The organism is Brachybacterium nesterenkovii, assembly GCF_900163655.1.
In the GTDB taxonomy this organism is placed as follows: domain Bacteria; phylum Actinomycetota; class Actinomycetes; order Actinomycetales; family Dermabacteraceae; genus Brachybacterium; species Brachybacterium nesterenkovii.
In genome coordinates this window covers 1-83,422 of the sequence record NZ_FWFG01000092.1, presented here as the reverse complement: position 1 = coordinate 83,422, position 83,422 = coordinate 1, and the positions used below count along the sequence as shown (strand labels likewise).

Here is an 83,422-nt window from a genome sequence, read left to right as displayed (position 1 = left end):
CCGTTCGAGGATTCTGTGGAAGGTTGACTCGAAGGATCACACGGTGGCCGCGTCCTCGTCAGAGACGATCACTGCGGCCACCGCGCTACACCACTATGCGGGACTCAACTGCATTACGGGCCGGTAACTAGTCTCGCGACCACACAATGGACCGTCGGTAGTAGCCAGTCAGACCCTCCTTCTTCAACGTTCACGTAACCCCCTCGTTCAACTAGGCTCGAGTGGAGAGGTATCATCGCCTTGGGGGTACCAGAGAGTGTCTGGCAAGGACGCGGCCGCTGCCGTCCAGGTCCAACCTGACGCGCACTGGTTCGCTCACATCTCAGTGCCGGGCAAAAAAATTGCTCTGGAATCTTAACGTAGAGATAAGAGTGCATTGTGAGCAAGGGGATCTGGCACAAAGGGTTAGGCTTGATGGCCGCCGCCGCATTGACCTTTACTTTCTGGGGGTCGGCATCCGCAGAGCCGCAGCTGCAACCTATCGATGCGATCCTTTCCGAAGTTCCTGAGGTCATACTTGACGAGGCCGTGCCCCTCTCTATCGATTCGGCGACCGGTGACGTCTGGAATGACGACCGGACAGTCTCCATTAGAGAGAACCCAGACGGACTCCTCGGTGTCGAGATGCCAGAAGAGGCTCTCGGCATTAGCCTTCCCGTGGAGCACTCGGGAAAGCGTGATTTTAGAGGGAGCTCCGAAACGCCCTCGTGGGAGGATAGCGACGGCGTGACCTTCACCCCGCTCGTTACGCCCGAAGGGGATGTGCAGATCAACACAATTATCCCAGATGCCGACGCCCCTCAACGGTATGCTTACGACCTGAGCATTCCGGACTATTCAAGCGTGGAAGAAACCGGAGGGGCGCTCCTCTTCATGGATGCCGGCGGGAACATGATCGCCGGACTGGCTCCGGCCTGGGCGGTAGACGCCGCTGGCCAATCCATCCCTACGCACTTTGAAATCGACGGCAAGACTGTAACCCAGGTCGTCGAATTTACTGAAGACACACAATTCCCCGTTGTTGCTGACCCATTCCTCGGCAAGAACCTGTTCAAGTCTATAGGCACTAAGTATGGCAAGTACTATGGGGTATATACAAACGTCGTCACTTTGAACCTAAGTACCTGGGGGTGGGCGGTTTACAGCGGAGCAGGCGCGGGCGTAGGTGGTCTCGCCGCAGGTCAGGCGATCCTCAACACCAATGGCTGGAACGAAGCCCTTGCCAAGGGCGGCAAGGTAAAGACTCAGCTCCTCTCGAAGAAGAGCATGCGACAGCAGTTCTCTTGCCACGCCCTTGGGGCAATCGCGGCAGGCACCTGGGAGCTGGAAACCTTCCGGGTCAACAGGACGTCACACTGGTCCTACGGCTCGGGCATCCATCGCTGCAATTGGACGACGGCCAACAAGACTTGAGCTCCTTGAGGAGTTAGCGTAGTCGGTACAGGTTGACAGCCCTCCAGCGGTCGCCGCTCATTCATGAACAGCAATAGCTACAGGAGGTTGGCTCGATGGAATCACCTAAACGGGCTCGCGGGGTTGGCGGGAAGATACTTCTAGTGGCCGCACTGGCCTTAGTCGCGATAGTTGCGGTGACACTTGGGGTTAGGTCGTATTTCTTTCCAGGCGTATCCATCGGAGACATCATAGAAAACCAGCCGGGCCTCGGTGAAGTTAGAGACGTTACGGGGGAGTACTGCGCCAACGAGATCGGCTGTCAGGAGGCTTGGGAAACCCAGTACGGAGTGTATATGCAATTCGACTCCAGGGCTGAGGCTACGCATTGGGCTACGATCTTCGGGGGCGAGGGGGCGCAGTGGAAGAATTTTGTTCTGGATGCACGCGATCGTGATCTCAGTTCAGACGAACGTGTCACTGCCGTGCAAATTCTTCTAGTGTACGACGGCGTCTGAGATCGCATCTCAGCGGGTAATCTGACGTGCCCTGCTCCTCGCCACGAGGGCAGGGCACTTCTCTGACCTGCTGATCTACTGATCCACTGCGCTGGAACGCCACCACCAGCCTCGAAGGCAAGGGGCGCAGCCCCGCGGCAGCACATCGCCCGTAGCCACGATCCTGCGGACGCTCTGCTGTCCTGCGCGCCCGCTGTCTGTACTGGCTCTCCGCGGAGGCTGATGCCCGGCCCGCCTCTCGGGCAGTCCTGGGCTCGGGCACGTGAGCACCAGGGACGCGCTGCGGCGAGTTCGTGCGAATGACCCTGCGCTCGGCAAGGTCTGCCTGGGGCAGGGTCATGACCGCTCCTCGGGTCCGGGGTGGGGCTTCACAGTACGGGCGGGGGCCGCGCAGCGGTAGGTGCCTCCGACATGGCGACCGCAGGCGACGAGGCGCGCGGCCACGAGCGATCCGCCGAGGCCGGCCGCGATGTCGCCGGCAGTGTCCCATGGCGCGACCTCGACGCGCGCGTCGACCTGCTGGTGGCCCCACAGCTCGAGGACTTCCCAGCCGACCGCCATCACCGCGCCGGCGCAGATGATCGTGCGCGTGCTCGGGCGCCGCAGCACGTGCGCGGCGAGCACGGCCAGGCAGCCGGTGAGCGCGGCGTGCACGGGGATGTCCCAGCCCGGGACGCGCTCGTAGAGGTGGGCGTAGGAGCTCACGGCGGCGACGAGGGCGACGATCGTCGTCGCCGCCTCCCAGCGGCGGGGCAGGTCCGAGCGCCAGGCGACGACCTGTGCGAGGGCCACGAGCATCGCGACCCAGGCGTCGACCCACCGTCCGCTCAGCGCGAGCGCGAGGGCCATCGCGAGGCCCGACCAGCGCCAGATCCTCACGACGAGCCCGCCGCGGGATGGTCGTCGCGCCTGTGGTCCCGTCGAGCACGAGCACCTGCGAGGCGATCGGCAGGGGCGGCCGCGACACGGGCGGCCCATCGCTCCCACGGCGTCGAGCGCGACCAGCCGATCTCGAGGGTGCGGACCGCACGTCGCCATCGCGTGCGGGCGGCCGTGCCGCCCCGCAGCGCCCGAGGGGACATCCCCACGCCGACCGAGCGGCGCAGGAGCACCCGCTCGTCGTGCCGGACGGAGAAGGACAGCAGCATGTCGTCGTGCACGTCGGGACCGCCTCCGGGTTCCTCACCGAGCGGGAGGTCCGCCCGCACCGAGCGCCACCACGAGCGGCGTATCGACATCGTGGTCCCGAACAGCGGGACATGGCCGAGCGCGGCGCCGGCGGCGATCAGGTACCCGCCGACGTAGAGCAGCGAGGCGAGGAGCCCGAGGGGCTCGGGCAGTGCGAAGCGGCCCGGGCCGGTGACGGCGACGACGGCACGGGGCCGGAGGAGACGTCCGTGCCGCCCCGCCTGCGCGCCGGCCGTCCCCGGGGTGTCGCGGTGAGCCGCGAGATGACCGGCGAGCCAATGGCGCGGGGGCCGGGAATCGGCGTCGCAGCGCACGATGATCTCCCCGCGCGCCGCGTCGTACCCCGCTGACGACGCGGCGAGGATCCCGGGCCGCTCCTCGCGCACGACGGTGCAGCCGGCCGCGCGAGCGAGCGCCGCCGTCTCGTCGCGCGAGGCGTTGTCGACCACGATCACCTCGCGCGGGCGCACCGACTGCACGGCGAGGCACGTGAGCAGGCCCCGCAGCTCGCGCGCATCGTCGCGCACGGGGACGACGACCGAGCACGGGGAGGCCGGATCGGTCACGACACGCGTGACCGGCCCCGTCAGATCGGCGGATGCGCCCACAGCAGCACCATCGTCACGAGGAATCCGGCCGCGAAGTTCATCCACAGGAACCGGGCCCAGCCGCGGTGCGCCTCGAATGCGCGGTCATCGTGCAGCGAGCGGAAGGGCCAGATGTTCACGATGTAGCCGAGCGGGATCATCGCGAGCAGCCGCTCGGGGAAGGGCACGAGGAGCATGAGGGCGCTCGCGAGCGCGTACAGCGCGATCGCGACCCGGACCGTGCGCGCCGCGCCGAGCACCGTGCCGATCGACGCGAGTCCCGCGTCGCGATCGGCGCCAATGTCCTGCACCGCGCCGAAGGCCTGGCTCGCCATGCCCCATGCGAAGAAGGCCGCGAGGGCCGCGAGGGCGATCGCCCCCGGGCTCGTGCCGGCCATCAGGAGGCCGACCACGGCGGGCCCGGCGAAGTGGGTCGCCGAGGTCGCCGAGTCGAGGAATGGGATCTCCTTGAACCGCAGGCCACGGACGCTGTAGGCGACCACGGCGAACATCACGACCACGAGGGCGATGCCCGAGGCGAGGGTGCCGACCGCGAGGAGGTACACCAGCAGCGGCGCGCACGACACGGCGGAGGCGACGAGGATGCCGCGGTGCTCGGCGGGATCGACGAGCGCGCCCTCGACCCCGCCCTTGCGGGGATTGCGCAGGTCGGATTCGTAGTCGAACACGTCGTTGACCCCGTACATCGCGAGGTTGTAGGGGATGAGGAAGAACAGGCACCCGAGCCAGAACGTGAGATCCGCGCCGCCCCCGGCCAGCAGGTAGGCCGCGCCGAAGGGGTATGCGGTGTTGACCCACGAGAGCGGACGCGACGTGGAGACGAGGGTGCGCAGCGACGGGCGCGCGATCGCAGAAGTCATAAGGCGCTCACCGCACCAGGAGGGGGAACAGGCCCACCATCGCGAGCGACCACAGCGCGTGCACGAGGAGCGGGGCCCACGGACGGCCCGTGCGCTCGAGCGCCGCCATCGCGACGAGCCCCAGCGGGATCGCGACGAGCACGAGACCGATGCTCCCGGTCGCGAGCGTCGCGAGGGCGTAGAGCACGGTCGGGATGATCCAGCGCGCGCTGCCACGGGTGATCCGCGGCAGCGCGAGCCGGAAGAAGGCCTCCTCGGCGGCTCCGGCGATCAGCGCGATCGCGAGCACGAGCAGCGCGGGAGCCGACTCGGCGGTGTCGAGCGCGATGTCGACCCAGGGGCGCGTGGACGGGATCGCGTGGAGCACGAGTCCGCCCACGAGGCATGCGAGGGCGAACACGACACCGAGGATCATCGCGGTCGCGACGGCACGGCTGCCCGCCATCGGAGGCGACATCGGTGCGGTCCGATGGTGCACGAGGGCGCAGATCGCCAGCCCGCCGGTGGTCCAGACGGCGGCGAGCAGGAGGCTCGACAGGACGAAGGCGAGGGTCCCGGCGGTCGTCGCGCTGTCGCCCTCTCCCGAGGCGAAGGTCAGGCTCAGCGCGAGCGGTCCGGCGATGAGCGCGGCGATCGCGACCGTCCAGGCGATCGCGGTGCGCCGAGCGTCGTGGGGGGGCGCGGTCACGGACGAGCTCATGCGTATCCCCGCCGGTCGGCGAGGCCGTCGGCGAGGGCGTCGGCGAGGACCGCGACGGCACGGGCCCGGGTCGGTCGGTGCGCGAGCCAGGCCGTCCGCCCGCGCACGCCTTCGGGCACGCCGACGAGGCGCACGCAGATCCGGCCCAGGCGGCCGGCCCCGGCGTCGCCGGTGCCGGGCTCGGCCGACACGCTGAGCCACATGCGGCCCTCGCGGCGATCGTCGCGGTGCAGCGTCATCGTGTCCGGCGCCGTCCCGGCCTCGAGGGTCCAGGCGTCGCGACCGTCCGCGAGGCCCGTCAGGAGCGGCGAGCGCGCGCCGAGCAGGCGGCGCAGACGCTCGGGCATCTCGTGCGGCCGGGCGGCGACGCGCTCGGCCTCGATCGTGCGCCGACGGATGCCGGCCCAGGCCGGATCCGAGGGCTGCACCGCCGCGGCGCCGAGCCCGAGCGCGCGGCGCGGGTGCTCGAGATCGGCCAGCTCGGCGCACCGGTTGGGCGCGACCGCCCGCCGTACGGCCTCGCGGTACGGCGTGGGGCCGCCCGGGGGAGGGTCGAGCACCGCGTCGATCGTGTTCCCGTACGAGACGGCGTCGTGCTGCATCGACTCGGCCAGCGGCATCGCGATCGCGCGCGGGACCGGCGTGACCAGGGAGATCCACAGGCCCGACAGGCGCGCCGCCGGGACGGGCAAACCGAGGACCCGGCGCCGCGCGAGGCCCGCCTCCTCGGCGGCGATCGTGAGGAGGTCGGCGAAGCGCAGGTCGCTCCCGCCGCCCCCGACGGCGAACGCGCCGTCGATCGGGGTGCGCGTCGTGACGGCCGCGACGAGGTAGTGCAGGACGTCGTCGATCGCGATCGGCTCGATGCGGTTGGTGACCCAGGACGGCGCCGGCATGACGGGCAGGACGTCGGCGAGGTGCCGGATGATCTCGAAGCTGGCGGAACCTCCGCCGATCACGGTCGCGGCCTGCAGGACCGCGACCGGCACGCTGCCCGACGAGAGGATCTCCGCGACCCGCTCGCGCGAGGCCATGTGCTCGCTCAGCTCCTCGGTCGGGACGTCCGGGTGGAGGCCGGAGAGGTAGACGATGCGCCCGACGTGCGCCGCGGCGGCCTCGTCGCGCAGGATCGTCGCCATCTGCGCTTCGCGCTCGGAGTAGCCGCGCCCGCCGGACATCGCGTGGACGAGGAACACGACGGCGTCGACGCCCTCGAGCGCGCGGCGCACGCTCTCGCCATCGGCCAGGTCGAGCTCTGCGAGCTCGACGTCCTCGGCCCAGGGGCGGTTCTCCATCGCATCGGGGGAGCGTCCGCCCGCGCGCACGCGGGCCCCTGCGGCGAGCAGCGCCGGGACGAGGCGCCCGCCGACGTAGCCGGAGGCTCCCGTGACCAGCACGAGCGGTGATGTGTGGGACATGTCTGCTCCTTCGTCAGTGCGGCTCTCAGCGCCAGGGGCCGGGTGTGTCACGAGCTGCGGTCCGTCAGGGCCGCGATGAGCGCGTCGAGTACGTCGCGGGCCTCGGCGGGGAGGTCCGCCGCCCGGAGCAGGCGCCGCGCGTCCTCGATGGCCTCCGCGATCATGCGCTCGACCTCGTCGCGCGCGCCGCCGGCCTCGAGGGCCGCACGGATCGTCGCGGCGTCGGCGGCGTCGAGGTCCGCGGCGCCGAAGCGTGCGGAGATCCTCTCCCAGTGCGGGGTGCGCCTCGCGAGAGCGATGAGCACGGTCTGCTTGCCCTCGCGCAGATCCGACAGGGCGTCCTTGCCGTGCGCGGCCGGGTCGCCGAACGTCGACAGGAGGTCGTCCTGCAGCTGGTAGGCGGTGCCGAGCCGACGACCGGCCGCGACGAGCGCGTCGTCGAGGTCCGTGCGCCCGGCGAGGACGGCGGCGAGGCGCAGGGGGAGCGCGATGGAGTACGAGCCGGTCTTGAGGAACTCCATCTCGAGGATCCCGAGGATGCCGGTCTCGTGCAGGCCGTCGGCGAGGAGCACGTCGAGGTTCTCTCCCGCGACGGTGTGGGCGGTCGACTCGGCGACGAGGTCGAGGATGCGCTCCCGGGCCGACGCGGGCAGGTCGAGGCGGCCCAGCAGTCCGTGGGCGGTGCTGAGCATGAGGTCTCCGACGAGGATGGCCGCGCTGCGGGCCCAATGCAGCCGAGCGGCCGGCGGGACGCTGCTCGCGCCGTCCGAGCGTCCGCGCGGACTCATGCCGCCGCTGCGTGCGCGGAGGACGCCGATGAGATTGGGGCCGCCCCGTCGGCTCAGGTCGCCGTCGATCACGTCGTCGTGCAGGAGGAAGGCGAAGTGGAGCAGCTCGAGTGCGACGGCGATGCGCACGGCCGCGGCGCGGACGCACTCTGCGAGCCCCCGGGAGCCGGTGAGTCCCTCGGCCGCGGACAGCAGGATCCGTGGGCGCAGCATCTTGCCGCCGCCCAGGCACTCGACGGCCGCATCCCACAGCTCGGTGCTCTCGGGGCCCGTGGCGACGGCGCGGGCCCGGCCGTCCGCCAGGGTCTCGGCGAGCGCGGCGTCGAAAGCTGCCCGGTGCGCGTCGAGAGAGGCCGTCATGGTGCGGGCCGCTCGAGCGCGGCGAGGATCTCGGGGTCGGCGAGGTGGCCGACGAGCCATGGGCTCAGGAGGAACGGGGCGTTGCGGGCGGTGGCCGCGACGTCGTCCACATGCGCCCAGGCATGGTCCATCACCTCGTCCGGCGCCGGGTGCGGGAGCGCGTCGGGATCACCGGCGTACTCGGCCAGGAGAACGGGGCACACCTCGTTCTCGACGATCCCGCTCGCGTCGACGGCGCGATAGCGGAAGTGCGGGCCGATCGGCCGGAGCGGGCTGATCAGGGCAGGGTCCAGGTGCAGCTCGCGCCCGCAGCGGCGCAGCACGGCATCGACCGTGTCCTCGCCCGGCGCGGGGTGCCCGCAGACCGTGTTGGTCCACACCCCGGGCCACGTGCGCTTGGACAGGGCGCGGCGGGTGAGGAGGACCCGCCCGCGCGCGTCGCGCAGATGGAGGGAGAACGCGAGATGCAGCGGGGTGTCGGTCGTGTGGACCGTCGCCTTGGGGGCGGTGCCGTTCGGAGCTCCCGACGCGTCGAGCAGGACGACGGTCTCTGTCCACGGGGCGGAGGTCGATGACGCGGGCGGGGTCGACATGGCGCCATCTTAGTGACGCCCGCGGCGCAGACCTGGACGCGCGAGCCACAGACTGGGAAGGAGCACGGCCGCGAGCACGACGTAGGCGAAATCCTCCACCGGAGCGAGGCCAATCCGGGTCCCCACCAGGTGGTCCGCCTCGTACCGGAAGAGACCGGCTGCGATCATGAGCGAGTCGAAGACGGCGGTGAAGAGGGCGACGACGCCGAACGTGATCGCCATGAGCACGACGATGCGGCCTCGGTCCCGCCGCCGCCGCAGGAGGAGGGCGCACGCGAGCGCGACCAGGACGATGACGACGGCGTTGACGGCGACGTAGGTCATCGCGACCCCTCTCGGTGGCGGCGCGCCGCGAGCGCGGAGCGTGCGCGCTCCGCGCCCGTGAACACGAGCATCGTGAAGTGGCACAGGAACCACAGGAAGAACGGCTCCTCGATCGTCAGGTGCGGCACGATCTCGACCCCCGTCAGGAACGGCCCCGTCCCGCGCTCGAAGATCCCCAGCCGGATGCACACGAGATCCCACGCGAGGAACGCGCCGACGCCGATCGCCTGGATCGCGAGAGCGCGCCGCGCATCGGCGAACAGGTAGAGGCGCCAGCGGTGATCGATCAGGAGCATCGACACCGAGCTCACGAGGATCGCCGCGAGGTACCCCAGGGAGGTCATCGTCGCCGCCGGAGCGCATCCTCGGGCATCGGCCCGTCCGTGCGATCCCCCCGCACCCGCTTGACGACGTTCTCGGCGCTGATCAGGCACATGGGCAGGCCGACGCCCGGCACGGTCGTGGCCCCCGCGTACAGGAGGCCCTCGACCCGCCGGCTCGCGTTCGATCCGCGCAGGAAGGCCGACTGCCGCAGAGTGTGCGCGGGTCCGAGGGCGTTGCCGCGCCACGCGCGGTAATCGGTGGCGAAGTCCGCGGGCCCGATCGTGCGCCGCACCCGCACGCGCCCTGCGAGATCGGGGATGCGGGCCCACGCCGCGATCTGCGCGATCGCCGCATCCGCCGCGGCCTCGATGCGCGGATCGCCCTCGCCGTCGACGCCCCCGTGACCGAGGCTCTCCCCGGGCGCTCCGCCGGGCCCGTCGGGGGCGTCAGGGGAGACCGGGACGAGCACGAACAGGTTCTCCATCCCCTCGGGTGCGACCGACGGATCGGTCGCCGAGGGCATGCACACGTACGAGCTCGCCGGATCGGGCACGACGGGCGCGTCGCCGAACACCGCGTCGAAGTTGGCGTCCCAATCGGCGGTGAAGAACAGGTTGTGATGCGTGAGCTCGGGCAGACGCCCCTCGACCCCCAGGAGCACGAGCACGGCGCCGGGGCCCGACGTGCGCGTGCGCCAGAACGGCTCGGGATAGGTCGCGAGCTCGCGCGGCACGAGCTGCGTCTCGGTGTGGTGGAGGTCTGCCGTCGAGACGACGAGGTCGGCGTCGATGCGCTCCTCGTGCCCGTCGGCCGTGCGCGCCGTGACGCCCGTCGCGAGCGCCCGACGGCCGCGCCGCGCGGCCGTGCGGATCTGCGTGACGTCCACGCCCGTGCGGATCTCGACGCCCGCCCCGCACGCGAGACCGGCGATCGCCGCGACGAGCGCGCCGAAGCCGCCCACGGGGTAGCGGACGCCGTCCTCCATGTCCATCGAGCTCATGAGGTGGTACATGCTCGGCGCGGTGCGGGGCTGGGCCGCGAGGAAGACCGCGGGGTAGCCCAGGATCTGGCGCAGGCGGGTGTCGCGCACGGTGCGCGAGGCGCGCGAGGAGAGCGGCTCGAGCAGGAGGCGCGCGAGGGTTCCCAGGCGCGGCGCGAGCCGCACGAGCGTGCGCAGGGGAATGTGCGAGAACGTCGTGTAGAGGAACGAGCCGACGGCCTTCTCGTACGTCTCGCGCGCCGAGTCGAGGTAGCGCGTGATCGCGGCGCCGCCGCCGGGCTCGACGCTCTCGAACAGAGCCGCCACCTCGTCGCGGCCCGTCACCACGTCGAGCGGTGCCTCGTACTCCTCGCCGAACACGCGATACGCCGGCGTGAGGGTCTCCAGGCGCACGTGGTCCTCCACGCGGGTGCCCAGGAGCGCGAAGAAGTGGTCGAAGCACTCGGGCATGAGGTACCACGACGGGCCGGTGTCGAAGGTGAAGCCGTCCTTCTCCCACGTGCCCGCGCGCCCTCCGACCTCGTCGTTCTTCTCGAGCAGCGTCACGCGGTGGCCGTCGCGCGCGAGCAGAGCGGCCGTCGCGAGGCCTGCGACGCCGCCGCCGATGACGACGACACGCTGGGACCGGTCGCCAGCGGAGGTGGATGCCGTCATGGTCGAGTCCTTCCGGGAATCAGGCCGGGGGCCTCGGTGCCGAGGGCCTGCGCGGCGAGGAGAAGCTTGCGCGTGTTGCCGACACGCACGCGCGTCGTCATGAGGTCGGAGGCACGGGTCGCGCGCAGGCACCGCGAGAGCTCGGCGAAGAGGTCGTGCGCGGTGCGCACCGCGACGCGGCTCGAGGCGGGCAGGGCGGGGATGACCCGTCGCGCGGCGGCCAGATCGTCGTCGATGTCGTCGAGCAGGCGCTCGCGATCGGCGTCGGTGAGCGCGCCCGGGTCGATCCCTGGGAAGTAGGCGCGGCCGCGTTCGCCGGCGTCGGCCGCGAGGTCGCGCAGGAAGTTGACCTTCTGGAAGGCGGCGCCGAGCCGCTGGGCGCCGTCGACGAGCTCGGGGGAGGGTTCGACGGGGCGGGGCGAGCGGTCGGTCGCGAAGATCCGCAGGCACATGAGCCCGATGACCTCCGCGGATCCGTGCACGTACGTCGCGAACGACTCGTCGGTGTGACGGGAGACGTCGAGGTCGGCCCGCATCGACGCGAAGAAGGGGCGGGTGAGGTCGGTGCCGATGCCCGTCGCGCGCGCCGCGAGCGCGAACGCATGGGCCACGAGGTCGGTCGAGAAGCCGAGCTCGAGAGCCTGCTCGGTGCGCCTCTCGTAGTCGTCGAGGAGCTCGGCGATACGCGCGGGAGCAACGGCGTGCTCGGCTGCGGCCCCGTCGACGATCTCGTCCGCCACACGCACGAGCGCATAGACCGAGCGAGTCCGCGTGCGCACCACTCCGCGCAGGAGCTGCGTCGCCAGCCCGAACGACGTCGAGTACCGCGAGATGACTGTGCTCGCGGCCGCCTCGGCGGCGCGGTCGAGCGCCGCGGCCGCGCCGCGCCGACCGCTCATGCCCGCACTCCCATCACGACGCGGCATCCGCCGCCGCGGCGATGTCCTCGGCCGAATCGAGCGCCGACGTGGTCGGCGCGATCCGCGCGTGGGGCGAGCCGCTCGCGCAGCATCCCCGACCGCACACGTCCGGCGTGCCCCCGAAGCCGGACTCCCCGCGGCGCGGGGCGTCCGGGTCCAGTCGCTCCTCGATGAGGTCCACGAGGGCGTCGATGAAGCGCGGGTCCGATCCGGCGGTCGCGACGCGGCGGAACGCGAGGCCGTGCTCGGCGGCGGACTCCTTGGCCTCGGTGTCCAGGTCCCACACCACCTCGACGTGGTCGGTCACGAAGCCGATCGGCACCACGACCACCGCGTCGCACGCGCCGTCGGCCGCGAGGGACTCGATGACGTCGTTGATGTCGGGCTCGAGCCACGGGATGTGCGGGGCGCCCGAGCGCGACTGGTACGCGAGCTCCCAGGCGGGGCGGCCCGCGGCGGCGTCGGCCTCGCCGGAGGCGGCGTCGGGCGCGGTCTCGTGCCCGAGCGCGCCCATCACGTAGCGGCACGCCGCGAGGTGCTGGTCGACGTACCAGCCGCCGGAGCCGGGGCGCCGGGTCTCGACCGGGCCGGAGGCGACGGTCATCGCGAGCGGGATCGAGTGGGTGGAGAACAGCACGCGCACGCGCTCGGGGGCGTGGCCCTCGGCGGCGAGCTCGTCGATCGCCGCGCGCACTCCGTCGACCACCGGGTCTAGGAACCCGGGATGGTCGAAGTACACGCGCACCTTGTCGATCGCGAGGCTGCCCAGCAGGTCGTTCTCGACCAGGGCCTTGCCGAAGTCCTCGCGGTACTGGCGGCACGAGGAGTACGACGAGTAGGCGCTCGTGACGAGCCCCAGCACGGCCGTGTGCCCGTCCTCGTGGATCGTGCGCACGGCATCGGTCGTGTACGGCTCCCAGTTGCGGTTGCCCCAGTACACGGGCAGGTCGGCGTGGCCGCGCTCGGCCAGGCGCGCCTCGAGCGCCGCGATTATCGCGCGGTTCTGCTCGTTGATGGGGGAGCGGCCGCCCATCGCCATGTAGTGGTGGCTGACCTCGACGAGGCGCTCGTCGGGGATGCCGCGCCCGCGCGTCACGTTGCGCAGGAACGGCAGGACGTCGTCGGGCCCCTCGGGGCCGCCGAAGGAAGCGAACAGCACCGCATCGTACGAGCGGGCCTCGGCGCGCCTGCCGTGCGTCGATTCCTCGGTCCCGGGCACGAGGGGCGCGTGCGCGGTGGGGTCGGCATGGTCTCGGACGTCGGGCATCGGTCCTCCGATGTGGGGGATGGCGGTCGGGCGCATCGATCGTAGCCGCGGGACCTGCGAGCGGCGGCGGACGTCAGTCCTGGGGGCGGTGCCGCCGGCCGAAGAGCCGAGGACGGCGCGGCGTCGGCCTCCCGCGCGGCGCGCCCGAGGGCGGGGGCGGGGAGGGCCTCGATCGTGGACCCGTCCCAAGCGGGGACCGTGAGCGCCGCATCGGTGCGCCGCCCCACGGCCTCGGACCCGTTGCGCTCGTCGAATCGGGCCGCGAGGCCGCGCGCTTCATCGGACCAGCGGCGTGCGAGGAAGCCCGCGCGCGCGCCGCCGATGGCGGCATCGGGGCCGAGGTCCTCGGCGGCGCGGCGGGCCACGACGGCAGCTCCCGTGAGGAACCGCATGCGCCCGCCGACAGGACGGGGGTTGTCCTCCAGGATGGGCAGGTACTCCTCGAGCAGCTCGACGGCCTGGCGGGTCTGGCCGCTCCAGGCGCACCACAGCAGGAGGTGGCCGGCGTAGCCGTGCGCGAACGCGTTGTCGAGCAGTCCCGGCCACGCGGACTCGGCGCACTCGATCGCCAGCTCGTGATGGCCCGTCAGCGACAGGGGGAGCAGCGCGAGGGCCTGGAGGCTGTGCGGCTGGCTCCTGCACCCGGGCCGGAGGACCCCGAGGACCCCCACGGCGATCGCGGCCGCGTGGGCGTAGCGGCCCATGGCCTTCTCCAGGCGGATCGCGTCCAGCGCGGCGCAGCCCGTGCACGCCGACAGCGCGTCGGGCACCTCATCCTCGGCGAAACCCTGGCGGTACAGGGCCTCCGGGGCGTCCCCGAGCTTGAGCGCCACCTCCATGCGCAGCTCCTGCTCCGAGTGCCCGCCGAGGCCGGCGCGGGTGCGGACGTCCCGGAAGATCCCGATCAGGGCCTGGAGCTCGTGGCGGGGGACGTCGGGATCCCGGTGCTCTCCTCGATGAGGCGCGTGATCGCGTGGAGGAGGCGCACGTAGGCCCGCTCGTCCGCGCTCTCGCGGTGCTCCTCGAGATGGCGCAGGCACCAGTGCAGGTTCTCGCGGTGCACCTCGAGCGACCGGACGTGCATGTACGACGTGGCCATCCACTGGGTGCGCGCGTCGAACTCGAGCTGCTCGTCCTCGCACAGAGCGGCGCCCAGGATGATGCCCTCGAGGCGCACGAGGTCCTCGCGTGAGTGCGGGTCGTAGCGCGCGAACCGGTCGAGCCGGGCGCGGAGAGCCCGGGCGGAGTGGGTGTCCATCGGAGCGTACGGGCCCAACGTCATAGGTCTCCTCGGGGACGGCAGGGGTCGCGCGGGCGGCCCGTCGGCAGGAAGGTGCTTGCTGCGCTCCCTCGTGGGCACGTCATCGCGCCTCCTATGGAAAGTATTGCGTGGGAGGGCGTCCCGCAACTGATGAAAGGCCCGCCGTGACCGCTTCGTCCGTGGTCAGGCGGTTTTCCGTCGCAGCCGTCCCCGTATGACGTCCAGGGTCCCGGCCGAGCTGTCCACGATGCCGGACGGCGGATCTTCCCGAAATCCGGCATCGACCGGGGCGCACCGCTTGGATATGCCCCTCTCCCCGGCGCCCCGGCGCCGCGATGCGCACAGCCGAGCCACAGCGCGGACGGCCCCCCCGGCCACAAGGCCGCCCCCGAGCCTCGGGGCATGGACACCACGACCCCCCCGCACCCGCACCCGCTCCTCCACCCGTCGGACCCTCCTGGCCGGCGGTGTCGGCCTCTGCCCGCACCGGCGCCGCGGCCCCTGCCGGGCGACCGCTACGAGTACGAGTACACGATGCTCGTGCGCGCGGCCCGCGACGGGATCGGCCTGACGACGATCCCGATCGAGACCGTGTACGAGGACGGCAACGCCGTGAGCCACTTCCGGCCCGTCCGCGACTCGCTGCGCGTGCTCGCGCCCGTCGCCGGTTTCGCGGCGTCGAGCCTGGCGGCGTTCGCCCTGGACACCGCCCTGTTCTGGGCGCTCAGCGTGGCAGGGGCCCCGATCTGGGCGGCGCTGGCCGGGGCCCGTCTGGTCAGCTCCGCCGGGAACTTCTCGCTGAACCGCTGGGTGGTGTTCCGCGGTGGCGCCCGCACGCCGCTGCTGCGTGCGCTCCTGGGGTATGCGGCGCTCGCCGCGGGCGTGCTGCTGGGCGGGATCCTGCTGGTGGACGCCCTCGTCACGGTCGGGGTGGGCCTGCTCACGGCCAAGGTGATCGCGGATCTGGTGCTGTTCTGCCTGAGCTACGTGGCCCAGCGCCTGCTGGTGTTCCGGCGGGGGTGAGATGCGGCCCCGCTCGCTCCACCGCGCCGCGGTCCCCGGCATGACCAGACCTGACGCCGCGACTCTTCGGAGCCCCGGGCCATAGGCTGTGACCCTCCCCGACGGCCGTCGCCCGCCCCAGCCCGGCCGCACCGCCTACGCAGGAGCTCCCCATGTCCGATCCCGTCGCCCGCGCCGCCTCTCCGAGCGAGCCGACCGATCCCGCGACCCCGGTGGCCTTCTCGGTCGACACCGTCGATGCCGGCAGCGCCGCCGGTGCCATGCCGATGGGCGCTGCCGCTGATCCGTCGGCCGTCGGCGCTGAGTCGACCGCTCCGGCCGGCCGCCCCACCTTCTACCCCGGCGCGCCCGCCTGGATGGACCTGACCAGCCACGATCTCGAGGCCGCGCGCCGGTTCTACGGCGAGCTGTTCGGCTGGACGTTCGTCGACGAGGGCGAGAGCTTCGGCCACTACCACCGCGTGCTCGCGGGCGACGCGGAGATCGCCGGGATCGTGCCCGCGCGGGATCACGACGGCGACCCCGCCTCGCCGGAGGATCTGCCCGCCCGTTGGGCCGTGTACCTCGCGGCCGAGGACGTCGACGCGATGGCCGCGGCGGTCGTCGAGGCGGGCGGCGAGCTGATCGTGCCGCCGACGACGATCCCCGGGATGGGCCGGATGGCGTATGCCGCGGACCCGCTCGAGGTCGAGTTCGGCATCTGGGAAGGCGTCGAGCTCGGGGGCTTCGGTGCCCTCGGCACTGTCGGAGCCCCCGCCTGGTTCGAATGCATGAGCGGCGACACCCTCGTGGCCGAGCAGTTCTACCGCGACGCCTTCGGATGGGAGATCGCGGTGATGCCCGGCTCCGGCGATGCCGGCTTCTGGTACGCGACCGATCGCGCAGGCGCCGACGCCGCGGCCGGCCTGTGCGACGCCTCGTCGTACCTGTCCCGCGGAGAGGGCGGCTACTGGCGCATGTACATCGCCGTCGAGGACGTCGACGCGACGCTCGAGCGGGTGCGCGAGCTGGGCGGATCGGTGCTCGACGGGCCGATGGACAGCCCCTTCGGGCGCCTCGCGACCGTGGCCGACACCGAGGGCGCCTCGTTCCAGGTCATCCAGCTGGCAGTGCGTGACGGCGCGGGCGACGTCGAGATCGAGGCAGACCACGGCGGCGAGCCCTCGGAGCTCTGATACCGCTTCCCCTCAGGCGAGCGGACCGCGGGAGCGGTGGCGCGCATTGCCCAGACCGCCGGTCCCCCCGAGCGTCGCAACGACTGCGCGGATCGCGTCGATCGACGACCGCCGCGGAGACCAGCCGGTCTCGCGATGGATGCGCTCCGTCGACATGACGGGCGTCACCACCGCCATGTCGATCCACCCCGGGTCCGTGGGCTGCAGCCGCGCCCTGTACGTGAGAGCCGCGAGCGCCCGGACCATCGGGGTAGGCACTGGCAACCAGCGGCGCGCGCCGAGGGCGTAGCCGATGGCGTCGGGGCCGACCACCGGGTCGGCCGCAACATTGAACGCGCCGGGTGCGCGGTGGCGGACCACGCGCCAGTACGCGTCGGCGATGTCGTCGGCGTGCACAGCCTGCATGACGATGCCGTGGGGCCAGGGGAAGACCGGGAGCGCACCCGTGGCCAGGAGCCGCAGCAGCGGGCGCGGGACGAGAACGCCCAGGAAGTAGTCGCGAATCTCCGGGCCTGCCTCCTCCTGGAAGATCAACCCCGGCCGCAGGCGCGATACGGTCATCTCCGGGTGCGCGGCGCTGACCTCGTCGAGGATCCGTTCGACCTGCGCTTTCTGGCGCGCGTAGTGAGACGAGTCGCACCCGTGCGTGGGGAACGACTCGTCCTGGGGAGACCGCCCCGGCGCGGAGCCGTCGGCCCGTCCGTATGCGCCGACGCTCGAGGCGTGGACCAGGTGGGGAACGCCAGCGGCGGCAGCGGCCTCGAAGACACGGCGTGAGCCCTCGACGTTGGTACGTACCAGCAGGTCCTCATCGCGGTTGGGACGGATGACCCAGGCGAGGTGGACCACGGCGTCCGCCCCGCGCAGTGCGTCGACGAGGGCAGGAGAGCTCGCGGGGTCGGAGATGTCGATGTGGCGCCACTCCACCCCGCTGTACGGCTCCCCGGTGCGGTCGGGGCCCCGTCGCGAGATCCCGACGATGGAGGAGACGTCGTGGGCGGCGTGGAGGCGGCGGAGGAGCGCGGTCCCCACGTTCCCGGTGGCTCCGATGACGGCGATGCGCATGGCTACTCCTGGTTCCTCGGCGGCAGACGCAACGTGCGCCCTGGGGCAGGGTATGCAACGGTGCCGGAAACGAGCTGGACCTCCCGCCATACCCCGCCCTGAGATGCCCCCCACTGCATCAGAGATGCGATCGGCCTACCATGGCCTGCGACATGTGCCGACTCTTCGCTCTCTCCGCCGACCAGCCCGTGACCGCCCGCTTCTGGCTCCTCGACGCCCCGTACTCGCTGCGCCTGCAGTCCCGCCACAACGCCGACGGCACCGGTATCGGCTGGATCGACGAGACCGGCGCGGCCCTCGTGGCCAAGCGCCCCGTCGCCGCCTACGCCTCGGACCGCTTCGAGCACACGGCCACATCGCTGACGGCGCGCACGATGATCGCCCACATCCGCCTGTCCTCCGGCACCAGTTCGGAGCGCGAGAACACGCACCCGTTCCTCATGAACGGCATCGTCATGGCCCACAACGGCGTGCTCCACGTGACCGATCAGCTGCGCGATCGCGTGCGTGAGCTCGGCACCGCGGACCTGGTCCAGGGCACGACGGACTCGGAGTGGATGTGCGCGCTGATCGCCGGCGAGGTTGCGCGGCGCGAGGCCGACCGCTCCCTGCGGCGCGTGGTCGTCCCGGCCGATGCGCTCGAGCCGACGCTCGATGCGTCCGCCCCTGCTGAGCCGACGCCCGACCTGTCTGCCACCCCCACTCCCACCGACCCCGCGGCCGTGCGCGACCGGGACCGGGCCCTGCACGACGGTCTTGTCGCGGCGCTGGCCTGGACCGCCCGCCACGTGCCCGTGTACTCGGCGAACCTGCTGGTCGCGCGCGACCACCATCTCTATGCGCTGCGCCTGCCCGCCACCAATGAGCTGTGGGTGCTGGATCGCCCGGCGGGTGCTGTGGCCGACGAGGCCCTCGACCAGGCGTCGGCCACGTTGCGAGCGCGATCCGACGATCTCCGCGACGTCCACTCCGTGGTGGTCGCGAGCGAGCCGATGGACGACGACGAGTCCTGGCATCTGCTCGAGGACGGCGAGCTGCTGCACGTCGACCCCGACGGGATCGTGACCAGCGAGAAGCCGCTGCCCGCCCTCGCGCATCCCCTCGGCCTGGAGGACCTGGGGCTCTCGGCCGCGGCCTCGCAGGCACATGCCGCGCAGGTGCGGGAGAACGCCGAGCGGAAGGCGCGCCGGAAGGCGGCCTGACCTGCGGAAATCGGGCCCGTCGACGGAGGTGGGGCCAGCCGCCCGGTGGGAAGCCGCGCGCCCCGGAGTGCCCGGCGGCTGTCGGCTGATGCGGGGACGGTGCCCGATGCCGATGCTGCGGCCCGCCCCGCTCAGCGCTCGTGCTCGAGCACCCGGATCGCCAGCTGCACCCGGTTGGTCACGTGGAGCTTGTGGAACAGGTGCGACAGGTGCGTCTTGACGGTGGCCAGGCTCAGGAACAGGGCCCCGGCGATCTCGGTGTTCGTGCATCCCTGGGCGACGAGCCGCCCCACCTCCCATTCGCGCTCGGTGATCCCAGCGGGCAGGGGCGCGGAGGTCGGGGACGGCGCCGTTTGCTCCGATGACGAGGGGGCTGGAGCTGATGTCGGGATGGCCGGTGAGGACGTCGCGGATGCGGAGCCGGGGAAGCCGTAGGGCCCGGGGCGCTCGCCATCATCGTGCCCGTGCCCGTGCCCGTGCCCGTGCCCGTGCCCGTGCCCGTGGCTGTCTGCAGCGCTGGTGCTGTTCGCGCTTCGGCGCATGCCCGAGGCTTCGCCCTCCCCGCCCGCGGCGGCGATCCGCACGAGGCGCTGGAGCGCCTGCGGGGAGAAGCGCGGGCGCCCCGCCGCGGCGTCGAGGATCGCGCCCACGACAGCGTCCGGCGGGGAATCCTTGAGCAGGAACGACACGGCGCCGGCCCGCAGGGCCTCCAGCAGGAAGCCATCGGTGTCGAAGGCCGTCAGCACGATCACCCGGGCGCGCGAGCCCGCGGAGACGAGGCGGCGCGTGGCCTCGATCCCGTCCAGGCGCGGCATGCGGACGTCCATGAGGATCACGTCCGGGTCCAGGGCGTCGGCCCGGGCGAGGGCCTCGTCGCCGTCGGAGCACTCGCCGACCACAGCGATGCCGTGGGTCCCGTCGACCAGGAGGCGCAGGCCGGAGCGCATGAGTGCCTCGTCGTCGGCGATCAGCACCCTGATCTGCCTGCTCGTCGTCCCCGTCATGCCGGCGTCTCCCACGGCAGCTCCACCTCCACCTCGAACATGCTCCGTCCGTCCTCGCCCGTCGTCGTGCCGCTGCGTGCCCGGCCCCCGAGCAGTCTGGCCCTCTCCGCGAGGCCGATGAGCCCGAAGCCCGTGCCGGTCACCGGTGCGGTCGTCTCCTCGCGCGATGCCCCCGGAGCCCCCCGCGTAGACGTGCGCGCGGCATCCTGCCCGTCCACTGCCTGAGCGCTCCCGGCGGGGGCGTCTCCGACCGCGGTGCCCGCCATGTCCGCCCAGGCCCCGATCGGATTCCGCACGGTCAGCATCACCCGGTCCGCCTCCCCGTCCACAGCTCCGCCCGGTGCAGGCAGGTGCCGCAGCGTCACCTGCACCGGTGCGCCGGGACTGTGCTTGCGGGCGTTGAGCAGGGCCTCGTCGAGCGAGCGCTCGAGCGCGGTCGCGACGGTTCGGGGGAGGGCCGCGACATCGACCTCGCGCCGCGCCTCGACCCGCGCCCCCAGCGCCTCCTCCCGGGCCAGGAGCTCCTCGAACCAGTCCTCGCCCAGCAGCGGAGCTGTGCTCTGGATGCCGGAGCCCTCGCGCAGGGCTGCGAGCACGCTCGCCAGCTCGATGTTGGCCCGCTGCGCGCTCTCGCGCAGCGTCGCGCCGAGCTCGCGCGCCTGCTCGGGCGGCATGTCCTCACGGTAGGCGAGCGCCCCGGCGTGCAAGGAGATCACGGCCAGGTGATGGGCCACGCTGTCGTGCATGTCGCGGGCCAGGGCGGTGCGCTCACGAGCCACGGCGCCATCGACCTCCGCCTCGCGCCGGGTCGCCAGCGCCTCGTGCTCACGGACGAGCGCGGCACGGGCCTCTTCGGCCGAGGCGGCCTGGGCCCGCAGCGACGCGATGAGCGCGGTGCGCGTGCCCTGCGCCCAGCCCCACAGGACGAAGGCGGTGCCGAGGGCCGCCATCAGCACCGCCATTCCGAGGATGTCACCGCGCCCCATGCCGTCGAAGCCGTACAGCGCGCCCTCCCAGCCCATCGAGATAGCGGTGACCAGGGCGACGGCGGTCACGGCCAGCGGCAGGGAGCGCTCGCGCCCCAGTCGCGTCAGGGCCACGAGAACGGCAGGGCCCGCCCAGGTGCTCGCGCATCCGATCGCCGCGATCGCCAGGTTCCAGCGTCCGGCCCGGCGCATCGGACCGACGGCTGCCGACAGCAGCAGACCGAGCGCCGGGTCGACCAGGCCGACGGCGAGGGTCTGCGCGCGGGTGAGGACCGGGGTCGTCTCCAGCACCAGGCCCAGGCTGACCGCCCAGACGAGGAAGCCCGCCGCCCAGCAGCCCACGAACAGCAGGACCGCCCGGCCCCAGCGCTTCCAGCGCGGTGCGCGCGGCGCGACGGCGGACGCGTCGGGGCTGGTGGCAGTGGGCACCGGCCCATCGTAGGAAGGGGTCGGATGATGCGGGATCAGCCGTACGGCCGATTCCGTCGGATCAGTCGTCTGCCCGATGCGCGTCAGGCCGCCGGCCCGGGAGCATCGGGGCCATGCCCTCCTCGACGCACCCCGCGGGCTCCGCCTTCCCGATCCCGTCCGCGGAGTCCCGTTCCCGCATCACCGTCGCCCCCTCGCCCGCCGCCCGGGCCGTCGTCATCGGCGTCTCAGCGCTGATCGGCGCGGCCGTCGGGTGGTTCGCCCGCCTGCTCGCGGGGACGTTCCTCGTGCACGTGCCCGTGATCGGCACCGCGATCGAGATCGTCGAGCGTGTCGACGGCTGGTTCGGCGGCACCGGGCACCTGCTCGTGGCTCTCGCGTGCGCCGGGGCAGGCGCCCTCGTCGCCTCGAGCATCCTGGGCTCGCTCACGACCATCTCGGTGGACGAGCACGGCATCTATGTGCACGATGACGGGGAGACGCGCCGCTGGGCCCGCAGCCAGGTCCACCGGATCGTCCTCGAGCCGGACTCCGTGGGCGACGGCATCCTCAGCCTGCGCGACGAGCGCGACGCCGACCTCCAGCGGGCCGAGCTCGACGTCTCCGTGGCCCGCGTGCGCGAGGCCCTCGAGTCCCGCGGCTGGAGCGTCGAGGTGCAGCCGCGGCGCTGACGGAGCGGAACGGCCCCTGGGATGCCCCGTGGTCCGGTCCGCTGCGCCCCGGACGTCGGCCTCGGCTCTTACAGTGGAGGGCATCATGAGCGATGACGCGACCCCTGACATGACCGACGGCGACGGCCCAGCCCAGGTGAGGGCTGTGGGGGTTGCGGACGACGCGGCGGAGCCCGCGCAGCCCATGCCCGTGCAGTCCACGCCGTACCACCGCCTGGCGACTCTCCGCCCGGAGTGGGCCCGGTGGTGGCGGCCGCTGACCACAGCCTTCGCGATCACGGCCATCTGGCTGATCCTCGCCTCCCTGCTGATGGTCGGCATGGTCCTCGTGCTCACGGCGCTGGGGGCGGACCGCTCCATCGGCCAGGCGCTCGACGACCCGACGAGCCCGCTCGACGTCTTCGTCCGCAGCGCCCTCGGTGCCCTGCTGCTCCCCGCCGGGCTGCTCGGCGTGCGGCTGGGCGGGTGGAGGCCGACGTCGCTGCTGTGGTCGGTCGCCGACCGCTTCCGAACCGCGCAGATGGGCCGCATGCTGGCGCTCGCCGTCGTCGCCGTCGCCCTCGCCACCGCCATGCAGACTCTGCTCCACGGCGGGCGACCCGCTCTGCCGGAGTCCGGGCGCACGATCGGTGTGGTGCTCGTGCTCCTGCTCGTCGCGCCGCTGCAGGCCGCGGGGGAGGAGCTCGTGCTGCGAGGCGCCGTGATGCAGGGCGTGGGCACGTGGGTGCGGGGCCCGGCCGTCCCGATCCTGGCGACGCTGCCCTTGTCCCTGATCGGTGCCATGCACTCGCTCGACACCGCCTTCACCGCGGTCTTCATCGCCCTCGCCAGCGGTGTCCTCGCCTGGCGCACCGGCGGGATCGAAGCCTCCATCGTCCTGCGGACGGCGGTGCTCCTGACGGCGGGTGTCGTCGGGCTGCTCGGCATGGGCGCTGAGACGACGATCTGGTTCGGGGCGATGCTCGCCTTCCTGGTGCTGGTGAACATCACGGGGTACACCCGGCGCGATTCCTCCGTCGAGACGGTCACGGTCCTCGGTGGCGACCGCGGCCCGTTCTTCCCCGTCATGCGGTCGGCCGACGCCCCGGTGCCCCCGCCCGTGCGGGTCTGAGGTCGCGCGGGCCGGCGTCGGCAGATCCTTGCCTCCCCGGGTGCCCCGCCCGTGCAGGTTCACGACCCTCCGCGGGCAGTGATGCAGTCATGCGCGCACACAGCGCCATATACGCGCTGTGTGCGCGCATGACTGCATCTCTGTCCATGCCCGGGCATCAGGCCTACCACCCGGAGGCCACCTGCTCCGCGCACGCCGCCTGCCCCGCGCACGCCGCCCAGTCCGCAGTTTCCACCTGCCCCGGGAATCAGACCTGCCCGCGCTGACAGACTGTCCCGCGCATGCGGCCGGTGCAGGCATCCTCGACGGAGGCGTCCAGCGTGTGACGGGCCTGCCACCCGGATGCCGCCCGCCCCGCGCATGCTGCCGGTGCTCGAGCGACCCTGCGTGCTGGCCCGCTCGCTCAGACCCCGACGGCCCGCGCCACCGCATCGGCCAGCATCACATCGCCCAGGCCCGACCCGAGGTTCTGCACCACCACGCGCTCGGCGGGCCGTCCGTCCCGCAGGAGCGCGCCCGTCGCCGTGCTCGCCCGCGGGTAGTCCTCGCTGAGCTTGTCCGGGCGCAGCGCCTCGAACTGCTCGGGATCGTCAGCTGCGACGGTCGCCCCGCGCGCCACCGCGGCCCCCGCCACCGAGGCGTAGTCGATCGGCAGGTACGTGGCGTCATCGCAGGCCAGCGACGGGTCCAGCTCGCTGCCGTGCAGGCCGATGGGCAGGCCGGAGATCACCACGCCCGCCCCGCGCACCGCCGCGTCGCGGTCCGTCGTCGTCTCCAGGTGCAGGCCCGGGACCTCGCGGGATGCCCATTCCGCCAGCTCGGCGAGAGCCTCGGGGCGGCGCCCCCACACGGTCAGGCGCTTCCGGCCGATCGCGGCCAGCACCCGGGCGTGGGAGCGGGCCTGCACCCCCGTGCCGAGGAACACGGCGCGCCGATCGTCGAGGGCGATGCTCGCGCCGGTCACGGCCGCGGTGCGCAGAGCGGTGAGCTCGGCGGCGTCCATCGTGCAGCGGACGGCCCCGGTCTGCGCGTCCGACAGCACCATGAGCCCGCTGATGATCGGCAGGCCTTGGGCCGGGTTGTCCTTCATGATCGCGACCCACTTCACGCCCAGCAGTCCGCGCTCGGGCCAGGCGGCGGGCATGGCGTTGGCGAAGCCCGTGCCGTGCGCCGACACCTGCGACTTCGGGGCCACGGAGGCGCTGCCGTCGGCGAGGGCCTGCAGGGTCTCGCGCATGAGGTCCACCGCCTCGGCGGGGGAGGGGAGGAGGTCGCGGACGCGATCATCGGGGAGGTGGAGCATGCCCTCCACGGTAACGGGAGGGGGTGAGGGTCGGATCAGCCGCGGGCCGTGCGACGCCCCTGGACCCAGGGCTCGGCCGGGGTGGAGGACACGCGCGGCGGCATGATCACCACGGGGCACTGCGCCCGGTACACCAGCGAGCGGACGAACGACGGCTCCCCCTCGAGCTCGCGGCGGCGCGGCGCATCGACCACGAGCATCGCGGCACCGTCGGACGCCGCCGTCAGGACCCGTCGCCGTCCCCCGCGGACCGCCCGCAGCTCGACCTCCTCGGCATCGTCCCCGAGGGCCGCGCGCACATGCGCCTCGAGATCAGCGAGCGTGCTCGCCTCCAGCACGTCCCCGGACCCGGCCACGCGCGACGGCGTGGGCCGCACGGTCCCAGCGGACGTTGCGGGCACCTTGTACGCCCGGACGGCGACGAGCCGCAGCTCGAGGCGCCGGGCCGTCTCGAGCGCCCAGCGCAGTGCCATCGGCGAGCCGGAGCTGCCGCTCACGCCCACGACGACGAAGCCCTCGGGGCGCGCGGTCGTGTCGCGTGGGTGCCGCGCCGGGGCCGCGCGGACCCGGCAGGGTGCTGATCGGAAGCGGTCATGCGTGGGCCTCCTCGGACTCGGCATGGTGCGTGGACAGGGGATCGGCGATGTCCTCGAGACCCTTGTTCTCGGCATCGACGCCGATGGCCAGGGCGACGATGCCGCCGATGAGCATGACGGCGGCACCGCCGATGTACCCGATGGTCAGCGGGCCGCGCGAGGAGGCGTCGCCGATCAGCGCACCGTAGATCAGCGGGGCGATCGCGCCGCAGATCTGGGCGATCGAGAAGAAGTAGCTGATCGCCTGCCCGCGCACCTCGAGCGGGAAGATCTCCGAGACCGTGAGGTAGGCCGCCGACGCGCCGGCGCTCGCGAAGAAGAACGCGACGCACCAGAAGATCGTGTGCGTGGTCGGGGTGAGCAGGTCGGCCTGGAAGCAGAACGCCGAGGCCGTGAGCACGAGCGCCGCGATGCCGTAGGTCGCGAAGATCATCTTCCGCCGCCCGATCGTGTCGAAGAAGCGGCCCAGCAGCAGCGACCCGAGAAGGTTCCCGATCGCGAACGGGATCATGTAGAGCCCGACGGAGTCCTTGGGCACGTCGTAGAAGTCGCCCAGCACGATCGCGTACGTGAAGAAGATGGCGTTGAACAGGAAGGACTGGGTGATCATGAGCGTCGCCCCGAGGATGGTCCGCTGCGGGTAGTCCTTCAGGAACACCCGGGCGACGGTCCGCAGCGGCAGCTTCTCCTCGGCCTTGACGGTCAGCGCCTGGGACTCGTCGACGTCCTCGAGCTCGATGCCGCGCGAGGCGACGTCGTGCTCGATGCTCGCGGCGATCTCCTCGACCTCCTTCGCGTGCCCGTGGGTGAGCATCCAGCGCGGCGACTCGGGGATATGACGGCGGATCACGATGAGCACCAGGCCCAGGACCGGCCCGAGGAAGAAGCCGATGCGCCAGCTCCAGTGCGCGTCGATCAGGGCCGGGTTCAGCAGGAAGATCGTGGTAACGGCGCCCAGCGCCACGCCCGCCCAGTAGGTGCCGTTGAGGGCGAGGTCCACGCGTCCGCGGTACTTCGCGGGGATGAGCTCGTCGATCGCGGAGTTGATCGCGCTGTACTCGCCGCCGATGCCGGCGCCCGCGATGAACCGGCACAGGTAGAAGAACCACAGCGAGAACGCGGCGCCCGCGAGGCCCGACCCGATGAGGTACACGGCCAGCGTCAGGACGAACAGCTTCTTGCGGCCGATGCGGTCGGTCAGGCGCCCGAAGAGCAGCGCACCGAGCACCTGGCCCAGCAGGTAGAACGTGGCCGACGCCGTGATCTCGGTGGTCGACATGCCCAGGTCCTGCGCGAACCCGTTGGCCGCGACGATCTGGACCTCGATGCCGTCCAGGATCCACGCCGTGCCGAGGCCCACGATGACCATCGTGTGGACGCGGGACCAGGGCAGGCGGTCCATGTGCGCGGGGATGAGGCGGGACGCGGGGGAGAGGGCGCTCGAAGGCATAGAAGGCGGTCCATGCGCGCGGGAATGAGGCTGCGCACCGCATCCTGGTCGCGGGATGCGCTCGTCGCGGAGCTCGACATGGCTGGGACCTCCAGGGGGCGGGGATCAGGGACGGCGGGGGGCGGCGGCGCCCGACCAGCGCAGCGGGGTGCGAGGGCACAGCACCCGCTCCGCGGGTCGCGCGACGCACGAACCGGGGGTCTGCCGACGCTTCGCCGGGGGATCCGCCCCACTGCTTCCCGGCCGGTAGGGGATATTCGACGGTCTGTGATGCCCGCCATACCCTGACGCCGGGCTCACCCCCCGGGAGGTTCTTCTGACCTGCGATGACGCCGATCCTCAGGGCTCTCGAGCGGTGCCGCCCGCCCACCGTCCCGCGACGAAGGAACAGATCATGCCTGCTGGAGCAGCCTCGCCCACCCCCTCGCGCCGTGCTGTTCTGGGCGCTGCCGGAGCCGCAGCCGCGATCCCCGTCCTGGCGTCGTGCGGAGGGTCGGACCCGGCCGAGCAGGCGGCGGAAGACGTGTCGGGTGATATCTCGACGGTGCTGCCGACGTACACGGAGCAGCAGGCCATCGCGCCCCAGATCGCGGGCCGCAACGGGTCGACGCCCGGTTACCTCGAGTACCCGAAGGATCTGCCGCAGACCGTCGCGGCGCCGCCCGGCAAGGGTTCGTCGTTCACCTGCATGGTCCCCACCTGGTCGGGCGTGAAGTCCGGCAGCAACGATTTCACCCAGGCGCTCGATGAGGCGCTCGGCGCGAAGCTCACGTACCAGATGACCACCGGCAACGACTACCGCGACAAGCAGGCCGCGGTGCTCGCCTCTCCCGACGATGTCGCCGACTGGGTCTCCGTGTTCGGCTGGGACCCGCCGGCCCGCTTCGACCAGGCCGTCGAGTCGGTCTTCCAGGACCTCACGCCGTTCCTCGCGGGCGACAAGATCTCGAAGTGGAAGTACCTCGCCAACCTGCCCACCGCCGCATGGAGCTTCGGCGTCATCAAGGGCAAGCTATACGGCATCCCGGTGCCGGGCGAGATCGTCACCGACGCGATCTTCCACCGCGCGGACATGTTCGGCGCCGCCGGCGTCGAGGCGCCCAAGACCCCCGACGAGTTCCTCGAGGTCTGCAAGGCCCTGACCGCCCCCGACCAGGGCCGCTGGGCCTGCAACGACATGGCCACCGCGGCCCCGAACCTGATGTTCGGCGCCCCGCCGGACTGGCGCGTGAAGGACGGCAAGCTCGAGTACCGCTGGGAGACCCAGGAGTACCGCGACGCCCTCGAGTTCCAGCGCGAGCTGTTCGACAAGGGCTACGTCCACCCCGACGTCAAGGCCGACACCGGCGACGCGAAGCAGCGCTTCCAGGCCGGCCAGGTCGCGATCCACTACGACGGCGTGGGCGCGTGGGGCGAGATGGTCAAGCAGCTCGCCACCAGCAGCCCCGAGGCGAAGATCGCGCCGATGTCGGGCCTGTCCGCCTCCGGCACCCCGATCCGCTACGCCGGCTCGCCCGCCAACTTCTTCAGCTTCCTCAAGAAGAGCGACGACCCCTCCCGCATCGAGGAGCTGCTCGGCATCGCCGATTACCTCGCGGCGCCCTTCGGCACCAAGGAATGGGAGGTCGCGTCCTACGGGAAGGAGGGCGTGCACTTCACCCGCGGCGCCGACGGCGTCCCGCAGCCCACCGACCTCCTCGAGGAGCAGCACCCCGGCGTCCTCGGGACCCTCGTGACCGGTCCGCTGGCCAAGTACGACTTCACGAACCCCGAGTTCGTCAAGGAGTACTGCGAGTGGCAGGCCGCGGAGACCGAGCACATGCAGGAGGGCCCGTTCTACGGTCGCCAGATCGTCCGGCCCGCCGAGTACGCGACGCTCGACCAGCCGATGTACGACCTCGAGAAGGACGTCGTGCGCGGCCGCAAGTCGATGGAGGACTTCGACGCGGCGGTCACGACGTGGCGCAGCTCCGGCGGCGACCGCATGCGCGAGTACTACGAGAGCGTCCGTCAGCAGCTCGACGCATGACGGTGCGCGCCGAGGCGCGCACGGATCGGATCCGCCGGCGCCGGATCCCGCTGCGCACCCGTCTGCGCCGCGACTGGCCGCTGCTGGTGATGGTGGCGCCGGCCGTCGTGCTCCTGATCGTGTTCGCGTACGTTCCGATGCTGGGCAACGTGATCGCGTGGCAGTCGTACTCCCCGTACGTGGGGATCGCCGAGAGCCCGTTCATCGGGTGGGCGAACTTCCGCCGCGTGCTCGCGACTCCCGGGTTCTGGGAGGCCGTCGGCAACACCCTCACGATCACGGCGTTCCAGCTCGTGTTCTACTTCCCGGTGCCCATCGCGATCGCGCTGCTGATGAACTCGGTGCTGCGGCCGTGGCTGCGCACCACCATCCAGTCGATCGTCTACCTGCCTCACTTCTTCTCGTGGGTGCTGGTGGTGACGATCTTCCAGCAGATCCTGGGCGGGGCCGGCCTGCTGAACCGGCTGCTGGCCTCGGTCGGGGCCGCGCCGCTGGACATCATGACCAACCCGGACACCTTCCTCCTGCTGGTCACGTCCCAGCAGGTGTGGAAGGACGCGGGGTGGGGGATGATCATCTTCCTGGCGGCGCTGAGCACGATCGATCCGAGCCTGTACGAGGCGGCCGCCGTCGACGGCGCGGGGCCGTGGCGGCGCATGCGGCACATCACCCTCCCGGCGCTGCGTCCGACGATCATCCTGCTGCTCATCCTGCGGCTCGGAGATGCGTTGACCGTCGGCTTCGAGCAGCTGATCCTCCAGCGCGGGGCGGTCGGCCAGGGTGCGGCCGAAGTCCTCGACACGTACGTCTACTACCAGGGCGTGATCGGCGGCGACTGGTCGTATGCGGCCGCCGCGGGCCTGCTCAAGGGCGTGGTCTCCCTGCTCCTGGTGCTCGGCGCGAACAAGATCGCCCACCTCGCCGGCGAGGCGGGCGTCTACCAGAGGGAGCAGCGATGAGCGCGGCAGGGACGGAACCCGGTTCCGGGATGGCCGAGCGCGAGCTGCCGGTCGCGGAGCCCGCGCGGGTCGCGGACGGTGCGCCCGTCGGCCCGGCGGACGGCGGGCGCGGTCCCGCGGACGGCCGCCGCTGGCGATCCCGCGGTGCCGCCGCGCATCGCCCCGTCTGGGCTGAGGAGCCGACGCTCGCCGCGAGGATCGGCAAGGCCGCCGTACTGCTGCTGATCGTCCTGGCGGTGCTCGGCCCGCTGTACACGGTCGTCCTCACGTCGCTGTCCACGCAGGCCACGATCGACCGGGCCGGCGGCGGGATGGTGCTCGTCCCGGGCGAGCTCACCCTCGACGCGTACCGCACCATCCTCGACGGCGGCGTGGTCACGCGCTCGATCCTCGTGAGCCTGGGCGTCACGGCGGTCGGCACCCTGCTGTCGACCGCGGTGTCCGTCATGGCGGCCTACGGGCTCTCCCGCACCGGGTCGCTCCTGCACCGCCCGATCCTGTTCATCTTCCTCATCACGATGTTCTTCTCCGCCGGCCTGATCCCCACCTACCTGGTGGTGTCGGGCCTGGGGATGATCGACTCGTACTGGGCGCTGATCCTGCCGGGGGCGGTGTCGGCCTTCAACATCCTCATCCTGCGGTCCTTCTTCATGGGCATCTCGCAGGAGGTGCTCGAGGCGGCGCGCATCGACGGCGCCGGCGACTTCCGGATCCTGTGGACCATCGTGCTGCCGATGTCGACCGCCGTGATCGCCGTGGTCGCACTGTTCTACGGCGTCGGGTACTGGAACTCGTTCTTCAACGCGATGCTCTACCTGCAGGACTCCGGCAAGTGGCCGCTGCAGCTGGTGCTGCGCTCGTACGTGCTGGAGGGCGTCGAGCTGCCCGGCTCCGAGCTGCAGCCCGCGGGCGTCGCCGGCTCCGCGCCCCCGTCGAGCCTCGCGCTGAAGATGGCGATCGTCGTGATGGCTCTCGTGCCGATCCTGATGGTCTACCCGTTCGTGCAGAAGCACTTCACCAAGGGCGTCATCTTCGGGGCCGTCAAGGGCTGAGCCGGCGCGACGCGGGAGGTCGGGGGAGGCCCGGTGCTCCGTCTGCGCGGCGTCCGCGTGCTGTCGAGGCGTCGCCGCGGGGTGCTCCGGCGGGGCCAGGGTGCGCACGCGTCGTCCAGCGTCCGTGACCGGCGCATGTGCAGGTGGGCGGACGCTGGACGACATGCTCTGCTGGCACCGCCGCGCGGTCCCCGCCTCAGCTCCGGATCGCGTCGATCACCTTGATGCGCGTGGCGATGATCGCCGGGAGGGCGCCCGCGAGGATGCCCACCGCCGTCGCGGCGGTCAGGCCCGTGATGACGGCGGTCGTCGGGAACGGCGGCACGTCCACGAGACCGATCGAGTGGAACCACTCGGTCACGAAGGGTGCCTTGACCAGGGCGACCGCCGCGGTGACGCCCACGATCCCGGCGATCACGGTCGCGACCACGGACTCCATGAGCACGCCGATGAAGATCCGCAGGCCCGTGGCCCCGTAGGAGCGGCGGATGCCGATCTCCCGCACCCGATACCGGATGGTCACCAGGGCGATGTTCACCAGGCCCATCGCGCCGAGCACCAGGATCACGGCCGCGACGCCCATCAGCGCGTAGCGCACGTACCGGAAGGCCTCGATGTCCCCGGCGCCGTCCATGCGATACGCGTCGTACGAACCGGTCGGGGCGTCCGTCAGGCGGGCGGAGAGCTGCGAGGCGACCTCCTCGGCCGATTCCTCCGGGACCCAGGCGAGGTACTGGCGCGCGGCCTGCTCCATGCCGCTGCCCGCGGGCAGGTCATCGGCCGCGGAGGCGGAGATGTAGACGGTCGCGTCCATGCCCATGGCGGCGAACTCGTTCGCGGGGACCACGCCGATCACCACGACGGGCGCGGTCGCGCCCTTGTCCGCCACCAGGTCGACGGTCTCGGCACCGAGCTCGGGTCGCCCCAGCTTCTCGTACAGCGTCTCGTCGACCACGATCGCCGGGCTCAGGCGCCCCTCGTCGGAGTCCGCGAACCAGCGGCCCTGCAGGACGTCGACCCGGTGCATCGGCCCCCATCCGGGGTCGACGCCGCGGCCACTGGCGGCGACGACGCCGGAGCCGGTCTGCACGCGCAGCGTCCCCTGGAGGTCGCGGGAGCGCTCGGTGATGCCCATCTGATCGAACTGCTCGAGGACGGCACGGTCCATGTCCTCGACGGTGGCCCTGCCGCCACTGCCGCCGTCGGCGCCCATGTCGCCCATGGGCTGCACGGTGAGCACGGCAGGTCGTCCGCCGAAGCTCTCCACGGACTGCTTCAGCGACTGCTCGAGCATCTGCCCGCCGCTCATCACGGTGGTCAGGGCGAACACGGAGAAGGCGACGCCGAGGAGGGACAGCAGGATGCGCCCCTTGGAGACGCGCAGCTCGCCGTAGGCCTCGACGATCGAGGCGATGAGGCCGGTCATCGGGCTCCTCCTTCCGATGCCCCGACGCGGGCCGCGGCGTCCGCATCCCCGACCGCAGCGCCCGTCGCTTGGGTGGTGTCACCCGATGCCCCGACCGCGGCGCGGCCGGCGCGGATGCCCGCGGTCCCGGCGAGAGCCCCGCGCGCGGCATCGCGGTCGACCGTGTGGAGCACGCCGCCGTCCAGCAGGAACGAGCGGTCGGACAGGGCCGCGACCTGCAGGTCGTGGGTGATGGTCACGAGCGCGGCCCCGGACTCGCGGGCGATCTCGTCGAGCAGCGCCATGACGGCCTCCCCGGTGGTGACGTCGAGGGCACCGGTGGGCTCGTCGGCCAGGATCAGGCGGGGACGACGCACGAGGGCGCGGGCCACGGCCACGCGCTGCTGCTCGCCGCCGGACATCCGGTTGGGCTTGGACTGCGCGCGACCGGCCAGGCCGACGCGCTCGAGCATCTCCATCGCGGCCTTCTCCCGCCCCCAGAACTGGCGGGCGGTGCCGTACAGCATCGGCATCATGACGTTCTCCAGCGCGGTGCGGCCCTCCAGCAGGTTGAACTGCTGGAACACGAAGCCGACGGACTCGCCGCGCAGGCGGGCTCGGCGCCTATCCGACAGCCGCGTCGAGTCCTGGCCGTCGAACAGGACGGTCCCGCCGGTGGGCCGGTCGATGAGGCCCAGCTGGTTGAGCAGCGTGGTCTTGCCGGAGCCGGAGCGGCCGACGATCGAGACATGCTCGCCGCCCTCGACGATCAGGTCGATGCCGCGGAGGATCTCGAGGACCTCCCCGCCGGGCAGGCGGACGGCTCGGGCCAGAGAGCGCAGCTCGAGGAGCGGGGCGGTGCCGGCGGCGCGCGCCCCGCGGCTCGGGATCGGTGCCTCGATCGGTGCGAGCGACTCGGTGGGCGGCTCGGCGCCGGGTGCGGTGCTCACCAGGTCTCCATGCCCATCTGATCCTCGGCATCCACGCCGGGGACGTACTGCAGGACCTCCTGGCCCTCCTCGAGGCCGCCGGTGATCTCGACGGCGTCCTCGCCCTTCTTGCCGAGGGTCACGGGGATCTCCGTCGGCTCGCCGGTCGCATCATCCAGGACGTACACGGTGCCAGCGCCCGCCTCGCCCTTGACCGCCGTCGTGGGGACGGTCAGCACCCCGGTCGCGGTGCCCAGGTCCACGGTGACGTCCACGCCCAGGCCCGGCACGATCTTGGTGCCCGCGAGGACGGGGCAGCGCAGGGAGGCGGCGGAGGAGGCACCGCCGGAGGCGGCCGACGTGTCTGCACCGGCCATCGGATCGCCCTCCATCGCGGCGGCCGGGTCGGAGGCACCGGTATTGGACGCGCCGGAGGCGTCGGGGGAGTTCTCCTCGACCTTCGGCGCCTCGCAGGCGACGGGGCCCTCGGTGCCGGGGATGACGGCGCTCGCGTGCAGGTCCTGGTCCAGCAGCTGCAGCTGCTGCTCGGGGGTCAGGGGCGCGACGATCGCGTAGGTGCCGGGGGAGATGGTCGCGACGGTGTCGCCGATCGCCAGGGTCTGGCCCTTGAGGGCGTCGAGGTCGCGGACCACGCCGGCCGTCGTGGCCTTCAGGGTGAGGTGCTCGTACTGGGGCTCGGCCGGGGCCGCGGAGGCGGCCGCGTTCGGGTCCGCGGGGTCGACGGCGGGGGCGGCCGCCGCCTCCTGCGGCACGCGCAGCTTGAGGATCGTGGTGCCCTCCTCGACCCGGTCGCCGTTGCTCACCGACACCTCGGTGATCTCCCCGGCGTCTTTGGCTTTCAGGGCCGTGCCCTCATCGGCCTCGACGGTCGCCGTGAGCTCGAGGGTGCTGGCGATGTCCCCGCGGGACACGGGCACGGTCGCGTACTGGTCCACGGCCGCCTGCGGAGCGGCGCCGTCCTCGGCGCTCGACGTCGGGTCGCCGCTGAAGAAGGCGATCTTCACCAGCGCCAGGGCCATGAGGCCGATGATCACCATCCAGATGATCGGGAACACGTACCGACGGACCGCTTCCACGAGGACTCCCCCTGAGCTCGACCGCGGTCGGCACCTCGATGCGCCGACCTGCGCAGGAACCAGTGTGGGCGTGCAGGCGGGGACGGAGCCTCAGCCCTGCGGCCAGCACTCCCCGGAGAATCCCCGGACGCGGAGGGGAGCAGGGCCCGGCCCGAGGTGTCAGGCCTCGAGCAGCCACAGCCTCTCGGCGGCGGGCTCGAGCGCGCGTGCGAAGACGCCGACAGGAGGAGAGACCTGCGGGATCTGGCTGCGATAGTGCGCGGCGCGCGCGATCTTGCGCTCGCGATCGGGGGCCAGCAGCACGGGCCGGGCGCTGCGGCCGGTCCGCCGTGCCGCCGCGGCGACGGTGCTCTCGGCCGGCCGGTCCATACCGTAGGGCAGGTCCTCGTAGAGCACGACGTCGACGCCTGCCGAGACCGCGACGTCGAGCGCGGTCTCGCGCACCGCGGCGTGGTCCTCGTTGGCGAGCATGCCCTGGCCCTCGGCGCGCCGGCGCCGACGGATCATGTCGGCGTGGAGGAGGCGCTGGGCGCCGGTGCGCGCGGCAGCTCGAGCGCCACCGGCCGCGCGGGACGGCGCCGGCGCGCACCTCGGCGGGGCATCGGCGGTGGAAGCGCCCTCCTCCCGTGCGTCGGGCGCGGTCAGGGCGGCGGTCAGCGGTCCGATCGGCGCTCCGGATACTCCGTTCGGCACCCCGGATGAGCCGGTCGGCGCGCCGCGGCGCCGGAGAGCACGCGCTGCTCCCCGCAGGCGCCGCACCGCGCCGCGCGTGCGATCGGCCGGCCCGCTGGGGACGGCCACCCCCGCGCCGGACGGGGCGACGAGGAGCCCGTCGGGGTGCTCGGTGAGCCACGCGCGCAGCTGCGCGGCGAGCTCGGCGAGGTCCTGCGGCCTCTCCCCGGGGTCCGCATAGGCGCGGTCGAGGAGATCGAGGTGGCGGTGCCGGATGCCGGCGAGGGCGGCGGCGTCCTCGAGCCGACGGTCGCGGACCAGCTCGGCCCCGGAGTCGTAGCCGCACGCCCGGTCCCACGCGGTGCTGACGCCGTCGGCGGGAACACCCGCGAAGACGGTCCACACCTCCGCCCCCGGCTCGTCGAGGAGGGCGGACACGCTGAGCACGGCGTCGTCCAGATGCGGCGACAGGATCAGCAGCGGTCTTCCCGGGGCGAGGGCCCTGCCCGTCGCTCCGGGCCGTGGCGACGCGAGGCCCAGGCCCTGGCGGAGGGCACGGTGGCGCACGAGGCCCTCGGCGGCGCCGACGACGCCTCCGTACTGCATCGCGGCGCGGACGCGGTCCTCGCGGGCGGCCCCGGGCCGCATGGTCGCGGGCAGGCTCTGCAGGGGCATCCGCACGAGCTCGCGCAGAGCCCAGGACCACGACGTCCTCCGTACCGGGCGTCCCAGGAGGAGGGAGCGCTCGGACTCCTGCACCTGGGCGCGGCCGTAGGCGCGGCGCTGGGCGAAGATGTCCCTCAGAGTCGTCCGCAACCGGTAGTCGACGACCGCTCCGGGGACGGTCCGCATCGCGAGGCCCGACTCCTGCGCCCGCCAGCACAGGTCCACGTCCTCGCCGCACGTGAGCGTCGCGTCCATGCCGCCGAGCGCGAGGAGGTCGGTGCGCGCCATCGCCAGGTTCGCGCTGTACCCGAACGGCAGATAGCCGAGGTAGGCGAACGGCGCCTGGAGCACGGGGGCCTCGAGCCGGGGCCCCGGCTCGAGGCCCAGGAAGGGGCGCAGCGTCCACGCGGGGTTCAGCCGGTCCAGGCGCAGGCAACCGGCCGCGAACGACCGCCCCGGCTCGACGGCCGCCGCGAGGCCCGCGACCCAGCGCGGATCCACGACGTCGTCGGCGTCGCAGAACAGGAGCGTGGCCCCGCGCGCAGCGGCCGCCCCGGCGTTGCGAGCGTGGGCGGCACCCGGGCGGCCGCTCGCGTCGACCACCCGCACCGGCGGCACCGGTGCGAGCGCGGCGACGAGCTCCGCGAGCCCGGCGCTGCCCTCGTTGTCGGCGATGACCACCTCGAACGGCGGGGCATCGACCTGCCCGGCGAGGGCCGCGAGCTGCAGGGGCAGGGTGTCGAGCGCAGCGGAGAAGGGGATGACGACGGTGACGTCCGGGGTGTCCACGGCGTCAGCCTATCGACGGTGCAGCCGACCACGTGGATGTCTGCTTGGTCATGTCTCCCTCGCGTCGGGACGAACGCCCTGCCTACGGTGAACGGGACGGGCGCCCTGCCCTGCGGGGCGCCGACCACTACTGCGCCGCAGGAGGCACTACCGCATGGCACGCACCAGCTTCGCCCGACTCCTCGTCACCCAACTCCGCGACATGGGCGTCGAACGCATCTACGGACTCGTCGGGGACTCCCTGAACCCGGTCGTCGACGCCGTCCGCACCACCGAGGGCATCGAGTGGGTGCACGTGCGCAACGAGGAGGCCGCCGCGTTCGCCGCCGGCGCCGAGGCCCGCCTGACCGGGAGGCTCGCCGTGTGCGCCGGCTCCTGCGGCCCCGGCAACACGCATCTGATCCAGGGGCTGTACGACGCCCACCGCGATCACGCGCCCGTGCTCGCGATCGCCTCGCACATCCCCAGCGCGAAGATCGGCACCGGCTTCTTCCAGGAGACCCACCCGGAGGCCCTGTTCGCCGAGTGCTCGCACTTCTGCGAGATGGTCAACTCCGGTCCCCATGGCGCGACCCTGCTCCACATCGCCATCCAGACGGCGATCGCGAAGCGGGGCGTGTCCGTGCTCGTGCTCCCGGGCGACATCGCCGACGAGGAGGTCGACGGGCCCCTCACCCGGACGCTCGCGACCGAGCTGGGTGCCGTCCAGCCCGCCGCCGCACCCGTCGGCGAGCTCGCGCGGCTCATCGACGAGGCCGAGAAGGTGATGCTGTTCGCCGGGGCGGGCGTCGAGCGCGCCCGCGACGAGGTGCTCGCGCTCGCCGACGCGCTCAAGGCCCCCGTGGGGCACGCCTTCGGCGGCAAGGAATGGATCCAGTACGACAACCCCTTCGACGTGGGCATGAGCGGGCTGCTGGGCTACGGCGCCTGCTACGAGGCGATGCACGAGGCCGACCTCGTGATCCTGCTGGGCACCGACTTCCCCTACAGCGAGTTCCTGCCCGCCGAGCGCGGCATCCGCGTGGTGCAGGTCGACGCCGACGCCTCCGTGCTGGGCCGCCGCGTGCCGCTGGACCTCGCGATCCACGGCGACGTGGCGCTGACGCTGCAGGCCCTGCTGCCGCTCGTGGAGGAGAAGCGGTCGCGCCGCTACCTCGACGCCATGCTGAGGAAGCACCACAAGGCGCTCACGGGCGTGGTGGCCGCATACACGAAGAACGTGGGGCGGATGAAGCCGATCCACCCCGAGTTCGTGGCCGCGACGCTCGACGAGCTGGCCGATGACGACGCCGTGTTCACCGTCGACACCGGCATGTGCAACGTGTGGGGCGCCCGCTACATCACGCCCAACGGGAAGCGCCGCGTGTTCGGCTCCTGGCACCACGGGACCATGGCCAACGCCCTGCCGCAGGCGATCGGCGCCTCCGCCTCCCCCCCGGGGCGCCAGGTGATCTCGATGTCCGGCGACGGCGGGCTGGGGATGCTGATGGGCGAGCTGCTGACGGTGAAGCTGCACCGCCTGGACACCAAGGTGGTCGTGTTCAACAACTCCAGCCTGGGGATGGTGCGCCTCGAGATGCTGGTCGAGGGCATCCCGGACTACGAGACCGACCACGAGGCCGTGGACTTCGCGGCGATCGCGAGCGCCGTCGGCATCCCGTCGGTGCGGATCACGGACCCCAAGAAGCTCAAGAAGGAGATGGCCAAGGCCCTGGCCATGCCCGGGCCCGTGCTCATCGACGTCGTGACCGACCCCGATGCCCTGTCGATGCCGCCGAAGATCACCGCGCAGCAGATCCGGGGCTTCGCGACCTCGGCGTCGAAGATCGTGCTGGGCGGCGGCGTGGGCCGCATGGTCGACATGGCAGCGGCGAACGTGCGCAACATCCCGCGCTGAGCCGGGGCGTCCAGAGTCTGTCGTGAGACGGCATGTGCCCTGGATATGGCGGGGCGCATGCGGTCTGACTGCAGTTTCTGGACGCGCACCCGGCCGCCCGATGACGCGGACGCGGGGAAGGCGGAGAATGCCCGACTTCGTCACAGCCTGGGCAAAGGAACGGTCAAGGGTGATGCCATCTGCGCGAGGCGCTGGCACCGTTGCACGCGAGGCACCCCCGCATCGTCCCCCTCCTTCCCCGCCGGGACGCGGATCGCCGCTCACCGACACGGAGGAGATCCCCATGACCCAGTCCGCTCGCCACACCCACCGCGCCGGCGGCTCCGCCGTCCTGTTGAAGGACGCGCGCCTCGCTCCCCGCGCCGCCGTCATCGTGGGCGGCACCGCCATCGCCGCCAGCTCGGTGGTCGGTCTCGGCGCCACCTCGGCCTCCGCCGACGGCGGCGTCTGGGACCGCGTCGCGCAGTGCGAGTCCGGCGGCCGCTGGAGCATCGCCACCGGCAACGGCTACTACGGCGGTCTGCAGTTCAGCCGCTCGACCTGGAACGCCTTCGGCGGCGGCCAGTACGCCTCGACCGCGAACAAGGCCTCGAAGTCCGAGCAGATCGCCGTCGCCCAGCGCGTCCTCCAGGCTCAGGGCCCGGGCGCCTGGCCCGTCTGCTCCAAGCGCGCCGGCCTGACCCGCTCCAACGGCGGCGCCAGCTCCGCCGCCGAGGCCTCGGCCCCGCACGCCGAGACGAAGGAGGCCGCGTACTCCGCTCCCGCGCAGGGCTCCGGCTCCCTCGCCGTCGACGGCAAGTTCGGCCGCGCCACCACCCGCGCCATGCAGGACTGGGCGGGCGTGCGCCAGGACGGTTCGCTGTCCCGCTCGGACATCCGCGCGATCCAGAGCAAGGTCGGGGCGACCCCCGACGGCAAGATCGGCCGCGAGACCACCCGCAAGGTGCAGGAGGCCGTCGGCATGGAGCCCAACGGCGCCAAGAGCTTCCGCACCGACCGCACGACCGTCCGCGCCCTCCAGGACCACCTGAACGGCTGATCCGCTCGGAGCGCCGTGCCGCTCCGTCAGCCGCCCGGCGCATTGGCCCGCGCTTCTTCGGGAGCGCGGGCCGATGCGCATTCGAGGGCGCGGGGCGGTGCGCAATCGAGGGCGCGACGGGCCTGCGGTATGCCTGTTTCGCCGGTTCTGAATGCCGTCCGGGTGATGCATGAGCGTCACCAGGGAAATCGGGCTCGCAAGGTTGGGGTGCGTCACAAACCCGTTAAAGGTCGGGTCAAGCCGCGTGCATTCCGGGGGGAGGACCTGGCACGGTCGATGACAGCGGTGCCCGAGAGGCCTGCTGCGGTGCCCGAGGCCCCCGGCCCCGGAAGCGGCGAGCGCGGCACCCGTCCGATACGACCTGGAGGAATTCAGATGACGCAGTCCCACACCCACCGCGCCGAGGGCGCGCCCACCATCAAGGCTCCGGCCTTCCTCCGCCGCGCGGCCGTCGTCGCCGGCGGCACCGCCGTCGCGGCCGGCTCAGTCGTCGGCGTCGGCGCGGCGAGCGCGTCGGCCGACACCGGCGTCTGGGACCGTGTGGCCCAGTGCGAGTCCGGCGGCAACTGGTCCATCGCGAGCGGCAACGGCTACTACGGCGGCCTGCAGTTCTCGGCCTCGACCTGGCGCGCCTACGGCGGCACCCAGTACGCCTCGACCGCGAACAAGGCCTCCAAGGGCGAGCAGATCACCGTGGCCAAGCGCGTCCTCGAGGGCCAGGGCCCGGGCGCGTGGCCCGTGTGCTCCAAGAAGGCCGGCCTGACCCGCTCCAACGGCGGCGCCGCCTCGAGCTCCTCCGATGAGGCCTCCCAGTCCGAGAAGACCGAGGCTCCGAAGTCGGAGAAGAAGTCCGAGTCCAAGAAGTCGACCAAGTCCGAGTCCACGACGTCCGAGAAGACCGAGGCTCCGAAGTCGGAGAAGAACGAGTCCAAGAAGTCGACCAAGTCCGAGTCCACGAAGTCGGACAAGAGCGACTCCAAGAAGTCGACGAAGTCCGACAAGACCGAGTCGAAGAAGTCGACATCCACGAAGGCCGCCTCCACCGGTGACCTCGCGGTCGACGGCAAGTTCGGCGACGACACCACCGCTGCCGTGCATCAGTGGGTCGGCATGTCCCAGGACGGCGAGCTCGACAAGGCCGATATCGCCACCGTGCAGCGCTGGGTCGGTGCGAACGACGACGGCGTGATCGGCACCGAGACCACCCTCGAGGTCCAGAAGGCCATCGGTATGACCCCGAACGGCGCGTCGGACTTCACGCAGGACGCCGACACCGTGCGTCAGCTGCAGTCCTTCCTCAACGCCCAGGGCTGATCCGATCGGCTGAGTCCAGCTCAGCCCCGGCTCACACCTCCGGGCCGATCGCCCCGGCCGCTCCGGCCGCGCATCGGCACCCGTATCGCGAACGGGCCCGCTCCCTCCCAAGGAGCGGGCCCGTTCCGCGTCGGGCACCTACAATGAGGGGACCATCCCTGCGCCCGTCTCCTCCCAGATCGGAAGACCGTGACGATCGAAGACTTCCTCCGGCTGCTGCTGCGCAACGCGCTGCTGCTCACGATCTCCCTCGTGCTCGGCGCCGGGCTCGGCTACGCGTACTCGCACACCAAGCCCGAGGCGTACCAGGCATCGGCGCTCGGCTTCGTGCGCGGCGCCTCCGGCGGCACCGACCCGACCCAGGGCGACACGACGCAGGCCCAGTACTCGAAGGCGCAGTTCTTCCTCCCGCTGTTCAACACGCGCGCGGTCGGCGAGGGCATCGTCGAGAAGCTCGGCCTCGAACAGGGACCCGATGCCGTCGCGGGCTCGCTCACGGCCTCGCTGGACCCGAACGCTCCGATCATCACGGTCACGGCCACCGCGGGCACGCCGCAGGAGGCGAGCGACATCGCCAACGCCTCGATCGAGACCGTCGCCGCCGAGGCCAATGAGCTCGAGCCTGGCACCGGGGACCAGCTGGTGGCGTACCAGACGGCGCTCGCCCCGGGCCCCCCGATCTCCCCGGATCGCCGCAAGTTCGCCCTCGCCGGTGCCGTCGCCGGTCTGCTGCTGGGCCTCCTGCTGGCCTGGGTGCGCAATCGCAACGACTCGCGCGTGCGCACGGTCGACGACATCCGCACCACGGTCGCGGTCCCGTCCCTGGGCGTCCTCCCCGACTCCAAGGACTTCGCGCGGGTCAAGGGCGGTCTGCTCAAGGATCCCAAGAGCTTCCAGGCGCGCGAGGCCCTGCGCAAGCTCCGCACGAACCTCCGCTACGCCGATGTGGACGATCCGCCGCGCTCGATTGTCGTCACCTCGAGCGCTCCCGGCGAGGGCAAGTCGACGGTGGCCGCGAACCTCGCCCGCGTGATGGCTCGCGCCGGGCAGCGCACTCTGCTGATCGACGCGGATCTGCGCCGCCCGGTCGAGGCAGCGCAGTTCGGCGTCGACGGCTCGCTGGGCCTGACCCAGCTGCTGGCGGGCACCGTCTCGATCCACGACGTGATCCAGGCGGACCCGCGCTCGAAGCTCTCGCTCATCCCCGCAGGCGAGGTCCCGCCCAATCCGTCGGAGCTGCTCGGCTCCCGACGCATGCACGAGCTCGTCACGGAGCTGTCCCGGGAGTACTTCGTCATCATCGACGCCCCGCCCGTGCTCGCCGTCACCGACGCGCAGCTGCTCGCGCGCCACACGGACGGCGCGATCATCGTGGCCGTCCCCGGGCGCACGCGCGTCGAGGGGATCTCCCGGGCCGTCGAGTCGATCCGCGCAGTGGGCGGCACCGTCTACGGCGCCGTCATGAACCGCGCCTCCGCCAATCGTCTGACCCGCCTCGCCTACGGGGACGCCGAGTACGGCTACTCGGCCTACGGCTACGCCTCCAAGGCCTACTCCTACGGGTACGCGAAGGGGCAGGCGACCGGCCCGGAGGCCGAGGTGGAGGTCGCCGAGGACGTGCTCACGGCCCCGGTGCCCGCGACCGTGGTCCCCGAGACGCCGCGGCCCGTGACCGGGGCTCCGGCATCGCAGGGTGACGCCGGGGCACCGCGGGCCTACACCGCGGCCTCGTCGGCCAACGACCCGGAGCCGCAGGCCGATGCCCTGACCGACCCCGTGCCCGCCGCCGTCGGCGACCCCGGCGACGAGGACGACGACGGCGAGGACGACGACGGCGAGGCCCTGTACGGCCCCGACGGCCGTGCCCTGGACGTCTACGGCCAGGACGCCGATCCCCGCGAGGACTCGACCTCGGGGGGCCCGCATCAGCGCCGTGGGCGCCGCGCCGCCGCGGTCGATCCCGACGCCGCATCGCGATGATCGCGCAGCTGGGGGCGATCATCCCCGTGCACGGCCCGATCGGCCCGGAGCTGGACCTCCTCACCGACCTCCTGGGCGATCACGTCCCTGCCGCGGACCGGCCCGCCCGCACGATCGTCGTCGACGACGCCTCGCCCCAGCCCGTGGACGCAGCGCGCCTGCCCGCAGGCGTCGAGCTGATCCGGCGCGAGCGCAACGGCGGCTTCGCGGCCGCCGTCAACACGGGCCTGCGGGAGGTCGGCACGCCGCTCGCGCTCGTGCTGAACTCTGACCTGCGCCTGCCCGCCTCGTTCGCGCGCGATCTCGTGGTGCACGCGGCGCCGTTCCAGCCAGCCGTCGTCGGCTGCCGCAACCAGGATCCTGCGGGGCGCTCCGGGTACGCCGCCCGGCGCTTCCCGACCGTCGGCCACCAGGCGATCGAGTGGCTCGTGCCGCTGGCCTCCCAGCACCACCGCGACGTGCTGCACCGCGCGGTGGGCCACGACCTCGAGGCGGAGCGCGGGCGCGGCATGGTGCCCGTGGACTGGGTGTCCGGGGCCGTGCTGCTGCTCCCGGTCGCCGAGGTGCTCGCGGTCGGCGGCTTCGACGAGGGCTACGTCATGTATACCGAGGAGGTGGACCTCCAGCTGCGCCTGTGCCGGCAGGGGATCCCGGCGCTCCTCGACGCCGACCTCGTGGTCGTCCACGCCGGGGGAGGCTCCGCGGGCTCCGAGGCGAGGCGCCGTCGGTGGCTCGTCGGCGCGCGCATGCGCTACGCCCGCCGCCATGGGCATCCGCTCGCACTGCGCGCCGCGCTGCTGGCCGCGAGCGGGGCGAACCTCGTGTGGAACACGGGGCGCCGCCTGGCCGGGCGCGACGTCGCCCCCGTGGCGGTGCTCCGCGAGGAGGTCGACCTGATCCTCCGTGCCGATCGGGGGCTCGCCCGATGAGCACCGAGCCGCAGGCGCGATCCATGCCGTCCGCGTCGCCCGCCTCGTCCGCGTCGCCCCCGCTGTCCGCGTTCTCCGCGCCCTCCGCCCGGCACCGAGTGCTGGTCGTCTCGCCGACGTTCCACGGCTACTGGCGCTCGATCGAGGACGCCCTGGCCCGTCGCGGCCACGACGTGCGGACCCTGCGCTACGACGCCTACGACACGGTCGCCGCGAAGGCGCTGCTCAAGGCCCGTGTCGAGCTGCCCGAGCGCCTGCACCTGCCCGGGGACCGCCGCGCCGCCGAGCGCCGCCGCGTGACCGACCGGGCCATCGCCGCGCTCGCCGAGCACCGCCCGGACCGGGTGCTCGTCATCAAGGGCGATCTGCTCGATGAGCGCTTCTGGGACGCCCTCGCCGATACCCCGCGGATCCTGTGGCTGTACGACGATCTCCACCGCCACGACTACACGACCGCGTTCCTGCGGGAGGTCGGTCCCGTCCTCAGCTACTCGCCCTCGGAGTCCGCGCAGCTGCGGGACGCCGAGGGCGTCGACGCCCGCTTCATGCCCGATGCCTTCGACCCGCACCGCGTCGGTCCGTCCGCGCACCGCAGCGGCGAGATCGCCTTCGTCGGCTCCGGCTACGCGAACCGCTTCACGACCCTCGGGGAGCTCGCGCACCGCGGCCTGCCCGTCCACGCCTACGGGCGGGACTTCTCCCGCCACCTCCTCGACCGCCTGCGCACCTGGTCGTGGAGCCGCCCCGCGATCACGGCATCGCGGGACGTGCCCCTCGAGCAGGCGTACCGCGTGGTGGGGGAGGCCGCGGCGGCGGTCAACATCCACGGCCTCCAGACGGGCCACGCGATGCGCACCTTCGAGATCCCCGGCATGGGCGGCGTCGAGCTCGTGGACCGCGACGACGTGGAGATGTTCTACGACGTGGGCACCGAAGTGGCCGTGTGGCACGACCTCGACGAGCTCGAGGACCTCGCACGCCGGGCGCTGGCCGATCCGCGCTGGGCCCAGGGACTGCGGGATGCAGGCCGCCGCCGTACGCTCGCAGAGCACACCTTCGATCACCGGATGGAGACCGTGGACTCGCTATGGGACTGAATCACCCCGAGAGCCTGGAGCTGTGGCAGGACTGGCAGCGGTCGCGGCAGAAGCTGCGCCGCGCCAAGCACGCCGTCGCGGGCGGTGCGGGCGCCGTGCGCTCCCGCCTGGGCCGCGGCCGCGACGCCGATCACGCCGCGGGGGCACCGGAAGCGGACGCGGGGCCCGCGCAGCGGTGGGTGCTGAGCTCTCGCGACGGGGACCGCCCCGAGCGGGTGCTGCTGGCCGTCGATTCAGCGTCGCCGACGTCGCGGGCCGCCCTCCTGTCGTTCCTGCCGTACCTGCGCAGAGGCGTCGATGTGCTCGCTCCCGTCGGCGTCGAGCTGCCCGAGCTCGAGGGATGGCGCTCCGAGACGGGCGACGACGCCGCCGCACTCGCGCGCGCCGGAGAGCCCGGGGCCGTCGTCTCGATCGGTGAGCACCTGGCGCTCGGCGCGACCGCGCACGAGCTCGCCGAGAGCACCGGCATCCGCGAGCTCGTGGTCCAGCACGGGGCGCTCACGCCCTTCGCGCCGCCGCTGCCGCGCGGCGCGACGCTGCTGGCCTGGAGCGATGCCGATGCGGAGTTCTGGCTCTCGGGCCGGCGCGATGTCGAGACGCAGACCGTCGGCTCCCAGCTGCTGTGGCAGGCCGGTCACGACGCCGGGGATGTCGACCGCGACGCCCGCCCCGTGTTCCTGGGGCAGATGCACGGGGCCGAGCTCCCGCGCCGCCTGACCGCCGGCACCGCCTACCGCTTCTGCCGGATGCACGAGGCGATCTACCGCCCCCATCCCGCGGAGACCGACGCGCTGTCGCGGGCCGCGCACGCCCTCATGCGGCGCCGCGGCATCGCCGTCGCGCCGACGGACGTGCCGCTGCGCGAGCTGACCTCGCCCGTCGTCGCGATCTTCTCCACCGGGGTGCTCGAGGCCGCCGCCCGCGGCGTCCCCGCCTGGGTCCACTGCCCCGACGCCCCGGGCTGGGTCCACGAGTTCTGGCGGCGCTACGACATGCGGCCCTTCGGCGGCACGCCCACGCCGCCGCTCGCGGCCGCCGAGGGCGAGCCCGCGGTGCGCATCGCCGGGATCATCGAGGGATCGGTGTGACCGCGCTGGCCGTGATCCCGGCGCGCGGCGGATCCAAGGGGATCTTCCGCAAGAACCTGCTGCCCGTCGGCGGGCGCCCCCTCATCGCGTGGACGATCGCGCAGGCCCTCGCCGCCGGGCAGGACGGCCACGACCTCATCGTCGCGGTCTCCACGGAGGACCCGGAGATCGCGGCCGTCGCCCGCGAGCACGGGGCGCGGGTGATCGAGCGCCCCGCGGAGCTGGCGCTGGACACGGCGCCCACCGAGCCCGTGATCCTGCACGCGATGGACACGGTCGAGGCCGAGGGCGCGGACCTGGACGCCGTGATGCTGCTGCAGGCCACGAGCCCCGTCCGGGCGCCCGGGACGATCGGGCGGGCCCTCGAACAGTTCCGCGACTCCGGCTGCGACAGCCTCGTCGGGGTCGTCCCCGAGTCCCCGTTCTTCTGGCGCCTGCCCGAGCGGCCCGGCCAGAGCGCGCAGGCGGCCTACGACGTCGACGCCCGCCCCCGGCGCCAGGACCTGCTCCCGCAGGAGATTCACTACTTCGAGAACGGGAGCCTGTACGTGACGGCCCCCGGGATCTATCGCACCCGCGGCAACCGTATCGGCGGCACCGTGGGACTGTTCGTGCTGGACGAGTCCGAGGGCGTCGACATCGACACCGCGGCCGACGTCGCCGCCGCCGAGACCATGCTCGCCCGCCTCGGATGGACTATCTCGTGATCCTGGACCGCACCGTCGCCCCCTATCTCGTCGACGCCGACGCCACCGTGCACGAGGCGCTGCGGCGCATCGACGCCAACCGCGCCCGGGTCGTGTTCCTCGCGGACGCCCACGGCGTCGTCACCGGCTCCCTGTCCGACGGGGACGTGCGGCGCTGGCTCACCGCGCAGACGGCCCCCGACCTGCTGGCCCCCGCCGCGGACGCCGCCCGCACGTCGTTCGTGTCGGTCCGGGAGGGCACGTCGATGGAGCGCATCGAGGCCCTCGCCCGCCCGGGCGTCGACCGCATCCCCGTGCTCGACGAGCGCGGCCGCATCGTCGCGATCGCCTCGCCCGTGCCCCGCACCCTGACGATCGGGCGCCACACGATCGGCGAGGGTCTGCCCGCCCTCGTGATCGGCGAGATCGGCAACAACCACCAGGGCGACGTCGAGCTCGCCACGACCCTCGTGGACCACTGCGTCGCGGCGGGCGCGAGCGCCGTCAAGCTCCAGCTGCGCGATATGGCCGCCCTGTACCGCTCGGGGGGCTCCTCGAGCGCGGGGGAGGACCTGGGGCCGCAGTACACGATGAACCTGCTGGCCAAGTACTCGCTGTCGGTCGAGGACATGTACCGGGTGTTCGACCACTGCGCCGCGCGGGACATCGACGTGCTGTGCACCCCGTGGGACATCCCCTCGGCCGAGGCGCTCGAGCGCTACGGCATCCCCGCCTACAAGATCGCCTCGGCGGATCTCACGCACCACGATCTGCTGCGCCGCGTCGCGGACACGGGGCGCCCGATGATCATGTCGACCGGCATGTCCACGGAGGCCGAGATCACCGCGGCCGTCGGGGTGCTGCGGAGCCACGGCGCGCAGTACGCGCTGCTGCAGACCCAGTCGACGTACCCGGCGCCGTTCAAGGACGTGAACCTGCGCTACATGGACCGCCTGGCGGAGCTGGGGGACTGCCTGGTCGGCTACAGCGGCCATGAGCGCGGCATCCACGTGCCGATCGCCGCGGTCGCGCGCGGCGCGAGCATCATCGAGAAGCACGTGACGGTGGACCGCTCGCTCGAGGGCAGCGACCACAAGGTGTCGCTGCTGCCGGACGAGCTCGCGGCGATGGTGCGGCAGATCCGCGAGGTCGAGGCGGCGCTGGGCACGGCCGAGCCCCGCGTGGTGTCCACGGGCGAGCTGATGAATCGCGTGAACCTCGCGACGTCCCTCGTGGCGGCCCGCGATCTGGAGGTCGGCGAGGTGGTGACGGAGGCGGACGTCGACGTCAAGAGCCCGGGCCGCGGCCTCCAGCCGGACCGCCGTGACGCGCTGCTGGGCGTGCGGCTGCGCCGGCGCGTGCCCGCCGGTGACTTCTTCTACCCCGGGGACCTCGCGGAGCAGGCCCGCGAGCAGCGCGACTACAGCTTCTCCCGCCCGTGGGGGCTGCCGGTGCGCTTCCACGACTTCCGGCCGCTGCTGGAGGTCTCCCAGCCCGACTTCCTCGAGTTCCACCAGTCCTACCGGGACATGGACCTCGACCCTGCGGATTTCTTCGCGCCGGGGGAGCGGCTGGGGCAGTTCTTCACGATCCACGCCCCGGACCTGTACGCGGGCGACTTCCTCATCGACCTCGCGAGCCCCGATGACGCGATCTGGGAGCGGTCGATCCGGGAGGTCCAGCGGGTGGTCGACATGGCCCGCGCCCTGCGGCCGTACTTCACGTGCGCCGAGGACCCGATCGTGATCGTGACGATGGGCGGCTTCCTGCCCGACCGGCATCTGGCTCCCGCCGAGCGCGCGCCGCTGTACGCGCGCGTGCGCAGCGCGCTCGAGCGGATCGACGAGTCCGGGGTGCGCCTGACCGCGCAGACGCTGCCGCCGTTCCCCTGGCTCATGGGCGGCCAGCAGTTCCACAACCTGTTCATGGACCCCGAGGACACGGCCTGCTTCTGCGAGGAGACGGGGCGCCGCCTCACCTTTGACGTCTCGCACACGAAGCTCGCGGCGACCTTCGCGGGCCGTCCCTTCAGCGAGTACGTGGACATCATGGGCCCGCATATCGAGCACCTCCATATCGTCGACGCCGTGGGCATCGACGGCGAGGGCGTGCAGGTGGGCGAGGGCGAGGTCGACTTCCGCGACCTGGCCGAGCGCCTCGCGCGCCTGGCCCCGCAAGCGCCGTTCATCCCGGAGATCTGGCAGGGCCACGTCAACAACGGCGAAGGCTTCTTCACGGCGCTCGACCGCCTCGAGCAGTGGTTCTGAGACCCGACCAGCCCCGTCCCTGCACCGTCCGCTTCCGCGAGCTCGACGCGCTGCGCGGCCTCGCCGCGCTCGCCGTCGTCCTCTACCACCTGACGACCTTCATGGGCGACGGCCCGGGGCTCGGCGGCCCGCCCGCGGTCTCGATCTGGTGGGGCGAGTACGGCGTCCAGCTGTTCTTCCTCATCTCCGGCTTCGTGATCCTGCTGTCGGCGCGGCGGACGCGCCGCCCCTCCGACTTCGTCATCTCTCGCGCGTCTCGCGCATCTACCCCGTGTTCTGGATCGCGCTGACGGTCGCGATCGCGCTCGGCGCCGGCCTCGCCGTGCCCGGTCTCGCAATCCCGTGGCGCGACCGCCTGCTCAACTACACGCTGGTCCAGCGCTTCCTGGGCGCCGCGAATGCGGACCCGGTGTCGTGGACTCTGCAGATCGAGCTGCAGTTCTACGTGCTCGTGCTGCTGATCCTCACGCGCTGCCGCATCACCGACCGCGTCGCGGTGATCGCGGCGAACGCGTGGACCGCGGTCTGCCTCATCGTCGCGGCCATCGCGCGCCCACACACCCTCGGCGTGGAGCCGCAGGACGTCGAGGTGCTCTGGAAGATCCTCCTGAACCTGCTGCTCGTCGAATGGGGGCCGCTGTTCTCCGCCGGGATGATGCTGCTCCTGGCACGCGAGACCGGACGGCGTCTGCCCGCCCTGCCGTTCCTGCTGGCGCCCGTGCCCGACGCGTGGCTCGTGCGCGGCACGCGCTATGCCCTGTGCGTCGCGGTGGTCGTCGCGATCTTCGCGGCGGTGACGCTCCCGCGCCGCCCGATCCCGCTGCTCGCCTCGCGGCCCCTCCTGTGGCGGGGCGACCGCAGCTACTCGCTCTACGTCGCGCACCTCGTGCCGATCATGGCGCTCCTGCCGATCCTCGACCCGGCGCTGGGGCGCGGCGCCGCGATGGCCGTCCTGCTGGTCGGCGCGCTGGTCCTCGCGGCAGTATACCATCGGGTCGGAGAGGTCGAGGCGACCCGATGGATGCGTCGGGCTCTCACGGCGCTGCGCGACCGGTCCGCGCATCCCCTCGACCGTGCGCGCCCCGCGGGGGTGCGATGAAGGAGGCCCCCATGGACAGCTCGTCGGCGATGCCCTCGCCCGCCCGCGCCGAGGCTGAGCCCGGCGCCGCCCAGCGTCCCCTCGTGCTGTGGGTGACCGCGGTCTCCAACGTCGCCGGGGTAGGGCGCCACTTCCTGGACACCGCGCGCGCGGGCGGCGTCCCTGGGCACCGCATGGTCTACGCGCTGCCGGAGGGCCCGCTCGCCGTCGCGCTGCGCGAGACGGGGGCGGCCGTCGTGACGGGCCGCTTCGGCGCTCGCGAGCAGTCCGCCGTCACCGCGGTCCTCGCCCTGCGCTCGCTCCTGCGGCGTCTGCGCCCTGCGATCGTGCACACGCACCTGCCGTACGCCGACGTCATCGGGTGCGCGGCACGGCGCGGGCTGCGCGCGGCCGACGGCGGACCCGTCCGCCTCGTCTCCACCGAGCACTGCATCTCGGCGGATCCCGACCTGCTGCAGCCCAGCCATGCGCGGGCCCTCGTGATGGCGCGTGTCCATCACGTGCGCCTGCGCCTGACCGATCACCTGATCGGGGTGGCCGAGTACACGCGGCGCGAGGTTCGGCGCCAGTGGAGCCGCACGGTCCCGATGACGGTGATCCGCAACGGCGTCGACCGCATGCACGCCCCTCGCGACCGCGCCACCGGTCTTCGGGTGCTGTCGATGGCGCGCCTGGCGCACGAGAAGCGGATCGGGGACGTCATCGCGGTGTTCGCCGCCCTCGTCGCCCGCGAGGAGAGCGCGCGCCTGACGATCGCGGGCCAGGGCACCGAGCGCTCCGAGCTCGAGCGCCTCGTCGCGCAGCTGGGGCTCGACGGCACCGTGCGCTTCGCGGGGTTCATCGACAAGGAGCAGGCCTTCCGCGAGCACGACGTGATGGTCCAGCTGTCCGCCGTCGAGAACCTGTCCTACTCGCTCCTGGAGGCCGTCGCCCACGGGATCGGCGTCATCGCGACCGACGTGGGCGGCAACGACGAGATCCTCCCGGCGCACTGCATCGTCGACGTCGCCGACCGCGAGGCCGCCGCCTCCGCGATCATCGACCAGGGCCTGAACCGGGACCGCAGGCCCGTGCTCGACGGCACGATCCCGACGGTCGCGGAGATGCTCGAGCGCGTCGCCGGGGTGTACCGCGAGGTGCTCGCATGACCGCGGTCGCCGCACCCTCGCACGCCCGGCGCGGCCGGATGCTGCGCAATCATCTCGCGGAGGTCGGCCGCCTGCGCCTGCTCGACCTGATCCTGGGCGTGCTGCTGATCGTCGAGATGGGGATGCCGGGCCTCGGGGTCCCCATCAACGCGGTCGTGCTCCTGGCGATCATGGTCCTGGCCCTGTCTCGGCGTCCCGACCGGTACATCCCCGCGCTCGAGTGGCTCATCCCGATCATGGTCCTCGCCCTCGCCTACCTCGCGCTCATGTCGGTCATCGTGGACCAGCACGACTACGCGCTCGACTGGAAACGGCGCCTGATCCGCATGGCGCTCACGGTCGCCGCCCTGTGCCTGATGCCCACCGGGCGCATCCACCTGCGCTCCCTGATCCTGGGCATGTGGGGCGGTCTGGCCGCGAACATCCCGGTGTGGCTCGCGGGCCTGAATGCGGACCAGTATGCGGGCTACCTCACGGGCCTCCTCGTCGACAAGAATGTCGCGGGCCTCGCCTACGCGGTGGCCGTGTTCGCGGTGCTCGCGGTCGTGAAGGGTCGCGGGCCGCGCGTCGTGCTGTGCTCGGTCCTCCTCGCGGGCCTGTGGCTCTCGGGCTCGCGCACGTCGTTGGCGGCCTGCGCAGCGGGTCTGCTGTGGGCGCTCCTCGCCCCGCATCTGCACACGATCTTGCGCTGGGCCCTCGGCGGCGTCATCTACATCGCCATCCAGCTCGTCTCGGAGGACTTCTCCCGGATCGGGCGCTTCAGCGACCGCGTCGGCTCGGACCTGCTGCGCTATCGCATCGACAACGCGTCCCTGCAGGCGGTCCATGAGGCCGGCTTCTGGGGCAAGGGGCTCGGCGAGGCGGTCGCGCTCATCAACGGCAACGGCTGGTTCTTCCACAACTCGTACTGGACGGCGCTCGTCGAGGGCGGCTGGCCGTGGCTCACCGTGCTGCTGCTCGTCACCGGCGTGTTCGTCATGCGGCCGTTCGCGAGCGGGCACCCCACGCGGCAGGAGGCGATCATCCAGGCCGGCGCTGTGGTGCTGTTCGTCTGCTCCTCCCGTCTCGGCGAGGTGTTCATGACGGTGTACTGGATGATCATCATCGCCCTCGCGCTCGCGCAGTGGTCCGTCCCGCGCGAGGAGGCCGACCACGGCAGGGCCGAGCTCGCCTGGAGGACGGGATGACGGGGCCGGGACCGGAGGTCCCCGCGGGGACGGCCGCTGTCGCGCAGAACCTCCCGCGCGCCGTGCTCCTGCGCCTCGCGCACGGCTGCCTCGAGACGATCGCCCAGGGCGCGGGCGCGCGCATCCTGCACGTCAAGGGCGAGGCCATGGACCCCCTCCTCGCCGAGGGGCGCGGCACGTCCACGGACTGCGACGTCCTGGTCCACCCCGACGACCTCGACGCCTTCGTCGCGGCGCTGCGCGGCGCTGGCTGGGAGCAGCGCACGCACTTCGCCGCGGGCAGCGTCTTCGGGCACGCCGCCACGTTCTACTCGCGCGTCTGGGGCACGGTCGACGTCCACCGGCACTTCCCGGGACTCGACCGGGACGCGCGGCGCACGTTTGAGGTGCTCGCCGCCCCCGGGGCGCGCACGGACCTCGGCGGGGTCGCGTGCCCGGTCCCGGACCTCACGGGCCAGCGGCTCGTCATGCTCGTGCACGCCGCGCGCGACCACATGGGACGCCGCGCGCGCGACATCGAGCGGGCGTGGGGCACGGCGACGGACGAGGAGAGGAGCGCGGTCGACGCGCTCGCGCGCGACCTCGGCGCCCTCGTGCCGATCGTCCTCGTGACCGGACGCGACGAGCTCGCAGCCGGCGGGAGGGACGAGCACCTGTGGCGCGCGATGCTGCGCGACGCCGACCCCACGGCCGTGTGGTGGGCGCGCCTGCGGGACGCCCGCACCGCGCCCGCGGCCCTCCGGGTCCTCGCGCAGGCCCTCCGCGTCAACCGCGACCACCTGGCCATCCGGCTCGGCCACGAGCCGACGCCCGAGGAGGTCCGCCGCGACTGGTGGGAGCGCTGGGGGCGGGCGCTGCGGCGCACCCGGCGCCTGCTCGGCGCACGGCGCGCCCCGGTCGCAGTCGGGCCGCCCCGCATCGCGATCGCGACCAACAACGGCGACATCGGCGGGGGAGAGGTCATGCTGCTCGTGATCGCCGACGCGCTCGCGGAGCTCGGCGCTGCCGTGACCGTCGTGGCACCCTCCGCCCCCGGTGACCTCGCCCGCCGCGCCCGCGAGGCGGGCCACGACGTCGCCGAGCTGCGGGCCGACGGCCGCCTCGCCTGGATGCTCGCCCTCGCCGCCTGGCGGATCCGCCACCGCCGCATGCCGCTGTGGTGCAACGGGCTCGTCCCGTCGCTCGCCACGGCCGGGCTCGGCCCCCGGATCGTCCACCTCCACCAGCAGCCCTCGCGCGCCCACCGCGCGGCCCTCGCGCTCGCCCGCCGGGGCGCCCGGCGCGTGCTCGTCCCCTCGTCCAGTGTGGCCAGCACGGTGCCCGGCGCGACCGTCCTGCCCAACTGGACCCGCGACCTCGCCCTCGCCCACCGCACGCCCCGGACCGCGGGATCCCCGCCGCGGATCGGCTTCCTCGGCCGCCTCACGCGCGCCAAGGGTGTCGAGGATCTCGCGCGCGCGGTCGCGATCCTGCGCGCCGACGGCCTCGACGCGCGCCTCGTGCTCGCCGGGGAGAACCGCTTCGGCGACGGCGCCGGCGACGGCGCCGTCGCGGCGGCTCTCGGCGCGCTCGGCGATGCCGTCGAGCACCGTGGCTGGGTCGATCCCGAGGAGTTCCTCGCGGAGGTCGACGTGGCCGTGTTCCCGTCGCGTGCCCCAGAGAGCTTCGGGCTCGTGGCCGCGGAGGCGATGGCGTGCGGCGTTCCCTTCGTCGTCTCGGACGCGGGCGCGCTGCCTGAGGTCGCCGGGCCCGAGCACCCGTGGATCGCCCGCGCGGGCGATGCCGCCTCGCTCGCCGCGACCGTGCGCCGGGCGCTCGAGGGCCTCGAGGACGGCTCGGCCGCCGCCTCCGCGGCGCGCGGGCGCCAGCGCTGGGAAAAGTGCTTCTCGCCCTCCGTCGGCCGCGCACGGGTCCGCCGCCTCGTCGCCGGCCTCGACGCCCCCACGACGCCCCCGGATCCGGAGGACGCATGACCGCCCCCGCCGCCTCGATCATCGTCCCCTCGTACCGGGGCGCCGAGCGCCTGCCGCGACTGCTGGACTCGCTCGCCGCTCAGGAGCCGGGCGCCCCGGCGTTCGAGGTCGTGGTGGTCGTCGACGGGGTCGACGACGGCTCCGTCGCGCTCGTCGAGGCCGAGGACCGGTTCGAGGCCCGCCCGCTCCTGCTGCCCCGCAACGAGGGCCGCGTGACCGCGCTGAACACGGGGTTCGCCGCCGCGCGCGGCGAGGTCCTGATCCGCTGCGACGACGATCTGCGCGTCCCGCCGACGTTCGTCGCCTCCCATGTCGGGGCCCATGCGGATGCGGCCGTGCGCGGCGAGCTCATCGGCGTCGTCGGCCTCACGCGCGACATGCACGACGACGCCCCCTACGCCCGCGCCTACGGGCGCGACGCGGGCGCGCGCTCGCACGCCGCGGCGCGCGCATGCCCCGATGACGCGCTGTGGCGCCACTGGGCGGCCGACTGCTCGATCGCCCGGGCCGTGTGGGAGCGCGTGGGCCCCTACGACAGCGCGTACCGCGCCTACGGCTGGGAGGACGTCGACTACGGCTGGCGCCTGCACGCAGCGGGCGTGCGCCTCGTGCGCGTCTCCGGCGCCGACGCCGAGCACCACGGCCCGGCCCGCACTGCCGTCGCCCGCGCCTCCAAGGCCTTCGCCTCGGGCTCCGCGCGCGCGGCCTTCGCGCGCCTGCACCCCGACGCGCCCCTCGCGCCCCCGAGGGCGGGGGAGGGGGTATGGGGCGCTCTCGTCGGCGCCGTCGCGCGCACGCACCGGACGCCCGAGCACGTCGCGCGCAGCGCGCGGCTCGTCGACCGCGTCCTCGGGCGCGTCCCGCGGCCCGTCGGCACGAAGCTCGTCGCCCTTGTCGTCGAGGGGGCGGGGCTCGCGGGCGCGACGGCGCCCGCGCCCCCCGATCGGCCTGCCGCGTCGTCATCGGGCCGCCCCCGCGTCGTGATCGCCCACGACTACCTGACCCAGCGCGGCGGCGCCGAGCGCCTCGTCCTGTCGATCTGCCGCGCGTTCCCCGACGCCGAGATCCACACGCTGTTCTACGAGCCCTCGCAGACGTACCCCGAGTACCGCGACCGCGTGATCCGCACGAGCCCGCTCGACCGCATCGGGCCGCTGCGCCGCGACCCGCGCCTCGCACTGCTGATGCTCGCGCCCGCGGCCTCGCGGATGCGCATCGATGCCGACGTGGTCGTCGCCTCGTCCTCGGGCTGGGCCCATGCCTTCCCGACGACCGGGCGCACCCTCGTGTACTGCCACTCCCCGGCGCGCTGGCTCTACCTGCCCGAGGACTACCTCGGCCAGGCCGGCCCTCTGGACCCCAAGCGCCTGGTTCTCATGGTCCTCGCGCCGCTCCTGCGCCGCTGGGACCGCCGCGCTGCGCTCCGCGCGCACGGGTACCTCGCGAACTCGTCGGTCGTGCGCGAGCGGATCCGGCGCGTCTACGGCCTCGACGCCTCGACCCTGTTCCCGCCGTTCTCGCCGGATGTCGCCGACGGCCCGCAGGAGACGATCGGCGAGCTCGCCGGCTGGGCCGGGCCCGACGGCTCCGCGGGCGGCCACGACCTCGTCGTCTCCCGCCTCCAGCCCTACAAGAACGTCGACCGGGTCATCGAGGCGTTCCGCGCGATGCCCGAGCGGCGTCTCCTCGTGATCGGCCGGGGCCCCGAGGGCGAGCGCCTGCGGGCCCTCGCGCCGGAGAACGTGCGTCTCGTCGAGGGCCTCTCCGATGCGCAGATGCGCTGGGCGTACGCGCACGCGACCTCGCTCATCGCGGCCAGCCACGAGGACTTCGGCCTCACCCCGCTCGAGGCCGGGGCGCACGGCGTGCCGGTCGTCGCGCTGCGCGCGGGCGGCTACCTCGACACGGTGCGCGAGGGCACCAGCGGGGTGTTCTTCACCGAGGAGACGCCGGAGGCGATCGTCGCGGCCGTCCGCGAGCTCGAGGAGAGGGGCCCGTGGTCGCGCGCGGCGATCCGCGCGCACGTGGAGGCATTCTCCGAGGAGCGCTTCATCGCCGCGCTGCGGCAGGCGGTCGAGGAGCTGTGACGCCCCTCGTTGCGCTCCGGCGTGAGATGGCACGGGAAATCCCCGACCGGCTGGACGGCCGGGCCCGGGCGCGCCACGCTGGGCGCAGCGACGCGACGTGCCCCGCCCGCCCGCGCCCTGTCGCCGGGGCGAACCCCGCGACGCCCACGAGAGGAACACATGGCCGAAGCTGATCGCCGAGCACGTCCGGAGGGGCTCGGCCTCGACGTCGTCCGGCTGCGCCGCGTGCTCGCCCAGCTCCCGTGGCGCATGGGGCCGCGCATCGTGTTCCTGCTCGTCGCGGGCTTCGTCGCGGCCCTGCTGGACATGGCGGCGGTCGTCGCGATGCTTCCTCTCACGCAGATGCTGACCGCGGGCGACGGCTCGCTGCCCGCCTCGGTCGAGCGCTTCGTGGTGCCCGTGCTGGGCACCGATGACCGCCAGCGGGTCCTCCTGGCGCTCGCCGTGTTCGTCGCCGTCGCGTTCCTGGTCAAGAACGCGGCGGTCGTGGCGATCCGCTGGTGGAGCATCGGCATCACCACGCGGGCCTCGAACATGCTGCAGGCCTCGCTCCTGCGCCGCTATGTGATGGCCCCTTACGCCTCGCACCGCCAGCGCTCGAAGGCGGTGATCCTCCAGACCGTCACGGGGTCGGTGCACCAGGCGCTCGACTCCGTGCTCCTGGGGTACATCACGGTGGCCGTCGACGCCCTGACCATCGTGCTGCTGCTGGCCACGCTGCTGGTGCTGTCGCCGCTGGGCTCGCTCCTGGCGCTCGTCATCTTCGGCGGCAGCGCCCTGCTCATCGCGCGCGTCCTCAAGCCCTGGGCGATCCGCTTCGCCCTCGTGAACCTCGAGAACAACAAGGACGCGTGGCGCTACATCAACCCGGCGATCGAGGGCTTCCGCGAGACCCGCGTCTTCCGCCGGGAGGACGTGTTCGCGGACGCGTTCGCCCGCAACCGCGCGCAGTACGCGGCGGTCTCGCAGCCCGAGCGCCTGCTCGGCGAGCTGCCCAAGTACCTCCTGGAGATCGTCATGATCGCCGGGATCATGGCGGTGGCCCTCGTCCTGTTCGCCACGCAGCCGCAGGCGCTCGCGTTCAGCCTCCTCGCGGCGTTCGCGGCTGCCAGCATCCGCGTCATCCCCGCCCTGAACCGCCTCGTGGCCACGTTCAACACGGTGCGCGGTGGGCGCCCGCACCTCGCGCTGCTCGTCGAGCAGATCGACGAGCTCGACGCCGACGAGGCCCGCAGCCGGTCCCGCGACGAGCGGATCATCCCCCTCCCGCGCGCGGACATCGTCGTCGACCGCCTGGGTTTCCACTACCCGGACTCGACGCAGAACGTGCTCACGGACGTGTCGGTCACCATCGCGCGCGGCAGCACCGTCGCGCTCGTCGGCTCCTCCGGCGCCGGCAAGACGACGTTCGCCGACATCCTCGCCGGGCTGCTGTACGCGACGGAGGGCTCGGTCACCGTCGGCGGCCTCGATGTCGCCGAGCACCCCCGCAGCTGGCTCGCGGACGTCGCGATGGTCTCCCAGAAGGTGTACCTGTGGGAGGCCACGGTCCGCGACCTCATCACGTTCGCGGTGCCCGCCGACGAGGTGGACGCTGCGCTGCTGGACGACGTCATCGATCGGGCGCGCCTGCGCTCCTTCGTGGACGGCCTGCCCGAGGGCCTCGACACCGTCATCGGGGATTCCGGGGCGCGGGTCTCGGGCGGCCAGGCCCAGCGCATCGGCATCGCCCGCGCCCTGTACGCCCGGCCGAGCGTGCTGATCCTCGACGAGGCCACGAGCGCCCTCGACAACGAGACCGAGCACGAGATCACCGCGACGATCGAGGCCCTGCACGGCGAGATCACGGTGATCGTCATCGCCCACCGCCTCTCGACCGTCAAGAACGCCGACGAGATCCTGTTCTTCTCCCGCGGGCGCCTGCAGTCGCGTGGCACGATGGCCCGTCTGCGCGCGACGGACGAGGAGTTCGCGCGCCTCGTCGAGCTCGGCGAGATCGGCTGAGGGGCCCTGTGCGCATCCTGCTGAGCAACACCGACCTGATCTCGCCGGCGGGCACGCAGCGCTGGGTCGCGACGATCGCCGCCGAGCTCGAGGCCCGCGGGCACGACGTCGCGGTCCTCACGGCCCGCGGCAACACGCTCTACCCGCAGCTGCGGGAGCACCGGGACGGCGACGCCTACGACCTCGGGATCCTCAACCACAATGACGCGTTCGCCCTTGCGCGCCGCGTGCGGATGGGGCGCTGCCTCTACACGGCCCACGGCTTCACGCCGGAGCCCGAGTGGGTCCCGCCGGGAGCCGATGCCTACGCGGCGGTCGACGAGCTCACCGCCGCGCACATCCCCTTGCCCGCGACGGTCATCCGCAACCCCGTGGACCTCGAGCAGTTCGCCGAGCGGCATCCCGTGCGCGAGACCCCGCGCTCCGTGCTGCTGCTGTCGAACAAGCAGGGGCGGGCGCGGCCGATCATCGAGGAGGCCTGCTCGATCGCCGGCCTCGACCTGCGGATCGTCGGCGGGCCCACCGCGGTCGACGACCCCGCGGGGCCGATCGACGAGGCGGACATCGTCATCACATCCGGCCGCGGCGTCCTCGAGGCCCTCGCGTGCGAGCGCAACGTCTACGTCATGGACTTCCTCGGGGCCAAGGGCTACGTCGAGGAGGCGAGCATCCGGCGCCTGCGGGCCGACTCGTACGCGGGTCTCCTCGACGGGTCCTGGCCGACGCCCGAGGAGCTCGCCCGCCATCTCGTCGACGGCTACGACCCGGCGCGCCGGCTTCGCGGGCTCATCGCGGCCGAGCACGCACCCGCCGTCGTCGTCGACCGCTACCTCGAGCTCGCCCGCGGAATCGGCCCGGCACGGCGCCTGGCAGGCGCCGCCCTGCGCCGCGCCGGCGGGCCGCTCACATCCCGGCGGACCACGAAGGCGCTGTCCTATCTGCGCCGACGGGAGCCGCGCGAGGCCTGGCGCGCTCTGCGCGGCAGCCAGCACATCCCCCCGCTGCTCGAGAGCAAGCTGCCGGAGGGGACCCGCGTGACCTTCCCCGACTCGCTGCGCGGCCCGCGCCCCGAGCTCGAGCACGTCTATGCCTGAGGAGGCCCCGATGACGCCTGCCCCGGAGCGTCCCGTCGCGAGCGTCGTCATCGCGGTGTTCGACGGCACCGCGACGCTGCCCGCGCAGCTCGCCGCCCTCGCGGCCCAGGAGGACGCGCCGCCGTTCGAGGTCCTCGTGATGGACAACAACTCGACCGACGACCTCGCGGGGACGATCGCGCCGTTCCTCGGGGAGAAGGTGCGGATCCTGCCCGCCCGCGCCCACCAGGGCCAGTGCTACGCGCGCAACCTCGGCGCGCTGCTGGCGCGCGGCGAGCACGTGCTGTTCTGCGACCAGGACGACGTGGTCTCGCCCACCTGGGTGCGTGCGCTGACCGACGAGCTGGACGCGGCGAGCGTCCTGGCGACGGGGCCGATGGAGCTCGCGCGCCTCAACGCCGAAGAGGTCTGGCGCCCCGATCCGGGTGAGGACGCGCCGTCGCTGCTGCGCCCCTACCCGGTCCAGGGCTATCTGCCGTTCGTCTACGGCTCGAACCTCGGGATGCGGCGCGAGGACTTCATCGCCCTGGGCGGCTTCGACAACTCCTACCGCGGCGGGGACGAGGACACGGACATCTCGTGGCGCGCCCAGGAAGCGGGCCACCCGATCGCGGTGTCCGAGGACGCGGTGGTCCACTACCGCCTGCGCTCCGGCGCCCGGGCGCTGTTCCGCCAGCATCGCGGATATGCGCGCACGCGCACCATCACGGTCCTCCGCACCCAGGGCACCCGGCCGCTGCGGGGCATGTCCCTGAAGTGGACGCTCGGGCACCTCGCGCTCGCGCCCCGCGACTGGCTGCGCGTGCGGGGAACGCACGCGGGGCGCCTCGAATGGGCGCGGCGCACAGGAGGCCTCGTGGGCAACCTCGAGGGCCAGCTGCGCTACCGCGGCGGGCGCACACCGGAGCCCGAGCTCATCGACCGCGCCCGGCCCGAGGCCCTGGAGCACCGGGCGGCCGCGGCGCGCACCGGCGGGGCCCCGGACGTTCAGGGCTGACGGACCATCTCCTGCTCGGCGTTCTCGACGACCGTCCAGGCGGGCGCGAGCTGCCAGGCCCGGCCCTCGCCGATCGTGCGCACGTGGAAGCGGGGCGCCACGACCAGGGACTCTCGGCCCTCGCGCGCGTCCCATCGGTTCTTGAGGTAGCCGGCCCAGTAGGAGAACGTCGAGTTCGCGAGGATCAGGCGCTCGCTCGCCGCGAGGCGCGCGAGGTTGCCGAACGGGCCCTCGTCGGCGGGCGCGATCCGCACGCGGGCCGCCGGCAGCCAGGCGGGGACCTGGTCGGCGCACCATGCGGGGTCGTCCGAGACGACCTGGAGGCCGAAGGCGTCGGCCGGATCGGCTCCCGCGGCCTCGAGCGCCGCGAGCGCATAGGCGCGGATGTCCATCCCGTAGCGGCGGCGGAACGTCGCATCGGTGTAGTAGTCGCCGCGGCGGATGTTGAGCGTGAGGGGCGCCCGCTCGGCGTCCGCGGCGGCCAGCAGCTCCGCGAAGGCGGATGAGCCCAGGATCGCGTCGTCGAGGAAGCCGTCGAGGGTGTCCTGGCCGAACTCGTCGAAGCCTTGGTGCCAGATCTCCCGGCGCTGGGCGGTGAACGGCACCGCCGCCCGGTCCACCGTCAGCTCCCCGAGGGCGGGGAACATGGCGATCCACGCCTCCATCCCCGGTTGGAGCAGGACCGCCGCCTCGTGCCCCGCGCGGCGCTGCTCCCACGCCCACAGCCACATGTACAGGTGGTTGCCGCCGCCGAGGGACGGCGGCGTCCACAGGATCGTGCGGCCGCTGCGCCGGCGGATCGCGGCGAGGACGGGCGCCGCGGCGCCCCTGCCCAGGGCGCGCGCGTGCGTCCTGGGCGTCGTGCGCTCGCGCGGGGGAGGGGTCCAGCCCGGCGGGGCAGGCGGGGGGGTCCGGGTCACGCGGCCACGATACGCGGCGGTGATGCGCGGCGACCCCGGCGACGGCCCGATCTCGGTATCCTGGGCGGCGACCGGATCGTCCGGTTCGGTCCTCGAGCCGACGTCCCCGCGGGAGAGCCATGCCGTTGCCCAACGCAGCGCCTGACGGCGCCCCGGAGCTCTCCGTGATCATCCCCGTCCACGACGGCGCGGACGTGGTCGGCCTCCAGCTCGCCTCCCTCGTCGCGCAGATCGATGCGCCGCGCTTCGAGGTGGTCGTCGTCGACAACCGCTCCTCCGACGACCTCGCGGGCGCGATCGAGCCCTTCCGCGAGGAGCTCGACATCCGGGTGGTCCAAGCGCCGGAGCGCCCCGGTGCCGCGTACGCCCGCAACGTGGGCATCGGCGCGGCGCGCGCCGAGCACTTGCTGTTCCTCGACGCCGACGACTCCGCGGATCCGTACGCGGTCCTCAACACGCATCGCACCCTCCTGCGACGGCCCGTGTTCTCCGGCAGTGCGGTGCCCATCGCCCCCGAGGAGCTCGCCGGGGGCCTGCCCGCCGCCCGCCGTATCGCCCCCGGCACGCCCGACTGGTCCGAGCCCGTCCCCGAGAGCCCCGGCTACCCGATCCTGTGCGGCGGCGTGTTCGGCATCCGCCGCGGGACCGCTCGGGAGATCGGCGGTATGGATGCCGCGTTCCCGTGGGGCGGCGAGGACAACGACCTCGCGATCCGCCTCACGCGCGCGGGGCACGCCGTCGACGTCTCCAAGGTCGTCTCGATCGCCTACCGGCAGCGGCCCCCGGGCTCCGTGAGCGCGCGGGCCCACCTGCGCGCGGGCTTCGCGCACGCCCAGCTGTGTACGCGCCACGGCCTGTGGGGGAGGACGCCGTCGACCCGCGGCGGGCGCTGGATCCTCGAGCCCGCGCGCGCCCTCGCGGCGGCCGCGCTCGCGGTCGTGCGGCCGGGACGCGCGTCCCGTGCTGATCTCGTGTCCCGGTTCGCGACCGCTTCCGGCCTGCTCCTGGGCCGGATCCGCTTCGCCGCGCCCGCCCTCCTGCCGCGCCCGCTCATCGGCTGCGGCCTGCGTCCCCTGACCGCCGCTGAGAGGATCTGACCCATGGTCGACGTCTGGAACCGCCTGTCCACGCTGGGCTCGTCCGTGCGCTGGCACCGCGGCGCGCTCGTCACCGCGCTCGTGCACCGCCGCGCGTTCGGCACCCTCGGCGAGGGCAGCGTGATCGTCGCCCCGCGCATGCTCCAGGGCGTCGAGGCGATCCGGATCGGACGCGGCGTCGCGGTGCGCGACGGCGGCTGGCTCGCCGCCGGGCGCGGCCTCCCAGGCGTGGGACAGCGCCCTCGACGAGCTCCGGGAGCGCGGACTGTCCTCCTGAGCGCGGCGCCGGGCACCCGCGTCGGACGTCGGGCCCGAGGATCATGATGTCGGGTCCGTCCTGATCGTTCTGATCGTCCGAGTCCGAGGAGGACAGTTCGGTCGATAGGGTCGGAGCGACCGTCGGCGCCGCCGACGGGCACTCAAGCCGCAGGCGCTCGACGGGAGGTGGACATGTCGCGCGGATCCCGATCCGGCGCGCCCTCGAGGGCCCCGCGCCCCTCCGGTCACGGCGCTCCTCTCGGCGAGCTCGACCGGCTCGACGCCGATGGGCAGGCGATCGCGGTCCACGCCCCCAGGACCAGCGCCTATGCGGGCCGCCAGCGCTGGACCCGCCGCTGGAAGCGCACGATCCTCGTGATCGCCGACGTGCTCCAGCTGCTCCTGGCGATCGCCCTGGCCTACCTCGCGCGCCAGTCGACTCCGTCCCTCGGGCGCGCGGGCGACCTGTCCGCCGCGGTCGCCGAGGCCGCGCTGGTCATCGGGATCGGCTGGATCGGCGCGATCGCGCTGTTCGGCGGCTACGACGTGCGCCTCCTCGCCTCGGGCCCCGAGATCTTCCGCAACCTCCTGCGCTCGAGCCTCGGTGCCGCCGGCATCGTCGCCACGGTCCTCTACCTCTCCGGTGTCCAGCTCTCGCGAGTCTTCTTCGTCGTGCTGTTCATCGTCGGCACCCTCCTGCTGCTCCTGGACCGCCTGGTCATGCGGCGCGTGATCGGCTGGCTGCGCCGGAGAGGCCGGATGCGCTCGCGCGTGCTCGTCGTCGGGGCCCTGCCCTACATCGACTCGATCGCCCGCACGCTCGCGCGCGAGCAGTGGCTCGGCTACGACGTCGTCGGCGCCGTCGTCCCCGAGCGCTACGAGGACGCGACCTCGCGGGAGGGCATCCCCGTGATGGGGGTCGAGAGCGACCTGCTGGACGTCGTGCGCAGCGTCCAGCCCGCCGTTCTGCTGTTCGCCGCCGGCTCCGACGCCTCCGACGAGGAGTTCCGTCGCACCGCGTGGCAGCTCGAGAGCCTGGACATCGATGTGATCGTGGTGCCGGCCGTCACGGAGATCTCGAGCGACCGCATGCGGATGCGCCCCGTCGCCGGCCTCCCGCTCGTCCACCTCGACCTCCCGCGCTCGCGCGACGCGCTGCGGCTGTCCAAGCGGATGTTCGACGTCGCCGCGAGCGCGCTGCTGCTCGTCGTCGCCGCCCCGCTGCTCGCCGTGATCGCCGTCGTCATCAAGGCCACGGACGGCGGCCCGGTCCTCTTCCGCCAGGTCCGGGTGGGCCGCGACGGCGTCCCCTTCGAGTTCCTCAAGTTCCGCTCGATGGTGCCCGACGCGGAGTCCCGCCTGGCCGCCTTGCGGGACGAGGAGATCGACCGCGGCAACGACGTGCTGTTCAAGATGTCCGACGACCCGCGGATCACGCGGCCCGGCCGGATCCTGCGCCGCTACTCGATGGACGAGCTGCCCCAGCTCATCAACGTGCTGCGCGGCGACATGAGCCTGGTGGGCCCGCGCCCCGCCCTGCCCCGCGAGGTCGCGGCCTATGACCAGGACGCCCTGCGACGCCTCACCGTGCGACCGGGCATCACCGGGCTGTGGCAGGTGTCGGGCCGCAGCGACCTGTCCTGGGCGGAGACCGTGCGCCTGGACATGTACTACGTCGACAACTGGTCGTTCGCCCAGGACGTGCAGATCATGGTCCGCACTGTGCGTGCCGTCCTCACGAGCGACGGGGCGTACTGACCCGTGGCGCGCGCGACCGGACCCGCGACCCGTCGGCTCAGGACCCTGGCCGCAGGCGTGCTCGTCCTCGCCGTGCCGGCGGGCGCCGCGCTCCTGCTGGCTCCGAACGGATGGGCGATCAATCGCCTGAACGTCGCGGTGTGGATCGCCGTCACCAAGCCCCTCGGGCTCATGGGAACCACCACCCCCGAGCAGTTCGCGGCGGTCATGAACGTGCTCGTGTTCGTGCCCGTGCTGGCCGCGCTCGCCGTGCTGCGCCCCACCTGGTGGTGGGCGGCGCTCGCCGCGGCCGGGTCCGTCGGCGTCGAGCTCTACCAGATGAGTCTCGGTACGCGGGAGCCCGACCTCGGGGACGTCCTCGCCAACACGCTGGGCGCCGTCCTGGGCGTCGGCCTGGGTCTGCTCGCGCGGCGGGCCGCCCGGCGCGCCGATGCGCGGCGCGGCCACGCCCGTCGGGCCGACGATCCTCGGCCCGACGCCCCGGGCCTCGCGCGCGCAACGACGCCCGGCGACGGCGAACCTAGGATGGCGGGACGGTCCGACGGAGGGGGGCGCGATGTGGGAGCTTGACGGCCGGATCCAGCGCTACGCGTGGGGATCCGCCGATGCGCTTCCGCGCTTCCTGGACCGCGAGGCCGATGGAGACGCGTGGGCCGAGGTGTGGTTCGGCGCCCACCCGCTCGCTCCCGCGCGCGTCGATGCCCTGGGCCTCGGTCTCGACGCCGCGATCGCCCAGGACCCGCGGCGCATGCTCGGCGATCCCGTGCACCGCTCGTTCTCGGGCCGCCTGCCGTACCTGCTCAAGCTCATCGCCCCGGCGCGCCCGCTCTCGCTGCAGGTGCATCCCTCGCGCGAGCACGCCCGCGAGTCGTTCGCGGCGGAGAACGCCGCCGGGCTGGCCCTCGACTCGCCCCGGCGCAACTACCGTGACGACAACCACAAGCCCGAGATGGTCGTGGCCCTCGAGCGCTTCGAGGCGCTGTGCGGCTTCCGGACCCCGCGCCGCGCGGCCGCGATCCTCACCGGACTCGACACCGAGCTCACCGACCGTCTCCGGGCGCTCCTCGTGGAGCATCCGACGGCCCACGGGATGCGTGCCGCGTTCCGCACCCTGGTCGCGCCCTCGATGCGCCCGGACCCCGAGCTCATCGCCGCCGTCGCGGAGGCCTGCCGCGCCCGCTTCGCGGCCGGGGAGTCACCCTCGCCGCGCATCGACCGCACCGTCGCGATGCTGCACGAGCACTTCCCGGGCGACGGGGGCGTCGTGGCGGCGCTGCTGCTGAACCCCGTGACGCTGCATCCGGGGGAGGCGATGCACGTGCCCGCCGGCGCCATCCACTCCTACCTGTCGGGCCTGGCCGTGGAGGTCATGGCCGCGAGCGACAACGTGCTGCGGGCGGGCCTGACCGGCAAGAAGGTCGACGCCGACGAGATGCTCCAGTGCGTCTCGGTGGTCGCCGCGCCGCCGCTGCGCGTGGCCCCCGAGCGGCTCACGGAGCGCACCGTCGCCTACTACGCGCCCGTCGATGACTTCGAGCTGTCGCTGACGACGCTGGACGACGGTCAGGGCAGCTTCCAGCCCCGGCATCCGATCCCCGGGTCGGGGCCGCGGATCCTGCTGGGCATCGACGGGGAGGCCCTTGTGGAGTCCGCGGGCGGGCGCCGACGGATCGGCCGCGGGCGGGCACTGTTCGTCCCGGCCTCCGCGGGGGCCGTCCGCGTGGGCGGACGCGGTCGGATCGTGCAGGCGAGCGTCCCGTGACCGCGCACCGCTACCGGCTCGGCGACGTGGTGATCGACCGCGTCGAGGACGAGGCGTGGGTCGCGCCGCTCCCGTCCGGACCGATCATGCTGCTGCAGGGCATCTCCCCGCTGGTCGTCGACGTCCTTACCGCGGCCGGGTCGCCCCTGACGTCCCACGAGGTGCTCGAGGGCCTGCGCGGGCTCGTCGCCGACGTCCCCACGGACGCGGAGGCGATCGTCACGGCCCATCTGGTCGACCTCGCCGAGCACGGGGTGCTCGAGGCGGTCGCCGATGACGCCTGAGCGGATCGTCCTGGACCTTCCCGGCGGCCCCCTCGCCCTCGAGGGCACGCCCGCGCTCGCCGCGCTGATGGACGAGCTGCGCAAGCTGTGGGCGCCGGTCGTCGTCGAGCAGAGCGCCGTGTCCGCGGACGGTGCGGCCCAGCGCACCCCCGGAACGGGGCATCGCGGCGCCGCTCCGCGCTCCGGGACGGCTCCGGAAGGGGACGAAGAGGACGGTCCTCGGGTGCTCCGCCTGGTGGCGCGCGAGGAGGATGCGGCATCGCTGGGGGCGCGTGCGGTCGATCCCGGTCCCGGCGCCGCCTACGCCGTGTCCGGGCTGGTGACGCGCGAGGTGATCGGCGCCCTCATCGGGCACCGCCTGCTCCTGCACGCCGCGGCCGTCGCGACCCCGCAGCTCGGGTGCGTGCTGCTGGTGGGCCCGTCCGGCGCGGGCAAATCCACGGCCGCGCGGACGCTGGGACGCGGTGGGACCTACCTGACCGATGAGCTGACCGTGATCGACCCGGAGACGTTCGCGGTCACCGCCTACCCGAAGCCGGTCTCTATCGTGGGGGAGCCGGACCCGGACGGAGGCGAGTCGTCGAAGACCGACGTCGCGCTGCCGGAGCTCGGCCTCGTGGCGGGAGCGGGGGCGGCGCGGCCGGATGCCGTCGTGCTCCTGGGTCGCGTCGAGGAGCGCGGCGCCGACGCGTCGTCGCGGCGCCTGCCGCTGGCCGAGGCGCTCCCGCAGCTGATCGCGCAGTCGTCATCCGTCTGGAGAGTGCCGCGGCCGCTCACCCGCCTGGCGACGCTGCTGGGCGACGTCGGCGGGGCGCTCGAGCTGCGCTACGCCGAGGCGGAGGACATGCACGCGCTGCTGGCGGATCCGCCGCCGGCGCTGCGCGAGCCCTGGGAGGCCGTCGCTCCGCGGTCGGAGCGGCCGGCCGAGCCCCCGACGGTCGACGCCGAAGCATCGCCCGCCCGCAGCGATACCGAGCCTGCGCCCAGCGGAGCCGAGCCGACCCGCAACGATACCGAGCCTGCGCCCAGCGGAGCCGAGCCGACCCCCGTGCCGTCGGCCCGGCGCGCGCACGCCGACGGGACGGACCCGGACGGCCCGGACCCTGCCGGGGCGGGGCCGTGCTGGCAGGCGGCCTCGTTCGTCGAGGCCCTCGTGGTGGAGCAGGGCGTGCTCGTGCTGCGGCAGGGGGATCTCATCACGCTCGGCGGCGGTGCCGCTCTCGTCTGGCTCGACCTCGTTTCGCAGGGGCCCGCCGCCGCGAGGACCGTCGCGGCCCGCCTGGACCTCGACGGCCCGCGCCCCGCGTTCGAGGACGTCGAGGAGTGCATGGGGCTCCTCGCGGAGCTGCACCTCATCGAGCGGTGCGATCCGGGCCCGTCTGCGTGACGCGCGCGGCATCCAGCTGCTCGATGATCTCCTCGACGAAGTCCGAGACCTCGTCGCCGCCGGCCACGGGGCCGCCCGCGAGCATGCCGTCGGCCCCCAGCAGCACCGCCGCCGGCGTGCCGCGCATCGACAGCGTCTCGGCGAGGGTGGAGTGCACGTCCTCCATCGGGCCCGGCCCCAGGCGCTCGAGATCGGGCTGTGCGATGCCCGCGAGCGGCCGCGGCAGCACCATGTGCACCGCGACCAGGGGATCGAGGCGCTCCCTCCACGCGGGCAGCGCGGTGAGGATGCGCTCGCACGGCCCGCACCCCGGGTTCACCCAGATGAGCAGCACCGCGCGCCCCGCCGTGAACGAGCGCAGCGGAACGAGCTCCCCGTCGGCATCGCGCAGCAGGCCCGGGGGGATCGGCGTGCGCAGGTAGTCGAGCTCGTCGTCCTCCGCCGCGCCCGCGCTCCCCGCGTTGTCCTCCGCCGCCACGTCGTGCGCCGCGCCCGCGCTTCCCGCGGCGTCGTCGCGCCGTACGCCGCCTTCGGAGGCGTCGTCGTGCGCGCCGGTCGTGGCGGAGGCTGCCCGCGCGGGTGCGTGCGAGCCGAGCGGGGCCGCCGTCGGCGCCTCCTCATCCTTCTCCGTCCCGCCCAGCGTGAACGCCGTCAGCAGCACGGCGGCACCCAGCGCCAGCGTCCACGCCAGCAGCAGCGGGCAGGCCGTGAGCACCGCCGCGGCCGTGGCACCGGTGGCCGCGGAGACCACCCCGGCGACGCCCAGCAGGCTCAGCGTCACGTTGCGCAGCGCGCTCGCCCGCGACACGTTCGGCGACCCCAGCGTCCCGAAGCACGAGCAGTGCACCGGCTCGTCGAAGCCGAGCGCCCGCACGATGATCACCAGGTACGCGAGCATCAGCGCGAGCGTCGCGGCCGCGACTGCCACCTGCACCGGCACGATCGGGATCCACAGGCCGACGGCGAGGAGCAGCTCGCCCGGGGCGAGCAGCAGCGCCCCCAGCCGGTGCAGCGGCCGCGCGGGCGTGCGCAGGGAGACCATCGCGTCCTCCGTCGCCCGGGGGTCGCCGATCTTGGCGAGGCCCGAGACGAGCAGGGTGAAGGTCAGCAGGATCGGTGCGGCGACGAGCGGGCTCATGCGGGGCCTCCGGGGGAGGGGAGAACGGGGAGCAGCAGGCGCAGCTGCTCGTCGATGCGGGCGGCCGAGCGCGCGGCCGCGGCCCGCCCCTTGCGGTACGGGTCCGGGATGGTGCCGTCGGCGGTGCGGCGGGCGCGGGACCAGGCGGCGACATCGGCCGTCGTCAGCGTCCGGGGCGGTGCACTGCGCTGATCCTCGTCGTCGAACTGTGCGGCAAGGGCGGGCATGCCATGCGAGCGTCCAGCGCGGGGCGGTGCGACGAGGGCCGCGAGGTCGCCGACGTGGCCGAGCAGCCCGGCCCGGCGCCGCGCCGCGGGCACCTCGTCCCCGATCACGTCGAGATGCTCGGGCCCCATCGCGAGGATCAGATCGGCGTCGAGGTCCGCGGCGGTGAGCTGCCGGGAGCGGAAGCCCGCGGCATCGCCGCCCCGCTCGGCGAGTTCGGCGGCCATGTCGGCGTCCATCGCGGAGCCCTGCAGGGAGAACGTGCCGCGGCTGGCGATGGTGAGGTGCGGGGCGCGGTGCGCGAGGAGCCGCTCGGCCAGCGGGGAGCGGCACACGTTGCCGGTGCACACGAACAGCACCGAGCGGATCGGGCGCGGGGCGGGGGAGACGGGGCCCGGTGTGCGCTCAGGATCTGCCGGGCTCATCAGGGCCGACGGGCGCGCGAAGCCCGAGAGGCCCGGCGGCGCGGTGTCGGCGTCGGTGAGCCCTCGCTCCCGGCCGACGGCGGCATCGTCCCAGCGGTGCACGGCGTCGCCCCGGCCGCGCCGGGGCGCTGCGGGATAGGGCGCGCGCGGCCAGGTCGAGGGGTCCGAGGACATGGCGCCAGCGTAGCCGCGCCGGTACGGTCGTCGTCCGGCCGATGGTCCGGCTGACGACCCAGCTGACGACCCGGCTGACGGCCCAGCTGATGACCCAGTTGACGGCCCAGTTGACGGCCCTGCCGGTGGCACGGATCGACGGTCCCGCAGAGGACCCTGCCCGTGGCCCCGGCTGCAGCCCAGCTGAGGGCTCAGCTGATGTCGTCGCCGGTGGCCCCGGCCCAGCGTTCGCCGAAAGGCTGACGCCTCGCGCGCCGACGGGCGCCAGGTATCGACCATCGTCGCGGGACGCGGGGGCGCGGGCCCGACATACTGGACGCGGCCCGATCCCCGATCCCCGGAAGCGAGTGCTCCATGTCCCAGACGCCGCCCTACGGCAGCCCCTCCCCGTTCGGACCGCCGTCGTCCGCTTCCGCGGGCGCGCCCGCCGCCTCCGGGGCCGGCCCCGCCGGCCCGAACCTGGTCAACGGCACCACCGTCCACGGCGTCCTGGGCCGCAGGGGCATCCGCCACCCGTGGGAGATCCCGATGGTGATCATCGGCGCGATCGTCACTCTCGTCGCCTACGGCCTGTGGCTCACGATCGTGGTCGTCTCGATCGTCAACGCGATCCGCGGCGAGGGCCCGACGATCCTCACCGTCACCGAGGACCCGACGAACCCCTTCGGCAGCCTGGTGATCCAGCTGTTCGCGGTCGTCATGCTCATGCCGATCATCATCTGGATCGCCCGCGCCATGATGTACGCGCAGATGCGGGCGATGTCCACGCGGATGAGCCCCACCCAGTTCCCCGAGGGCTACCGCATGGTGGTCGAGGCTGCTCGCCACCACGGGCTGCGGCGCGTGCCCGACGCGTACGTGGCCATCGGCAACGGCATGATCAACGCCTTCGCCTCCGGCCACGGGTTCCGCCGTTTCGTGGTGGTCTACTCCGACCTGTTCGAGGTCGGCGGCGCCGCCCGCGACCCGGAGGCCCTGCGCTTCGTCATCGCCCACGAGGTGGGCCACCTCGCCGCCGGGCACGTCTCGTACTTCCGTCTGCTGCTGACTAACCTGCTCTACCAGGTGCCGCTGCTGGGCATGGCCCTGTCGCGCGCCCAGGAGTACACGGCCGACAACTACGGCTACGACGTCACGCCCAGCGGCTCCGCGGGGGCGATGGCGGTGCTCAGCGCCGGCAAGTACCTCAACGCCGACGTCAACGTGAACGAGCTCGCAGACCGCGCCGTGACGGAGAAGGGTCTGTGGGTCCACATCGTCAACTGGCGGGCGTCTCACCCGATCATGACCTGGCGCGCGCACGCCCTGCGCGACCGCTCTGCCGCCGGGAAGCTGTGGTTCCGCCCCGGCTTCCGCCTGTGGCCCGGATCGGCCACGACGCCGATGTACCGCGGGCCCCTGCCGGCCGGCAGCGTCTTCTCCGGCACCTGGCCCACGCCCGACGAGGTCCTTGCGATGCTCGACGCCGCCGACCGCGAGCGCCCCGCCAACCTCACCAACCAGTTCGGTCGCTTCCCCGGCGTCGACTACTCGAGCGCGCCGCCGCAGCGCACCGTGCAGACGGCCCCGCCGTTCCTGTCGCGCCGCGCCGACCAGCCCGTCGCCCCCGTCGTCCCGCCGCAGCGCCCGGGCGCCGGTCCGTACGGGGGCTACCCCGCGGCCTGACGCGGCTGAACGGGTGGGGCGCGCACTCGGCTGGTCGGGCCAGCGCGCTGACGCGGCTGAACGGGCTCGCCCTCTGCGCGGCTGAACGGGCCGGCCCCCGGCACGGCACGCCCGCTCGTGCCATCGGCCCGCCCACTGCACCCCGCACCGGACCCCGTCGTCTCCCCGGAGGCGGCGGGGTCCTGCGCTGCGGCCTTTCTGCCCCGAGTGCTGAGAAGGCGAACCGCCGCGAATCCTCGCCTCTGCTGCGACGGACATCTGCCGCCCCGCCCGACCTCCCGAGACGCGCGGCCCGACGCCGTCGGGCTCTCCCGGACGGTCGCGTCTGGTCGGCCACACCGGCCCCACGGACCCCTCGGCCCCCTTGCGCGCCCCGTCCTACGATCGACGGGTGACCGCTCCCAGCACCCAGCCCCCGGCCCTCACGCCAGCACGGCGCAACCAGCTGCTGCTGGTGCTGCTCGCGCCCCTGTTCATGGCGCTGGTCGCGGTCTCCGTGCTCAACGTCGCGCTCAACGCGATCGGCCACTCCCTCGGCGCCTCGAGCGAGGGCCTGCAGTGGGTGCTGTCCGGCTACGCCCTCGCGTTCGGCCTCGTGCTCGTGCCCGCCGGGCGACTCGGCGACGCGACCGGGCGCCGCCGTGTGCTGCTGATCGGCGTCGCCGTCTTCACCGTCGGCTCCCTCGCCTCCGGTCTCGCCCCCACGGTCCACGCCCTCAACGCCGCGCGCATCGTGCAGGGCATCGGCGCCGGACTGTTCAACCCGCAGATCGTCGGGATCCTGCAGCGGCACTTCCGCGGCCAGGCCCGCGCCAAGGCCTTCGCGCTGCTGGCCACCACCGTGGCCGTCGCCACCGCCGTCGGCCCCGTGATCGGCGGCCTCCTCATCCAGCTCCTGGGGGAGGACTCCGGGTGGCGCTGGATGTTCTTCATGAACGTGCCCATCGGCCTGGCCGCGCTCGCCCTGGGCCCCCGCTGGGTGCCCGACGACCACCGGCGCGACCGCTCCCGCCGCCTCGACATGGACCCCGTCGGCATCGTGCTGCTGGCCCTCGCGGTGCTCGCGATCATGCTCCCGTTCCTCGAGCGCGGCGCCGGGCACCTCATCTGGCTGTGCCTCCCGGCGGGCCTGCTGGTCCTGCTCGGCTGGGCCGCCTGGGAGAGCCGCTACGCGCGGCGCGGCGGCGAGCCGATGGTGGACCTCGACATCTTCGCCAGCCCCGCCTTCCGCAACGGCATCATCATCGTCTCCGTCTACTTCCTGGGCTCCACGAGCATCTGGATCATCGTGCCGCTGCTGCTCCAGGCGCACCTGCACCACACCGCCTTCGAGGCCTCCCTGCTGGGGCTGCCGTCCTCGGTGGGGGCGATGATCTCCTCCCAGGTGGGCGGACGCTACGTGCTGCGGCTCGGCCGGCGCCTGGTCATCGCGGGCTTCATCGTGGTGCTCGTGGCGCTGGGAGCCGTGACGCTCACGGCCGCCGTGGTCGAGGCTGGCGCGGCGCCGTTCTGGGTGCTCGCGATCCCGCTCGCTCTCGTCGGCGTCAGCCAGGGCATGATCATCTCCCCGAACCAGACCCTCACGCTGGGGGCCGTCGACTCGCGCTACGGCGGAGTCGCCGGGGGGATCCTCCAGCTGGGGCAGCGCATGGGCCAGGCCATCGGCACCGCGCTGATCCCCGGGATCCTGTTCTCGATCGTGGATACGGGCGGCGACTGGCTGCACGGCTTCACGATGGCGATGGTCGCGATCATGGCGATGACCGTGATGGCGCTCGGCGTGAGCATCGTCGACCGCGCCCGCGAGAAGGCGGTCGGTACCCTGGCGTGAGGGGGTGGTCGCGCGGCAATGCGGGCGGGTCGGCGGGCTCGCGTGACGGAGTGGTCGAACGTCGTCGGTATGCGCTTTCGGAATGGTCGATCCTCGTCGGAAAGTAGCGTCGATTCCGACGAAGATCGACCAATCGGCGTGGGCGGACGACGTTCGACCGCCGTGCGCAGGCAGGTGAAGAGCACCCACGGCATGCGGGTGCACAATGCGCGACCGCTGCGCAGGATCACGACGTTCGACCGCCGTGCGCGGGTGCGTCAGAGGCGACGACTGCGCGTGGGCGCAGACGCCTGGCCGGAGAAGTGCCCGCCGGGCATTCTCGGCGCGTGCCACTGCGCGCTCGAAGAAGTCGATCTTTGCCGCATCGCTGAGGTTGCATGTCGATCGTGACCGCAATCGGGGAGCTGATGCGGTCAGGATCGACATCGAACCCGGGCGGAAGCGGCAGAGAGCGACATCGTGGGTCGGGGGGCATGAAGCAGGGGAGCCCTCACACTGGCGGAGACACGAGGCACGAGACGCCCCGCCCCTCGAGTGGGGGTGCGGGCGTCGGGCCGAAATCGCGGGCCACCATGCAGAGGTGCGGCGTCTCGTACTCCAGGCGAGCAGTGTTCGGCCCGGCGCACGGGGGCGTTGGGCAGAGGCAACGGGCGCCGGATCCCGGCGCGAGGTGCTGGGAGCAGGGCGTCCGGCGTTCTGTGTCCATTCCCGTGTACATGGCCGCGGCCATGTACACGGGAATGGACTCAACTCGGCGTGGAGGGGCCCGGCCCAAGTGGAAGACCCGCGCGGGATGCGGGCGCTGAGGCCAACGCGCCAGGTCGACGCGCACAGACCAACGCGCACAGACCAACGCGCCAGGTCGACGCGCACAAACCAGCCTGCACAGGCCTCCGCGCTCACGCCGGCCCGCTGAGGCCATCCCAATCAGGCCCCATGCTCAGCCCGTTCAGGCCGCCGTGGCGGGGATCGGCGTCGCCGTCAGCTTCCACACCTCGTCGGCGTAGTCGCGGATCGTGCGGTCCGAGCTGAAGCGGCCCGACTGCGTGATGTTGATCCACGCCTTCTTCTGCCAGGCCTTCTGGTCGGCGTAGTCCGCGGCCATCGCGTCCTTCGTCTCGCGGTAGGCGGCGAAGTCGCCCAGCACGTAGTAGACGTCGGCCGGCTCGTGGGAGGCCTCGAGCAGGCTGCGGCGCAGGTCGGCGAACCAGCCGGAGCCGTTGTCGTCGAGGGTGCCGTCGGTCAGGGCGTCGAGCACGCGCTGCAGGCCGGGGGTGGACGCGGCGACCTGCGCGGGGTCGTAGGACGCCCGCAGCTGCGGCAGCTCCTCCTCCTTCGCGCCGAAGATGTAGGCGTTGTCCTCGCCCACCGCGTCGAGGATCTCCACGTTCGCGCCGTCGAGCGTGCCCAGGGTCAGCGCGCCGTTCATCATGAACTTCATGTTCGAGGTGCCCGACGCCTCCTTGCCGGCGGTCGAGATCTGCTCGGACACGTCGGCGGCCGGGATGATGTGCTCGGCGGGCGACACGTTGTAGTTGTGGACGAAGACGACCTTGATGCGGCCGGCGACGTCCGCGTCGTCGTTGACCAGCGCGGCGATCGTGTTGATCAGCTTGATGACGCCCTTGGCCCGGTAGTAGCCGGGGGCGGCCTTCGCGCCGAACACGAAGACGCGCTTGGGCACCTCGAGCGTCGGGTCCTCCTTGATGCGGAAGTACAGGTCCAGGATGTACAGCGCGTTCAGCAGCTGGCGCTTGTACTCGTGGAGGCGCTTGATCTGCACGTCGAAGATCGCGTCGGGGTCGATCTCGATGCCCTCGCGCTCGGCGATCCAGGCCGCGAAGTCGCGCTTGTTCTCGCGCTTGATGGCGGCGAGCTTCTCGAGCACCGCGTCATCGGCCTTGTCGGTGGCCTCGGCGAGGACGGAGAGGTCGGTGACCCACTGATCGGAGCCCATGACCTCGTCCAGCAGCGCGGCCAGGCGCGGGTTGCACTGCTTGAGCCAGCGGCGCGGGGTCACGCCGTTGGTCTTGTTGTTGAAGCGCTCGGGCCAGATCGCGTGCCACTCCTTGAGGGTCTCGCGCTTGATGATCTCGGTGTGCAGCGCGGCCACGCCGTTGATCGAGTACGAGGCGTAGCAGGCGATCCACGCCATGCGCACGGTGTCGCCGGCGATCGGCGCCATGTAGTCGGTGGTGCCCTGGTCGATGCCGCGCTCGGCCATGTCGAGGCGGAAGCGGCGGTCGATCTCGCGGACGATCTCGAGGATGCGCGGGAACAGGCGCTCGAAGATCGAGACGTCCCACTTCTCGAGGGCCTCGGACAGCACCGTGTGGTTGGTGTACGCGAAGGTGCGGGAGACGACGTCCCAGGCGCTCTCCCAGCCCAGGCCGTGGACGTCCATGAGCAGGCGCATGAGCTCGGGGATCGCGAGCACCGGGTGGGTGTCGTTGAGCTGGACCGCGTTGAACTCGGCGAAGCCGCTGAGGTCCTCGCCGTGCTCGGCGACGTAGGTGTCGATGATCGTCTGCAGCGACGCCGAGACGAAGAAGTACTGCTGGCGGACGCGCAGCACCTTGCCCTCGTAGGTCGTGTCGTTGGGGTAGAGCACGCGCGAGATGTCCATGGCGCGCTCGCGCTCGACGATCGCGTCGGTGAAGCGCTGGGAGTTGAACGCGTCGTAGTCGAACTCCTCGATCGGCTCTGCCTTCCACAGGCGCAGCGTGTTCACGTTCTGCGTGCCGTAGCCGGTGATCGGCATGTCGTAGGGGATCGCGCGGACGTCCATGTCGGCGAAGTGGACGCGGCGCTGGGCCTCCTCGCGGCGGATGACGAAGGGGTAGCCCTCCTCCATCCAGGAGTCCGGGTGCTCGGTCTGGAAGCCGTTGTCGAACAGCTGCTTGAACAGGCCGTAGCGGTAGAGGATGCCGTAGCCGGCGACGGGCAGGTCCAGCGTCGCGCACGAGTCGAGGAAGCACGCGGCCAGACGGCCCAGGCCGCCGTTGCCGAGCGCTGCGTCGGGCTCCTGCTCGAGGACCGTCGACAGATCCTGGCCGATCGCGCCGACGGCCTCCTTCGCCTGGTCGACGAGGCCCAGGTTCGACAGGTTGTTCAGCAGGGCGCGGCCCATGAGGAACTCGGCGGAGAAGTAATGCTCCATGCGGCCGCTCGCGTAGGCGCGCGACGTGCGCTCCCAGCGGTCGGCCACGCGCTCGACGACGGCGGACGACAGGCCCTGCCAGACCTCGTAGGGGGTGGACAGCTCCGCGGGGCGACCCGACGTCGCGCGGACGGCGGGGGCAACGGACCGGGTGAGATCCAGGGTCATGGCATTCCTCTTGTTCGACGGGTGGCGACCCGGTCGGGCGCTGCCGTCACGTCCGTCGAACCTCTCCCGACGCCCGTGCCGCGGCATGCCCTGCCCACGAGGGGCAGACCGGCGTCATCGCTCGTGCCCAGCCTATCCAGCCCGAGCGCGCCGCGCGGCCCCAGAGGGCCCGCCCCCACGTGGATTCGTCCACCATGCCCGCCCGCGGTCGCCTACGATCAGGGCGTGACCGAGATGCCCAGCGCCGGTGCGCCCGCCCCCGTCGACGATCCTGCGATCAGTGTGCTGATGCCCGTGCACGATGCCGCCGCCACGCTCGATGAGCAGCTCGACGCGCTCGCGGGCCAGGACTTCCGCCTCCCCTGGGAGCTCGTCATCGCCGACAACGGCTCGACCGACGGGACCCGGGACGTCATCGAGGCCCGCCGTGCCGGATTCCCCGCCCCGATCCGCCTGATCGACGCCGGCGCGAGCCGCGGCGCCGCCTTCGCCCGCAACGCCGCGATCCGGGCCGCCCGCTCGGACCGCCTCGCGTTCTGCGACGGCGACGACCGTGTGGGGCCGCAGTGGCTCGAGGGCGCCTACGAGGGCCTGGACCGGGCCGATGTGGTCGGCGGCCCCCTGCGCCGCCATACAGTTCCCTTCGACCCCGACTCCCCGCTGCTGCCGTTCCACTCCGTCTCCGACGACTCCATCGTGGCGAGCAACGTCGCGATGCGGCGCGCGCCGCTCGAACGGGCGGGCGGGTACGACGCCGCGTTCTCGGGCTACGGCCGGGAGGACCACGAGCTCGCCGTGCGCCTGTGGAAGATCGGGGCGACCTTCGCCTACGAGCCCAGGATGCTGGTCCACTACCGCCTCACGTCCGACCAGTGGGTGTTCATCCGCAAGATCTACTCGTCCAGCCGCGCCGACGTGGTCATCTGGCGCCGCCACCCGGAGACGTACCCGGGACGCCAGGGGCGCGGTTTCGTGCTGCGGGAGGCGCTCTCGCTGCCCGTGAACCTGGTGCGCGCCGCACGCGGCGGCGGAGTGCGGCGCATGGCGCGGGTGGGCGTCGAGCTCGCGGCCCGCGCCCGCGACATGCTGGGGCCACGCCGTCCCCTCGAGCCCCCGCGCCTGCTCACGACGATGACGGAGGAGACGCCCGAGATCCCGCCTCGCGCCCGGGCCTGACGGGGCCGCCACCAGGAGCGGCGGCACGCGACGGCGCCGCCGCGACTCGCGGGGCGGTCGTCGCGGCCTCCTCAGACGGTGCGGGCATCCTTGCGGCGGTCGTACTGCTGGTACAGCGCCCGGTGCAGCGCCGGAGAGATGCGCACGAGCAGCCACTCGACGGCCTCGTTGCGGTGGCCGTGGCGGGCGAGCGCGAGGGCGCCGCGCAGCGAGATGCGGCTGCGGCACCAGGCCGTGACCTCCTCGCGCAGCGGCGACGACGCCTTCTCGCGGGCGGCCTTGTGGAGCATCTGCGTGACCACGTGTCGCTCGAGATCCGCCTGCAGCACCGCGGCCTCGCCGGGGGCGAAGCTCTCGGCGACCAGCTCGCGCACCAGATCGGGCAGCTCGCGCAGCGTCCACACGCTCGCGTGGAGGCCGCCGGTCACCGATGCCGGGTGGATCGTGTAGCGGTACAGGGGACGGTCGGCGTACCCGACGACGGATCCGGGACGGGAGGCGAGGTTGCGCAGCTGGAACACGTAGTCCGAGTACGGCTGGCCGAGGGGGGGCCTCGACCGTCGGCCGGCGCATGAGGACCATCTGATTGCCGGGGATCTCATGGCGCAGGATCGCGCGGATCGCGCCCCGGGCGTCGGAGGAGCGCCCGGGCGGGGACCACCACTGGGTGCCGATGAGGCGGCCGCCGCGGTAGCAGGGGATGGGGGCGAAGACGGTGTCGGCACCGTGCTCCCGGGCCGTGGCCAGGAGGACGGCGAGGTAGTCCTCGGGGACGGAGTCGTCGGAGTCGACGAAGGTGACCCATTCGCCGCGAGCCCGCCGCAGAGCCTCGTTCGTGACGCCGGCGTAGCCGGTGTTCTCGGGCAGGCGGATCACGGTCAGCCGGGGGTCGGCGGGGAGGTCCTCGGGGACGGGTCGCCGGGTGGAGCCGTCGTCGATGACGAGCACCTCGATGTCCGCGACCGTCTGGGCCAGGACGGAGGCGAGCGCGGTGCGCAGGGAGTCGTCTGCGTCGTAGCAGGCCATGACGACGGTGACGAGGGGGCTGGGAGCGTCGCTGCTGCTCGGGGGCGCGGTCATGGTGCGGCTCTCCTCGGGTGACGGGGCGGTGCGGGACCCGGCCCCGCATCCGCGTCTATTATCGCGCGACGGTGCCGGGATCCGGAACGGTCTGCCCGGGAGACGGGACGGTCGCGTCGGCATCCGACGGGCTCTGCCCGGCGTCCGCCGCCTCGTCGGCCTGCGCGTCCCCGCCGTCCGCGACGCGGTGGCGGACGGCGTCGATCACGTACAGGCCCGCGAGGAAGGCCTCGGAGACCACGAGCGCGACGGAGGCGCCGATCGATCCCCACAGCCAGCTCGCGGGGATCAGCGCGACGAGGTGGAAGAGGCAGCCGGCGCCGGCGATGCGGGCGATCGCGGAGAAGCGGTGCTGTGCCGTGACATGCAGCTGCAGGACCGTCCCGATGCCCACGAAGACGAGGGATGCGCCCATGAGCTGCATGACCGGAACGGTCCCGACCATCGAGGCGCCCAGGTACCAGGGGACGAACCAGGGGGCGTTGAGGACCAGCATCGCGCCGGAGACCGCGTACGCCCCGAACACGCCCCAGGAGATCAGGCGCTGCAGCGAGCGGGCGTCGGCGCCCTCGCTGGTCATGCGCGGGAGCATCGCGTCGACCACGCCGCGCAGCACGCCGCGGACGGCGTTGGAGAACCGCTCCCCGGAGCCGAAGTAGGCGACGTCGAAGCGCGTGGAGACCAGGCCCAGCACGACCGTGTTCATCGTGCCCATCATCAGCACCGACACGTTGGAGATGAACAGGGCGCCGGAGTCGGAGAACGCGTCCCGGATCTCGGCGAGGCTCGTGCGGACGGGCCGCGCATCGTGCCAGCGGGTCAGGAGGAAGAACCAGCACAGCACGGCGGACAGCGCCAGCGGGAACTGCTGCCACAGCATCGCCAGGGCGAGATCCTCCGGGCCGTGGACCGTCAGCAGCAGGAGCGCCAGCGCCGCCAGGCGCGAGACCGCGGTGAACACGGCGAACTGCTTGGCCCGGCCCACGCCCTGCAGCAGGAACGCGGGGAACAGGGCGCCGATGCCGATCAGCAGCAGGCCCAGGAGATACATGAGCCACAGCGCGCGCATCGAGGGGACGGCGAGCACGACGCCCATCAGCACGACGGATGCGGCGCACCAGATGAGCACCTTGGCGCCGAGCGTCGCGGCGACGATCCGGGAGCGCTCCGACTCGCTCGTCGCGACGGCGATCCGGCGCAGGGCCGAGCCGCCGAAGCCGAAGTCGACGGTGAAGATCACGATCTGCAGGACCGCGAGGGCGAACATCAGGTGCCCGAGGTGCTCAGCGCCCACGATGCGCGTGAGGAACGGCAGGGAGACCAGCGGGTAGGCGAACGATGCGAGGTAGCCGAGGGCGACGGCGAGGGCGTCGGTCCCGGCGCCGCGCGCCGAGGCGTCCGCGGTGCGCATCTCCGCTGCGGCATCGGCCGCTGCGTCGACGGGCACGGCTCGGTCGAGCGGTTCCGGGGTGCCGTGCGGCGGGATGGCGGGCTCGTCCCGGGTCATCCGATCGCCCGCAGCGCCTGGGCGGTGCGGCCCGTGCTCATCCGGACGATCTGGAAGGACTCGGCGTGCTCCATCCCGGCCTGGCTGCCGCGGAACAGCGCCAGGGCGCGCAGCGCCTCGACGGATCGAGGACCCGGGAACGGCTGGTGCTGGGACTCGTAGACGCCGAAGGCCTCGATCTTGCGGTCGATCGTCTCGGTGACGTCGACGTTCCAGGAGGGCACGAACTGCGGCTCGGCGCCGGGAGCGTTCCAGTAGGTCTCCGAGACGGTCTCGTACATCGCGACGACCGCCATGCCCAGGCCGGTGCCCCGGGGACGGGTGACCACCATCGACGCCTCGAAGGCGGCCTTGTGGTCGACGTGGCGGTCGGGGAACGGCGCCAGGACGATGCTCGGGCGCACCCGGTCCACGACCTCCTGGAGCCCGCCGTTGAGCGCGGCGACCGAGCCGACGGACACCTCGACGCTGGGCAGGTCGAGGAACACGGACTCCTCGACGCCCAGCAGGGCGTGCGCGCGGCGGGCCTCGGCCTCGACGGTCGGGGCCACGTCCGCGGGGTACAGCGGGGGCAGGTCGGAGCACATCGCGACCACGGTGACGCCGAAGCCCGCATCGGCCAGGCGCGCGATCGTGGCGCCGGCCCCGAGGACCTCGTCGTCGGGATGGGGGGCGATCACCAGGGCGGTGGGGCTGTCGGTCATGCTCGATCTCCTGTCGGGGCGGCGGTGCGGACGGCGGTGCGGATCCGCATGCACACCTCGTCGATGTCGGCGGGGGAGGACGCGGGGGAGGAGGGCAGGGACAGGCCCGTCGCGTACAGACGGTCCGCGGTCCCGTCCAGGACCCGGTCCGCGGCGGGCACGGAGTCCAGGGCGGGCTGGACGTGCATGGGGGCGAACACGGGCCGGGCCTCGATCCCGTGCGATGCGAGCGACTCGCGCAGCGCGGTCGTGCTGAGGCCCGTGGCCTCGGGGTCGACGATCAGCGAGGTCAGCCAGCAGTTGTCGCCCTCGTCGTCCCCGCCGAGGATCTCGAGGCCCTCGACGTCCGCGCACAGGGCCCGGTACCGCGCGCGGTGGGCGCGGCGTGCTCCCATCAGCTCCTCGAGACGCTCGACCTGGGCCAGACCGAGCGCGGCGAGGATGTTCGAGAGACGGTAGTTGAAGCCGATCTCGAGGTGCTCGTAGTGCACGACGGGCTGGCGCGCCTGCGTCGCGAGGTGGCGGATGCGGTCGGCCAGCGCATCAACGTCGGTGAGCACGGCGCCGCCCGAGGACGCGGTCGCGATCTTGTTGCCGTTGAAGCTGAGCACCGACAGCAGGCCCTGGGAGCCGGCGGCGCCGCCCGTCCCGGTCGCCCCGAGGGACTCGGCGGCGTCGACGACGTGCACGGCTCCGTGCGCTGCGGCGATCGCGCCCAGGCGCTCATGGTCGGCCACCTTCCCGTACAGGTCCACGGGCATGATCGCGGCGATCGGCCGACCCTCCCCCTCCGCCTGCGCCAGCGCGCGCTCGAGGAGCTCGGGGGACATCGAGCCGGTCGCGTCGGAGTCGATCAGGACCGGGGAGGCGCCCGCGTGGACGACGGCGGCGGCCGTCGCGATGAACGTGAGGGTGGGGATGGCCACGCGGTCGCCCGGGCGCACGCCCGCGGCGAGCAGGGCCAGGTGCAGGGCCGCAGTGCCCGAGGAGACCGCGATGGCACGGCGCCGCTCCGTGAGCTCGGCGAGTGCGCGCTCGAAGGCGTCGAGCTGGGGCCCGGCCGGGGCGATCCAGCCGGAGTCGAAGGCCTCCAGCAGGAGCTCGCGCTCGCGGGGGCCGACGGACGGGACCGACAGGGGGATGCGGGGGGTCATCGGGAGGGCTCCTCGGTCAGGTGGGCGGTGGGGCCGGCGGTGCCCAGCGCGCGGTCGGCGAATGCGTCGACCGCGGCGGCGGACGCGCCGGGCTCGGGCAGGGACTCGGGCTCGACGCCCTCGTTGCGGACGTGGGTGACGCGCTCGGTGGTGCGCACGACGTCCATCTCGTCCGGGGTGAACAGCTCCTCGTGGAGCTTCTCGCCGGGGCGCAGACCGGTCAGGACCACGGGCACGCGCCGCCCCGACAGCACCATCATCCGCTCGACGATGTCGGCGATCCTCACGGGCTCGCCCATGTCCAGCACGAGGGTCTCCCCAGGGCGCCCGACCGCGACGGCGAACAGCACGAGCTCGCAGGCCTCGGGGATCGTCATGAAGTAGCGCGTCGCCTCCGCGTCCGTGAGGGTCACCGGGCCGCCGGTGCGGATCTGCTCGGCGAAGGCGGGGATCGCCGAGCCGCGCGAGCCGATCACGTTGCCGAACCGCACGGAGACGTAGGAGCGGCCGGTGCGGTCCGCGGCGGCCGTGGTGAGGGATTCCGCGATCCGCTTGGTGCGGCCGAGGACGCTCGAGGGGCTCGCGGCCTTGTCGGTCGAGATGTTCACGAAGTGCTCGACGCCGATGGTCTCGGCGGCCGCGATCACGTTCGCCGTCCCGTGGACGTTGGTCTTCCAGGCCTCGGCGGGGAAGCGCTCGAGAACCGGCAGGTGCTTGAGCGCGGCGGCGTGGAAGACGACCTGGGGCCGGTGGGCCGCGAAGACGGCGTCGAGCGCCGACCGGTCGCGGATGTCGGCGAGCACGAACTCGTCGGAGTCCAGCAGGGCGCGGCCGTGCATCGACATCGACAGGGCGTGCAGGGCCGACTCGTCGCGGTCGAGCATCGCGAGGGAGGCCGGGGCGAGGGCGCTGATCTGGCGGGAGAGCTCGGCGCCGATGGAGCCGCCGGCGCCGGTGACGAGGACGCTGCGGCCTTCGACCAGGGAGCGCACCGTCGCGGGGTCCGGACGGGACACGGAGCGGCCGATCAGGTCGGCGACGTCGAGGTCGCGGATCGAGGACAGGTCGACGTCCTCGCCGATCAGCTCCGTGATCGAGGGGACGGTCCGCAGCCAGGCCCCGCGCGAGGACGCCTGATCGGTCAGGCGAGCGAACAGTTCGGGAGAGGCGCTCGCGATCGCGACGATCGCGCCCTCGGCGCCGGTGCGGTCCAGGACGGCTGCGAGGTCCGCCGTCGTGCCCTGCACGCGCACGCCGTGCACGCGGAACGAGCGCTTGTGGCGGTCGTCGTCGAGGAGGGCGACGGGGAGGTACGGGCTCGAAGAATCCCGCAGCATCTGCTCGACGAGCGAGGGACCCACCTCGCCCGCGCCGATCACGACCACGGGGACTGCGCGCTGCGGGCGCTTCCCCCGGGCCACGAGCAGGCGCAGGAGCTGCCGCGCGACGACGATGAGCACGAGCGCCCACAGCCACGCCATCACGACCTCCTCCTCGAGGGGCCGCCCGCCCGCGGCGACGGAGGCGGCGGCCAGGGCCAGGAGGACACCCGCGGCGGTGATGCCGATGCCCCGCAGCTCGCCGGCGGAGCCGATCGGGTCCTGGTGGCGGTACACACCCGTGGCGAGCCCCAGGACGATCTGGACGAGGATCGCGACGGCCGCGAGGGCGGGGACCGCCGCGGTCGCCGCGTCATCCGAGATGGTGTGCGCGAGCAGCCACGCGAGGACCCATGCGGCGATGTCGGCGAGGCCGAGCACCACGAACGAGACCAGCGGCGAGTTGCGCGCGACGCCGATGCGACGCAGCGGAGAGGGCCATGAGGCCTCGGGGGCGGAGCGCGGAGCAGGGGAGGGCACGGGGTCTCCTCGGGGG

General features: G+C 73.0%; 71 protein-coding genes and 1 pseudogene. 38 read left to right on the top strand and 34 right to left on the bottom strand.

The window, feature by feature from the left end; all coding sequences use genetic code 11:
* Positions 1-378 precede the first annotated feature (378 nt).
* Positions 379-1,413 (top strand): hypothetical protein, encoded by a 1,035-nt coding sequence (locus FM110_RS13890; protein WP_143276370.1) that lies wholly within the window; start codon positions 379-381, stop codon positions 1,411-1,413.
* Positions 1,414-1,508: 95 nt separating this feature from the next.
* Positions 1,509-1,910, top strand: coding sequence for a hypothetical protein (locus FM110_RS13885; RefSeq protein ID WP_143276369.1), 402 nt, complete (start codon positions 1,509-1,511; stop codon positions 1,908-1,910).
* 336 nt (positions 1,911-2,246) lie between these two features.
* Here the strand turns inward: FM110_RS13885 and FM110_RS10545 are convergent, their stop codons facing one another.
* From FM110_RS10545 to FM110_RS10485, 14 genes are all read right to left on the bottom strand, one after another.
* Positions 2,247-2,789 (bottom strand): hypothetical protein, encoded by a 543-nt coding sequence (locus tag FM110_RS10545; protein ID WP_159458051.1) that lies wholly within the window; start codon positions 2,787-2,789, stop codon positions 2,247-2,249.
* Positions 2,786-3,664 carry a glycosyltransferase family A protein gene (locus FM110_RS10540; RefSeq protein ID WP_087104720.1) on the bottom strand — a complete coding sequence of 293 codons (879 nt, stop codon included), beginning with the start codon at positions 3,662-3,664 and terminating at the stop codon, positions 2,786-2,788. Before FM110_RS10540 ends, FM110_RS10545 begins: the two co-directional genes overlap by 4 nt.
* Before the next feature lie 20 nt (positions 3,665-3,684).
* Positions 3,685-4,566 (bottom strand): prenyltransferase, encoded by an 882-nt coding sequence (locus FM110_RS10535; RefSeq protein WP_087104711.1) that lies wholly within the window; start codon positions 4,564-4,566, stop codon positions 3,685-3,687.
* Between the two features lie 7 nt (positions 4,567-4,573).
* Positions 4,574-5,254 carry a CPBP family glutamic-type intramembrane protease gene (locus FM110_RS10530; protein WP_159458050.1) on the bottom strand — a complete coding sequence of 227 codons (681 nt, stop codon included), beginning with the start codon at positions 5,252-5,254 and terminating at the stop codon, positions 4,574-4,576.
* Positions 5,255-5,262: 8 nt separating this feature from the next.
* Complete coding sequence (locus FM110_RS10525; RefSeq protein WP_087104709.1) at positions 5,263-6,684, bottom strand: NAD(P)H-binding protein; 1,422 nt, start codon at positions 6,682-6,684, stop codon at positions 5,263-5,265.
* A 47-nt stretch (positions 6,685-6,731) separates the two neighbouring features.
* A complete protein-coding gene (locus FM110_RS10520; RefSeq protein ID WP_159458049.1) occupies positions 6,732-7,832 on the bottom strand; it encodes a polyprenyl synthetase family protein in 1,101 nt (366 codons plus the stop codon).
* The gene (idi, locus tag FM110_RS10515) at positions 7,829-8,425 is read right to left on the bottom strand and encodes an isopentenyl-diphosphate Delta-isomerase (RefSeq protein ID WP_087104707.1); all 597 of its coding nucleotides are present in this window, start codon (positions 8,423-8,425) and stop codon (positions 7,829-7,831) included. The genes FM110_RS10520 and idi overlap by 4 nt, the downstream gene beginning before the upstream one ends.
* Positions 8,426-8,434: 9 nt before the next feature.
* On the bottom strand, positions 8,435-8,749 hold the full coding sequence (locus tag FM110_RS10510; RefSeq protein ID WP_087104706.1) for a lycopene cyclase domain-containing protein: 315 nt from the start codon (positions 8,747-8,749) through the stop codon (positions 8,435-8,437).
* The gene (locus tag FM110_RS10505; protein ID WP_087104705.1) at positions 8,746-9,093 is read right to left on the bottom strand and encodes a lycopene cyclase domain-containing protein; all 348 of its coding nucleotides are present in this window, start codon (positions 9,091-9,093) and stop codon (positions 8,746-8,748) included. The genes FM110_RS10510 and FM110_RS10505 overlap by 4 nt, the downstream gene beginning before the upstream one ends.
* Complete coding sequence (gene crtI / locus FM110_RS10500) at positions 9,090-10,727, bottom strand: phytoene desaturase family protein (RefSeq protein ID WP_087104704.1); 1,638 nt, start codon at positions 10,725-10,727, stop codon at positions 9,090-9,092. Before crtI ends, FM110_RS10505 begins: the two co-directional genes overlap by 4 nt.
* A complete protein-coding gene (locus tag FM110_RS10495) occupies positions 10,724-11,626 on the bottom strand; it encodes a phytoene/squalene synthase family protein (protein WP_087104703.1) in 903 nt (300 codons plus the stop codon). The genes crtI and FM110_RS10495 overlap by 4 nt, the downstream gene beginning before the upstream one ends.
* Positions 11,627-11,639: 13 nt before the next feature.
* Entirely contained in the window at positions 11,640-12,806 is a 1,167-nt protein-coding gene (locus FM110_RS10490; RefSeq protein ID WP_234992253.1) for a ferrochelatase, read from the bottom strand.
* Positions 12,740-13,753 carry a hypothetical protein gene (locus FM110_RS14645; RefSeq protein ID WP_234992251.1) on the bottom strand — a complete coding sequence of 338 codons (1,014 nt, stop codon included), beginning with the start codon at positions 13,751-13,753 and terminating at the stop codon, positions 12,740-12,742. Before FM110_RS14645 ends, FM110_RS10490 begins: the two co-directional genes overlap by 67 nt.
* A 65-nt stretch (positions 13,754-13,818) precedes the next feature.
* On the bottom strand, positions 13,819-14,172 hold the full coding sequence (locus FM110_RS10485) for a hypothetical protein (RefSeq protein ID WP_087104701.1): 354 nt from the start codon (positions 14,170-14,172) through the stop codon (positions 13,819-13,821).
* Between the two features lie 405 nt (positions 14,173-14,577).
* On the opposite strand from FM110_RS10485, the gene FM110_RS10480 reads away from it, so the two are divergent.
* Together FM110_RS10480 and FM110_RS10475 are read left to right on the top strand one after the other, a co-directional pair.
* On the top strand, positions 14,578-15,198 hold the full coding sequence (locus FM110_RS10480) for a GtrA family protein (RefSeq protein ID WP_087104700.1): 621 nt from the start codon (positions 14,578-14,580) through the stop codon (positions 15,196-15,198).
* Between the two features lie 152 nt (positions 15,199-15,350).
* On the top strand, positions 15,351-16,373 hold the full coding sequence (locus FM110_RS10475) for a VOC family protein (protein WP_087104699.1): 1,023 nt from the start codon (positions 15,351-15,353) through the stop codon (positions 16,371-16,373).
* Between the two features lie 12 nt (positions 16,374-16,385).
* Here the strand turns inward: FM110_RS10475 and FM110_RS10470 are convergent, their stop codons facing one another.
* Complete coding sequence (locus tag FM110_RS10470; RefSeq protein ID WP_087104698.1) at positions 16,386-17,438, bottom strand: NAD-dependent epimerase/dehydratase family protein; 1,053 nt, start codon at positions 17,436-17,438, stop codon at positions 16,386-16,388.
* Between the two features lie 152 nt (positions 17,439-17,590).
* On the opposite strand from FM110_RS10470, the gene FM110_RS14640 reads away from it, so the two are divergent.
* Complete coding sequence (locus FM110_RS14640) at positions 17,591-18,640, top strand: class II glutamine amidotransferase (RefSeq protein WP_234992250.1); 1,050 nt, start codon at positions 17,591-17,593, stop codon at positions 18,638-18,640.
* Between the two features lie 131 nt (positions 18,641-18,771).
* Here FM110_RS14640 and FM110_RS10460 read toward each other — a convergent pair whose 3' ends face one another.
* Together FM110_RS10460 and FM110_RS10455 are read right to left on the bottom strand one after the other, a co-directional pair.
* Positions 18,772-19,644, bottom strand: a complete 873-nt coding sequence (locus FM110_RS10460; RefSeq protein WP_087104719.1) for a response regulator transcription factor — start codon at positions 19,642-19,644, stop codon at positions 18,772-18,774.
* Positions 19,641-21,059 carry a sensor histidine kinase gene (locus tag FM110_RS10455; RefSeq protein WP_087104697.1) on the bottom strand — a complete coding sequence of 473 codons (1,419 nt, stop codon included), beginning with the start codon at positions 21,057-21,059 and terminating at the stop codon, positions 19,641-19,643. The genes FM110_RS10460 and FM110_RS10455 overlap by 4 nt, the downstream gene beginning before the upstream one ends.
* Positions 21,060-21,172: 113 nt before the next feature.
* On the opposite strand from FM110_RS10455, the gene FM110_RS10450 reads away from it, so the two are divergent.
* Both FM110_RS10450 and FM110_RS10445 read left to right on the top strand, forming a co-directional pair.
* On the top strand, positions 21,173-21,730 hold the full coding sequence (locus FM110_RS10450) for a YqeB family protein (protein ID WP_087104696.1): 558 nt from the start codon (positions 21,173-21,175) through the stop codon (positions 21,728-21,730).
* An 85-nt stretch (positions 21,731-21,815) separates the two neighbouring features.
* The gene (locus tag FM110_RS10445) at positions 21,816-22,841 is read left to right on the top strand and encodes a CPBP family glutamic-type intramembrane protease (protein ID WP_087104695.1); all 1,026 of its coding nucleotides are present in this window, start codon (positions 21,816-21,818) and stop codon (positions 22,839-22,841) included.
* A 403-nt stretch (positions 22,842-23,244) separates the two neighbouring features.
* Here FM110_RS10445 and FM110_RS10440 read toward each other — a convergent pair whose 3' ends face one another.
* The 3 genes from FM110_RS10440 to FM110_RS10430 all read right to left on the bottom strand — a co-directional run bounded on the left by FM110_RS10440 (position 23,245) and on the right by FM110_RS10430 (position 26,190).
* On the bottom strand, positions 23,245-24,144 hold the full coding sequence (locus FM110_RS10440) for an ornithine cyclodeaminase (RefSeq protein ID WP_087104694.1): 900 nt from the start codon (positions 24,142-24,144) through the stop codon (positions 23,245-23,247).
* Between the two features lie 35 nt (positions 24,145-24,179).
* The gene (locus tag FM110_RS10435) at positions 24,180-24,641 is read right to left on the bottom strand and encodes a universal stress protein (protein ID WP_159458047.1); all 462 of its coding nucleotides are present in this window, start codon (positions 24,639-24,641) and stop codon (positions 24,180-24,182) included.
* A 94-nt stretch (positions 24,642-24,735) separates the two neighbouring features.
* On the bottom strand, positions 24,736-26,190 hold the full coding sequence (locus FM110_RS10430; protein WP_234992248.1) for an MFS transporter: 1,455 nt from the start codon (positions 26,188-26,190) through the stop codon (positions 24,736-24,738).
* 523 nt (positions 26,191-26,713) lie between these two features.
* On the opposite strand from FM110_RS10430, the gene FM110_RS10425 reads away from it, so the two are divergent.
* The 3 genes from FM110_RS10425 to FM110_RS10415 are packed head-to-tail and all read left to right on the top strand — an operon-like array spanning position 26,714 to position 30,230.
* A complete protein-coding gene (locus tag FM110_RS10425) occupies positions 26,714-28,219 on the top strand; it encodes a type 2 periplasmic-binding domain-containing protein (protein WP_159458046.1) in 1,506 nt (501 codons plus the stop codon).
* On the top strand, positions 28,216-29,178 hold the full coding sequence (locus FM110_RS10420; protein ID WP_087104691.1) for an ABC transporter permease: 963 nt from the start codon (positions 28,216-28,218) through the stop codon (positions 29,176-29,178). Before FM110_RS10425 ends, FM110_RS10420 begins: the two co-directional genes overlap by 4 nt.
* Entirely contained in the window at positions 29,175-30,230 is a 1,056-nt protein-coding gene (locus FM110_RS10415; RefSeq protein WP_234992246.1) for a carbohydrate ABC transporter permease, read from the top strand. Before FM110_RS10420 ends, FM110_RS10415 begins: the two co-directional genes overlap by 4 nt.
* 196 nt (positions 30,231-30,426) lie before the next feature.
* On the opposite strand, the gene FM110_RS10410 is transcribed toward FM110_RS10415, so the two are convergent.
* From FM110_RS10410 to FM110_RS10395, 4 genes are all read right to left on the bottom strand, one after another.
* Positions 30,427-31,656: an ABC transporter permease gene (locus tag FM110_RS10410; protein ID WP_087104689.1), complete on the bottom strand. Its 1,230-nt coding sequence runs from the start codon at positions 31,654-31,656 to the stop codon at positions 30,427-30,429.
* Positions 31,653-32,525 (bottom strand): ABC transporter ATP-binding protein, encoded by an 873-nt coding sequence (locus FM110_RS10405; protein ID WP_087104717.1) that lies wholly within the window; start codon positions 32,523-32,525, stop codon positions 31,653-31,655. The genes FM110_RS10410 and FM110_RS10405 overlap by 4 nt, the downstream gene beginning before the upstream one ends.
* 56 nt (positions 32,526-32,581) lie before the next feature.
* Complete coding sequence (locus FM110_RS10400; protein WP_143276368.1) at positions 32,582-33,661, bottom strand: efflux RND transporter periplasmic adaptor subunit; 1,080 nt, start codon at positions 33,659-33,661, stop codon at positions 32,582-32,584.
* 159 nt (positions 33,662-33,820) lie between these two features.
* On the bottom strand, positions 33,821-35,788 hold the full coding sequence (locus tag FM110_RS10395; RefSeq protein ID WP_087104687.1) for a glycosyltransferase: 1,968 nt from the start codon (positions 35,786-35,788) through the stop codon (positions 33,821-33,823).
* Between the two features lie 154 nt (positions 35,789-35,942).
* Here FM110_RS10395 and FM110_RS10390 point away from each other — a divergent pair, with 154 nt between their 5' ends.
* From FM110_RS10390 to FM110_RS10305, 18 genes are all read left to right on the top strand, one after another.
* Positions 35,943-37,685 (top strand): pyruvate dehydrogenase, encoded by a 1,743-nt coding sequence (locus tag FM110_RS10390; RefSeq protein ID WP_087104686.1) that lies wholly within the window; start codon positions 35,943-35,945, stop codon positions 37,683-37,685.
* 283 nt (positions 37,686-37,968) lie between these two features.
* Positions 37,969-38,724, top strand: a complete 756-nt coding sequence (locus tag FM110_RS14885; RefSeq protein WP_087104685.1) for a transglycosylase family protein — start codon at positions 37,969-37,971, stop codon at positions 38,722-38,724.
* Between the two features lie 375 nt (positions 38,725-39,099).
* Positions 39,100-40,038, top strand: coding sequence for a transglycosylase family protein (locus tag FM110_RS14880; protein ID WP_087104684.1), 939 nt, complete (start codon positions 39,100-39,102; stop codon positions 40,036-40,038).
* A gap of 189 nt (positions 40,039-40,227) precedes the next feature.
* The gene (locus FM110_RS10375) at positions 40,228-42,018 is read left to right on the top strand and encodes a polysaccharide biosynthesis tyrosine autokinase (protein ID WP_200810220.1); all 1,791 of its coding nucleotides are present in this window, start codon (positions 40,228-40,230) and stop codon (positions 42,016-42,018) included.
* Entirely contained in the window at positions 42,015-42,947 is a 933-nt protein-coding gene (locus FM110_RS10370) for a glycosyltransferase family 2 protein (protein WP_087104683.1), read from the top strand. Before FM110_RS10375 ends, FM110_RS10370 begins: the two co-directional genes overlap by 4 nt.
* A 23-nt stretch (positions 42,948-42,970) precedes the next feature.
* On the top strand, positions 42,971-44,044 hold the full coding sequence (locus FM110_RS10365; RefSeq protein WP_087104716.1) for a CgeB family protein: 1,074 nt from the start codon (positions 42,971-42,973) through the stop codon (positions 44,042-44,044).
* Positions 44,035-45,132: a hypothetical protein gene (locus tag FM110_RS10360; protein ID WP_087104682.1), complete on the top strand. Its 1,098-nt coding sequence runs from the start codon at positions 44,035-44,037 to the stop codon at positions 45,130-45,132. The genes FM110_RS10365 and FM110_RS10360 overlap by 10 nt, the downstream gene beginning before the upstream one ends.
* Complete coding sequence (locus tag FM110_RS10355) at positions 45,129-45,839, top strand: acylneuraminate cytidylyltransferase family protein (protein WP_200810219.1); 711 nt, start codon at positions 45,129-45,131, stop codon at positions 45,837-45,839. Before FM110_RS10360 ends, FM110_RS10355 begins: the two co-directional genes overlap by 4 nt.
* A complete protein-coding gene (locus FM110_RS10350) occupies positions 45,824-48,085 on the top strand; it encodes an N-acetylneuraminate synthase family protein (RefSeq protein WP_234992245.1) in 2,262 nt (753 codons plus the stop codon). Before FM110_RS10355 ends, FM110_RS10350 begins: the two co-directional genes overlap by 16 nt.
* Positions 48,076-48,375 carry an acyltransferase family protein gene (locus tag FM110_RS10345; protein WP_159458045.1) on the top strand — a complete coding sequence of 100 codons (300 nt, stop codon included), beginning with the start codon at positions 48,076-48,078 and terminating at the stop codon, positions 48,373-48,375. The genes FM110_RS10350 and FM110_RS10345 overlap by 10 nt, the downstream gene beginning before the upstream one ends.
* Complete coding sequence (locus FM110_RS10340; protein WP_087104680.1) at positions 48,357-49,184, top strand: acyltransferase family protein; 828 nt, start codon at positions 48,357-48,359, stop codon at positions 49,182-49,184. The genes FM110_RS10345 and FM110_RS10340 overlap by 19 nt, the downstream gene beginning before the upstream one ends.
* 11 nt (positions 49,185-49,195) lie before the next feature.
* Complete coding sequence (locus FM110_RS10335) at positions 49,196-50,332, top strand: glycosyltransferase family 4 protein (RefSeq protein ID WP_234992238.1); 1,137 nt, start codon at positions 49,196-49,198, stop codon at positions 50,330-50,332.
* Positions 50,329-51,519, top strand: a complete 1,191-nt coding sequence (locus tag FM110_RS10330; protein ID WP_087104679.1) for a hypothetical protein — start codon at positions 50,329-50,331, stop codon at positions 51,517-51,519. Before FM110_RS10335 ends, FM110_RS10330 begins: the two co-directional genes overlap by 4 nt.
* The gene (locus FM110_RS10325; protein WP_087104678.1) at positions 51,516-53,492 is read left to right on the top strand and encodes a glycosyltransferase; all 1,977 of its coding nucleotides are present in this window, start codon (positions 51,516-51,518) and stop codon (positions 53,490-53,492) included. The genes FM110_RS10330 and FM110_RS10325 overlap by 4 nt, the downstream gene beginning before the upstream one ends.
* Positions 53,489-55,579: a glycosyltransferase gene (locus tag FM110_RS14875; RefSeq protein WP_087104677.1), complete on the top strand. Its 2,091-nt coding sequence runs from the start codon at positions 53,489-53,491 to the stop codon at positions 55,577-55,579. The genes FM110_RS10325 and FM110_RS14875 overlap by 4 nt, the downstream gene beginning before the upstream one ends.
* Positions 55,580-55,738: 159 nt before the next feature.
* Complete coding sequence (locus FM110_RS10315; RefSeq protein ID WP_087104676.1) at positions 55,739-57,583, top strand: ABC transporter ATP-binding protein; 1,845 nt, start codon at positions 55,739-55,741, stop codon at positions 57,581-57,583.
* Positions 57,584-57,591: 8 nt separating this feature from the next.
* Positions 57,592-58,677, top strand: a complete 1,086-nt coding sequence (locus FM110_RS10310) for a glycosyltransferase (RefSeq protein ID WP_087104675.1) — start codon at positions 57,592-57,594, stop codon at positions 58,675-58,677.
* Between the two features lie 10 nt (positions 58,678-58,687).
* Positions 58,688-59,674, top strand: a complete 987-nt coding sequence (locus FM110_RS10305) for a glycosyltransferase family 2 protein (protein ID WP_159458044.1) — start codon at positions 58,688-58,690, stop codon at positions 59,672-59,674.
* On the opposite strand, the gene FM110_RS10300 is transcribed toward FM110_RS10305, so the two are convergent.
* On the bottom strand, positions 59,665-60,594 hold the full coding sequence (locus FM110_RS10300; RefSeq protein WP_087104673.1) for an alpha-1,2-fucosyltransferase: 930 nt from the start codon (positions 60,592-60,594) through the stop codon (positions 59,665-59,667). The two genes, FM110_RS10305 and FM110_RS10300, sit on opposite strands and share 10 nt — an antisense overlap.
* 119 nt (positions 60,595-60,713) lie before the next feature.
* Between FM110_RS10300 and FM110_RS10295 the strand changes: the two genes are divergently transcribed.
* From FM110_RS10295 to FM110_RS10265, 7 genes are all read left to right on the top strand, one after another.
* Positions 60,714-61,691: a glycosyltransferase family 2 protein gene (locus FM110_RS10295; protein WP_087104672.1), complete on the top strand. Its 978-nt coding sequence runs from the start codon at positions 60,714-60,716 to the stop codon at positions 61,689-61,691.
* Between the two features lie 3 nt (positions 61,692-61,694).
* Positions 61,695-62,015, top strand: coding sequence for a hypothetical protein (locus FM110_RS10290; protein ID WP_087104671.1), 321 nt, complete (start codon positions 61,695-61,697; stop codon positions 62,013-62,015).
* Between the two features lie 126 nt (positions 62,016-62,141).
* On the top strand, positions 62,142-63,707 hold the full coding sequence (locus tag FM110_RS10285; protein ID WP_087104670.1) for a sugar transferase: 1,566 nt from the start codon (positions 62,142-62,144) through the stop codon (positions 63,705-63,707).
* Between the two features lie 57 nt (positions 63,708-63,764).
* Complete coding sequence (locus tag FM110_RS10280; protein ID WP_234992236.1) at positions 63,765-64,277, top strand: VanZ family protein; 513 nt, start codon at positions 63,765-63,767, stop codon at positions 64,275-64,277.
* Positions 64,264-65,469, top strand: coding sequence for a mannose-6-phosphate isomerase, class I (manA, locus tag FM110_RS10275; protein ID WP_087104668.1), 1,206 nt, complete (start codon positions 64,264-64,266; stop codon positions 65,467-65,469). Before FM110_RS10280 ends, manA begins: the two co-directional genes overlap by 14 nt.
* On the top strand, positions 65,466-65,753 hold the full coding sequence (locus FM110_RS10270; protein WP_087104667.1) for a hypothetical protein: 288 nt from the start codon (positions 65,466-65,468) through the stop codon (positions 65,751-65,753). The genes manA and FM110_RS10270 overlap by 4 nt, the downstream gene beginning before the upstream one ends.
* On the top strand, positions 65,743-67,140 hold the full coding sequence (locus FM110_RS10265; RefSeq protein WP_087104666.1) for a hypothetical protein: 1,398 nt from the start codon (positions 65,743-65,745) through the stop codon (positions 67,138-67,140). Before FM110_RS10270 ends, FM110_RS10265 begins: the two co-directional genes overlap by 11 nt.
* On the opposite strand, the gene FM110_RS10260 is transcribed toward FM110_RS10265, so the two are convergent.
* Together FM110_RS10260 and FM110_RS10255 are read right to left on the bottom strand one after the other, a co-directional pair.
* Positions 67,106-68,278 carry a TlpA family protein disulfide reductase gene (locus FM110_RS10260; protein WP_087104665.1) on the bottom strand — a complete coding sequence of 391 codons (1,173 nt, stop codon included), beginning with the start codon at positions 68,276-68,278 and terminating at the stop codon, positions 67,106-67,108. The genes FM110_RS10265 and FM110_RS10260 overlap by 35 nt on opposite strands.
* Positions 68,275-69,102 carry an arsenate reductase/protein-tyrosine-phosphatase family protein gene (locus tag FM110_RS10255; RefSeq protein WP_143276367.1) on the bottom strand — a complete coding sequence of 276 codons (828 nt, stop codon included), beginning with the start codon at positions 69,100-69,102 and terminating at the stop codon, positions 68,275-68,277. The genes FM110_RS10260 and FM110_RS10255 overlap by 4 nt, the downstream gene beginning before the upstream one ends.
* A gap of 354 nt (positions 69,103-69,456) precedes the next feature.
* Between FM110_RS10255 and FM110_RS10250 the strand changes: the two genes are divergently transcribed.
* Positions 69,457-70,767 (top strand): M48 family metallopeptidase, encoded by a 1,311-nt coding sequence (locus FM110_RS10250; RefSeq protein ID WP_087104663.1) that lies wholly within the window; start codon positions 69,457-69,459, stop codon positions 70,765-70,767.
* A gap of 391 nt (positions 70,768-71,158) precedes the next feature.
* Positions 71,159-72,598, top strand: coding sequence for an MFS transporter (locus FM110_RS10245; protein WP_234992234.1), 1,440 nt, complete (start codon positions 71,159-71,161; stop codon positions 72,596-72,598).
* A gap of 949 nt (positions 72,599-73,547) precedes the next feature.
* On the opposite strand, the gene FM110_RS10240 is transcribed toward FM110_RS10245, so the two are convergent.
* Positions 73,548-75,926 (bottom strand): glycogen/starch/alpha-glucan phosphorylase, encoded by a 2,379-nt coding sequence (locus FM110_RS10240; protein WP_087104662.1) that lies wholly within the window; start codon positions 75,924-75,926, stop codon positions 73,548-73,550.
* 234 nt (positions 75,927-76,160) lie between these two features.
* Between FM110_RS10240 and FM110_RS10235 the strand changes: the two genes are divergently transcribed.
* Positions 76,161-77,102, top strand: a complete 942-nt coding sequence (locus tag FM110_RS10235; protein WP_234992275.1) for a glycosyltransferase — start codon at positions 76,161-76,163, stop codon at positions 77,100-77,102.
* A gap of 71 nt (positions 77,103-77,173) precedes the next feature.
* Here the strand turns inward: FM110_RS10235 and FM110_RS10230 are convergent, their stop codons facing one another.
* From FM110_RS10230 to FM110_RS10205, 6 genes and pseudogenes are all read right to left on the bottom strand, one after another.
* A complete protein-coding gene (locus tag FM110_RS10230; protein WP_087104660.1) occupies positions 77,174-77,623 on the bottom strand; it encodes a hypothetical protein in 450 nt (149 codons plus the stop codon).
* 133 nt (positions 77,624-77,756) lie between these two features.
* Positions 77,757-78,128: pseudogene (locus tag FM110_RS14945) on the bottom strand (glycosyltransferase family 2 protein); the annotation flags it as partial.
* A gap of 112 nt (positions 78,129-78,240) precedes the next feature.
* Positions 78,241-79,629, bottom strand: coding sequence for an oligosaccharide flippase family protein (locus tag FM110_RS10220; protein ID WP_159458043.1), 1,389 nt, complete (start codon positions 79,627-79,629; stop codon positions 78,241-78,243).
* A gap of 56 nt (positions 79,630-79,685) precedes the next feature.
* On the bottom strand, positions 79,686-80,393 hold the full coding sequence (locus FM110_RS10215; RefSeq protein ID WP_087104658.1) for a PIG-L deacetylase family protein: 708 nt from the start codon (positions 80,391-80,393) through the stop codon (positions 79,686-79,688).
* Positions 80,390-81,547: an aminotransferase class I/II-fold pyridoxal phosphate-dependent enzyme gene (locus FM110_RS10210; RefSeq protein ID WP_087104657.1), complete on the bottom strand. Its 1,158-nt coding sequence runs from the start codon at positions 81,545-81,547 to the stop codon at positions 80,390-80,392. The genes FM110_RS10215 and FM110_RS10210 overlap by 4 nt, the downstream gene beginning before the upstream one ends.
* On the bottom strand, positions 81,544-83,406 hold the full coding sequence (locus tag FM110_RS10205; protein WP_087104656.1) for a nucleoside-diphosphate sugar epimerase/dehydratase: 1,863 nt from the start codon (positions 83,404-83,406) through the stop codon (positions 81,544-81,546). The genes FM110_RS10210 and FM110_RS10205 overlap by 4 nt, the downstream gene beginning before the upstream one ends.
* Between the last annotated feature and the right edge of the window lie 16 nt (positions 83,407-83,422).

Coding starts and splice junctions, on each gene's coding strand:
- FM110_RS10365 (WP_087104716.1), top strand. CDS start 42,971: ATGCCGTCCGCGTCGCCCGCCTCGTCCGCGTCGCCCCCGCTGTCCGCG.
- FM110_RS14640 (WP_234992250.1), top strand. CDS start 17,591: ATGTGCCGACTCTTCGCTCTCTCCGCCGACCAGCCCGTGACCGCCCGC.
- FM110_RS10350 (WP_234992245.1), top strand. CDS start 45,824: ATGGACTATCTCGTGATCCTGGACCGCACCGTCGCCCCCTATCTCGTC.
- FM110_RS10250 (WP_087104663.1), top strand. CDS start 69,457: ATGTCCCAGACGCCGCCCTACGGCAGCCCCTCCCCGTTCGGACCGCCG.
- manA (WP_087104668.1), top strand. CDS start 64,264: ATGTGGGAGCTTGACGGCCGGATCCAGCGCTACGCGTGGGGATCCGCC.
- FM110_RS10265 (WP_087104666.1), top strand. CDS start 65,743: ATGACGCCTGAGCGGATCGTCCTGGACCTTCCCGGCGGCCCCCTCGCC.
- FM110_RS14880 (WP_087104684.1), top strand. CDS start 39,100: ATGACGCAGTCCCACACCCACCGCGCCGAGGGCGCGCCCACCATCAAG.
- FM110_RS10450 (WP_087104696.1), top strand. CDS start 21,173: ATGCCCTCCTCGACGCACCCCGCGGGCTCCGCCTTCCCGATCCCGTCC.
- FM110_RS10520 (WP_159458049.1), bottom strand. CDS start 7,832: ATGACGGCCTCTCTCGACGCGCACCGGGCAGCTTTCGACGCCGCGCTC.
- FM110_RS10505 (WP_087104705.1), bottom strand. CDS start 9,093: ATGACCTCCCTGGGGTACCTCGCGGCGATCCTCGTGAGCTCGGTGTCG.
- FM110_RS10410 (WP_087104689.1), bottom strand. CDS start 31,656: ATGACCGGCCTCATCGCCTCGATCGTCGAGGCCTACGGCGAGCTGCGC.
- FM110_RS14875 (WP_087104677.1), top strand. CDS start 53,489: ATGACCGCCCCCGCCGCCTCGATCATCGTCCCCTCGTACCGGGGCGCC.
- FM110_RS10305 (WP_159458044.1), top strand. CDS start 58,688: ATGACGCCTGCCCCGGAGCGTCCCGTCGCGAGCGTCGTCATCGCGGTG.
- FM110_RS14645 (WP_234992251.1), bottom strand. CDS start 13,753: ATGGAGGTGGCGCTCAAGCTCGGGGACGCCCCGGAGGCCCTGTACCGC.
- idi (WP_087104707.1), bottom strand. CDS start 8,425: ATGTCGACCCCGCCCGCGTCATCGACCTCCGCCCCGTGGACAGAGACC.
- FM110_RS10535 (WP_087104711.1), bottom strand. CDS start 4,566: ATGACTTCTGCGATCGCGCGCCCGTCGCTGCGCACCCTCGTCTCCACG.
- FM110_RS10525 (WP_087104709.1), bottom strand. CDS start 6,684: ATGTCCCACACATCACCGCTCGTGCTGGTCACGGGAGCCTCCGGCTAC.
- FM110_RS10445 (WP_087104695.1), top strand. CDS start 21,816: ATGAGCGATGACGCGACCCCTGACATGACCGACGGCGACGGCCCAGCC.
- FM110_RS10315 (WP_087104676.1), top strand. CDS start 55,739: ATGGCCGAAGCTGATCGCCGAGCACGTCCGGAGGGGCTCGGCCTCGAC.
- FM110_RS10470 (WP_087104698.1), bottom strand. CDS start 17,438: ATGCGCATCGCCGTCATCGGAGCCACCGGGAACGTGGGGACCGCGCTC.
- FM110_RS10415 (WP_234992246.1), top strand. CDS start 29,175: ATGAGCGCGGCAGGGACGGAACCCGGTTCCGGGATGGCCGAGCGCGAG.
- FM110_RS10460 (WP_087104719.1), bottom strand. CDS start 19,644: ATGACGGGGACGACGAGCAGGCAGATCAGGGTGCTGATCGCCGACGAC.
- FM110_RS10480 (WP_087104700.1), top strand. CDS start 14,578: ATGGACACCACGACCCCCCCGCACCCGCACCCGCTCCTCCACCCGTCG.
- FM110_RS10255 (WP_143276367.1), bottom strand. CDS start 69,102: ATGTCCTCGGACCCCTCGACCTGGCCGCGCGCGCCCTATCCCGCAGCG.
- FM110_RS14885 (WP_087104685.1), top strand. CDS start 37,969: ATGACCCAGTCCGCTCGCCACACCCACCGCGCCGGCGGCTCCGCCGTC.
- FM110_RS10440 (WP_087104694.1), bottom strand. CDS start 24,144: ATGCTCCACCTCCCCGATGATCGCGTCCGCGACCTCCTCCCCTCCCCC.
- FM110_RS10335 (WP_234992238.1), top strand. CDS start 49,196: ATGGACAGCTCGTCGGCGATGCCCTCGCCCGCCCGCGCCGAGGCTGAG.
- FM110_RS10370 (WP_087104683.1), top strand. CDS start 42,015: ATGATCGCGCAGCTGGGGGCGATCATCCCCGTGCACGGCCCGATCGGC.
- FM110_RS10430 (WP_234992248.1), bottom strand. CDS start 26,190: ATGCCTTCGAGCGCCCTCTCCCCCGCGTCCCGCCTCATCCCCGCGCAC.
- FM110_RS10495 (WP_087104703.1), bottom strand. CDS start 11,626: ATGAGCGGTCGGCGCGGCGCGGCCGCGGCGCTCGACCGCGCCGCCGAG.
- FM110_RS10235 (WP_234992275.1), top strand. CDS start 76,161: ATGCCCAGCGCCGGTGCGCCCGCCCCCGTCGACGATCCTGCGATCAGT.
- FM110_RS10290 (WP_087104671.1), top strand. CDS start 61,695: ATGGTCGACGTCTGGAACCGCCTGTCCACGCTGGGCTCGTCCGTGCGC.
- FM110_RS10260 (WP_087104665.1), bottom strand. CDS start 68,278: ATGAGCCCGCTCGTCGCCGCACCGATCCTGCTGACCTTCACCCTGCTC.
- FM110_RS10240 (WP_087104662.1), bottom strand. CDS start 75,926: ATGACCCTGGATCTCACCCGGTCCGTTGCCCCCGCCGTCCGCGCGACG.
- FM110_RS10285 (WP_087104670.1), top strand. CDS start 62,142: ATGTCGCGCGGATCCCGATCCGGCGCGCCCTCGAGGGCCCCGCGCCCC.
- FM110_RS10510 (WP_087104706.1), bottom strand. CDS start 8,749: ATGACCTACGTCGCCGTCAACGCCGTCGTCATCGTCCTGGTCGCGCTC.
- crtI (WP_087104704.1), bottom strand. CDS start 10,727: ATGACGGCATCCACCTCCGCTGGCGACCGGTCCCAGCGTGTCGTCGTC.
- FM110_RS10210 (WP_087104657.1), bottom strand. CDS start 81,547: ATGACCCCCCGCATCCCCCTGTCGGTCCCGTCCGTCGGCCCCCGCGAG.
- FM110_RS10420 (WP_087104691.1), top strand. CDS start 28,216: ATGACGGTGCGCGCCGAGGCGCGCACGGATCGGATCCGCCGGCGCCGG.
- FM110_RS10390 (WP_087104686.1), top strand. CDS start 35,943: ATGGCACGCACCAGCTTCGCCCGACTCCTCGTCACCCAACTCCGCGAC.
- FM110_RS10325 (WP_087104678.1), top strand. CDS start 51,516: ATGACGGGGCCGGGACCGGAGGTCCCCGCGGGGACGGCCGCTGTCGCG.
- FM110_RS10360 (WP_087104682.1), top strand. CDS start 44,035: ATGGGACTGAATCACCCCGAGAGCCTGGAGCTGTGGCAGGACTGGCAG.
- FM110_RS10295 (WP_087104672.1), top strand. CDS start 60,714: ATGCCGTTGCCCAACGCAGCGCCTGACGGCGCCCCGGAGCTCTCCGTG.
- FM110_RS10330 (WP_087104679.1), top strand. CDS start 50,329: ATGACCGCGGTCGCCGCACCCTCGCACGCCCGGCGCGGCCGGATGCTG.
- FM110_RS13885 (WP_143276369.1), top strand. CDS start 1,509: ATGGAATCACCTAAACGGGCTCGCGGGGTTGGCGGGAAGATACTTCTA.
- FM110_RS10215 (WP_087104658.1), bottom strand. CDS start 80,393: ATGACCGACAGCCCCACCGCCCTGGTGATCGCCCCCCATCCCGACGAC.
- FM110_RS10475 (WP_087104699.1), top strand. CDS start 15,351: ATGTCCGATCCCGTCGCCCGCGCCGCCTCTCCGAGCGAGCCGACCGAT.
- FM110_RS10485 (WP_087104701.1), bottom strand. CDS start 14,172: ATGGACACCCACTCCGCCCGGGCTCTCCGCGCCCGGCTCGACCGGTTC.